The following is a 115,343-nucleotide window of genomic DNA, read 5'->3' as shown; positions in this document are numbered from 1 at the left end:
GGGCTACGACATCCACGCAGCCGACCCGGAAAGCGCGGGCCGCATCGTCTCGTTCGACGCCGCCGGCGGCTGGAACATCGAAGAAGAGGGCTATCAGTCGGTGGGGTCCGGCTCGATCTTCGCCAAGTCGTCGATGAAGAAGCTGTACGCGCATGTCAACGATGCGGATTCGGCGCTGCGGGTCGCCGTGGAGGCGCTCTACGACGCCGCCGACGACGATTCGGCTACCGGCGGACCCGATCTGGTCCGTGGCATCTACCCGACCGCGGTCACCATCGACGCCAACGGCGCCGTCGACGTCCCCGAGGACCGGATCGCCGAGCTGGCTCGCGAGGTCATCGAAAGCCGGTCGCGTGCCGATACTTTCGGTCCCGATGGCGGTGAGAAGTGAGCTTTCCGTATTTCATCTCGCCTGAGCAGGCGATGCGCGAGCGCAGCGAGCTCGCGCGCAAGGGCATCGCCCGGGGCCGCAGTGTGGTCGCGCTGGCCTATGCCGGTGGTGTGCTGTTCGTCGCCGAAAACCCGTCGCGCTCACTGCAGAAGATCAGCGAGCTGTACGACCGCGTTGGCTTTGCGGCCGCGGGCAAGTTCAACGAGTTCGACAACTTGCGTCGCGGCGGAATCCAGTTCGCCGACACTCGCGGCTACGCCTACGATCGCCGCGACGTCACCGGTCGGCAGCTGGCCAACGTCTACGCGCAGACGCTGGGCACCATCTTCACCGAACAGGCCAAGCCCTACGAGGTGGAGTTGTGCGTCGCCGAGGTCGCGCACTACGGCGAGACCAAACCGCCTGAGCTCTACCGCATCACCTACGACGGGTCGATTGCCGACGAGCCGCACTTCGTGGTCATGGGCGGCATTACCGAACCGATCACCACCGCCCTCAAGGACTCCTACACCGAGAACGCGGATCTCAACGACGCCCTGCGGATCGCGGTAGACGCGTTGCGGGCCGGTAGCTCCAACGGCGGCGATCAGCCTTCGCTCGGCGTGGCCAGCCTCGAAGTGGCCATCTTGGACGCCAACCGGCCGCGTCGGGCATTTCGACGGATCAGCGGCGCTGCGCTGGAGTCGCTGCTGCAGAAGGCGCGTCCCAAGGGATCGAAGGCTTCCAAGGACAGTCCAAAGGACGCCAAATCCGACGGCGAATCGTCGAAGTAACTGCTCTCGTTCTGACAGCATGCTGTCAGAAGCTTTGATGCTATGCTGTCAAGGTGCGCACCACGGTGACCTTGGACGACGATGTCGAGCAGTTGGTGCGGCGCCGCATGGCCGAGCGGCAGGTGTCCTTCAAGAAGGCGCTCAATGACGCGATTAGGGACGGCGTCTCGGGCCGGTCGGAACCGCGGCGGTTCGTCACACGTACCGCCGACTTGGGCGCTCCCGCCGTAAATCTCGATCGGGCATTGCAGCTTGCGGCCGAACTCGAGGACGAGGAACTTGTCCGTCGCCAGCGGCGTGGGTCATGAGCGCCGCTGCTCCCAGTCATAACCACCCATGAAGATCGTCGACGCGAACGTTCTGCTGTATGCGGTCAACACTTCCAGCGAACACCACAGTTCGTCCTTGCGCTGGCTCGACGATGCGCTATCGGGCGGCGACCGCGTCGGGTTCGCGTGGGTGCCGCTGCTCGCGTTCGTCCGGCTAGCGAGCAAGGAGGGCCTGTTTCCCCGCCCGCTTTCTCCGGAAGACGCCATGGGTCAGGTCGCGGACTGGCTGAGCGCCTCGAGCGCAGTCGTGGTGAATCCGACTGCGCGTCACGTTGATCTCTTGGCGCGAATGCTGGCCGAAGTGGGAGCCGGTGGCAACCTCGTCAACGACGCCCACCTCGCGGCGCTTGCCGTTGAGCATCGCGCGAGCGTCGTCTCCTACGACAGCGATTTCGGCCGATTCCCCGGCGTGCGCTGGGATCGTCCGTCGGCGCTGCTCTGACCGTGCGCCAGGGCCTATGTGCTGACCGACGGTCGCCACGAGCAGCGGCGACTTGGGTGCCTCCGGATTCGTGAAGACCAGTTCGTGGCTCTTGATGACGAGCCGGAGGTGCCCCCGCAATTCGATCCAGCAACTCCGGATTGAACATCGCCAAGTCGTATGACGCCTCACTCGGCTGGCCTGAGAACGGAAGTTCGGGCGGCGAAAACCGCGCCATTTATCAAAGTTCGCCCATCGTGCTGCGGCAGCGGGTCGCACATGACCCCGTCGACAACATCCATGGGCGCGGCTTGCTCACCTTCGCGGCAGGACAACCAGTACCCTCGATTACGTGCAGCGGCGAATCATGGGCATCGAGACCGAGTTCGGTGTCACCTGCACCTTCCACGGCCATCGGCGCCTGTCGCCGGACGAGGTGGCGCGCTACCTGTTTCGCCGTGTGGTGTCCTGGGGCCGCAGCTCCAACGTTTTCCTGCGTAACGGCGCTCGGCTGTACCTCGACGTCGGCAGCCATCCCGAATACGCCACCGCCGAATGCGACAGCCTGGTGCAACTGGTCACCCATGACCGGGCCGGCGAGTGGGTTCTCGAAGACCTGCTCGTCGACGCCGAGCAGCGCTTGGCCGACGAGGGCATCGGCGGCGACATCTACCTGTTCAAGAACAACACCGATTCAGCGGGCAACTCGTACGGCTGCCACGAGAACTATCTGATCGTCCGCGCCGGCGAGTTCTCCCGGATCTCCGATGTGCTGCTGCCATTCTTGGTCACCCGGCAGCTGATCTGCGGGGCGGGCAAGGTGCTGCAGACCCCCAAGGCGGCGACCTTCTGCCTGTCACAACGCGCTGAGCACATCTGGGAAGGCGTCTCGTCGGCCACCACCCGCAGCCGGCCCATCATCAACACCCGCGACGAGCCGCACGCCGACGCCGAGAAGTACCGGCGGCTGCACGTCATCGTCGGCGACTCCAACATGTGCGAGACCACCACCATGCTCAAGGTGGGCACCGCGGCGCTGGTGCTCGAGATGATCGAAGCCGGCGTACCGTTCCGCGACTTCTCACTGGACAACCCGATCCGCGCCATCCGCGAAGTCAGCCACGACATCACCGGGCGCCGGCCGGTCCGGCTGGCGGGTGGGCGCCAGGCAAGTGCGCTGGACATTCAGCGGGAGTACTACAGCCGGGCCGTCGAGCATTTGCAGATCCGGGAGCCCAACGCGCAGATCGAGCAGGTCGTCGACCTGTGGGGCCGCCAGCTCGACGCCGTCGAGAGCCAGGATTTCGCGAAGGTGGACACCGAGATCGACTGGGTGATCAAGCGCAAGCTGTTCCAGCGCTACCAGGACCGCTACAACATGGAGCTGTCCGACCCGAAGATCGCTCAGCTCGATTTGGCCTACCACGACATCAAGCGCGGCCGCGGCGTGTTCGACCTGCTGCAGCGCAAGGGCCTCGCGACGCGTGTCACCACCGACGAGGACATCGCGGAGGCCGTCGACCATCCGCCGCAGACCACCCGCGCCAGGCTGCGTGGCGAGTTCATCAGCGCTGCCCAGGCGGCGGGGCGTGACTTTACTGTCGACTGGGTTCACCTCAAACTCAACGACCAGGCGCAGCGCACCGTGCTGTGCAAAGACCCCTTCCGGGCGGTCGACGAGCGGGTGAAACGGCTCATCGCGAGCATGTAAACCGCACACTCCACTCGATCTAGGCTGGAGCAAATGGCGACTTCGAAAGTCGAACGGCTGGTGAACCTTGTCATCGCCCTGTTGTCCACCCGCGGCTACATCACCGCCGACAAGATCAGGTCCAGCGTGGCGGGCTATTCGGAGAGTCCCAGCGCCGAGGCGTTCTCGCGGATGTTCGAACGCGACAAGAACGAGTTGCGCGACCTCGGCATCCCGCTCGAGATCGGCAAAGTGTCGAGCCTGGACCCCACCGAGGGCTACCGGATCAATCGCGACGCGTATGAACTGCCGCCGGTCGAGCTGACGCCCGACGAGGCCGCCGCGGTGGCCGTCGCCGCCCAGCTGTGGGAGTCGCCCGAATTGATCACCGCGACCCAGGGTGCATTGCTCAAGCTGCGCGCTGCCGGGCTGGACGTCGAACCGGATGCCCCGGTGGCCATCGCGTCGGCCGCCGGCGTGCCGGGGCTGCGCGGGTCGGAGGAGGTGCTCGGAGTCCTGTTGTCGGCCATCGCTTCTGGGCAGGCGGTGCAGTTCCCCCATCGGTCGTCGCGCAGCGCGCCCTACACCACTCGTACCGTCGAACCGTGGGGGGTCATCACCGAGCGGGGCCGCTGGTATCTGGTCGGCCACGACCGCGACCGCGACGACACCCGCACCTTCCGGCTGTCGCGAATAGGCGCCGAGGTCACGCCGATCGGGCCGCCCGGGGCGGTCACCGTGCCCGCGGATGCGGACCTGCGCGGGATCGTCGTGCAAGCGGTCGGGGAGGCACCGAGCGGCGTTCAGGCAACTGTGTGGGTGGCCGAGGGCCGCGCTACCGAGCTGCGCCGCACCGGAAAGTCTCTGGGGCCGCGGCAACTGGCCGGCCGCGACGGTGAGGTGGTCGAGCTCGACGTCGGATCTTCCGACCAGCTGGCCCGAGACATCACCGGCTACGGTGCCGACGCGATCGTGCTGGAGCCGCAGTCGCTGCGCGAGGATGTGCTGGCCCGGTTGACAGCCCATGCAGGCGTCGGGGAGGCCTCATGACTCCCGTTTCCACCCGGCTGGTCCGGCTGCTCAACATGGTGCCCTATTTTCAGGCCAACCCGCGGATCACCCGTGCCGAGGCCGCCGCCGAGCTGGGAGTATCGCCCCGTCAGCTCGAGGCCGACCTCAACCAGCTGTGGATGTGCGGGCTGCCCGGCTACTCGCCGGGTGATCTCATCGACTTCCAATTCTCCGGCGACACCATCGAAGTCACGTTCTCGGCAGGCATCGACCGGCCGCTCAAGCTGACCTCACCCGAAGCAACCGGCCTGCTGGTGGCGCTGCGGGCGCTGGCCGACATCCCCGGGGTGGTCGACCCGCAGGCGGCGCGCAGCGCGATCGCCAAGCTTGCGGCCGCGGCCGGCGCCGCCGGCAACGACAGCACGGTGGCTGCCGTCGACGAGCCGGCTCCCATCGAGAGCCGTGCGGCGGCTGCCGTGCGGACCGCCGTGCAGGACAAGCACGCGCTGAGGATCGACTATTACGCCGCTTCGCATGACACGCTGACAACCCGCATCGTCGATCCCATCCGCGTGCTGCTCATCGGCGGTCACAGCTACTTGGAGGCCTGGTCTCGCGAGGCCGAAGGGGTTCGGCTGTTCCGATTCGACCGCATCGTCGACGCAACGGAGCTGGACGAGCCGGCCGCCCCACCCGAGCCGGCGCTACAGGCACCGCCGGACACGTCACTGTTCGATGGCGATCCGTCGCTGCCGTCGGCCAAGCTCTGGGTGGCGCCCTCAGCAGCGTGGATGTTCGAGTACTACCCGATGCGCGAGGTACGCGAGTTGCCGGACGGGTCCTGTGAGGCGGTGATGACCTACGCCTCCGACGACTGGATGACGCGCCTCGTCCTGGGGTTCGGGGCGGCGGTGCGGGTATTGTCGCCGGAGCCGCTGGCGCGGCGAGTCAAGGACGCCGCGGTCGCCGCCCTAGAGTCCTACCAGGTCGCGGCCCAGGCCTGAGGCCTGCGCGGGTCACCACGCCGTCGCGAGCACGCCGGCAGTTGACTTGGCTGCGGTAGCATCGGATGAACGTCTGGAGGTAATCAAAGTGACAGGTGCTTTTGGTCCGTGGCACTGGGCGATCCTCATCGTGGTGGTGATCGTGTTGTTCGGTGCTAAGCGACTCCCCGACGCGGCGCGCTCGTTGGGCAAGTCGCTGCGGATCTTCAAGTCCGAGGTCCGCGAAATGCAGAGCGAGGGGAAACCCAAGGAGTCTGCCGCCATCGAGACGCCGACGCCCGTGCAGTCGCAGCGCGTCGAGCAGCCAACGACTCAACAGCAGGATCACCCCGAGGCGCGGCCGGCCTAGCCCGGCATCGCCGTCGCGGTGCCTAGGCGCCCCTGACCGAGCGTGGTGAAAATTTTCAAGACCTCCGCGCGCACCGCGGGCTTATTGAAGCGGCTTAACCCGCGCAACCGGCGTAGCCGCACCAATCCCGACGCGACGATGTCGCTGGTGGACCACCTCACCGAGCTGCGCACCCGGCTGCTGATCTCCCTGGCCGCCATCTTGCTCACCACGATCTTCGGCTTCGTCTGGTACTCGCATTCCATCTTCGGGCTGGAAAGCCTCGGCGAGTGGCTGCGGCATCCCTACTGCTCCCTGCCGCAGTCGGCGCGGGCGGAGATCAGCGCCGACGGGCAGTGCCGCCTGCTGGCCACCGCGCCGTTCGATCAATTCATGCTGCGCCTCAAGGTCGGCATGGCGGCCGGCATCGTGTTGGCCTGCCCGGTGTGGTTCTACCAGCTGTGGGCCTTCATCACCCCAGGGCTCTACAAGAAGGAACGCCGCTTCGCGGTGGCGTTCGTGATCCCCGCGGCGGTGCTCTTCGTCGGCGGGGCCGTGCTGGCGTATCTGGTGCTGTCCAAGGCGCTGGGCTTCCTGCTGACCGTGGGCAGCGACGTACAGGTGACCGCCCTGTCCGGCGACCGGTATTTCGGCTTCCTGATCAACCTGCTGGTGGTGTTCGGCGTCAGCTTCGAATTCCCGCTGCTGATCGTCATGCTCAACATGGTGGGTCTGCTGCCCTACGAACGGCTCAAGTCGTGGCGGCGTGGTCTGATCTTCGCGATGTTCGTCTTCGCCGCGGTGTTCACGCCGGGGTCCGATCCTTTCTCCATGACGGCGCTCGGCCTGGCGTTGACCGTGCTGCTCGAGTTCGCCATTCAGATCGCCCGGCTGCACGACAAGCGAAAAGCCAAGCGCGAAGCGCAGATCGCCGACGACGAAGCCTCGGTCATCGAACCGCCGGAGCCAATGACTGCACCCTCGGCGGTTGGCGGAACTCATGACGACGTCACCTGAACCTTCTTGCCGCGAGGGCGCGCAAATGTACGCCGAAACACCGATTTCGACGTACATTTGCGCACCCTCACGCGAGATGGCGTCGACGTGACCGAGCTGACCGAGCTCGCAAGGTTCAGCGCCGAGCTGCAATTCTCGCTGGACGACTTTCAGCGGCGGGCGTGTGCGGCGCTGGAAGGCGGCCACGGTGTGCTGGTCTGCGCGCCCACCGGCGCCGGCAAGACGGTCGTCGGTGAATTCGCGGTGCACCTGGCGCTGGCGTCGGGCGGCAAGTGCTTCTACACCACACCGCTCAAGGCACTGAGCAACCAGAAGCACACCGACCTGACGGCGCGCTACGGGCGCGACCTGATCGGACTGCTGACCGGCGACATGTCGGTCAACGGCGACGCCCCCGTGGTGGTGATGACCACCGAGGTGCTGCGCAACATGCTCTACGCCGATTCGCTTGCGCTGCAAGGACTTTCCTACGTAGTGATGGACGAGGTGCATTTCCTCGCGGACCGGATGCGGGGGCCGGTCTGGGAGGAGGTCATTCTGCATCTGCCCGACGAGGTGCGGGTGGTCAGCCTGTCGGCGACGGTGAGCAACGCCGAAGAGTTCGGTGGCTGGATCCAGACTGTGCGCGGCGACACGACAGTGGTGGTCGACGAGCACCGGCCGGTGCCGTTGTGGCAACACGTCATGGTCGGCAAGCGACTCTTCGACCTGTTCGACTACGACAGCAAAACCGACAAGTCCAGCGTTGATCCCGCGCTGCTGCGCCATATCGCGCATCGTCGTGAGGCCGATCGGCTGGCGGACTGGCAGCCGCGCCGCAATTCCGGCCGGGGCGGCTCGAATCGGCCGCGCTTCTACCGGCCGCCGGCGCGCCCGGAGGTGATCGCGGTCCTGGACTCCGAGGCGTTGCTGCCGGTGATCACTTTCGTGTTCTCCCGGGCCGGCTGCGACGCGGCCGTCGCCCAGTGCCTGCGATCGCCGCTGCGGCTGACCACCGAAGAGGAGCGCGCACGGATCGCGGAGGTGATTGACCACCGTTGCGGCGACCTCGCGGATTCCGACCTCGCGGTGCTCGGCTACTACGAATGGCGAGAAGGGCTGATGCGCGGTTTGGCGGCCCATCATGCTGGGATGTTGCCGATCTTCCGGCACACCGTCGAGGAGCTGTTCACCGCCGGGCTGGTCAAGGCGGTGTTCGCCACCGAGACCCTGGCGCTCGGTATCAACATGCCCGCCCGCACGGTGGTGCTCGAGCGGCTGGTGAAGTTCAACGGCGAGCAGCACATGCCGTTGACCCCGGGGGAGTACACGCAGTTGACCGGCCGCGCCGGCAGGCGGGGTATCGATGTCGAAGGTCACGCGGTGGTGCTGTGGAATCCCAACGACGAAAACAGCGAACCCGCGCAGGTGGCCGGCTTGGCCTCGACCCGCACCTTTCCGCTGCGCAGCTCGTTCGCGCCGTCGTACAACATGACGATCAACCTGGTGAACCAGATGGGTCCGCAGCAGGCGCATCGCTTGCTGGAACAGTCTTTCGCGCAATATCAGGCCGACCGCAGCGTCGTCGGACTTGTCCGGGGCATCGAACGCGGCAAACGGATGCTGGCCGAGATCGCGGCGGAACTAGGTGGACCAGACGCACCGATCCTCGAATACGCGCGGCTGCGCGCCAGGGTGTCCGAGATGGAGCGGGCGCAGGCCCGCGCATCTCGGCTGCAACGACGGCAGGCGGCCAACGACGCCCTGTCTGCCCTGCGCCGCGGCGACATCATCACCATCACGCACGGCCGCCGCGGGGGGTTGGCGGTGGTGCTGGAATCGGCGCGCGACAACTCTGACCCGAGGCCGTTGGTGCTGACGGAAAACCGGTGGGCGGGCCGGATTTCGTCGGCGGACTACTCGGGAGCATCAACCCCGGTCGGCTCGATGACTCTGCCCAAGCGAGTCGAGCATCGACAGCCACGGGTCCGGCGGGATCTGGCGTCGGCGCTGCGGTCGGCCGCCGCCGGGTTGCCGGTATCGGCGCGGCGACGCGGCGGGAAGGAACAGGCCGGCGAGTTCCACGATCCCGAGCTGGCGTCCTTGCGGACCGAACTGCGCCGGCATCCCGCCCACACCGCCGGCGAAGAGCAGATCCGGGAGGCCGAGCGGTATCTGCGCATCGAAGCTGACAATGCGCAACTGCAGCGGAAAGTAGCGGCGGCCACCAACTCGCTGGCCAAGACATTTGACCGCATCGTCGGACTGCTGGCCGAACGCGGCTTCATCCACGGCCCGTCCACCGATCCACAGGTCACCGACGACGGACGGCTATTGGCCCGGATTTACAGCGAGAGCGACCTACTGGTGGCCGAGTGCCTGCGCACCGGCGCGTGGGCGGGCCTGAAATCCGCCGAGCTCGCGGCGGTGGTCTCGTCGGTGCTCTATGAGGCCCGCGGTGATGCGCCCGGTGCCGCATATGCCGCCGAGTCGCCCACCCAACGAGTGCGCCAGGCGCTGCTGCAGACGTCGCGGCTGTCCAATACGCTGCGCGCCGACGAGCAACGCCACCGGATTGCGCAAAGTCGTGAGCCCGACGACGGCTTCGTCCGGGTCATCTACCGCTGGGCGCGCGCTGGGGATCTCGCCGCCGCGCTGGCCGCGGCCGATCCGCCAATGTCAGCGGGAGACTTCGTGCGCTGGTGCCGACAGGTTCTCGACCTGCTGGACCAGGTTCGCAATGCCGCGCCGGACGCCGCGCTGCGGGCTACCGCAAAGCAAGCTATCAATGATGTGCGGCGCGGCGTCGTCGCAGTTGACGCCGGGTAGGCTTGGCCGGAGCTACGGTTACATCTCGTGACACGGACTGAGGAGAGACGATGAGCGGACCGCACGGGTCAGACCCGTACCAGCCGTGGCAGCAGCCTGGCCAGGTATCTCCCGACCAGGCGACCCAAATGGGACCCGTCTCGGGATCGCCCTGGCAACAGCCGGCGCAGTCCCAGGACGCGACGTGGCATGCCCCGGCCTACACGCCCTCGGAGTATCCGCAATATCAGCAGCCGGGCACGCCCGGCTACGGCGACACCAGCTCGCAGGCCACGCAATACGGCGCGCCCACCCAATACGGCCAGCCCGCGCAATACGGCCAGCCCGGCCAGTACGGTCAGACGGCCCAGTATGGTCAACCGGGCCAGTATGGCCAGCCAGGCCAGTACGGTCAGCCAGGCCAATACGGTCAGCCGGGCCAGTATCCGCAGCCCTTCGAACAGCCCAAGAAGCGGTCGGCGGGAATGGTCTGGGGCATTGTTGGTGGGGTGGGTGTGCTCCTCGCCGCGGTGATTCTGGTGCTCGGTTTCGTGGTGCCAGGTTTCTTTGTCACCAAGGAGCTCGACGTCAGCAAGGCACAGGCCGGCGTGCAGCAGATCCTCACCGACGAGACGAATGGCTACGGCGCCAAGAACGTGAAAGACGTGAAGTGCAACGGCGGCAAGAACCCTGAGGTCAAGAAGGGCGGCAGCTTCGACTGCAACGTCAGTATTGACGGCGCCCCGCGCAAGGTGACGGTGACGTTCCAGGACGACAAAGGCACCTACGAGGTCGGACGGCCGACGCAGTAGCAGTCGTCAGTCGGGCAGCGCGTCGAGCGCCGCTTGCAGGCGCTTGATCGACGACCCGACGCCCAGCTCGGTGGCCAGTTGGGCGGTGCGTGCCGGGTCGGCGGCAGCCAGGGGCAGTGTGTCGGTGGGCGTCGAAAACGTGACAGGAGCATCGGTGGCCACCCGCACCACCGCGCCCGCGGCCTTGATGTAGTCGGTCGCGGCCAGCAGTTTGGCCCGCAAACCCTTGGCCAACTTGGACTTTGGGTTGTGCGCGGCGGCCATGATGTGCTCCAGCGAGCCGTGCTGGGCGAGCAGGGTTGCTGCCGTCTTCTCGCCGACGCCCGGCACGCCCGGCAGCCCGTCGGAGGGGTCGCCTCGCAGCAGTGCGAGCTCGGCGTATGCCGGTCCGGCGCGATCCACTGGCACGCCGTATTGCTCGGCCACGTCCGCGGGCCCGAACAACGTGGCCTTGTTCAGTCCGCGGCCCAAATAGAGTACGCGGACTGGGACGGGATCGTCGGTCACCACCTGCAACAGGTCGCGGTCTCCGCTGACCACGACGACAGGATTCTTCTTTTCCCGCGCTGCCAATGTGCCCAGCACGTCGTCGGCTTCGAAACCCGGTGCGCCCGCCGTCGGGATTCCGAACGCGTCGAGCAACTCCATGATCATGTCGACCTGGGGCGTCAGGTCGTCAGGCACCTCTTCGATGTCGGGCTGCCCGGCGGGCTCTTCTTCGGCAACGCGGTGCGCCTTGTAGGAAGGGATCAGGTCGACGCGAAACTGGGGGCGCCAGTCCACGTCCAGACACACCGCCAGCCGGCGGGGCTTTTGCTGGCGGATCACTACGGCCATCGAGTCGATGAATCCGCGGACGGCATTGACCGGCCGCCCGTCGGGCGCGGTGATCGACGACGGTACCCCGAAGTACGAGCGAAACCACATGCTGGCGCCGTCGAGGAGCAATAGCGGTGCAGCCATGGCGCTATCTTGTCAGCCATGGAGTCTCGCCGTGTCGACGCCTTCGAAGCCCAAGTGTATGCGCGCCGGCTGACGGCTGCGGCCGCCGCGACCGCCGACGCGGGACTGAGTGGTCTGGTGGTCACTCCCGGCTACGACATGCGTTACCTCGTCGGCTCGCGGGCCCAGACGTTCGAGCGGCTCACCGCACTGGTGTTGCCGGCCTCCGGCGAGCCGACCATCGTGGTGCCGCGGCTGGAGCTGGCCTCGTTCAAGGCGTCGCCGATCGCGGAACTGGGCCTGACGGTTCAGGATTGGGTCGATGGCGAAGACCCGTACCAGCTGGTGAGAGCGGCCCTGGGGGGTTCTCGGGCCGCTGTCAGCGATTCCATGCCTGCACTTCACCTGGTGCCGCTGACCGCTCTGCTGGACGTGCCGCCGGTACTGGCCACCGACGTGCTGCGCGGGCTGCGGATGGTCAAGGAGCGAGGTGAGATCGACGCGTTGCGCAACGCCGGTGCGGCCATCGACCGGGTGCATGCGCGGGTCCCGGAGTTTCTCCGGCCGGGCCGAACGGAGGCCGAGGTTGCCGCCGATATCGCCGAAGCGATTGTCGCCGAAGGACATTCGGAGGTGGCGTTCATCATCGTCGGCTCCGGCCCGCATGGCGCGGATCCGCATCACGGGTATTCGGATCGTGAATTGCAAGTCGGTGACGTCGTGGTCGTCGACATCGGCGGCGTCTATGACCCCGGTTATCACTCCGACTCGACTCGAACCTACAGCCTCGGCGAGCCCAATAATGATGTGGTTCAGCAGTATTCGCTATTGCAACGGGCTCAGCGGGCGGCTGTGGCCGCAGTGCGTCCCGGCGTGACTGCCGAAGAGGTGGATGCCGCGGCCCGCGACTTCCTGGCTGAGGCGGGACTGGCCGAGTATTTCGTCCACCGCACCGGGCACGGTATCGGGCTGTCGGTGCACGAGGAGCCCTATATCGTCGCCGGCAACGATCTGCCGCTCACCGAGGGCATGGCATTCTCCGTCGAGCCGGGCATCTATTTCCCTGGCCGGTGGGGTGCGCGCATAGAGGACATTGTCATCGTGACGGAGGATGGTGCTTTGTCTGTCAACAACCGGCCGCACGAGCTGATTGTCCTACCCGCCAAGTAGGTTGGCGGAGTGTCAATCCTGGACCTAGCGCTGCTCCCCATCCGCATCGCACGCCACGTCGCTGAAGCCGTCGTGCATCCCGCAGAGCGCTCGCCCGCGCCCCCGGCCGAGCTCGTCGTGGTCGACGGGATGCCCGAGGGCGTGCCGCCGGCCGCGCGACGGCCAGAGCCGGCACTACCTGCGCCGGCCGGATGGCCGTTCGGTGAGGACTTTCCGCGGACCTGCGGCGCCGGCCGCATAGCCGGCGGCGCCCTGTTCTGGACCGACTTTCTCTACGACGACCACGGCGCAACGGGACTTCCGGTCGGGGACTTGAAGATTCAGGCACCGCCACGCGGCACATACATTTATCCCGACGGTCCTGCGGCCCGCAACGGCGCCGACATCTTCCGCGTCGCCATCGGGCTCAGCGAGACGCACACATGGTGGCGAATCGACTGGAACACACTGCTGAACGCCTCGGTGCCGATCGCATTGTTCACCTTAGACACCGGGCGAGCGGCGGCCACATCCGGCGAGTGGCCGTTCGACGCTGGCGTGCGTTCGGCGGGTATCGACTTGGCGCTGCTGGTTTCGGCGAGTGGCGCTCGGCTGATGGATTTGGCGACGCAGGTCGTGACGCCCGTGGAACACAGTGTGGACATGCAATCGCGGACGTTTTTGGCGCAGGTGCCGAGGTCGTTGGTGGAACCGACGGGCACCTGGACGGTGCGGCTGGCCGCAGGGTTGGCCAACGGCGCCGGGGATGGGTTCGCCGATGTGCCCATCTTGCACGGCGCGTTGCACGGGCAGCCCAACGTCTACAACGTCGCATTTCGCACCAGTGCTCAGGAACCGCCGCACTTGAACTTCTGGTCTGATGCCGCCCAGGCTGCCGCTCTGACCAGCGGCGACATATCGAAGTTCTCGGTTGCCGTGGAGTGGGATCGGTTGGCGGGGCGCGAAACAACGCCAGAGCCGGTGATTGCTGGCCCGTCGACTCGGTGGTACGTGTCCTCGATCGAGCTCGGGCAAGGCGTCACCGCTGATGACATCTTGAGCACCAAACCGCAGTTCCTCGGCCGGGTGCAGCCCTATTCGGTATGCGTGCCGTCGACCTACACGCCTGGCCGTCCGCTGCCCTTGACCCTGCTGCTGCACTCACTTGCACTCGGGCAAAACCAGTTCGCCGCGATCGACCCGCATTTGCTTAACGAGGTGTGCGAAGGCCGCGACTCGGTGGTGATCACGCCACTCGCGCGGGGCCCGTCGACCTGGTATTTCGATACCGGAGAGCTGGACGTCTGGGAGGTGTGGGCGCGGGTGGCCGAGCAGCTGGGCACCGACCCCAACCGCACCGTGGTCTCGGGTTATTCGATGGGCGGCTATGCCGCCTACAAGTTCGGGCTGACCTATCCAGAGGTGTTCGCGCAGGCGGTCGTGCTGGCCGGTCCGCCCGTGTGCGGGGTCCGATTGATTCCGCACGTCGACATTCCTGCCGACCTCGACTTGGACTCACACTGCGCCCGGGAAGGCGATACGTGGAAGCTGCTGGTGAATGCCCGCTGGCTGCCCTATGTGATTGCCCACGGGCTGGTAGACGAGCTGGTGCCGTTTGCGTCGGCGGCCGAGCAGGTGCTTGAACTCGACCGGCTGGGCTACCGCCACCGATTCACCGTTTACCCGTTGGAGGATCACATCGCCTGGGTGTTTCAGGACAAGTTCGAAGATCCGATCAAGCACATGGGAACCGGTCTGCGCCAAGCAGATCCGGGACACATCACCTTCGCCTGGTATCCGCAACTGGTGCGGGCCGATCTGGGCATCGGCCCGGATCAGGTGTGGTGGCTGTCGGAACTGACTGCTGATTCGGCGGTGACAGCGCGGCGCGGAGCCATCGCGGAGGTCGACGCCCGGTCGTATGCCCGGCCGGACCCGACACACACCATCCGGCATCGCCGTGGGTCCGTCCCGTACTTCGAGCCGACTCCTGGGCTGTACAGCGAGCTGTTCTGGCAGGTGGGCCCGCCGGTCGGGGCGTTGCCGTATCTGACGCTGCGGCTTAGCGGGGTTGCCAGCCTGGCAGTCGACATCAAGCGCGCGGGGCTGGCGGCGTTGCCGTCGTCGACGATTACGTTGGCCACCGACACCGCCACCCAGGTGACGCTGAGGGCGCTCCCCGACGGTGTCGAGGTGCAGCTCGACGGCCAGCCCAGCGGACCGACCGTAGCGATGCCGGCCGGACGCCACCAAATCACGTTGGCGGTGAGGAATTGACTCAGCCTGCGTGGCCGTTTGCAGCCGAGCAGGCTTTGAACCAGGCGAGGTGGTAGTTGGCCGTGGCTTTGTTACCGGCAATCAGCGCGTCGATAGCCGCCAGGAGTTGCCAATTGCCCACGTCGTGGGCATTTACGTGGTCGGGATAGGACTCAAGGACGCGAGTACTGATCGCGGCCAGATGCTGGTGCAGCAGTTCGATCTCGGAGTCCAGCACTCCGCTGCCAGTAGACGCCGCTTTGGCCAGCGTGTGGGCCAAGCGGGGGAGTCCGTCGCGCCACTGGGTCGCGTGGCCGAGCTCGGGGCCGAGTTCGTCGACCTCGGGTGCGCGCCGAGGCCGAAGCGCGGTGGGCACGGGCTCCTCTTCTTCGGGCACGTGATGGATCGGGGTGTAGCCAGCAGCGACGGTGACTTCGCCGAGCATGGTTTCCAAGGTGCCACGCCGCTTTGCGGGGGGCAGTAGCGTCACCGCCGCCGGCAGGTCGATTCCTGGCGGAATCCAGCCGCTGGCCAGGTCGGTTGCCAGCACGGTTGTGTTGTCGGCGCGGTCTCCGGCCGCCCACGCCAGACGCGGTTGTTGGCGAGCAACGACGGCCACCAACCGCTCCAGTCGAGTGCGCGCTGTGGCATGGGCCGACACTTCGCCGGCGACCGCGCCGCTGGCGGTCGCGACGGCAGCCTCGGTCGCCAAGCTCGGTGCTGCGACAGGCGATTTCGGCGTGGTCGACTGACGCATCACGGTGGGCTGACCACTGCCGCCCTGCCCTGCCGATGGATGCACGGGCGCCGAGCCGGGTGTCGCCGAGGTAACTGGCGGGCTGGGCGGGACAGGTGGTGTTGCGCCGGTTTGGATCGCGGGCCGTAGGTCGGATGCATAGGCGGGCAGCGGACCCGAAGGTGTCGACGATGAGGCTACCGCTGGCGCGGCTGGTCCCGTGACGATCGGGGGGGCCGGCGGTTCCAGAGTCGGGGCGTGCGCGACCTGCGGTGGCGCCTCAAATGCCTGGGCATGCGCGACGGCGGTCATTCCCGCGGATGGAGGTGGCGGTGGTGGTGGCTGGGGGACTGGCGCCATGGTGTGCGACATCGGCGCTGGCGGAATTGCTTCTGGTGCTCCTGAGAAAGGCGCACCCGCCTGAATTCCTTTGTCGAAGCTTTGGATTAGATGCGTTGGGGAAGGGGGTCCGAGCGAGGAGGGTGGTGGAAGCGCGGCGCCAGCAGAAGGTGGGGCCGGGGCGGCGGCCACTGGCATCGAAGTGCCCGGCAGAGATCCTGTACGAGCACCAGATGTCGCCGGAAAGGCAGTCGATGGAGCGGAGTGTTGCGGTGATACCGGTTGGGCGGCCGCAACACGCGGGGGAGTAAGCGCTGGTGGGAGCTGGCCACCCGGGAACGCCTGGGGCGGCGCATGCGCTGATCCTCGCGGCCCAGCTGTATCACCGCGAATTACCGCTGGGATCCCGCCGCCGTCGAGCGCCTGTGGTTTGAGTCTTGTTGGGTTGGGCGGTGACGCTCCGTCAGGCTCACCCTTGATTACCGTCGGCAGCTGGCCGCCCTGTAGAACCTGCTTCGAACTAGGGTTGCCCAACATCGCCCGTACACGATCCGATAGATCCTGCTGATGATCGGAGTGCCGAAACATCTGATCGAGGTTGAAACCGTTGGCCGAAGCGAACTGACGTGCGGACTGTCCGCTCCCTTCCTCGTCGAGGACTCGCTGGGTCGCTTCGAGCACGTTGCTCCCATATTTGGCTGCAGCGATATTGGACAAGGCGCGGACTTGCTGAATCACGGCTACGATCTTTGCCGCCTTGGTCTCGATCGGCTCTTTTGAGTGTTGAATTTCGTTGATTCGGTTGTTGCCCTCATCCGCCAAATTGGTGAGATCGTGTTGAAGGCTCAGCATGCTGTCGTACGCGGTTCCATAGCTTCTCAGCTTGAGTCCGTTTTTCTCGGAGATCCGTCGGGCATATGCCTCACCACGTCGGTAGGCATCACGGAGATCATTTGCAGTGACTCCGCGCTGCTCGACTAGTGGGCCGGATCGGGCCTCTCTCAGCAAATCTGCGAAGCGTTCGAATTGCATATTGAATGCGCCTCGACGTGTTTTGTTGCTTTGCAATATCAACAAATCCTGATCATCCGGCCATTGGTCACCCACGAGCAATTGGGACCACTGGCCGGGCGGAAAAATCATTTGCACATCTCACTGACTTTTGAACCAGCAGCCTCCACAACGTCGCGGGATGATTTGAGTTCGGGATCTGGCGCCTCGGCCATGTAATTAATTGCGAGCTGCTGATATGCGCTGGATAGTGCTCTTATCGCTTCCGCTAAAGCACCAGGGGTTGCTGATTCTTCTGCTAATACCTTCAATAAGTAGTTGCCACCGTCATACAGTGCGATTCGAGCATTCGCGGCAACACCGAGGACGGTGCCGGGGTCGTTGTCACCGTCTCTACCTGTGTTAGCGAGCACCGCATGATGCACCTTGTCGTATGCGGCACACACTTTCGTCCTAGCCATGGCGATCTGTTGATCGGTATATGTCTGCGCAGCAGAGGGTTTGTTGGATGGTGCAGGGCGAAACCAGCCGGCCACCGCAACACCGAGTGTGACCAATAGCGCGACTAGCACGAGCACGACCATCGGCCACTGCCGCCTTGGCGCGGGTGGCGCGGCCTGCCAGGTGGGCGGAGGAGGCAGATCTGACACGCGCTGATCGTAGCCCGCATGAGCGATTGCGGTAGTCACGCTGGGTCGGCGTGGTCGGAAACAACTTGAATTCAGTAATCAGACTCAACGGAAAATGAGCTGAAATGAAGTGAAGCGATCCACGACTGAGTTTCGGCCGGTACGGGTTGGAGTTAATTGCCTGTCGGTCGTTGATACTGGGTTATCCGACACGCACCGAAAATGGCTGACGTCGGCCTTTCGTGTTCGACGCATGATTAAAACCGGCAATTTTGTATACGCCACCCCAACATAACTCCGGAAATTTACGGGCTTCTATGCCGAAACCCCTAGCGGCCCGAGCCAGTCTCGTCGTCGCGCTTATGCTCCGGCAACAGGATGCGCCGGGTCGCGACGGGCTTGCCGTCCACCCGCTTGATCACCTCAGGCGTCGGCGGGGGTGTGGTGATCCGTCCCTGCACTGGCGCGCCGTTCTTCACCGACGGCACGAGGACGCGCTTGGTCTCAGCCTTCGGATCGCTGCCGGGCCCAGCGCCCGCCATGCCCGGCGGCATGATCGGCATGGCGCCCATACCACCCCGTGGCGCGGTTTGAGCCTCCGGCGGGCTCGGTGGCGCAGGTGACGTCGCGTGCGACGACGCAGGCAGAGTACCGGCGGACGAGCCCTGAAGCGGTGTGAGCATCGCGGTCGGCAGAGTGGTGCCGATACCGCCACCGCCACCGCCTGAGCCGGCCCCATGGCCACCGAATTCCTCCCCGCCACCGCCGGTCTCAAGCTCAGCGGGAACGGCCTCGCTCCCGGTCGCAGCTCCTCCGACGCCATGCTGCAGCGCGCCCATGCCCATTTGCATCGCCTGCTGTCCGGCCTGGGCGAGCTGCTGCGGAATCTGGCTGAGCGGTTGCAGCGCACCGCCGAGAGCGCCCGCGATACCACCGGCGATACCAGCCGCCATCTGCGGCATCTGCTGCACCATCTGGCTCATTTCAGTCTGACCGCCGACTCCGGCCAGCCGAGCGGATGACTGCTCTTCGTTGGCAGGAAATTTGCCGAGCGCGTCGGCAACCTTGGCCTCGCGTTCGTCATGTCCTGCTAGAGCCGCGAGGTTGTCTCCCGGATCACCGCCGTTAGCAGCGATACCGAGGACCTTCAGCAATTGGCTGATCGCCGACTGCCCGGTAGCCAGCTGATCGGGTGTGATCACCGGCGGCGGCGGCATCCCACTGAGTCGCGCGAGCTGGTCCAGAACGATCCTGAGCCGCTCTTCTTCGCCGCCACTCATTGAGGCCTCCCCAACCCTGGCGCCTGTGTCAGCGCCTCGAACATTCGGCTGATGCTAGCGCCGATTGACCGTTCGGGTAATTCAGCGTGGCTCCGACGATCAGGGAAGGGGAATGCGAATTGGTCTGGGCAGGGGGATCGGAAAGGAAGGAAACGGATTGGGCAGGCCAGGAAGCCCCGGGACGGGAAGGGAAGGAATGACAGGAACCTGCAGAGCAGGCCACTGGTCACCAAAGCGCGACAATACCTCTTGGTCGCCGATCTCCTTGTGCCATTCGAGACCCAATAATGGCCCAAGGCGCCCGTCCTCGACGCGAGGCCAAGCCTGAACAAGCGGCGTCGTCTCTCCTGCCCGGTCGCTGTAGATCTCGACTGCTGGGAAGTTCGTCACGATCCCACCGGCGACGGGACCCGACTCAGTCGGTGCGATGGCAATGGTGCCGTTCACATCGAACGTGGTGGCCTTCGCAACAGCTTCGCCGCCCGGGGAGAATGGGTCGGCGGCACTGTACTTGATCAGCACAGAGCCGTCGCTTTTCTGGATGGCCGACACAGACGGAGTGCCCGCGCGAATCTGGCCGGTCTTCGCATCGACCGACGGGTTCTGCCGGGTCACGATGATGCCGTTCTCGTAGTCGACAGTTATTGCGACCCTTGATGATTCGGGCCCCGCTGTGGCGGAAAAGTCTCGGTTGTCCCCGAGATTATCGTGGTACCCAGGCCAGTCGAACTGCGGATTCACTACCGATTCTCCGGGGATGAAGAGGTTCGTGCGGACCACGCCCTGACCCGGCACCGGCGTGATGCGCTCGATCGAGATATTCGGTGGCACACCCCCGTTCTTCGGGTCATAGCTGTGTGGATCGAGGGCCGCGGCGGTTTCCCAGTCAGCCGGCGACTGTGGCGGGTGGCCGAAAACCTTTGTGAATGTGTGGATTTGATTCTTCTGCCGATTGGTCTCGGGTTCGGCCCTCGATGGGGCGCCCGGAACGTCTACCGTCTGGATTATCTGGGGGTCATAGCCGTTGGTGTGAAGGGTCGTTAGGGATGACTGCAAAGTGTCGGAGTACTTCGTCCGGATCGATTCCAGCTGACTGACAGCATTTCTGGTGTCGCTTATGGCCTCGTGTTCATAGGTGGAATATTTTGCGTCCAGCTCGGACCTCTCAGCCGGGGTGAGAGGCATGTGCTGCTCGATATCTCGCACCTGATCGAGCAGGTCGTCGATGTGCCGTAGACGACTTCCAAGGGTTGCGATCTGCCCAGCTGCGAGTCCCTGCGCTTCAGCCAGGATGCCGGCAATGTTCTCCAAATCGATTGCGATCTTCGGCAGTTGGTCCGCCTGAAGATGCAGTGATTGTCTCGCGCGCTCTACCTCGGCGGCATCGTTGATCGGGTGATCGCCATTCTGGTGATTCCACGCCGCCTCAAAATGACGTAGCGCTTCTTCGAACTTGCTCTTGGCGTCGTCACCAGATTGCCCCGCGTTGAAAAGCGCCTTGGCCATGCCGGAAATCTGCGCTGGGCGGCCACTCTGGAGGCTGGCGTTAATCGCCCATGGATCGCCGTGGGCTTCGGCGATCAGACTCCGAATGCTTATGTGTCGGAAACGTTGCATTGCCCCGCAAGCAGTTTCGCGGCATTGAGCTCATCCATGTCGGTGAACGCCGTGGCGGCAGCACGAACCCTGTTACCGAGCGCGGCGAGCATCTCATGATGGGCCCGAAAGGTTTTGACGTGCCGGGAGTGTGTTGCGCTGAAGGCCTCGTGATACCTGTCGGCGGCAGCGAAATCACCGAAGATTCCCGACGACAGCGGCGCTCGCGACATCTGGTCGGCCCCGTCTTGTGCATATCCACCTGCGCGGTGGGTCTGGTTGGCCCCGGAGTGCAACCAGTCGGTGTCGACAAACATCACTACCCTTCCTCAGCTCTTGGCGTTTCGATTCGCCACGGCGACAAGCGATCTAGTCGAGATGTCGCCGGTGACGCTAAAGACAGGGAATGCGCGCGTCAATTCAGTAGCCGGTCCAGCCGCAGCTGTGGAGAAGTGAATTGTGCTCGAAGCTGGCTGCCGCTAGGTTGCGGCGCAATCCAAGGGACGCTGCGCGGTTAGGCAGCCTTATTCGACGCGGCCACGGTCAAGCAGATCCGACGAGCCGAGCACCCGCTCGACGTGAACCTCGATGACCACCCGTCGCGGATTGGGCCTGGGCGTGCGATAGCGCTGGGCGTAGCGCAGCTCGGCGTCCCGGACGGCATCGGCTTCACCGTTTACCTTGGCCCGACCCTCCAGCGACAGCCACCGGGCGCCGTCGACTTGGCTGAGCACCGCCACCCCGCCGCGCTCCGCGTTGACCGCCTTTTGAGACCCGCCGGTGGTGATGACCCGCGCGATATGAGTCTTGGGATCGAAGGTGAAACCTACAGCCACCACATGCGGCGAATTGTCGGCGCGCAGCGTGGTCAACATCGCGAGATGGCGCTCGGAGAGGAAGGCCAGCGCGTCGTCGGTGAGCCGGGTAGTGGTATTCGCCATCGCTCCCCACGCTAGCGCAGGTGATAATCGCAGCCGTGGACGACACGGGCGCTGGTCCGGTAGTAATTTTCGGCGGTCGCAGCGAGATCGGCATGGAGCTCGCTCGGCGGCTGGCTCCAGGAGCCACTGTGGTCCTGGCGGCACGCAAAGCCGACCAGCTCGGTGAGCAAATCGGCGCACTCCGCGACGCCGGGGCAGCCGATGTGCACACGGTGGAGTTCGACGCCGACGACCTGGATTCACACGGCCCGCTCGTCGCATCGATCATCACCGAACACGGCCCCATCGGCGTCGCGGTACTGGCCTTTGGGATCCTCGGCGACCAGGCCCGCGCCGAGACCGATGCCGCCCACGCCGTAGCCATCGTCCACACCGACTACGTCGCTCAAGTCAGCCTGCTCACCCACCTGGCCACCGGAATGCGCGCCGCCGGCCGCGGATCAATGGTGGTGTTCTCCTCGATCGCCGGTGCACGCGTGCGCCGCGCCAACTATGTCTACGGATCGGCCAAGGCCGGCCTGGACGGCTTTGCCAACGGGTTGGCCGACGCGCTGCACGGCACCGGAGTGCGGTTGGTGCTCGCTCGGCCCGGATTCGTCATCGGGCGTATGACGGAGGGCATGAAGCCCGCGCCGCTATCCGTCACGCCCGAGCGGGTGGCGGAAGCGACGGCGCGTGCGCTTGCCAAAGGACGGCGCACGGTGTGGATCCCATGGGCGTTGGGGCCCGCGTCTGCCGCTATGCGTCTGCTGCCGCAGTTTGTCTGGCGCAAGATGCCCCGATGATCCGCGCCGGCGACGATGCCGTGGGGGCACCCCCAGCCGCGCAGCGGCGAGGGGGAGTCAGCGATGAGGAGGAGCGGCGCATATGATCGTCGTGGTCGGTATCGGGGCCGACGGCATGGCCGGACTATCAGAAGCTTCGAGGTCCGAATTGCAAAGAGCGACCATTATTTACGGCTCGAAAAGACAACTTGACCTGCTCGACGACACCGTAAGTTGCCCCCGCCACGAGTGGCCGTCGCCCATGCTGCCGGCGCTGCAAACACTGAAAGTCGACGGCGACGACATTCACGTTGTGGCAAGCGGAGATCCGTTGCTGCACGGCATCGGCGGCACCCTGGTCCGCTTGTTCGGTGCAGGGAAAGTCACTGTGCTGCCGCACGTTTCGTCGGTAACGCTGGCGTGCGCCCGAATGGGCTGGAACGTCCACGACACCGAGGTGATCAGCCTGGTCAGCGCGCAGCCGCACACCGCGGTTCGCTGCGGCGGACAGGCGATCGTGCTGTCGCGCGACCGGACCACGCCGCAGGCACTGGCCGTGCTGCTCAACGCCCACGGGCGCGGTGATTCCGAATTCACCGTGCTGGAAGGACTCGGCGGCCCCACAGAACGCCGACGCGACGGCCGGGCCCGAGACTGGGCCGTCGGCGGCCGTGATGATCTCGACGATCTCAACGTGGTCGCCATCCGCTACCTACCCGACGAACGCATCTCCTCATTGCCCGACGGCGCCTTCCTCCGCGACGGGCAGATCACCAAACACGGCATCCGGGCGGTGACTTTGGCGGCGCTTGCCCCGCGGCCGGGCCAGCGGCTATGGGATGTCGGCGCCGGCTCAGGCAGCATCGCGGTCGAGTGGTGCCGAAGCTGGCGCGGCTGCACCGCGGTGGCGTTCGAACATGACGAGCGACGCGCGCTGAACATCGGGCTCAATGCCGCGCGTTACGGCGTCAGCGTCGACGTCCGCGGCAAGGCGCCGCACGCATTCGACGGCGCCGAAACACCGTCGACGATTTTCCTCGGCGGGGGTCTCACCCAGCCGGGTCTGCTGGATGCCTGCCTCGACCACTTGGGTAACGACGGGCGCCTGGTCGCCAACGCCGTCACCGCCGAATCGGAAGCTGTTCTGGTGCAGGCATACTCGAAGCACGGTGGCGAGTTACGACGCTTCCAGCACTATCGGAGCGAGCCGCTCGGCGGATTCACCGGCTGGCGCGCACAGCTTCCGATTACCCAGTGGGTGGTGACGACGCGGTGACCGTATATTTCATCGGCGCGGGTCCGGGCGCCGCCGATCTGATCACTGTGCGCGGCCAACGGCTGCTGCAGAGGTGCCCGGTCTGCCTGTATGCGGGATCGATCATGCCCACAGACTTACTGACGCACTGTCCATCCGACGCAAAGATCATCGACACCGGTCCGCTCACGCTGGACCAGATCGTCACCGAGCTCGCCGACGCCGATACCGCCGGTCACGATGTGGCGCGGCTGCATTCCGGGGATCCGTCGCTGTACAGCGCGCTGGCCGAGCAGTGCCGCCGACTCGACGCGCTAGGCATCGGCTACGAGATCGTCCCGGGCGTACCGGCTTTCGCCGCGGCCGCCGCCGCGTTGAAACGCGAGCTGACCGTTCCGGCGATCGCACAGACGGTGACACTGACCAGAATCTCGACGCTGTCCACGCCCATGCCACCCGGTGAAGACTTGGCCACACTCGCGCAATCCGGCGCCACCCTGGTCCTGCACCTGGCTGCCGCGCAGATCGACGTCATCGTCCCGCAACTGCTGACCGGGGGCTACCGGCCCGAAACGCCCACGGCCGTAGTAGCTTTCGCCAGTTGGCCGCAACAGATCGTGCTGCGCGGCACGCTGGTCGACATCGCCGGGCAGATGCACGACGCGAACATCACCAAGACTGCGGTGATCATCGTCGGTGATGTGCTTGCCGCAGAGGGGTTTACCGACAGCTACCTGTATTCGGCGGCGCGACGCAGCATGGGACAGCACTGATGCGGGTGCTGCTGCTCGGTGGTACCGCCGAGGCGCGAGCTCTGGCAAATCGCGTGTACCCGCAAGTCGACATCATCAGCTCGCTGGCCGGCCGCGTACCGGACCCGACCCTGCCGTCCGGGCCGGTGCGCATCGGCGGCTTCGGCGGTGTCGACGGGCTACGGAACTGGCTGCGCGACAAAGGAATCGACGCTGTCGTTGATGCAACCCACCCGTTCGCGGCAACCATGACCGCCCACGCCGCCGAGGTCTGCAAAGAACTAGGGATGCCTCATCTGGTCCTGGCCCGCCCGCCATGGGAACCGGGCACCGCCAACGTCGTCGCATCCGACAACCAGGCGGCAGAAACCGTTGCAAAACAACGATATTCGCGCGTGTTCCTCACCACCGGACGTTCGGGGGTCAAAGCGTTCGCCGACAGCGACGCGTGGTTCTTGATCCGCGCGGTCACTGCGCCGGACGGCGACTCGTTGCCGCGCCAGCATCAGCTGCTGTTGTCCCGCGGGCCGTATCGCTACGACGACGAGCTCCAAATCCTCAGTGAGCACCGCATCGACGTGCTGGTCACCAAGAACAGTGGTGGCGACATGACCCGCGCGAAGCTGGATGCCGCTGCGGCGTTGGAGATTCCGGTCGTGATGGTGGCGCGCCCGCCGTTGCCGGCCGGCGTAACCGCGGTGGGAACCGTTGAAGAGGCCGCCGAGTGGCTAGCATCCTGAGTCATAGGTAGCGCGTCGAACGTGGGGGATACGCACGCATTCTGGTTATTTTTCGTCCGTATCACCCACGTTCGGCGAGTGAGGCGAGCACTGGCGGGTAAGGCCTAACCGGTCAGGTCGTCGCGGTCGCTGTCGGCCAACAGCGCGTCACGGGCGCGGGCCACGCGCGACCGGATGGTGCCCACCGGGCAGCCGCATACCGCCGCAGCGTCGGCGTAGGACAGGCCCAGCAGCTGGGTGAGCAACAGTGCTTCCCGTTGCTCGGTGATGAGGCCGCCGATCATGGTGGTCACTTCGACCAGGTCTTCGAATCCGCGGGTGTGCCGAGCGGCTTCGAGCACCCGTTCGGGATCGGTGCCGTGGGCGGTGCGGGGCCGCGACTTCGCACGACGGATGTGATCGGCCACCACCCGCCGGGCGATGGCCAGTAGCCACGTTCGGCCGCTCGAACGTCCGGAGAACCGCGGGATTGCGCCGATTGCGCGAAGGAACGTCTCTTGGGTCAGGTCGTCCGCGTTGCCGACGTCCGACAGATAAGTGACAAATCGCCAGACGTCTTGCTGCGTGGCTTTGATGAACGACTCGAGCGCCCGCTCGTTGCCGCGGGCTGCCGCCAGAGCAAGTGCGGTGACGGCCTCGTCGTCGCTCCGCGCGCTCATGACCATCCACCTTAAACGGGCAGACGTGGTGAGTCTACGACTGGCTGTCGTAGCGGTTGCTCAGGCCGAATTCATAGAAAGTCGCCAGGAACCAAATGAGAACGCCCGCCGACCAGTAACGAGAGCACTACTTGGGTTTCGAGAGGGTAATCATGTCGCTGCGCGCTGTCGCCGAGGGATCGCGTCGATGACTGCACCGATTTGGATGGCATTGCCGCCGGAGGTGCACTCAGCGCTGCTGAGCAGCGGGCCGGGGCCAGGCTCGCTGCTGGCGGCGGCCGCCGCATGGACGTCGCTGGGCACCGAATACACGCAGGCGGCGGACGAACTGACCGGATTGCTGGGTGCGGTGCAGGGCGGAGCGTGGGAGGGCCCCAGCGCGCAGCAATACGTGGCGGCGCACGGCCCCTACCTGGCCTGGCTGCTGGAGAGTGCCGCCAAGAGCACCACCGCGGCGGCCCTGCACCAAACTGCGGCCGTCGCGTACACGACGGCGCTGGCCGCCATGCCGACGCTGGCGGAATTGGCGGCAAACCACGCCACGCATGCAGTCCTGGTGGCAACGAACTTCTTCGGCATCAACACCATTCCCATCGCCCTGAATGAAGCCGACTACGTGCGAATGTGGGTACAAGCCGCCGAGACGATGACCACGTACCAGGTGGTGAGCGGATCCGCGCTGGCCGCGGTTCCCGCGACAGCGCCCGCAGCGCCGATCCTCGCGCCCGGCGGAGAGGCTCAAGCAGCGGTAACTCAAGCGGCTGAGAATCCTCCGGCCACCTCGTGGCAGGACCAGCTCGCGTCCTGGCTGTCGGACATCACCCAGAACATCCTCTGGCCCCTTGGGAAAGAGCTGTACCCAGACGGCTGGCCCATCCCCGCGGTGCCCTTTGCCAACGCGGTGTCCTCGTTCTTCATGCAAATTCCGGGCATGAGCCCCGCCTTGGCCACAGCGTTGGGCTGGTTCATCTTTCACTCGTTGATGCTTGTCTGGCCCCTCGTGCAGCTGATGCAAACAGCGCTGCTGCTGTCCCCGGTCCTGCTACTCGCAGCAGTCCCGGCGGTCGCTGCCGTCGGCGTGGGCGCCATCGTCGCCGGTGCCGCGAGCGCCGCCGGCATTGCACTGCCGACAACCCTGCCGGCGGCAGCCCCAGCGCCCGCGCCGACGGCCGCCGCGCCGGCTCCGACACCGACCACGACCGCCGGAACCCCGGCACATCCGAGCACCGCCAATGCGTCCAGTGTCGCGCCGACAGCGGCCACCGCCTCCGCCAGCGGACCGGTGGGCGGCGGTCCGGACGCCGGCTTCGGGGGTGCGACGGATGGCGCCGGCGCCGGCATGGCCGACGCCCAATATGCGGTTGGCCTGGCTGGATTGTCGTCACGCAGTAGTGCCAGCAGTCGCACGCGCAGTAAGTCGCAAGAGCCCGCGCCCGACGAAGCCGAGGAACCGGCCGCCACCGCGGCGTCGGCCCGTGAGCGATTGCGCAGTCGTCGGCGGCGTGGGGCAGAGGCCAAAGACCACGCCTACCGCCACGAGTACATGGACCCCGAGCCAGATGAAGCGGCCCTGGCATCCGATGCGGGCGCGGGACCGGTTGGGTTTGCCGGCGCCGCGCCCAAGTCCGGATTTCAGCCCGCCGGACTGCTCACATTGGACGACGACGGGGTCAACAGCGGTCCGAACGCGCCGATGCTACCGACCAGCTGGGGCGACGACACGCTCTAATGTGGACGTGTGACACGCCTTTTGGGGGTGGAATGCGTACCGCACGTCCATACTCGGCGACAACTGTTCGCGGCAGCTCTCTTGATCCCGCTGGCCGGCTGCGCGCGCCCCACCAGCGGTGTTCGCGCCGCGCCGACGACTGCGGCACCGGCACCCGACTTGACGGGCCGTTTCGACGAGCTCGAGCGAAAGTACGGCGCGCGGCTTGGCGTTTACGTGCCCGCCGCCGGCGCAGTCCCCGAGATCGCACACAGGGCCGACGAACGATTCGCTTTCTGCTCCACCTTCAAGGCGCCACTGGTCGCCGCGGTGCTGCAGCACAACCCACTGCCGCATCTGGACAAGGTCGTCACCTACACCGCTGAGGACATCCGGTCGGTTTCGCCGGTGACCCAGCAACACGTCCAGACCGGAATGACGATCAGGCAGCTGTGCGATGCCGCGATCCGCTATAGCGACGGCACGGCCGCCAATCTGCTGCTCGCCGAGCTCGGCGGGCCCGCCGCCTTCACCGCGTACCTGCGCAGCCTGGGCGACACCGTGAGCCGGCTGGACCAGGAGGAACCGGAACTCAACCGCGATGTACCCGGCGACGAACGGGACACCACCACTCCGCGCGCGATCGCCCTGGTCTTCCAAAAGCTCGTTCTCGGTGACGCGTTGCCGTCCGACAAACGGGCACTGCTCACCGACTGGATGGCGCGCAGCACCACCGGCGCCAAACGAATCCGGGCCGGATTCCCCGCCGATTGGAAAGTCATCGACAAGACCGGATCCGGCGACTACGGCCGCACCAACGATGTTGCGGTCGTGTGGTCATCCAACGGCGTGCCCCACGTCGTGGCGGTCATGTCCGATCGCGTCAGCGGCGGCTATGAGGCTCCGTCCAATGACGCGATCGTCGCCAACGCGGCCACGATCGTCGCGTCCGCGCTCGGCGATTAGTCGGGATAGCGCCGCGGGGTGAACACCCGGTCGCCGGAATCGGTTGAGTACCACTGAGTTTGCGACGATCCGATGATTAGCAGGCAGCGCATGTCCACATCGCAAGGATCCAGATCGGCGAGGCGCACCACGCGGACGTCTTCGTCGGGGCCAGAAACTGCGCCCGTTACCGAGCGGCCGATGACCACCGGGGTGCCGGGGTCGCGGTGGGCCAGCAGTGCGTCGCGCATGGCGCCGACCTGCCAGGTGCGCGACTTGGAGGCCGGGTTGTAGATCGCCAACACCAAATCCGTGGCGGCGGCGGCCTGTAGGCGCGCGGCGATTACCTCCCACGGCTTGAGCCGATCGGACAACGAGATCACCGCATAGTCGTGGCCCAGGGGAGCGCCGACCCGGCTCGCGACGGCCTGTGCCGCGGTCATCGCCGGAATCACCCTGATCCGTATCCCCGGCCACTGCTTGGCTTCCTCCAGGACGGCGGTGGCCATTGCGAACACCCCGGGGTCGCCCGACGACACCACAGCGACGGCGTGGCCCTGTTCGGCGAGGGTGAAGGCCAGTCGCGCACGCGCGGGCTCGTCGGTGTTGTCGCTGGGGTGACGCCGCTGACCGTCCCGGGCCGGGACGCGGTCCAGGTAGCGGCCATAGCCGATCAGGTCGGTGGCATCGGCCAGCTCGCGCCGGCTTTGCGGCGTCATCCAATCGTGGTCGCCCGGTCCCAAACCCACCACCGCAACTGTGCCTGCCGTACCGCCGCGCGGGCGGCCGCCGGGCAGCATGGCCAGCGAGAAGTACGGCACGCTGGTCTCGTCGACGTCGCCGGCGGGCAGCACCCGCTGCCCGGGAGTGCTGGCCCGTTCCACATAGAAGGCGTCACCAAGCTGGCCCGACGCTGAAAGTGCTTCGCGGACATTGTGATACGAGCGGCCCAGTTTCAGTACGACGGCCGCGTCGGCATCAGCGAGCCGGTGGGTCAGCTCGTCGACCGGCAGTGTGCCCGGCAGCACGGACAGCACCTGGTCGCCGGCCACCAGCGGTGTGGCGACGGCGGCCGAGGCCGCACTGACCGACGTCACACCCGGCACGATCACCGCGTTGAACCGCTCCGTGAGCCGGGTGTGCAGATGCATGTAGGAGCTGTAGAACAGCGGGTCACCCTCGGCGAGCAACGCCACATTGCGGCCCGCGTCCAGGTGCGCGGCGATTCGCTCGGTGGCCTCGGCGTAGAAGTCCTCGAGCGCGCCGGCGTAGCCACCCGGGTGGTCGGTTGTTTCGGTGGTCACCGGGTAGACGAGGTGTTCCTCGATCTGGCCAGGGCGCAGATACGGCTCGGCGATGCCGCGGGCGATGCTGCGACCGTGACGGGCGCTGTGGTAGGCCACCACGTCGGCCTCACCGATAACCCGGGCGGCCTTGACGGTCACCAGCTCCGGGTCGCCCGGCCCCAGCCCGACCCCCCAAAGCGTGCCGCGCGTCGTCATTCCTTGTCGGCCGCGATCGCGTTGACGGCGGCCGCCGCCATGGCGCTGCCCCCGCGGCGGCCGCGCACCACCAGATAGGACATCCCCCGCGGACGGTCCACGAGTTCCTGCTTGGACTGAGCGGATCCGACGAATCCGACCGGGCCGCCCAGCACCGCGGCCGGCGCCGCAACACCCTCGTCGACCAGTTCGAGTAGCCGGAACAGCGCGGTGGGCGCGTTGCCGATGGCCACCACTGCGCCAGACAGCCGGTCGGCCCACAATTCCACGCCGGCCGCCGAGCGGGTGGTCCGGCGGCGGGCGGCCAGCTTGGTCGCCCGCGGATCGGCGACCAGCGAGACCACCTGGTTACCGGCGGGGAGCCGTGTGATGGTGATGCCGGCGGCCACCATTGACGAATCACACAGCACCGGCGCACCGTCGCGCAGGGCGGCGCCGGCGCGTGCCACGACGTCGTCGGTGTAGGCGATGTGCTCGGTGAGGTCGACTTGTCCGCAGGTGTGGATTAGCCGGACCACCACCCGCGCGACATCGGCGGGAAATCGGGTCAGGTCGGCTTCGGCCCGGATGGTCGCGAACGACTGGCGGTAGATCTCGTCGGCGTCGCGAAGGTAGTCGAGCACTCGCCCACCTTAAGACCTGAGAACCCTGTATTCGGTTCCGGTGGCCAGCAACACCTCACCCGTCTGCGGGCTGCCGCAGGCGCGCTCGCAACCGACGAAGTGACGATGCACCGGGTAAGCGGCGTCGAGCGATTCCGCCGCGTCCGCCCGCACGTCGGCGGCCGATCGCGCGCAACCGGGACTGCCGGTGCAGGCGCTGACGTTCAGCCAGGGGGAGTTCTCGTCGAACACCAGCCCCAGCGGTGCCAGCACGCGAAGCGTCACGTCCGCCGCGTCTTCGCTGAGGTCACACACCAGCACCGATCGCCACGGCGTGATCACCATCGGGGCGTCGATTGCCGCCAGGTATTCCGCTGTCGAGGCGCGCAGAACGCCCAACGGGACCCCGGCACCCAACGCGACGCGGCCGTCGTTTTGTTCGATCCAGCCGACCGGTGGACGAGTGACAGGTGGAAACGGTGGACCCAGTGTGGCGCCGGGTAGCAGGGCGGTTGGATCCGCCAATTCTGTTACTCGCCAGGCATTCCCGCGCATGTCGACGAACCGCAGCGCCACTCGCAGCAGGGCGTCGACGATGTCGTCAACCCGCACACCGGTGTCCCGTCCGGCCAGCAGCAGCGCAACACCGTCGTGCCGAACATGGACGCCGACGTCGGCGCCGAGGCCGGACACGTCGGCGCTGCCGTCGTCGAGACTGAACCAGAACCGGCCGCCCAGCTGCGCCAGTCTGGGTTCGCCGCAAAGGGCCGCATCGAGGTCACCGACCCAGTCTCGAACGTCGGGACCCCTGCCCACGCGGCCGGAGAGCGGCGACGCGACGATGTTGCGGACCCGCTCATGGGTTTCCGACGGCAGCAGCCCGGCCGCTGCTATCGCTTCAGCCGCCGCGGTGATGTCGGTGATGCCGCGCAGTTGGAGGTTGCCCCGGGCAGTCAGCTCCAGCGTGCCCGTGCCCAACTCTCCCGAGATGCGGGCCAACGTAGCCAACTGCGTTGCTGTGACCATTCCGCCCGGCAGCCGGACCCGCACCAACGCGCCGTCGGCGGCCTGATGCACTTGCAGCGCACCGGGGCAGGCGTCGGTGTCGCGGGATCGGGGCATGGTTCACGGTACGTCGCTGATCAAGAACGGCGATTTCCGCGCCTCCAAGGTGTCAGCGAACACATATCGGCCGGAGTGTCGGAAGTCGGTCCTTGGCGCTGAGCAAGTGCCCAGCAGCAGCGCCCGGCAGGCTGCGCGGACGGGGATGGTCGCTTCCTCTTAGCGGCGGCGCGCCTGGGGGTATGTGTCTTTTAAAAATGCCGGTGCCGTCAGGGCTTTGCTCGTCACGCCAGGCGGTCTAAAAGTCTTGCGCAAGTGGCGATACCGACTTCGTGAAGAACACTTCAAACATGAAGTCAGACCGTTCGTACTCGCGAAGCCCCCTTACGAGAATCGCATAAGGATTAGCGAGGCGCCTGCGAGACTATCTGCACGAACGGCCGTCACAGTCGGCTGAGCTAGCCGACCGCATCCGGCACGGCACCCCCCAGGCCCCCGGCGATGTCCATCCAGAAAGAAGGGACGCCCACATGTTCACGACTTCGTACCGTCAGCCCGTCATGACAACCATCACCCTCGCCCTCAGCGCCACGGCGACTGTCACCGCAACGATCGGCCTGGCCGGCCCTGCCCATGCAGACGACAAAATCGATTTTCGGTCACCGTCAGGAGACGTCGTCTGCAGCATGGCACAGAGGCATGACATGAACGATCCTGCGAGCTACGGCAAGGGCGTGGTCGCGTGCCAGGTCTTGAACCACACATACCCCCAGCCACCTCTGGCGGACTGTCCTGTGGCGGGGCGTGAATACGATCTCGAGCAGGGAACCCCTGCATCCCTGGGTTGTCAAGGTGGATTGATCGTTGACCCGCTGCCCCCGAAGTTCGACAACGGCCAAAGTTGGTTAGTCGGCACGATCACTTGCGAAATTGCGCCACCGGGGGTGACGTGCACCGACAGCAGCACCGGTCACTTCCTCCGCCTCTCGCGCGATTCCTACCAGCTGGGATGATGCTCAGCAGTTAGGGGCGCGGCGGTTCGTCCGGGTCTGGGTAAAAGCCGTTGCTTTTCCAGCCCTAGAAGGTCCTGGTGGCGCGATGCTAGCGGCTGGCGAAAGTGGGTGACAGTTGGCTACTCGACGATCACAGGCAACGCCATCAGGACTTCTGTCGTCATCGCGCCAATCGAATAACACCGTCAATGCGCGTATCACCACGGTGATAGACACGCGACGGCAGTTGAACACTCGTGGCGAACACTTCATGTGGTGCAGGTCAAAGTGTCGTAGCGTTCTTGATGCGACCGAATACCCAAAGGGAAGCATCCGCCATGCTGAAAATTACTGCCTGCTCAATCGTGGCGCTCACCGTACCAGCGGCGGCCGCCCTCATTGCGGGTGCCTCGTCCGCCAACGCCGATCCGGCGGACATCCCGCCCATGGAGACGTCGCGTGGTGACTACGTCGGAGACTGGCAGAGGCACTTAAGCATGATGACGATCGCGCCTGACGGCACCGGGACGATCCTGCTCGGGTCCAGCGCCCGCGACGGCGAGAGGTGGACCCTGCGCTGGGCGCAGGGCGACGGCCTGGGTCTCGCGATCAGGTTGGAGCAGCGCATCGGTGCCTGGGGCGACGGACTGGACGGCGACATCAACGAGCAGACCGCGTGGAAAGCCGAGCTCGTCGTGGCCCCAGACGGCGTCACCGTCCTCCACCTAGCCCACAACGACGCCGAACTCACCGATGCGAACGCCGGTGACATCTGGTGCTCACAGAAGTACGGCCACAGCCGCTTTTGCGGTGCCTGACCCGAGGTTCGCCCGGCCATCGGGGAGCGGATCAACTCGCCGACGACGAATCGTGAGGTCGCCGGGCCGGTCCCAAGCCCAACTGTGGATAGACGACAGGAGCGGGCCCAAAGATTGAACGCCTGCCGGCCCGGGCACCCTGGTTGCCGTGGAAACGGTGGAGTACGCCTCCGGACGCCTGGCCGACGTGTACGGCGATTCGACACGGCCTACGATCCTGATCTGGCATGGCATGCAGACCAATGCCCGCGCCGCCGTCCGCCCCCTCGCCGGCCTGCTCGCCGACCGAGGTGCGGCCGTCGTCGCGCCGGACTGGAACTCCCATGCCGCCGACGGCGGCCGCGCGGATCTACTCGGGTCGCTCGAGTTCACCCAACGGCGTGCCAGCAACCGTCTCACGCTCGTCGGGTGGTCTTTGGGCGGTGTCGCCGCGGCGCGCGTGACAGTCGATGCAGCGGACTTCAATGTCATGCTGGCCCATACGTTTTGCCTGGCCGGCGCTTTCATGGTTCCCGACCCGATCTCCGGTCGACGGGTGACCGACGGACTGTCTGCCGAAAACTTCGGCGCCCCTTTCACGCTGCTGCACGGTCTGGCCGATGACGTCGTGCCCCTGACGGCCAGCAGAGACTTCGCCGCCGCTCTGGAACGGATCGGCTGGCCCGTGGAGGTGGTGGAGCTCGCGGCCGACCACGGGACGATCGCCGGTGCCGACTACGACCCTGTCGCCGATCGCTACCAGCCGGGCCAGAGCGGCGGGGCACGAGCGGTAGCCGGCGAGGTCGCCGCGCTGATCACAGCAAAGCTCGATCTCTGAGTCGCGCAGGCCCGAACGGCGTAACGTGCACGCCAGAGAGAGGTCGGGTGAAACGCATGACGCATCAACGCCAACTGCAGATCGCGATCATCGGCGCGGGAATGTCGGGCATTTGCATGGCGGCCAAGCTGCAGGACGCCGGTATCGACTCGTTCACCATCTTCGAAAAAGCCGACGATGTCGGAGGCACTTGGCGCGACAACACGTATCCCGGACTCACCTGCGACGTCCCGTCGCGCTACTACTCGTATTCGTTCCGGCCGAACCCGAAGTGGTCGCACGTGCTGCCCCCGGGACCGGAGATTCAGGCTTATTTCCAGCAGGTGGCTGCCGAACGCGACATCCGCAAGCACATCCGGTTCGGCACGGACGTCACCGCGGCCCGCTACGACGACGGCCGGTGGCAGCTCACCACCCCCGACGGCGAGGAGACCTTCGACGTCCTGGTCACCGCAACCGGCGTGCTGCGGGTACCGCGTTACCCGGACATTCCCGGACGTAACACGTTTGCCGGTCCGGCCTTCCACTCGTCGCGCTGGGACCATTCGGTTTCGTTGCCGGACAAGAGGATCGGTTTGATCGGGACCGGGTCGACAGGCGTGCAGATCACCGCGGAGCTAGGCGGCAAGGTGCGCCAGCTGAAAATCTTTCAGCGGACCGCGCAGTGGGTTTACCCATTCCCTAACCCGCGTTATTCAAAGTTGGCTCAGGCGGCGCTGTCCCGGTGGCCGGCGCTGAACGGTCTGCCCTATCGCTTCTGGGGATTTTTAATGCGGCACTGGTTCGGCCTCGCACCGATCCGCCCGGGCTGGCAGCGTCGTCAGATCCAGGCCTGGTGCCGATGGAACCTGCGGCTGTCGGTGCGCGATCCACAACTGCGGGCCAAGCTGACCCCCACTTACCAGCCGATGTGCAAGCGGCAGGTGATGGCCGCGAATTTCTACCGTTCCGTGCAAAAGCCCGGCGTCGAGATCGTCACCGACTCGATCGACCACATCGAGCCCCGCGGCATCGTCACCGCCGACGGCACGCTACACGAGTTGGACCTGCTCGTCTTCGCCACCGGGTTTGACGCCCGAGCCTATGTGCGTCCGCTGAACGTGATCGGCGAGGGTGGGATCAGCCTGGACGAGGTCTGGGAGGACGGTCCGATGGCCTACCGATCCGTCGCGGTGCCGCGATTCCCGAACCTGTTCATGATGATGGGGCCGCATTCGCCGATCGGCAATCAGTCGCTGGTTCCAATCGCTGAGGACCAGGCCAATTACGTGATGTGGTGGATCCAGCAGCTCCGTGATGGCCGCGTGGTCGCCGCAGCGCCGACCGAAGCGGCCACCAAGCAATACAACGAAGAGATGAAAGCCGCTATGCCGCAGACGATTTGGGTCAGCGGCTGTAACAGCTGGTATCTCGGAAAGGACGGCCTGCCCGAGCTGTTTCCGTGGACACCCGAGACCCATAGCGAGCTTTTGCGCCAACCCGAGCTCGACCATTTCGAAGTGCGTACCGCCTGAGAAACGTCCGGCAGCAAGGTGGCATTGTGTGCCCGCCGAACGTGGGAATATGCCCGCGTTGCCAATGGTTTTCATCCACACCGCCCACGTTCGGCGAGTGAGCCAACTCGGCGGAGCTGGTTACACTTAGGACGTCCACGTTCCGATGCGTCGCGCATAGGCGGCTCGCTCGTCAGGCCGAAGGTCGCTGGTGCAAACACGATCCGTGCCCAGCGCGCGTCCCATTGCCTCCGCTATTGGTTGCGGCATCAGGCGTTGAGTCGTGAGGGCAATGCCGATCGAACGGGGAACGAACACACGGGACTTCGGCTTGGCGATCACGCCGGCTATCGCCCGGGCGACGTCTTCCGGTTCGGCGTTCTTGAAGCCCCTCGCGTGTCCGAAACCAGCGACCATCTCGGTATTGGTCAACGTAGGCATGATCACCGAGAAGTGCACCCCGCGTCCATGGTTTTCCAGTCGGAAGGCGTCGGTGTATCCGAGTACAGCATGCTTTGTGGCGCTATAGGTGGCCAGGCCTGCGCCCGGCAACACACTACCGATCGACCCGATGTTGACGATGTGACCGCGACCGCGGGGCAACATGCGTTGTGCTCCCAGTTTGGTACCCAGGATGACGCCGTAGATGTTGACGTCAAGCACCCGCCGGGTGACTGCGTCAGCCTCATCGACGGCGCTGCCCGCCGGCGCGATGCCCGCGTTGTTGACCAAGACATCGAGGGGACCCAACTTGGTTTCAACTACGTCGAGGAAACCTGTATAGGACTCGCAATCCGTCACGTCCAACCGATGGCAAACCTTGAGCCCCAACCGCTCGCCTGACTCTTTCACGACCGCTTCGTCGATGTCTCCTATGGCGACCTTTGCGCCCAAACTTTCCAGAACCGTGGCCGTGGCCAGGCCGATCCCCCGAGCACCCCCGGTGATGGCGATTACTTTCCCCGAGATCTTCCCTGCGACGGACATGGCCCATAGCGTAAGCCGTCGATGCGGTACGAATGGTAGGTGGCTGAGCCTTCCATCCTGCTGTTGTCGACGTCCGACACCGACTTGATCAGCGCCCGGTCCAGCGGCAAGAACTACCGGTGGGCCAACCCGTCACGGCTGTCCGAAGACGAACTACCGGACCTGCTGACGGGCACCGCGATCGTGGTGGTGCGGATCCTCGGTGGCTACCGCGCCTGGCAGAGCGGTATCGACATGGTGCTCGCGAGCGGTGTACCGACCGTGCTGGTCAGCGGCGAACAAGCGGCCGACGCCGAGTTGACGGGACTGTCCACCCTCGCGGCCGGCATCGCCGTACAGGCGCACATCTACCTGGCCCACGGTGGCGTGGAAAACCTGCGCCAGCTGCATGCGTTCCTGTCGGACACGGTGCTGATGACCGGTATCGGTTTCACGCCACCGGTAGTGACTCCGACCTGGGGCGAGCTGGAGCGGCCGGGTACTGCGAAGGCCGGCCCGACCATCGCCGTGCTGTACTACCGCGCGCAACACCTGGCCGGCAACACCGCCTACGTCGAAGCCCTGTGCCAGGCAATCGAAGCCGCTGGCGCCCGGGCGCTGCCGGTCTACTGCGCCTCGTTGCGCACCGCCGAACCAGAACTGCTGCAACGCCTCGCCGACGCCGGCGCCATGGTGGTTACCGTGCTCGCCGCCGGAGGCCTGAAGCCGGCGACCGCTTCGGCCGGTGGTGATGACGACAGCTGGAACGTCGAACACCTTGCGGCCCTGGATATTCCGATATTGCAAGGTCTGTGCTTGACCAGTCCCCGCGATCAGTGGCTCGACAACGACGAGGGGCTCAGCCCGCTCGACGTGGCCAGTCAGGTCGCGGTGCCTGAGTTCGACGGCCGCATCATCACCGTTCCGTTCTCGTTCAAGGAGATCGACGACGATGGGCTGATCTCCTACGTCGCCGACCCCGAGCGCTGCGCGCGGGTGGCCGGCCTCGCCGTCCGGCACGCACTCCTGCGCTACGTCGCGCCGGCAGACAAACGGGTGGCTCTGGTGTTCTCGGCCTACCCGACCAAGCATGCTCGCATCGGCAATGCGGTCGGACTGGACACCCCGGCCAGCGCCGTCGCGCTGCTGCGCGCGATGCGCGAGCGTGGATATCGGGTGGGCGATCTGCCCGGCGTGGATGCCCGCGACGGCGATGCACTGATCCATGCTCTGATCGAACGCGGGGGACAGGACCCGGACTGGCTCACCGAAGGGCAACTGGCCGGCAACCCGATCCGGGTGTCCGCCAAGGACTATCGCGAGTGGTTCGCCACGCTGCCCGCCGAGCTCACCGATTCGGTGACAGCACACTGGGGTTCCCCGCCGGGGGAGTTGTTCGTCGACCGCAGCAACGATCCGGACGGCGAAATCGTCATCGCCGCAATGCAAGCCGGTAATCTGGTGTTGTTGGTGCAGCCACCGCGTGGCTTCGGCGAGAATCCCGTCGCCATCTATCACGACCCGGATTTGCCGCCCAGCCATCACTATCTGGCCGCCTATCACTGGCTGGACGCGGGCTTCGGGGCGCATGCCGTGCTTCATCTGGGCAAGCACGGCAACCTGGAATGGCTACCCGGAAAGACGCTCGGCATATCGGCGGCCTGCGGCCCTGACGCCGCACTGGGCAACCTGCCGCTGATCTACCCGTTCCTGGTCAACGACCCCGGTGAAGGCACCCAGGCCAAACGACGAGCCCACGCTGTCCTCGTCGATCACCTCATTCCGCCCATGGCGCGGGCCGAAACATACGGCGACATAGCCAGATTGGAGCAACTGCTCGATGAGCATGCCAATGTCGCCGCGCTGGACCCCGGTAAGCTGCCCGCGATCCGCCAGCAGATCTGGACGCTGATCCGGGCCGCCAAGATGGATCACGACCTCGGGCTGACCGAGCGGCCGGAAGAGGACTCGTTCGACGAGATGATTCTGCATGTCGACGGCTGGCTGTGTGAGATCAAGGACGTCCAGATCCGCGACGGCCTGCACATCCTCGGCCAAAGACCTACGGGTGAGGACGAACTCGACCTGGTGCTGGCCATGCTGCGGGCCCGTCAGCTGTTCGGCGGCGAGCTGGCACTCCCCGGGTTGCGGCAAGCTTTGGGTCTCGCCGAGGACGGCACCGACGAACGGTCTTCGGTCGACCACGTCGAGGCGGCGGCCCGGTCACTGGTCGCAGCGCTCCAGGCCAGCGGCTGGGATCCTGCCGTCGCCGACCGGCTCACCGACAACCCGGACGTTGCCGCGGTGCTGCGGTTCGCGGCCACCGAAGTGGTACCCAGGCTCGCTGGCACGGGCGCCGAAATCGAGCAGATACTAAGGGCTTTGGATGGCCGGTTCATTCCTGCGGGACCATCGGGGTCACCGCTGCGCGGCCTGATCAACGTGTTGCCCACCGGACGCAACTTCTACTCCGTCGACCCCAAAGCGGTGCCGTCCCGGCTGGCGTGGGAAGCCGGTGTGGCACTGGCCGCTTCGCTTTTGAACCGCTACCGCGGCGACCACGGACAGTGGCCGCAGTCAGTCGGACTTTCGGTGTGGGGCACCTCCGCGATGCGCACCGCAGGTGATGACATCGCTGAAGTTCTTGCGCTGCTGGGTGTTCGGCCGGTCTGGGACGATGCATCACGACGGGTCATCGGGCTGACACCGATTCCGCTGACCGAGCTGGGGCGTCCGCGCATCGATGTGACAGTGCGGATCTCGGGGTTCTTCCGCGATGCCTTCCCGCATGTCGTGACAATGCTCGACGACGCGGTGCGGCTGGTCGCCGACCTAGACGAATCCGCCGAAGACAACTACATCCGCACGCATGCTCAGGCCGACCTTGGCCAGCACGGCGATCAACGCCGGGCCACGACAAGGATTTTCGGGTCCAAACCGGGCACCTATGGCGCCGGTCTGCTGCAGCTGATCGACAGCCGGAACTGGCGTGACGACGCCGACCTGGCGCAGGTGTACACGGCGTGGGGCGGATTCGCCTATGGCCGGGGCCTGGACGGTCGCGAAGCCGTCGACGACATGAATCGCCAGTACCGCCGGATCGCGGTGGCCGCCAAGAACACCGACACCCGCGAGCACGACATCGCCGACTCCGACGACTACTTCCAATACCACGGCGGCATGGTCGCCACGGTCCGAGCGCTGACCGGCCAAGCGCCTGTCGCCTACATCGGTGACAACACCAGACCAGACGCGATCCGCACCCGCACGCTGTCCGAGGAGACCACCCGGGTGTTCAGAGCCCGTGTGGTCAATCCGCGCTGGATGGCTGCGATGCGCCGCCACGGCTACAAGGGCGCTTTCGAGATGGCGGCCACGGTCGACTACCTGTTCGGCTACGACGCGACGGCCGGAGTGATGGCCGACTGGATGTACGAACAGCTGACCCAGCGATACGTGCTGGATCCGGAGAACCGGAAGTTCATGACCGAGTCCAATCCGTGGGCGCTGCACGGCATGGCCGAACGGCTGCTGGAGGCCGTCGGGCGCGGTATGTGGGAAGAACCGGAAGCGGAGACCCTCGACGGGCTACGCCAGGCGCTGCTGGAAACCGAAGGGGACCTTGAGGGTTAGTACCGCGAGCGGACGCAGAGTCGCGCTCCGCGGGCGCTTCGCGTGCGATTCTGTGTCTGCCCGCGAGGTAACTGCGCGGTAGGTTGGCACCCGTGACACCAACTTTCGCCGACCTCGCCAAGTCGCAATACATCCTGTTGACCACCTTCACCAAGGACGGGCGACCCAAGCCGGTCCCGATCTGGGCGGCGGCCGACGGAGATCGCCTGCTCGTCATCACCGAGGCAAAGTCGTGGAAGGTCAAGCGGATCCGCAACACCCCGCGAGTCACGTTGGCCGCCTGCGATATACGTGGTCGCCCGAAAAGCGAAGCTGTCGAGGGGACTGCGACCATCCTCGACAAGTCCCACAACGCCGCCGTCTACGACGCCATCGGCAAGCGGTACGGCATCGTGGGCAAGGTCTTCAACTTCTTCAGCAAGCTGCGCGGCGGCATGGAAAACAACGTCGGCCTCGAACTCAGAGTCGCCCAGCCTTAACGCCGGTGAGTACCGTTCTCATCCCGATCCCGGATCGCGACTTCGACCCGACCGAGGTCGCGGTCAGCTGGCGCGTCCTCACCCGCAACGGCCATCGGGTGATGTTTGCCACCCAAAGCGGCCGCCCTGGCGTGGCCGACGACATCATGGTGAGTGGCCGCGGTTTGGACCTTTGGTCGGCGCTACCGGTGTTGGGCGCTATCCCGATCGTCGGGCTGGCGCTCCGGGCGAACAAGGACGGCCGCCGCGCGTATCGGGAGATGTTGGAATCAGCGGAGTTTCGCCATCCCGTCAGCTGGGCTCAGGCCACCCTCGACGACGTCGACGCCTTGCTGCTGCCCGGCGGACATCGGGCCCGCGGAATGCGCGCCTATATCGACAGCGACATACTGCACCGGCTCGTCGTGCACGCCTTTGCCCGCGGGATGGTCATCGGCGCGATTTGCCACGGAGTGCTGCTGCTGGCTCGCAGTGTGGATCCCGCCACCGGTCGCTCGGTGCTCTACGGACACAAGACCACGGCGTTGACCTGGGCGCTGGAACGCACCGCTTGGCGGCTCACCCGCATCACCAGGTTCTGGGACCGCGACTACTACCGCACCTATACCGAAGAGCCCGGCCAACCGGATGGCTACATGTCCGTGCAGTCCGAAATCACCCGCGCGCTGCGCAACCCCAGCGATTTCCGCGACGTCGAGCGCGGATCGCCTCGCTGGCGGCTCAAGTCCTCCGGAATGCTGCGCGACACGGCGACGGACTCGCGCCCGGCGTTCGTCGTCGACGACGGCAATTACGTCTCGGCGCGCTGGCCGGGAGATACCCATACATTCGCGACCGTCCTGTCGCAAAAAATGAAGTCAACGCATCTCGAATAGCGTCGTTCGGACTGACCCCATGTGGCATGGCTGCTGGCCTTAGGCGCGAACAAATTGCAGAGTTGAGAAAGTGCTCTCCACCCAAAGGCAGTTTTCGGCGTACGGCCCGTCGTACTGGACCGTGATCACGCTGTTCGTGATCGGCGCGGTGTTCCTGGTCTGGATCGGGCGTCGGCAGAACGCATCGCAAGCGCGCGTCTTCGGCCGCGTCCTGGGTGGGCTGACCGCCGCGATATACGCTGCGGTGCTGATCTACTCGTTGATCCCACCTGCCATCGACCGCTCGGTGCCGCTGCGTCTGACCGATCTGGCCACCGTCGCTGCCGCCTACGCACTGTGGTCGCAGCGGCACTTGGCTTTCGCGCTCACCTACTACTGGGGCCTGGTGCTGAGCAGCCAAGCGTTGATCTCTCCGGTTCTGAAAAGCCCGGATTTTCCCAATTACCAGTTTCTTGGTTTCTGGGCGATTCACCTGCTCGTCGTCTGGGCCGCGGTCTACCTCACCTGGGGGCGAGGGATGCGGCCCGGGTGGCGCAGTTACCGCATCGTGGTCGTAGTCACGGTGGTGTGGGCAGCGATCGCGTTCACGTTCAACAGCGTCGCCGGAACCAATTACGGGTTCATCAATGAAAAACCGGCCACCGCGAGCCTGCTGGACGTTCTGGGCCCGTGGCCGGTGTATGTGCTGACCGCAGCCACGCTTCTCCTCATCGTGTGGGCCCTGATGACCTGGCCGTGGGAGCGGACACGGCAACACGACAAGAAGTGGTCAGAGCCTGTCTGATTTCGCCACTCACCGGACGACGTCGTTGCTTCCGGCTCCCAGGTGCTCGTCGAAGAACGCGAAGACACGGCTCCAGGCGTCTTCGGCCGCCTCCCTGTTGTAGCCGAACCCGGTGATGCGCAGCAGTGGTTGGGCCGGAAGCTGGTTGGCGAAGCTATGCCCGGCCTTCGGATAGCTCTTGATATCGGCGGTGATGTTTTTGGCCTGCGTAACCTTGCGCAGTTTGTTGGCTGCCCCTAAACCGAGCGGGTCACGGCTGCCGAAGCTCGCCACAATCGGGCAGGCGCCGTCCAGCGTCTCGCTCAGTTGTCGTGGCAGCGGTGTGCCGTAGAACGGCGCGGAGGCGCCGAATCCTTGCGGCGACATCACCAGCGCGAAGCCGCCGCCCATGCAGAACCCCGCGATACCAACCCGCCCGGTGCATTCCGGCATGCCCAGCAGGTGATCGCGAGCAGCAAGGATGTCGTCGAGCGCGCGGCCCCGCTTCGTCATCAGTTCGCGCATGACCCGCGTGACGCAACGTCCGCGACCACCGCGCGCGAACAGATTCGGAGTGAGCGCCACATAACCGCCACGGGCGACATGGTCGTTGATCGACTCTTTGTCCGGCCCGTAGCCGATCGCGTCGTGGATCACCACCACGCCTGGCCAGGGGCCTTTACCCGGGGGAAGGCTCAGCAACCCGTCGATCAATCCATCGGGGGTATCGATCTCAATCGTCGTCATACCGTCATCTAACTGCAGCAGCGACGCGCGTCACCAGGGGAACTCGGGTTCCGGTCGCAGACGTTGGCGTCATATGGTCCGGGGTTTGTTGCTTATCTACGTCATCATCGAGCTGGCGGCGATACTCGCGCTGTCGGCAACTGTCGGTTGGGGCTGGACATTGCTCGCGCTCCTCGTCACCGCCGTTCTGGGCGTCGTGGTGTGGGTTCCGATGGCGGGGTGGCAGCTCGGCGCCCAAGTCGTGCAGCTGCGATCCGGCCTGAAGGAACCACGCAGCGCCCTGAGTGACGGGGCGATCGTCAGCCTCGCGACGGTCCTGATTCTGGTGCCCGGACTGGTCACCACGGCTCTGGGGATCCTGCTGCTGGCGCCGCCGATTCGGGCCCTCGCCCGGCCCGCGCTGACCGCGATTGCGTTGCGCGGAGTCCAGCGGCGGATCCCGTTGATCAACGACGTCCGGATGTTCGGTGGTGCCCCCGATACCCGTGATCACCGTGACTACATCGACGGTGAGGTTGTCGACGTCAGGGATGTCGAACCGGCGGTCCTACCGCCGGCGCATGTCCAGACCGCACCCCATCACCACGCCCCGTAGTTTTGCTGGTGTGACCGAGATTCCCACCAAACTGCTGGTCAACGGCCGGGTGCACAACCCAAGCCATCCCGACGCCACCGCCATGGCGGTACGCGGCGCGATCGTGGCGTGGCTGGGCAGTGATGACGTCGGCCGCCGCCAGTTCCCGGATGCCGACATCGAGGATCTCGACGGCGATTTTGTGGCGCCGGCCTTCGTCGACAGCCATATCCACCTGAGCGCCACCGGCCTCACCATCAGCGGGCTGGATCTGCGGTCGGCGAGCTCGCGCGCGCACTGCGTCCAGATGGTCGCCGACTACGCGGCCACCCATCCCGACCGGCCGATCTGGGGACATGGCTGGGATGAGTCGTCGTGGCCCGAAAACGCCCCACCGAGCACCGGCGATTTGGACGCCGTGCTGGGTGACCGGCCCGCCTATCTGACCCGCGTCGACGTGCACTCCGCGCTGGCGTCAGGCGGGTTGCGCAACCGGGTCCCCGGGCTGTCCACTACGGCCGGTTATCACACCGAACAGCCGCTGGTCGAAGATGCCCACCACCTGGCCCGAGCCGTCGCCCGTGACCTGCTGACGACCGACCAGCTGTCCGAGGCCAGGACCGCCGCGCTGCAAGCCGTCGCCGCGGCAGGCATCGTCGCGGTGCACGAATGCGCCGGACCCGAGATCGCCGGGCTCGACGACTGGTTGCAGTTGCTAGGCCTCGACCACGGCGTGGAGGTGATCGGCTACTGGGGACAGGCGGTGACCACACCCGCGCAGGCGCACGAATTGATAGCGCAGACCGGAGCCCGCGGGCTGGCGGGTGATCTGTTCGTCGACGGAGCGCTCGGCTCGCGAACCGCGTGGCTGCACGAGCCCTACGCCGACGCGCCGAACTGCACAGGCACCTGCCGCCTCGAGCCGGACGCCGTCGAAGCGCACCTGCGCGCCTGCACCGAGGCGGAGGTGACCGCGGGTTTCCACGTCATCGGCGATGCCGCGGTCTCGGCGGCCGTCGCCGCCTTCGAACGCGTCGTCGCGGATCTCGGTGTGGCGGCTGTCGCCCGTTGCGGTCACCGTCTGGAGCATCTGGAAATGGTTGATGCGGACCAGGCCGCAAAGCTTGGCGCATGGGGCGTCATTGCCAGCGTCCAGCCGAATTTCGACGCGCTGTGGGGCGGCGTCGACGGCATGTACGCCCGTCGCCTCGGGGCCGATCGAGGCAGCGAACTCAACCCGTTAGCGCTGTTAGCATCCCAAGGCGTGCCACTCGCACTCGGTTCCGACGCCCCGGTGACCGGGATCGACCCGTGGGAAAGCGTGCGCGCGGCGGTCAATCACCGCACACCGGGCAGCGCGATTTCGGCGCGGGCGGCGTTCGCGGCCGCCACCCGGGGTGGCTGGCGGGCCGCCGGGGTCCGGGACGGCAGGACCGGAACCCTGGTCCCTGGCGCGATGGCCTCGTATGCCGTGTGGGATGCCGGCGCCCTCGACGTCACCGCGCCGCACGATGCCGTCCAGCGTTGGTCCACCGATCCGCGTTCCCGGGTGCCTGCCTTGCCGCGGCTGGGCCCGACGGACGCATTGCCGCGTTGCCGCCGAACAGTGCATCGGGGCGTAGTCATCCATGGCTAAGCACGCCCGGCGGAAACGGCCAGTCGAGCGCGACCAGGCTGCCCCCTCGGAGGAAGCAGTCATAGCCACTCCCGACGTCGGAGTGGCGACCGACGCGGCTGACCCCGAACCCAGCGATCACAGCGGCCCGCAGCCTGGTGCTGCCGCGGCGGCACCGGCACCTGACGAGGACCACGTCGACGCGGACGCGCATCCCCGCGGGGTCCCGGCAGATCGAGTCCGCGCCGCGGCCGCAGCGCTGGTGCCGCGAGTGCCGCGGCTGGTGGTCACCATCACAGCCGGGGCGCTGCTCTTCACCAGCTTTCCGACGACGAACTGGTGGTGGGCCGCCGTCGTCGCCTTCGCACTGTTCTCCTGGGTGCTTACCCGGCCCGAGACGACGCTGGTAGGTGGGGCGGGTTACGGGTTCCTGTTCGGGCTGACCTTCTATGTGCCGCTGCTGCCATGGATAAGCCTGCTGGTGGGTGCCGTGCCCTGGCTGGCGTTGGCGACGGTTTCGGCCCTGTTTCCAGCTCTGTTCGGCTTGTTCGCTGTCGTGGTGCGCAGGTTGCCCGGCTGGCCGTTGTGGTTTGCCGTGTTATGGGCGGCGCAGGAGTGGCTGAAGTCGACAGTTCCGTTCGGCGGCTTTCCGTGGGGATCGGTCGCCTACGGCCAAGCCAGCGGCCCGTTTTTGCCGTTGGTCCAGGCCGGTGGCGTCCCGTTGCTCTCCACGGCGATCGTTCTGGTCGGCTGCAGCCTCGCCGCGATCGCGCTGGAAATCGTGGAGTGGTTCAAATCGGGTGGCCAGCTGCCCGGCCTGCCGAGCCTGCACGCCTCCCAAAACCCGGAAGCCCCGGCAGCCCAAGCGGTCCCGCGGCCGCCTGCGGTGCTGCTGCCGGGAATCTGTATCTGCCTGGTACTGCTCGGCGCCATGGTCGTCTGGCCGGGCGTGCGGCGTGCGGGTAACGGATCCGGCGATGAACCCACCGTGACCGTCGCCGTCGTGCAGGGCAACGTGCCGCGGCTCGGCCTCGACTTCAACGCACAGCGCCGCGCCGTATTGGACAACCACGTCCAGGAGACGCTGCGGCTGGCGGAGGACGTGCGCAGGGGCGCCGCGCCGCAGCCGCAATTCGTGATCTGGCCGGAGGACTCGTCCGACGTCGACCCGCTGCTCAACCCCGACGCCGGCCAGCAGATCTCGGAGGCGGCCAGAATGATCGGCGCGCCGATTCTGGTGGGCACCGTCCTCGACGTGCCAGATCGGCCGCAAGAAGCCCCCGAGTTCACCAACACGGTGATCGTTTGGAATCCGAAGACCGGACCGGCCGACCGTCATGACAAAGAAATCGTGCAGCCATTCGGCGAATACCTGCCCATGCCGTGGCTCTTCCGGCATCTCTCCGGTTATGCCAACCGGGCCGGCCATTTCGTGCCGCGCGCCAGCACCGACGTCGTGCAGGTCGGCGGTGTGCCGGTCGGGGTGGCTACCTGCTGGGAAGTCATCTTCGACCGCGAGCCGCGGAAGGCGGTCCGCAACGGTGCCCAGCTGCTGTCCGTGCCCAGCAACAACGCCACCTTCAACCAGACGATGAGCGAACAACAGCTGGCCTTCGCCAAGGTCAGGGCCGTGGAGCACGACCGCTACGTGATCGTCGCGGGCACCACCGGGATCAGTGCGCTGATCGCTCCCGACGGCCGCGAATTGGCCCGGACAGACTTCTTTCAGCCGGCCTACCTGGACAATCAGGTACGCCTGAAGACGACGCTGACTCCGGCGACCCGATGGGCTCCCATCTTGCAGTGGATCCTGGTCGGGGCGGCCGGGGCCGTCATTCTGGTCGCAATACGGCACAATGGATGGTTCCCGCGTCGGATTCGTCTCAGGTTGCGGTCCCCAGGCGAGCCGCACAACTCCGGCGTCCGCCCGAGCGAGGCCGAGGAATCAGCTTCCGCGCCGCAGGCTGACGCAGAGGGTTCAGATGCGCCCCACGAGGACATCCCGGACCTCACGGACGCTGCGCCCCGTGGGGCCGGTGACTACACTCCCCACGACACGGACGGCCACGACACGGACGGCCACGACACGGACGGCCACGACACGGACGGGCACGAAACGGACGGGCACGACACGAACGGCGGACCGCCGCGTCACATCCAGCGACACAAAGGAGCCTCATGACCACCGGCCAGCCGGGCAATCGTCCGAGCCAGCGCGTCCTGGTGATCATCCCCACCTTCAACGAACGGGAGAACCTGCCGCTGATCCATCGACGGCTCAGGGAAGCATGTCCCGACGTGCACCTGCTCATCGTCGACGACAACAGCCCCGACGGCACCGGACGTCTCGCCGACGAGCTGGCGCAGGCCGAGCCCGGCCGCACCCACGTCATGCACCGCACAGCCAAGAACGGCCTGGGTGCGGCTTACCTCGAGGGATTCGCCTGGGGGATGAGTCGTGAGTACTCGGTGCTGGTCGAGATGGACGCCGACGGCAGCCATGCGCCCGAACAGCTGCACCGGCTGCTGGACGCCGTCGACACCGGAGCCGACTTGGCCATCGGTTCGCGTTATGTCGACGGGGGGACGGTACGGAACTGGCCCTGGCGGCGGCTGGCATTGTCCAAGACCGCCAACACCTATTCGCGGGTGGCGCTGGGAATCGGCGTGCACGACATCACCGCGGGCTACCGGGCATACCGCCGCGAGGTGCTGGAGGCCATCGACCTGGACACCGTCGACTCCAAGGGCTACTGCTTCCAGATCGAGATGACCTGGCGCACGGTGAACAACGGGTTCCTCGTCGTCGAAGTGCCGATCACTTTCACCGAGCGCGAGCTTGGCGTGTCCAAGATGAGCGGATCCAATATCCGCGAGGCGCTCTTCAAAGTCACGCGGTGGGGCGTCGAGGGCAGACTCAACCGCGCACGGGCAGCGCGCGCCCAGACCCGGTAAACCGTCGGCGGGCGCGTCTACGCGGCGTCAGCCGCGCCGGCGTGACCTGATCAGCTCGAGGCGTTCCTTGAGCAGCTCTTCGAGTTCTTCGACCGTGCGGCGTTCCAGCAGCATGTCCCAGTGCGTGCGCGGTGGCTTGACCTTCTTCGGCTCGGGCAGGTCACCCTCGATCAAGGTGCCTTCCATGCCGTTGCGGCACAACCAGGTGCCCGGGATGTCGGCGTCGTCGGCGAACGGAACCTCGAACTCTTCGCCGTTGTCGGTGCGGTATCGGGCTATCTGACGCGGCGCCAGGTCATGGTTGCGGTCAGTCTCATAGCTCACGGCTCCGAGGCGACTGCCCCTCAGGACGCGATCTGCCATCGGCGTTACTCCTTTGGTCCTGAGCTCTTGGGCTCGGGTAGTGGCGATTCTCTTCGCTTGGCAAACGTTGCGACGGGCGGCGCAGTTCCCGGGTGGGCGCCGGGCGAGTGCGACGCGATCATTCGCGAACGTCAATGATACCGGGATCCGGGGCCGTGCCGGACTAAAGTCGGCTGGCGTGACCCTTGCCAAGCGTCGCGCCAGACCCCAACCGTGCCGCTGGTGTGGGAGGAACGTCACCGACACTGGGATGGGCCGTCGCCGTCAGTACTGCCGTCAGTCCTGCCGGCAGCGCGCTTATGAGCAGCGAGCCTTGATCAGCCGCGGTGGGGCCGGGGGCGCGCTGGCGCTGCCCGCCGACGCGGTGGTGCTGTCGGCCGACGACGCCGCCGACCTCTCAGACCGCGTCTACCAGGTGCGATGCGCGGCGGAGGATGTCGCGACCGCGCTCGACGAGGGAGCCGGGGCTACCGAATTACGCGAATTGTGCGATGCCCTGGTCAAGGCTGCGAGGGCCGCCGACGGCTGGCGCCGGGTCGGTGTCTGATTCGGGACGACCCGGCCCGCGAAGACCACGCCGACATGCGACTGACCATGGCCGACGGGTTCCCCGGTACAGTCGCGGCATGGGCGGCGGGTCCGGCGTAGTCGCCGGACGGGAACCGCACACCTCGCCGTGTGAGCCGGTCGAGTTCTTCGCGTAGCAACTGGGAGTATCGGACGTTTTGAAATCGCGCCGGAGTTGGCCATACTCACCAGCGAGATTCTTGGGTCGGCGAGCAGCACGACAACATCCTTCGGGGTCCCTGTGGTCGGTCGTGCAGCAAAACTTTGACTCGCGTGCGGCGGTTGAAGGCGGCCAACTTTTGGTTGAGGTTAGGCGAGGTTAGCGATGGGTGATCAACTCCAGCATGCGACCGAAGCGCTGCGGAAAGCGCTGGTCCAGGTTGAACGCCTGAAGCGCACCAATCGTGCGCTGCTGGAGCGGTCGAGCGAGCCGATCGCGATCGTCGGTATGTCCTGCCGCTTTCCGGGCGGCGTGGACAGCCCGGAGCGCCTGTGGGAGATGGTGGCCGACGGCCGCGACGTGATCAGCGAATTCCCGGCCGACCGCGGATGGGACTTGGCAGGATTGTTCGACCCGGACCCCGACGCCCGGCACAAAACCTACGCACGCACCGGCGGTTTCATCGATGGGGTCGCCGACTTCGACGCGGCGTTCTTCGGGATTGCGCCCAGCGAGGCGCTGGCGATGGACCCTCAGCACCGAATGCTGCTCGAGCTGTCATGGGAGGCGTTGGAGCGGTCCGGGATTGATCCCAGCAGGCTGCGCGGCAGCGCCACCGGGGTCTTCGCGGGACTCATCGTCCAGGGCTACGGCATGTTGGCCGAGGAGATCGAGGGCTACCGGCTCACCGGCATGACGTCCAGTGTGGCTTCGGGGCGGGTGTCGTATGTGTTGGGGCTGGAGGGCCCGGCCGTCTCGGTGGATACGGCGTGTTCGTCGTCGTTGGTGGCGTTGCATATGGCGGTGCAGTCGCTGCGATCGGGGGAGTGCGATCTGGCGCTGGCCGGCGGCGCCACCGTCAATGCCACCCCCGACATTTTCGTCGAATTCAGCCGCATGCGTGGGTTATCCGCAGACGGCCGGTGCAAGGCATTCGCCGGAGCGGCCGACGGCACGGGATTCGCCGAGGGCGGCGGGATGCTCGTTGTCGAGCGGTTGTCGGATGCGCAGCGGTTGGGGCATCCGGTGTTGGCGGTGGTGCGGGGTTCGGCGGTGAATCAGGATGGTGCGTCGAATGGGTTGACGGCGCCGAATGGGCCTTCGCAGCAGCGGGTGGTGCGCGCGGCGTTGGCCAATGCGGGGCTGAGCGCGGCCGAGGTTGATGTGGTGGAGGGCCACGGGACCGGTACGACGTTGGGTGATCCGATTGAGGCCCAAGCGTTGTTGGCGACCTACGGGCAAGAGCGCAGTGAGCCGCTGTGGTTGGGGTCGATCAAGTCGAACATGGGTCATACCCAGGCCGCGGCTGGGGTGGCCGGGGTGATCAAGATGGTGCAGGCGATGCGCCACGAGACGTTGCCGGCGACGCTGCATGTGGATGTGCCGTCGCCGCATGTGGATTGGTCGGCGGGGTCGGTGGCGTTGTTGACCGAGGCGCGGGAATGGAAGGCTGAGCGTCCGCGCCGGGCGGGGGTGTCCTCGTTTGGGATTAGTGGCACCAATGCGCATGTGATTGTCGAAGCCGCCCCGGCTGAGCAGCGCATTGCCCGCGAATCCGTCCTGCCGGTGGTGCCGTGGGTGGTCTCGGCGAAATCGTCGGGTGCGTTGCGAGCTCAGGCCGCGCGCTTGGCTGAGCATGTGCGTGCCGACGACGACTTGGACGTCGCCGATGTGGGGTGGACGCTGGCCGGCCGTGCGGTGTTCGAGCATCGGGCCGTCGTCGTCGGTGGCGACCGAGACCGGTTGCTGGCCGGACTGGACGAGCTGGCCGCAGATGACTTGGGGGCCTTGACTTCCGGCGTTATTCACGGCGATGCCCAGCCCGTCGGCAAGACGGTATTCGTCTTCCCCGGCCAGGGCTCGCAGTGGCTGGGCATGGGCATCGAATTACTCGACACCGCACCGGTATTCGCGCAACAGATCCAGGCCTGCGAAGACGCCTTCGCCGAATTCGTGGACTGGTCGCTGACCGACGTCCTACGCGGTGCCCCGGGCGCGCCAGGCCTGGACCGAGTGGACGTCGTGCAACCGGCGCTGTTCGCGGTGATGGTGTCGCTGGCCGAACTGTGGAAGTCGGTTGGGGTGCGTCCGGATGCAGTGATCGGGCATTCCCAAGGCGAAATCGCCGCCGCGTACATCGCCGGTGCGTTGTCACTGCGCAATGCGGCGCGGGTGGTGACGTTGCGCAGCAGACTGCTGCGCGACGTGGCCGGCCCCGGTGGCATGGTGTCCATCGCGTGCGGTGCCGAGCGGGTGCGGGAGTTGTTGGCGCCCTTCGCCGATCGGGTCGGTATCGCGGCCGTCAACGGCCGGGCTGCGGTTGTGGTGTCCGGTGAGTCGACTGCGCTGGACGAGCTGATCGAGGTTTGCGCCGGCCAGGAGTTGCGCACCCGCCGCATCGATGTGGACTACGCCTCGCATTCGGCAGAGGTTGAGTCGATCCGAGGTGAACTCGCCGAAGTCCTGGCCGGCATCGAGCCACGTTCCACACGTACCGCCTTCTTCTCGACGGTGACCGGAACTCGCTTGGACACAGCTGAATTGGGCGCCGAATACTGGTACCGCAACATCCGCCAGACCGTTCAATTCGACCTGGCGGTGCGCAGCGCGTGCGAGCACGGTTATCGCACCTTCATCGAATCAAGCCCGCACCCGGCGCTGATCGCGGGAATCGAGGACACCGCCAACGATTGCACCGACAGCGCCGACGGTGACGCTCGAACCGGGGCCGCCGTCGTCATCCCCACTCTGGGCCGCGACGACGGCGGGCTCGAGCGGTTCCTGACCTCGGCGGCCGCCGCCTTCGTGGCCGGCGTCAGCGTGGATTGGCGCGGCATGCTCGATGGCGCGGGCTTTGTCGAGTTGCCGACTTATGCCTTTGACAGGCGGCGGTTTTGGCTCTCCGGCGAGGCGACGGCCGTCGACGCATCGGGTTTGGGCCAGGGCGCCGGCGAGCACCCTCTGCTGGGCGCCGTCGTGGAGCTGCCCGCATCGGCCGGCGTCGTATTGACGGGCCGGCTGTCGCCGAGCGCGCAGGGCTGGCTGGCCGATCACGCCGTATCGGGGGCGGTGGTGTTTCCCGGGACGGGCTTCGTCGAGTTGGCGATCCGCGCAGGCGACGAAGTCAGCTGCTCAGCGGTCGACGAGCTGACGTTGCGCACGCCGTTGATGCTGCCGGTATCGGGATCTGTTGCGCTGCAGGTAGTGGTGGGCGCCGCCGACGAGGCGGGACAGCGCAGTGTTTCGATCTACTCCCGCGCCGAAGCGGATGCCGCGTGGGTGTGCCACGCCGAAGGCACCCTGAAGGCCGGGTCGGTAGAGCCGGCGGTCGAGTTGTCGGCGTGGCCGCCGGCCGGCGCCGTCGCGGTAGACGTGACCGACGGCTACGAACGGTTGGCGGCGCGCGGCTACGAGTACGGTCCTGCGTTCCGTGGCCTGACCGCGATGTGGGCCCGCGGCGACGAGATGTTCGCTGAGGTAAGCCTTCCGGAGGCGGCCGGCGGCGCCGGTGGGTTCGGGATACACCCCGCACTGCTGGATGCGGCCTTGCATACAGCGGTAATAGCCAACCCGGACGCCGAATTGGTCCTGCCGTTCTCCTGGCAGGGCGTGTCGTTGCACGCGGCCGGTGCCTCGTCGGTGCGGGCACGAATCGCCCCGTCGGGTCCGTCCGGGGTCTGCATCGAGCTGGCCGACGGGTTGGGGTTGCCGGTGCTGTCGGTGACTTCGATGGCGGCGCGTCCGGTGAGCGAGCAGCAGCTGCGGGCCGGAGTATCGGGAATGTCGGGCCCGCGGACCGACCGGCTGTTCGAGCTGGATTGGTCGCCGGCGGCCGGGGCCTCCGGGACGACTGCTGCGCCGTCTTTCGAGGTGTTCGAATCTGTTGCGAGCGAAGATGATCCGTTAGCAGACGTCTATGAGCGCACGCATCGGGCCCTGGCCGCCGTGCAATCGTGGCTGACCGAGCGGGACTCCGGGGTGCTGCTGGTGGCGACTCGGGGCGCGGTCGCGGCGACGGGGGACCCGAAAGAAGATGTCACCGATCTGGCGGGCGCTGCGGTGTGGGGCTTGGTGCGTTCCGCGCAGACCGAGCACCCGGGCCGCATCGTGTTGGTGGATTCCGATGTGCCCCTGGACGATGAGGCCACCGCTGCGGTTCTGGCGGCCGGCGAGGCGCAGGTGGTACTGCGCGGCGGGCGGGTCTACATCGCGCGGGTGCGTGGCAGCCGCGCGGTCGACGGCATCCTGGCTCCGCCGGACGACGTGCCGTGGCGGTTGGGCATAAGCAGCGCAGGCACTTTCGAGAACCTGCGGCTGGAACCGGTTCCCAACGCCGATGCGCCGTTGCAACCCGGGCAGGTCCGGGTGGCGCTGCGCGCCATCGCCGCGAACTTCCGCGACATCATGATCACCCTCGGCATGTTCACCCACGACGGGCTACTCGGCGGCGAAGGCGCCGGCGTCGTCGTCGAGGTGGGGCCCGGGGTCACCGAATTCGCAGTCGGCGATTCGGTATACGGATTCTTCCCTGACGGCCACGGCACGCTGGTCGCCGGCGACGTCCGCATCCTGCAGCCGATGCCTGCCGGCTGGTCCTACGCCGAAGCTGCCGCGATCTCAGCGGTTTTCACCACTGCGTACATGGCGTTCGTGCACCTCGCCGACGTCAAGCCGGGGCAGCGGGTACTGGTGCACGCTGCCGCGGGCGGGGTGGGCATGGCTGCCGTCCAACTGGGGCGGCATTTGGGCTTGGAGATATTCGCCACGGCCAGCCGGGGCAAGTGGGACACCCTGCGGGCCATGGGTTTTGACGATGATCACATCTCCGATTCACGCAGCCTGGAGTTCGAGGACAAGTTCCGCGCGGTCACCGGCGGACGGGGCATGGACGTGATATTGGACTCGCTGGCCGGCGAATTCGTCGACGCGTCGCTGCGATTGTTAGCACCCGGCGGGTTGTTCCTGGAGATGGGCAAGACCGACATCCGCGACCCCGACGCCGTCGCGCAGGAATACCCCGGTGTGCGTTACCGCGCCTTTGACTTGTTCGAGCCCGGCCGTCCGCGGATGCACCAATGGATGCAGGATCTCGCCGAAATGTTCGATTCCGGTGTGTTGCGCCCGTTGCCGGTGACGACGTTCGACATCAGACGCGCGGAGGCGGCGTTGCGGTACCTGAGCCAGGCGCGCCACATCGGCAAGGTCGTCATGACTTTTCCAGCTGCCCACGGCGGCGCGCTGGGTACGGGCACGGTCTTGATCACCGGCGGCACCGGCATGGCGGGTTCGGTGCTGGCTCGTCATGTGGTGGCGCATCACGGGGTGCGGCATCTGCTGCTGCTGAGCCGGCGCGGCCCGGATGCGCCGGGGGCGCAGGAACTGTCGGCCGAGCTGAGCGCGGCCGGGGCCCAGGTGCAGGTGGTGGCCTGCGATGCAGGCGACCGGGAGGCGCTGGCCAAGGTGATCGCCGATATCCCCGTGCAGCACCCACTCTCGGCGGTTATTCATGCCGCCGGGGTGCTCGACGACGCGGTAGTGACCTCGCTGACTCCCGACCGCGTCGATGCGGTGTTGCGTGCCAAGGTGGATGCGGCATGGAACCTGCACGAACTGACCCGCGGCCTGGATCTCTCAGCCTTCGTCATGTTTTCGTCGATGGCCGGCCTGGTGGGCTCGTCGGGGCAGGGCAACTATGCGGCGGCCAACTCGTTCTTGGACGGCCTCGCCGCACACCGGCGCGCACACCGGCTGCCCGCGGTGTCGCTGGCGTGGGGACTGTGGGACCAGGCCAGCGCCATGACCGGCCGTCTGGATGCCGCCGACTTGGCCCGGCTGGGCCGCGACGGGATCCTGGCGCTGTCCTCCGGGGAGGCGATGGAACTCTTCGACACCGCGCTGATCGTCGACGAGCCGTACCTGGCGCCGGCCCGAATCGATCTGGCCGCGTTGCGGTCTCACGCGGTGGCCGTACCTCCGATGTTCAGCGATCTGGTCAATGCACCGGCCCGGCGCAGGGTCGACGACTCGCTTGCCGCCGCGAAATCCAAATCCGCTTTGGCGCATCGGCTGCACGGCCTGCCAGAACCCGAACAGCATGCTGTGCTGCTGGATCTGGTGCGCTCCCATATCGCCACGGTGCTTGGTACCATCACCCCCGACGCGATCGACCCGGACAAGGCGTTCCAGGACTTAGGGTTTGACTCGCTGACCGCGGTCGAAATGCGTAACCGGCTCAAAGCTGCTACCGGACTCGCACTTTCACCGACCCTCATCTTCGACTACCCGACTCCCAACAGCCTGGCCTCCTACATGCGCGCCGAACTCGCCGGTGCGCCACAAGAAATCAAACACACACCCGCGGTCCGCGTCACAGGCGACGACCCGATCGCGATCGTCGGTATGTCCTGCCGCTATCCGGGCGGCGTGGACAGCCCGGAGCGGCTGTGGGAGATGGTGGCCGAGGGCCGTGACGTACTCGCCGAATTCCCCAGCGATCGCGGTTGGAACCTGACCGACCTGTACAACCCGGATCCCGACGTCGCCGGCTCGTGCTACACCCGCAGCGGCGGCTTCGTCGACGGGGTCGCCGACTTCGACCCGGCGTTCTTCGGTATCGCACCCAGTGAGGCGCTTGCGATGGACCCTCAGCAACGCATGTTCCTCGAACTTTCCTGGGAAGCGCTGGAACGGGCGGGAATTGACCCCAACACGCTGCGGGGCAGCGCCACCGGAGTGTTCGCCGGGGTGTACACCCAGGGCTACGGCATCGGCAATGAAGATGCGCTGAAGGCCTTGGAAGGCTTCCGTCTGACCGGCCAGTCGGCCAGTGTGGCTTCGGGGCGGGTGTCGTATGTGTTGGGGCTGGAGGGCCCGGCGGTGTCGGTGGATACGGCGTGTTCGTCGTCGTTGGTGGCGTTGCATATGGCGGTGCAGTCGCTGCGATCGGGGGAGTGCGATCTGGCGCTGGCCGGCGGCGCCACCGTCAATGCCACCCCCGACATTTTCGTCGAATTCAGCCGCATGCGTGGGTTATCCGCAGACGGCCGGTGCAAGGCATTCGCCGGAGCGGCCGACGGCACGGGATTCGCCGAGGGCGGCGGGATGCTCGTTGTCGAGCGGTTGTCGGATGCGCAGCGGTTGGGGCATCCGGTGTTGGCGGTGGTGCGGGGTTCGGCGGTGAATCAGGATGGTGCGTCGAATGGGTTGACGGCGCCGAATGGGCCTTCGCAGCAGCGGGTGGTGCGCGCGGCGTTGGCCAATGCGGGGCTGAGCGCGGCCGAGGTTGATGTGGTGGAGGGCCACGGGACCGGTACGACGTTGGGTGATCCGATTGAGGCCCAAGCGTTGTTGGCGACCTACGGGCAAGAGCGCAGTGAGCCGCTGTGGTTGGGGTCGATCAAGTCGAACATGGGTCATACCCAGGCCGCGGCTGGGGTGGCCGGGGTGATCAAGATGGTGCAGGCGATGCGCCACGAGACGTTGCCGGCGACGCTGCATGTGGATGTGCCGTCGCCGCATGTGGATTGGTCGGCGGGGTCGGTGGCGTTGTTGACCGAGGCGCGGGAATGGAAGGCTGAGCGTCCGCGCCGGGCGGGGGTGTCCTCGTTTGGGATTAGTGGCACCAATGCGCATGTGATTGTGGAGTCTGCTCCGGTGGTGCCGCCGGCTGAGGTTGCTCCGCTGGTAGGGCCGGTGGTGCCGTGGGTGGTGTCGGCGAAGTCGGCTACGGCGTTGGCGGGGCAGGCGGCGCGGTTGGCCGACTATTTGCGCGCCCGCGACGAGTTGGACGCCGCGGATGTGGGGTGGACGCTGGCGGGTCGGTCGGTGTTCGAGCATCGGGCGGTGGTGGTCGCCGAGGATCGGCAGGGGTTGCTGGCCGGGCTGGACGAGCTGGCCAACGACGACCCGGCTGGTTCCGTTATCCGTGGGTCGGCGACGCCAACGGGTAAAACTGTCTTCGTCTTCCCGGGCCAGGGCGCCCAAATACTGGGCATGGGAACGGGATTGCACGCCGCATACCCGGTATTCGCCGAGGCGTTCGACACCGTGGTCGGCGAACTCGACCGGCATCTGTTGCGCCCGTTGCGCGAGGTGATGTGGGGCAACGACGAAAACCTTTTGAACACTACCGAATTCGCTCAGCCGGCACTGTTCGCGATGGAAGTCGCATTATTCCGGCTGCTGGAATCCTGGGGCGTGCGACCCGATTTCGTGATGGGCCACTCGATCGGCGAGTTGTCGGCGGCTCACGTCGCCGGGATGCTGTCGCTGGAGAATGCGGCGGTGCTGGTGGTCGCGCGCGGCCGCTTCATGCAGGCCCTGCCGTCGGGTGGGGCGATGATCGCCGTCCAGGCCACCGAAGAAGAGGTGCGGCCGCTGCTGAACGACGAAGTCGCCATTGCAGCCGTCAACGGCCCGGCATCGGTGGTGATCTCGGGCGCCGACGACGCCGTCGTCGCCGTCGCGACCAAGCTGCGGGCCGATGGCCGCAGGGTCCACCGCTTGGCGGTTTCGCACGCCTTCCATTCGCCGTTGATGGATCCGATGATCGACGAATTCGGAACCGTCGCCGCCAGCTTCGCCGTTGGCCAGCCCATGATTCCGATCGTGTCGAACATGACGGGGCAGCTGGCGGGCGACGACTTCGCGTCTGCCGCCTATTGGAAGCGGCACGCCCGTGAAGCGGTCCGGTTCGCCGACAGTGTCCGCTTCGTGCACCAGGCCGGCGGTAGCCGCTTCCTCGAAGTCGGACCGGGCAGTGGCCTGATGGCCTCCATCGAAGAAACCCTGCCCGACGCTGCGGTCACAGCGGTCTCCGCCCTGCGCAAGGACCGTCCGGAACCGGCAACCCTCACCAATGCCGTCGCGCAGGGGTTCGTCGCCGGCATGGACGTGGATTGGCGCGCCGCGCTCGGGGCGGGCAACTTCGTGGAATTGCCGACGTATGCCTTTGAGCGGCGGCGGTTTTGGTTGTCGCCGTCCGCGGCAGGCGCCAGGGTCAGCGCCGCCGGGGCCGCGGGCCTGGGCCTTCAGGCCAGCGAGCACGCGCTGCTGGGTGCGGTGGTGGAATTGCCGGCGTCGGGCGGGGTGGTGCTGACAGGAAGGCTGTCGCCCAGTGCCCAGGGCTGGCTGGACGACCACGCCATCGGTGGGGTGGTGCTGTTCCCCGGCGCGGGATTCGTCGAATTGGTCATCCGCGCCGGTGACGAAGTCGGTTGCGGCATCATCGACGAGTTGAATCTGGCGGCGCCGCTGGTATTGCCCGCCGCGGGATCGGTGGCGATCCAGGTGGTGGTCGGCGGACCGGACGAGACGGGTGCCCGCGCGGTGTCGGTGTTCTCGCGCGCCGAGACCGGTTCCGGCTGGCTTCTGCATGCCGAAGGTGCGCTGAGCGCGGGTTCGGTCGCGCCGGCTTCGGACCTGTCGGTGTGGCCGCCCGTGGGTGCGGTCGCGATGGACCTCGGCGACGGATATGAGCGGTTGGCCGAGCGCGGGTACGGATACGGCCCGGCGTTCCGCGGTTTGACGACGATGTGGCGGCGCGGTGATGAAGTGTTCGCCGAGGTGGCCCTGCCGGAAGAAGCCGGGGTGTCGGCGACCGGGTTCGGCGTCCACCCGGTGATGCTGGATGCTGCATTGCACGCGGTGATCCTGGCCGCCAAAGGCGCCGACGGCATTGAAGGCTCTGATGATTCGGTGTTGGTGCCGTTCTCGTGGCAAGGCGTGTCGTTGCATGCCGCAGGCGCGTCGGCGGTGCGGGCCCGGATCGTGCGGACCACCCCGTCGGCGGTGTCGATCGACCTGGCTGACGGGTTGGGGTTGCCGGTGCTGTCGGTGGCGTCCATGGTGGCCCGCCCCGTGAGCGATCAGCAGCTGAAAGCGGCGCTGTCTGGTTCTGGTGGGGATCGGCTGTTCGAAGTGGTCTGGGCGCCGGCCTCCGCCAGTTCAGCCGCGGCCGCCGCCACCACCCCCTCGTACCAGGTCTTCGAGTCCGAACCGGCGAACGGCGATCCGGTGACCGGTGTGCGCACGGCGACGGGTGCAGCGCTGAGTGCGGTGCAATCCTGGCTGGCGGAACCACATTCGGGAACGCTGGTCGTACTCACCCGGGGCGCGGTTGCCCTACCGGGGGAGGACATCGCCGATTTGGCGGGCGCGGCGGTGTGGGGTTTGGTGCGGTCTGCCCAGACCGAGCACCCGGGCCATATCCTCTTGGTGGATTCCGATGCGCCACTTGACGATACGGCAGTAGCCGCGGCCTTGGCGGTGGGCGAGCCGCAGGTCGTGATGCGGGGCGGCCAACCGCACATTGCGCGGGTGCACGCCAGTCGAGCGGTGGACGGCGTGTTGGTGCCTCCGGACGGCTCCGATAACACAGCCTGGCGACTGGGAATGACCAGCGCCGGCACGTTCGAGAATCTGCGCCTCGAACCTGCACCTGACGCCGGGGCGCCCTTGGCGCCGCGGCACGTGCGCGTCGCAAGCCGGGCCATGGCAGCCAACTTCCGCGACGTCATGATTGCCCTGGGTCTTTACCCCGACCCAGATGCCGCGATGGGCGTCGAGGCATCCGGTGTCGTGCTGGAAGCTACAGCAGCAAGCCGTTTCGCGGTCGGTGACCGGGTTGCCGGCCTGTTCCCGGAAGGCACCGGCAGCATCGCCACCACCGACGAACGGCTCTTGCTGAAGGTTCCGGCGGACTGGTCCGACGCCGATGCCGCCACCGCGCCCGTCGGTTTCGCGACGGCCCACTATGCACTCTCCACCCTGGCGAAGGTGCGACGCGGACAGCGGATCCTGGTGCATGCGGCCACCGGAGGGGTCGGAATGGCCGCCGTGCAGCTGGCACGGCACCGGGGGCTCGAGGTGTTCGCCACCGCCAGCCGCGGCAAATGGGACACGTTGCGAGCCATGGGTTTCGACGATGACCACATCGCCGATTCGCGCAGTCTGGAATTCGAGGGCAAGTTCCGTGAGGTCATCGGCAAGACCGGCATGGCCGGAATAGACGTGGTATTGGACTCGCTGGCAGGCGAATTCGTCGACGCGTCGCTGCGGCTGGTCGCACCCGGCGGCATGTTCCTGGAGATGGGCAAGACCGACATCCGCGACCCCGACGCGATCGCACAGGAATACCCGGGTGTGCGTTACCGCGCCTTCGACCTCTTTGAGGCCGGACCGGACCACATCCAGCGGATGCTCACCGACCTGGCCGACATGTTCGATGCCGGAATCCTGCGGCCCTTGCCAGTGACCACGTTCGACATCCGCCTGGCCCCTGCGGCACTGCGGTATCTGAGCCAGGCGCGGCACGTGGGCAAGGTCGTGATGACCGTTCCCGACGCATGGGCGTCCGGCACCGTGTTGATCACCGGCGGCACCGGCATGGCGGGGTCGGCGTTGGCCCGCCACGTGGTTGCGCGTCACGGCGTACGGCGTTTGGTGCTGGTGAGCCGTCGCGGCCCGGACGCGCCCGGGGCACAGGAACTGGCGGCCGAACTCGGCGCTTCCGGTGCACACGTGCAGCTGGTGGCCTGCGACGCCGCCGATCGCGAAGCGCTGGCCAAGGTGATCGCCGATATCCCCGTGCAGCACCCGCTGTCAACTGTCATCCACGCTGCCGGAGCGCTCGACGACGCCGTGGTGACGTCGTTGACGCCGGAACGGATGGATGTGGCGTTGCGGGCCAAGGTGGATGCGGCGTGGAACCTGCACGAGCTGACCCGGGACCTGGATGTCTCTGCGTTCGTGATGTTCTCGTCGATCGCGGGGCTGGCCGGCGCGGCCGGCCAGGGCAACTACGCCGCCGGCAACTCGTTCCTGGACGGGCTGGCCGCGCACCGGCAAGCTCACGGGCTGCCGGCGGTATCGCTTGGTTGGGGTCTGTGGGATCAGGCCAGCGCGATGACCGGCGGTTTGGAAACCGTCGACTTCGCCCGGCTGGCCCGCGACGGCATCGTGGCGATGTCCTCGGACGAAGCCCTCCAATTGCTGGACACCGCAATGATTGTGGCGGAGCCGTTCATGCTGCCGGCACGCATCGACCTGGTCGCGCTGCGCGCCAAATTCGACAGCGGCACATTGCCGCCGATGTTTGTCGACTTGATCAATGCGCCCGCTCGGCGACAGGTGGACGATTCACTGGTCGCCGCCAAGTCGAAATCAGCGCTGCTGCAACGCCTTGAGGGATTGCCGGAGGACGAGCAGCATGCGGTGCTGCTGGACTTGGTGCGTTCGCACATCGCCACCGTGCTGGGCAACACCACTCCCGAGGCCATCCATCCCGACCGGGCGTTCCAGGAACTGGGCTTCGACTCGCTGACCGCGGTGGAAATGCGCAACCGGCTCAAAGCTGCTACCGGCCTTGCGCTTTCGCCCACCCTCATCTTCGACTACCCCAACTCCGCCGCGCTGGCCGGCTACATGCATCGAGAATTGGTCGGCGACACGGCCCAACACGCCCCGGCGGCAGCGACCGGGGAAGCCGAAATCCAGCGGGTGGTCGGGTCAATTCCGGTCAAGCGTTTGCGGCAGGCCGGCGTGTTGGAGCTGTTGCTCGCGTTGGCAGATGAGGCCGACGGTCACGCCCAGTCCGCCGGATCGCAGCTTGGCGCCAAGGACGTCAAGGACATCGCGGACATGGATCTCGACGATCTGGTCAATGCGGCCTTCATGGACGACGAGTAGGCATGAACGACCAGCAGCTACCCGAGGTTACTCGGTGAGAATCGCGGTCACCGGGGCCGGCGGGGTGCTCGGCCGCGGCCTGGTCGCCCGGCTGCTCAGCCAGGGCCATCAGGTAGCCGGAATTGCCCGCCATCGGCCCCGAAGTTGGCCGAGCACAGCTGAGTTCGTCGCCGCGGATATCCGCGACCAGGCCGCCGTCGTGCGCGTCGTCGCAGGCGCGGATGTCGTCGTGCACGGCGCCTGGGCGAGGAGCTCCGGACCAGACGAACGGATCAGCGAGCAAGTCAACATCGAAGGCATGCAAAACATCCTCGACGCGATGGCCGGCGCCGGGCGCATCGTGTTCGTCTCGTCAGCGCATGCTCTGGATCCCGCTGCGGCCGAAGGCCGGTATAAGGCCCGGGCGGAGGAGATGCTCGCCGCCTCCGGCGCACACTGGGTCGCGATCCGGCCCGCGCTCATCGTCGGCCGAAACGTCGACAATTGGGTCCGCCAGGTGCTGGCCTTGCCGGTGCTCCCCGACGTCGACGGGTCCGCGGACCGCCCTGTGCAGGTCGTCCATCTCGACGACGCGCTTCGGCTGCTGACCCGCGCCGTCCTGGACCCCAAAACAAGCAGCGGCCCGGTCAATCTCGCTGCTCACGGCGAGCTGACATTTCGCGAAATCGCCCGGGCACTCGGCCGTCCCGTCGTGCCACTGGCCGCCGTGCCGTCAGGACTGCGACGGCGGGTCGCCTCCTTCGCCGAACTGGAACTGATACAACGGGCCCCGCGGCTGGACACCACGCTGCTGCGCGACGAGTGGGGATTCCGAACCGCCTGGAACGCCAACGAATCCGTCCAGGACTTCGCGCTGACGGTGCGGGGCCGCGTGGCCGTCGGCCGACGGGTGGTGGCACTGCCCTGGCGGATGGCCAACATCTCAGATCTACCCGCGCCCGACGCACCGGCCGACGATGGCGTGATACCCAGATTGGCGGGCCCAGAAGGGGTTAACGGAGAATTCGACACGCCCATCGATCCGCGCTTCCCCACCTATCTGGCGACCAACTTGTCGGAGGCGCTGCCCGGTCCCTTCTCACCGTCGTCGGCATCGGCGACGGTACGTGGCCTGCGGGCGGGCGGCGTGGCCATCGCCGAGCGACTGCGTCCAGGCGGTGTGGTGCAGCAGGAAATCGCGGCGCGAACCGTTGCGGTGTTCGCACATCGGCTTTACGGCGCAATCACCTCCGCGCATTTCATGGCCGAAACGGTGCCATTCGCCAAGCCCACCACGATCGTCAGCAACAGCGGATTTTTCGGCCCCAGCATGGCATCGCTGCCGGTGTTCGGCGAGCATCGTCCGCTGTCCGAATCGGGACGGGCGCGCAGACAACTGCGCACCCTCCGCAACATCGGGGTCTTCGGCGTCAACCTGGTGGGCCTTAGCGCCGGATCACCCCGTGACACTGAGGATTTCGTCGCCGACGTCGATCGCCTGGAGGAGCTGGCCGGTGGCGACCCGACCGCACTCGACGATCGCCGCCTGCTCAGCCTGATCTTGTTGGCACGCGACCACGTCGTGCACGGATGGATGCTGGCGTCTGCGTCATTCATGCTGTGTGCAGCGTTCAACGTGTTGTTGCGCGGCCTGTGCGGCCGAGACACTACGACGCCGGCAGGACCTGATTTGGTCAGTGCGCGGTCGGTGGAGGCGGTGCAGCGGTTGGTGGCCGCCGCGCAACGCGATCCGAATGTGATGGCCCTGCTAGCTGAACCGGGAGAGCGCCTGGACAAGCTGGCGGTCGACGTGCCCGAGTTTCATGCCGCCGTACTTGCCGAGCTGGCGCTGATCGGCCACCGCGGCCCGGCGGAAGTCGAGATGCTGTCGACCAGCTACGCCGACGATCCCGAGCTGCTGGTCCGGATGGTGGCTAAGGCGTTGAGCGCGCCGCCGGCGCCGGAACCGCGGCACCCCGTGATTCCGTTGCGCGCCAAGCCTATTGCGACGCTGGCCGCACGTCAGCTGCGTGACCGGGAAGTCCGCCGCGACAAGATGGTGCGCGCGATCTGGGTGCTACGCGGCCTGCTGCGGGAATACGGACGCCGGTCGGCCGACGCCGGTGTCTTCGCCAATCCGGACGACGTGTTCTACCTGCTGGTCGACGAGTTGGACGCGCTGCCAGAAGACGTTTCGGAGCTGGTGGCCCGTCGGCGTGCCGAACAACGCAGGCTGACCGCCGTCGTCCCGCCCACGGTATTCAGCGGAAGCTGGCAGCCGTCGAGCCCGTCGTCGCCGGTGCTGACCGCCGGCGACACCCTGCGTGGTGTCGGGGTATGCGGGGGCCGGGTCCGCGGTCGGGTGCGGATCGTGCGGCCCGAGACCATCGACGACCTGCTGCCCGGCGAGATCCTCGTCGCCGAGGTCACCGATGTCGGATACACGGCCGCCTTCTGTTACGCCGCGGCCGTGGTGACCGAGCTTGGCGGACCCATGTCGCATGCCGCCGTGGTAGCGCGCGAGTTCGGGTTTCCGTGCGTGGTGGACGTGCAGGGAGCCACTCGACACCTGCCGCCGGGCGCGCTCATCGAGGTCGACGGTAGTACCGGCGAGATCCACGTGCTCGAGCCGGTCGCCGACGACAACTCTCAGCTCAGCAGCTGAACGCGATACCGACGCCGTCGGGTGGCGGCACTGACCGCAGGCATCCGAACGGCTCGATGCCGGCGCTGCTGAACCGCACGGCTGATTGGTGGGCGTAGTTGACGCAGAAAACCCCGGCTCGGTCGGCGCGGCAACGGTAGTCACCGAACGCCAGCGAGTCGCCGTCGGACAACTGCGATCCGTCGCCGTACAGGAACGGACCTGGATCGGCGCGGGCCGACCCCACCTGCAGGATGGTGCCGTCAAAGTCCACCCAGCCGCTCTTCCACTCGCCATAGGCCGTCTCGGGACGGGGTGGGGGATTGTTCAGGCTGATCAGGCAGGACAGCGTGCCGTCGGCGTGTTTGGAGTCCGTCATGCAGGTCACCGGCCGGCCCGTGTCGGATTGTCCGGATGGCATAACGAACGCGATGTCGGTACCGAGTTGGGTGCTGATGCCGGCCCGGCTCGCGCTGTGGTAACCGCCGGGGTCGACGGGATGACCAGCCTCGATCCAAGCGATGACGGCGGCGATCGGCGCTCCCGCGACCGGTGCGGCCGATGGCCCCGCCGGCGTACTCGCGGTCGCGCTGGTAGTGGAAGTCGGAACGCCGGTGTGTGGCTGTGCGGACCGGTCGCCAACCGGGTGCGAACATCCGGTAGCCAGCAACGACACTGCGACCAGCGCGGCGATCCGCATCCCGCCAGGCTAACCGCCGTAGGCGGATTTGCGGCGCTCCGCCCGCTTTGGATACGCGGTGTCGGCTACGGTCGGGGTTATGCACGAGCGCACCGTCCGCGCACACACAGCGTCCGGCATCGTCGAAGGGTTCACCCGCGACGGCGTGAACCGGTGGCGATCCATCCCGTATGCCCGGCCACCCGTCGGGCCGCTGCGACTGGCGGCGCCCCAACCTGCCCAGCCCTGGTCCGGTGTTCGCCACTGTCACGGCTTCGGCAACTGTGCGCCCCAGCAGCGCCGCTACACGATGCTCGGCATATCGGGTTTCGGAGGCAGGTACCAGCCGATGAGCGAGGACTGCCTGACTCTCAACGTGGTCACACCCGAGGCCTCCGCCCGCGAACCGTTGCCGGTCATGGTCTTCATCCACGGCGGTGGGTATTTCCTGGGTAGCTCGGCAACGCCGCTCTACGACGGTGCCGCGTTGGCCCGCCGCGGTTGTGTGTACGTGTCGGTGAACTACCGGCTCGGCGCGCTGGGATGTTTGGATCTGTCGTCGCTATCGACACCCAAGATCATCTTCGACAGCAACCTGTACCTGCGGGATTTGGTCCTGGCGTTGCAGTGGGTGCGGGACAACATCGCGGGATTCGGCGGCGATCCCGACAATGTCACCATCTTCGGCGAGAGCGCGGGGGCGTGTATCACCGCCACGTTGCTGGCGGTGCCCGCCGCCAAAGGACTGTTCGCCCGGGCGATCTCGGAGAGCCCGGCGTCGGGACTGGTGCGGTCCAAAGAGGTTGCGGCCGAGTTCGCGAACCGGTTCGCCGAGCTGCTCGGCGCGCGCAGGGAGGACGCCGCCGACGCGCTGATGCGGGCATCCGCCGCGCACCTGGTGGAAGCGCAACACCGCCTGATCGACCAGGGCATGCAAAAGAGATTGGGCGCCTTCCCGATTGGTCCGGTCTACGGCGATGACATGCTGCCGATGGACCCGGTCGAGGCGATGCGCTCCGGCCGGGCACACCCGCTCCCGCTGATCGTGGGGACCAACGCCGAGGAGGGCCGGTTGTTCACCCGCTTCCTGCCCATGCTGCCGACCAACGAATCGATGGTCGAAGAACTGCTCGCCGACGCCGAACCCGATGCCCGCCAACGCATTACCGCCGCCTACCCGGATTACCCCGCTTCGTCGGCATGCATCCAGCTCGGCGGTGACTTCGCCTTCAGCTCGGCGGCGTGGCAGATTGCCGAGGCCCATGGCGACCACGCGCCCACCTATCTGTATCGATATGACTATGCACCGCGGACGTTGCGCTGGTCAGGGTTCGGAGCGACCCATGCCACCGAGCTGTTCGCCGTCTTCGACATCTACCGCACCCGGTTCGGCGCGTTGCTCACCGCGGCGGCCGATCGGCGCAACGCGCTGCGGGTCAGCAATCAGGTACAACGGCGTTGGCAGGCGTTCAGCCGCACCGGAATTCCGGGCGACGACTGGCCGGCCTACACCCGAACCGACCGTGCCGTGATGGTTTTCGATCGCAAGTGCCGCGTCGAGTTCGACCCGCACCAGCACCGCCGGATGGCCTGGGACGGCTTCTCACTGGCACGCTGATCCTCATGGCTCCCGGCCCCGAGCACGACACCCACATCATCGAACGGCCCAGCGATCTCACCGCCCCATGGCTGACCACCACGATCGGCGCCGGAACCGTCGCCGATTTCGCCCTAGAGCGCATCGGCACCGGGCAGATGAGCGAGTGCTACCGCGTCCTCCTGACGTACGCGGACCCGCAGGGCGAACCCGGCCGTCCCGGGTCGGTGGTGCTGAAGGTCGCGGCCACCGACACGGTGAGCCGGCAGACCGGTTTGGCACTGGGCCTTTACGAACGCGAAGTCCGCTTCTACCGGGACGTCGCGCCACGGCTCGGCGGACCGATAGCGCCGTGCTACCACGCGGTCGTCGACGCGTCGACGGGCGCATTCGACTTGTTGCTCGGCGACGCCGGCCCGGCGGTCGTCGGCGACGAAATTGCCGGTGCCACAACCGAACAGGCGGCGATTGCGGTCGCCGAATTGGGCCGCTTGCACGGCCCGCTGCTGGGAGACGAGACGCTGGCCGAAGCGCCGTGGCTCAACCGCGAGGCTCCCCTGAACCAGGCGACGATCACTGCGCTCTATGCCGGATTCATCGACCGCTACGCCGACCGGATCGCCCCGGGCCACCGCGTGGTGTGCGAAGCCCTGGTGGGCGCATTCGACGCCTACCAGGGCGCATCGAACGGCGGCGTGCAGGGCCTGGTGCACGGGGATTACCGGCTGGACAACATGTTGTTCGGCCGGGCGGGAGCCGACCGGGCGCTGACCGTGGTCGATTGGCAGACCGTCTCGTGGGGGCCGGCGCTGACCGACCTGGCATACTTCCTCGGCTGCGCCCTGCCGACGCCGAATCGCCGCGAACAGCACGACACATTGCTGCGGGCATATCACGACGCGCTCGGTCCCGGCGCCCCGATCACGCTGGCCGACGTCCGCGAAGGAGTGCGGCGGCAGAGCTTTTTCGGAGTGATGATGGCAATCGTCTCGTCGATGCTGGTGGAACGCACCGATCGGGGCGACCAGATGTTCATGACGATGCTGCAGCGGCACTGCGACCAGGTGCTGGACACCGACGCGCTGGCAACGTTGCCCGCTGCGCCGGCTGGCGCAGTGCCGGAGCCGCTGCGGCCGTCGGATGAAGACGAACTCGCTCATACCGCTACCGCCGAACCGCTGTGGAGCGAGAGCTGGTACGCCGACTTCGTCGATGCGGCACAGGGATTGGGTGGTTGGTTCCGGGTGGGGCTGGTTGCGAACCAGCGGACGGCGTGGGTGCACGCGCTGCTGTGCGGGCCCGACCTGCCGACCATCGCGCTCGTCGACGTCGAAGCCCCGCTGCCCGAAGACCCGTGGGTGCTGCGCGGTAGCGCCCTCGAAGTCGGCCACTCGGCCGGTTTGCCGCTGCAGACCTATCGCGTCGAGCTGCGCGGACGGGGACAGGCTTATCCCGACCCGTCGGCCCTGTTGCGCGGCGAACCCGGCGCTCCCGTCGCGGTGGCGATGAATTTGGAGTGGGCCACCGACGGCATCCCGTACAAGTACCGGGTGACCACACGCTACGAGATCCCGTGCACCGTCTCGGGAACGGTCACTGTCGACGACAAGACCTACCGCATCGACGCGGCTCCCGGACAGCGTGATCACTCCTGGGGGCTACGCGACTGGTGGAGCATGGACTGGATGTGGAGCGCGCTGCACCTGGACGACGGCAGCCATCTGCACGGGCTGCAGGTCAAGATTCCGAACATTCCCGCGATGGGCATCGGCTACGTCCAGGGCCCCGGCGGCCAGATCGCGGAGCTTCAGACGGTGAACACTCGAGAAGCCTTCGCCGCCAATGGGTTACCGCAACCAACGACGTTGAATCTCGAACCAGGTGCCGTCGCGGCGAGTATCGACATCGTCGCACACGCCCCGGTGCTCCTGACGTCCAACGATGGACGGGTAAGCCATTTCCCGCGGGCCTGGGTCAGCGTCAGCACCGCGGACGGGCGCACCGGCGTCGGCTGGATGGAATGGAACCGCAACCAGGCGTGAGCACATGTCCAAGACAGCCGTGGTGATGGGTGTCTCCGGCTCGGGCAAGTCCACGGTGGGTGCCGCACTCGCACAACGGCTTCGGGTGCCCTTCGTGGACGCCGACAGCCTGCACCCGCAGGCCAACATCGCGAAAATGACCGCAGGCCAACCGCTCGACGACGACGACCGCTACCCCTGGCTGGAACGGGTCGGTGACTGGCTGGCCGACCATACCGACGGCGGGGTGGCGAGTTGTTCGGCGCTCAAACGCAAATACCGCGACCAGCTGCGTCAGCACCGGCCGGGCACCGAGTTTCTACACCTCAGCGGTTCACCGGAGCTGATCCAGCACCGATTGGCAAGCAGGCCAGACCATTTCATGCCTGCGGCACTGCTGCGGTCGCAATTCGACGATCTCGAACCGCTCGACGACGACGAGGCAGGGATCACTATCGATGCCGACCAGGACGTCCAGTCCATCGTGGACGCATGGGTGCGCCGAACGTGGGGTTAACGCACGCGTTGTGATGATTTTCGTGCATAAACCCCACGTTCGACGAGTGAGGTGGGCGCTAGCTAGCGCAAGCGGCGCTTGACCTTGCGCCGGAGTTTGCGCCGTGTACGGCCGTCGATGGCCACGTCGTCAATCCGGTCCCGCGCCACGTCGGCCCACGCACTGCCACGGGCCGCCGCGGTGTCAGCCCACTCGCCCCCGCGCTCCCGAGCAGTTTCGGCGAAGTCCAGCCCACGCTCGCGGGCAATCTCGGCGAGGTCCAGTCCGCGTTCCCGGGCGGCCTCGGCCAGGTCCAGCCCGCGTTCCCGAGTGGTCTCGGCGAGGTCCAGTCCGCGTTCGCGGGCGGCCTCGGCCAGCTTCTTGGAGCGCTTGCGTGCTTTTTTGGCCAGCGGCGCGCTTCGTTCGGCGGTAGTGCTGGCAAGCTCGCGGCCACGCTCGAGCGCGGCTTCGGCGTAAGGCGCGCTTCGTTCGGCCGCCGTGCTGGCCAATTCGCGGCCACGTTCGAGGGCGGCTTCGGCATATGGCGCGCTCCGTTCGGCAGCGGTACTGGCGAGTTCGCGACCGCGCTCGGCGCCGGCTTGCAGGCCGTGCACGATCTTCTCGCCGAGGTCCGAGTCGAGCAGGCCGTCGTCAGATCCGGGCAGTGCAGAAGACACCCGTTCGGACAGCCGCTCTGCGGCTCGGCGACCGCGCCAGCCGAGTGACGGTCTGCCCTCGGTGTCGGCCGACGCGATGATCAGCCCACCGAGCAGGCTGACGTCGGCCAGGAACGCACGCCGCTGCTCGGCTTTGCGTTCGGGGTCTGATTCGGTCCAGAACATGTGCGCGCCCAGGTTGGCCGGTAGCACGGTGAGCGCCAAGGCGGCCGACGCGACGCGGGGCATCCGGCCGGCGGCGAGCAGCAACCCACCGCCGATCTGGACGCCGGCAGTGATCTTTGCGAACGTCTCGGGATCGCTCGGAACGTTGCTGCTCACCGCATCCGGCATGGAGCGCAGGCCGTCTATCGCGGGCGCGGCGGCTTGCGCCGCCCTCTTGGGGTTGAGTAGGGAGTCGACTCCTTGGCCGATGAACACTGCCGACAGCATGGGTCGCGCGATTCTACGGATCAACATGGCGGTGGATTACCCCACTGGCTGACTGGCAAACAAATCCTGGCTGCAGGTGGGCAGGGCTCTCCCGAGGCTAGGGTTGACCTGTGCGAGCCCTGATCATCGTCGACGTGCAGAACGATTTCTGCGAAGGGGGTTCGCTGGCGGTCAGCGGCGGTGCTGCCGTGGCACGCGCCATCAACGAGTACCTCGCCGGTGACCCGGGTTACCAGCATGTGCTGGCTACCAAGGACTTCCACATCGACCCGGGCGACCATTTCTCTGACCGGCCGGACTATTCGTCGTCGTGGCCACCGCATTGCATCGCCGAAACCGCGGGTGCGGAGTTTCATCCCGACCTCGACACCGGCCGCATCGAGGCGGTCTTCCGGAAAGGCGCCTACGACGCCGGTTACAGCGGCTTCGAAGGCGTCGACGACAACGGGACTCCGCTGCTCGAATGGCTGCGGCAGCGCGGAATCGACCAGGTCGACATAGTGGGGCTGGCCACCGATCACTGTGTCCGGCGGACCGCCGAGGACGCCGCAAGAATCGGCTTGGCCACCCGCGTTTTGGTGGACCTGACAGCGGGAGTGTCGGACGATACCACCGAAAAGGCGCTGGTGGAGATGCGCGGAGCCGGCATCGCACTGGTCGGGAGCGGCTGATGGCAGCACCGAAGAATCGCGACGATCTGCTGGCCACAGTGGAGCGATCCCCACAGGCAGCCGGCGCGCACGACCGCGACGGCTGGGTGCAGCTGTTCACCAGCGACGCCCGGGTTGAAGACCCGGTGGGATCGCAGCCGCACGCGGGGCATGACCGGATCGAGCGCTTCTACGACACCTTCATCGGTCCGCGGGACATCAAATTTCATCGCGACCTCGATATCGTCTGCGGCTCCGTTGTGCTGCGCGATCTCGAACTGGAGGTGGCGATGGGCCCCGGCATGACGATGTACATTCCCGCGTTTCTGCGCTACGACCTCCGAGAGGTCAACGGCGAGTGGAAGATTGCTCACCTGCGGGCCTATTGGGAACTGCCCGCGATGATGCTGCAGTTCTTGCGATCCGGACGGTCCGCGCTGGGCCCCGCCGTGAAACTGTCCCGAGGTTTGTTGAGCAATCAGGGTCTGGGCGGCGCCGCCGGTTTCCTGGCGGGCTTTCGGCGTCCGGGTGCGCGTCACAAGCGTCTGGTGGAGAATTTCGTGCGGGCCGTCGCGCGGGGCGACAAGTCCGCGGCGACCCGTGCGCTATCCTCTACTGCAGCAATCACTTTGGGCGACCGCGACCCGTTTGACATCGTCGAGCTCATCGAGCAACTCAACGGTGCCAGCTGGACCAAGATCAACGGCGCGGGGTCCACGGTCACGGTCGGGCTTAACACGACTCACGGGCGCGGCATCCTGTTCGCCGACACGGCATGGGGGGGTAACAGCATCAACCGGCTCCGCTTCTTTCCGGCCTGATCGCGCTGCTCACCACGGCGCCACACCGATCAACGGGTCACCATCAGCGCCAGCGACGCGGTGGACAGCAGCAGGTAGGCGCCGGGGAAGGCGATGTTGTAGAGCACCTTGGCCCTCAAGTGGGTCGCAACCGCGCCGACGAAGAACAAAACCAGGCCGGCCGCGGCGGCAATTCCCAACGCCCGCAAGCCAAGAAGCCCGACGACCAGCCCGACGGCGCCGGCCAGTTTGGCCGCCCCGAGTGCCGGTAACCACGATCGGGGCACGCTCACCTCGGCCGAGTTGGCCAGCACGAAGTTGGCGGGAACGAAGTCGGCGATGGCGACTCCCGCGGTGACGACGGCGGTGGTGGCCGTGACCGCGATGAAGACGGTGTCTATGGTCATGGTGTTGGTCTCCTCTGCAGGACATCAGTTGGTGGTTGTGTCGTCTCCTTGACGATTCCTGCGCTGGAAAGGTGACCCATGAAAGCACCGCAAGATGTGGCCGAGTTGGCGCGCCGGTTCGATGCGGACCGACGGCACCTCCGATCGGTTGCCTACCAGCTGCTCGGCTCCGTCGCCGACGCCGACGACGCGGTGCAGTCGGCGTGGCTGAAGGCCAGCGGTGCGGATTTCAGCGTCGTCGACAACCTCACCGGCTGGTTGACCACGATCACGGCACGCGAGGCCCTCGACCAGCTCAGGGCGCGCAAGCGGCGAGCCGAGTGGCCGCTCGCCGGACCGGAGGAACTGGACGGGGTGACAGCGAGCGTGGCCGCGCCGGCGGACGATGACGCGCTGCTGGCGGACTCGGTCAGCCGGGCGCTGCTCGTCGTTCTCGACCGGCTATCGCCCGCGCAGCGGGTGGCTTTCGTGCTGCACGACGTGTTCGCGGTGCCGTTCGAGACGATCGCTGATCTGTTGGACCGGTCGCCTGCGGCCGCGAAGAAGCTCGCCAGCCGGGCCCGCGGCCGCGTGCACGCGGGCCCGGGGGTTCAGACGCCGCGGACGGCCAAACACGTCAAGCTCGTTGAGGCATTTATGGTGGCCTCTCGCGGCGGCGATATCGCTACATTGCTCGATCTGTTGGCACCAAATGTGGTCCGCCGCGTCGATCGTGTCCTGGTTCCCGAGAGTGTGCCGACTGAGCTGCGCGGGGCCAGGGAGGTCGCCGAGGAGACCCGGCTGTTCGCCCAGCGCGCGCAGCTGGGTGCCGTGCTGCTGATCGACGGAGTCCCCGGTATTGCCGTCGCACCTGCAGGACGCGCGCACACGCTGCTCCGGATCGGGTTCGACGACGACGACCGAATCCGCTCAATCGACATCACGGCCGACGCGCATCGAGCCGTTCTCACGCTGCCGGGCTAACGATCCACAGGCGGACCACAGCCCAATCCGGTACCAAGGACCTCAAACGCTGGCGGGTTGACCAGCGACGGACCAGGATCGGGACATTATGTTCGATAGGCCGTTCGGACGCAGGAGTCTGCTGCGGGGCGCCGGCGCGCTCACCGCGGCGTCGCTGTCGTCGTGGGTCACCGGCTGCGCTCCCGACGACGATGCATTGACCTTTTTCTTCGCCGCCAATCCGGATGAGGCCGCCGCGCGGATGCGGATCGTCGACGAATTCCAGCGCCGCCATCCGGGGATCAAGGTTCGGCCGGTGCTGTCCGGGCCCGGGGTGATGCAACAACTGTCGACGTTCTGTGCCGGCGGTAGGTGCCCGGATGTGCTGATGGCGTGGGAGTTGACCTACGCCGAACTCGCTGACCGCGGGGTGTTGCTGGACCTCAACACTTTCCTCGCAAAGGACAAAGCGTTCGCAACCGAACTGAAGACCGACAGCATAGGAGAACTCTACGAAACTTTCACGTTCAACAGCGGCCACTACGCGTTCCCCGAGCAATGGTCGGGAAACTATCTATTTTACAACAAACGATTGTTCGCCGAGGCCGGGATCCCGTCCCCGCCGGCCACGTGGGAAAAGCCATGGAGCTTCGGCGAATTCCTCGAAGCCGCCAAAGCCCTAACCAAACGGGACCGATCGGGCAGGGTCACCCAGTGGGGATTCGTCAACACCTGGGTCTCGTTCTACTCCGCGGGCTTGTTCGCCATGAACAACGGCGTGGCATGGTCCAGTCCGCGGACCAACCCGACCCACCTCAACTTCGGTGACGACGCGTTCGTCGACGCCGTGCAGTTCTACGCCGACCTGTCCAACAAACACCGGGTGGCGCCCAACGCGTCAGAGACACAGTCGATGTCGACGCCGGACCTGTTTGCCGTCGGCAAGGCGGCGATGGCGCTGGGTGGGCATTGGCGCTACCAGACATTCATCCGCGCCGAGGGGCTCGATTTCGACGTCGCCTCGTTGCCGACGGGTCCGGGGCGCAAGGACCGGCCGGCCTGCTCGGATATCGGGACGACCGGGCTGGCCATCTCAGCGAGCAGCAGACGCAAGGAAGAGGCCTGGGAATTCCTCAAATTCGCTGGCGGCCCCGTCGGGCAGGCCTTGATCGGTGAGTCCTGCCTCTTCGTCCCGGTACTGCGGTCGGCGTTGAACTCAAAGGGATTCGCCGACGCTCATCACCGGGTCGGCAACCTCGCCGTGCTCACCGAAGGGCCCGCCTACTCCGACGGCCTGCCGATCACCCCGGCGTGGGAAAAGATCGTCGCCCTGATGGACCGCAACGTCGGGCCGGTGCTGCGCGGAACCCGCCCGGCGACGTCGCTGAGCGCGCTGTCGCGCGCCACCGAAGAAGTCCTGCGCAACCCATGACATCGACCGCCACCGCCGCCACGCCGGTCACCGCGAAGAGGCGCTCGTCACGCCGACGCGCGTGGGCGGGCCGCATGTTCGTCGCACCCAACCTGGCGGCGGTGACGGTGTTCATGCTGTTCCCGCTCGGCTTCTCGTTGTACATGAGCTTTCAGCGATGGGACGTGTTCACGTCGACGAAGTTCGTGGGACTGAAGAACTTCCACGAGCTGTTCACCTCGGATCCGCTGTTCCTCATCGCGTTGCGCAATTCCGTGATCTACACCGTCGGGACCGTCGTGCCGACGCTCCTCATCAGCCTTGTGGTGGCCGGGATGCTGAACCGAAAAATCAAGGGTATCGGCATATTTCGGACCATCGTCTTTTTGCCGTTGGCCATCTCGTCGGTGGTGATGGCAGTCATCTGGCAATTCGTCTTCAACACCGACAACGGACTGCTCAACATCATGCTCGGCTGGTTAGGAATCCACCCCATCCCGTGGCTGGTCGAACCCAGGTGGGCCATGGTTTCGCTGTGCCTGGTCAGTGTGTGGCGCGCCGTGCCGTTCGCCACCGTCATCTTGCTGGCGGCAATGCAGGGAGTTCCGGAAACCGTCTACGAAGCGGCCAAAATTGATGGCGCGGGCGAAGTTCGGCAGTTCGTGTCCATCACGGTGCCGTTGATCCGCGGGGCGATCTCGTTCGTCGTGGTCATCTCGATCATTCACGCATTCCAGGCGTTCGACTTGGTCTATGTGCTCAACGGTGCCAACGGTGGACCCGAAACCGCCACCTACGTCTTGGGCATCATGCTGTTCCAGCACGCGTTCTCGTTCCTGGAATTCGGCTATGCGTCCGCACTGGCATGGGTGATGTTCGCGATCTTGTTGGTGTTGACCGTGCTGCAATTGCGGCTCACCCGGCGGCGCTCCTGGGAGTCCGGGTGACGCGCAACGTCTGCCGCGCCGTGCTGGCCTACACCGCGCTGCTCGGCATCGCATGGTGTGCCCTGTTTCCGATCGTCTGGGCGGTGTCGGGCTCGCTGAAGAAGGAGGGCGAGATCAGCGAGCCAAAATTGTTGCCCGCTCATCCCCGGTGGTCCAACTACTTAGAGGTGTTCCAGCTGATGCCGTTCGGCCGGATGTTCTTCAACACCGTGCTCTATGCCGGCTGCGTCACGGCCGGACAGGTCTTCTTCTGCTCGCTGGCCGGATATGCCTTCGCACGACTTGACTTTCGCGGTCGCGACACGCTTTTCGTCTTGTATCTGGGCACGCTGATGGTGCCGCTGACGGTGACCGTCATCCCGCAATTCATCCTGATGCGAACCGTAGGGTGGGTGGACACTCCCTGGGCGATGATTGTGCCGGGCTTGTTCGGCAGCGCGTTCGGCACCTACCTGATGCGGCAGTTCTTCGCGACTCTTCCTGCCGACCTCGAGGAAGCGGCGATACTCGACGGTTGCTCCCCGTGGCAGATCTACTGGCGCATCCTGCTGCCCCATGCCCGGCCCGCGGTGATGGTGCTGGCCGTACTCACCTGGGTCAACGTGTGGAACGATTTCCTGTGGCCGCTGCTGATGCTGCAACGCAACAGCCTGGCCACGCTGACGCTTGGTCTGGTCCGGATGCGGGGTGAATATGTGGCGCGGTGGCCAGTGTTGATGGCCACCTCGATGCTGATCCTGCTGCCGCTGGTCATCATCTACGCGATCGCCCAGCGCTCATTCATCCGCGGTATCGCCGTCACCGGGCTGGGCGGCTGACATGGCTTCGGTGAGTTTCGAGCAAGCGACCCGGCGGTTCCCCGGTACCGATCGACCGGCTCTGGATCGTCTCGATCTAGCCGTCGGCGACGGCGAGTTCGTCGTTCTGGTCGGGCCATCCGGCTGCGGCAAGACGACGTCGCTGCGGATGGTGGCCGGTTTGGAGACGCTGGATTCCGGCGCCATTCGGATCGGCGATCGCGACGTCACCCACACCGATCCCAAGGACCGTGACGTCGCGATGGTCTTTCAGAACTACGCGCTTTATCCACACATGACGGTGGCGCAGAACATGGGTTTCGCGCTGAAGATCGCCAAGGTTTCCAAGACCGAGATCCGCGACCGGGTGCTGGTCGCCGCGAAACTTCTTGATCTGCAGCCGTATCTGGACCGAAAGCCCAAGGACCTTTCGGGTGGGCAGCGTCAGCGGGTGGCGATGGGACGCGCGATCGTACGCCGCCCGCAGGTGTTCTTGATGGACGAGCCGCTGTCCAATCTCGACGCCAAGCTGCGAGTGCAGACCCGCAACCAGATCGCCGCATTGCAACGCCAACTCGGCACCACCACGGTGTACGTGACCCACGACCAGGTGGAGGCCATGACCATGGGCGATCGAGTCGCCGTCCTCAGCGACGGCGTGCTGCAGCAGTTCGCGGCACCGCGCGAGCTGTACCGCAACCCCGCCAACGTGTTTGTCGCGGGATTCATCGGGTCACCGGCGATGAATCTGTTTACCCTGCCGGTCGTCGATTCGTCTGTGTCGCTGGGGGATTGGCAGATCCAGCTACCACGGGAAATCGCCGGCTCGGCAGCCGAAGTCGTCGTCGGGGTCCGTCCCGAGCATTTCGGGCTGGGCAACCTCGGCGTGGAAATGGAGGTCGACGTGGTCGAGGAACTCGGAGCGGACGCTTACCTCTACGGCCGAATTACGGGGTCCGGCAAAGTGATCGGCCAACCCGTCGTCGCCCGCGCCGATGGGCATGATCCGCCCGAGAAAGGCAGTCGGGTGCGCCTGCATCCGCACCCCGGACACCTGCATTTCTTCGGCGCAGACGGTCGCCGGATGTAGCGCGAGCCGACCTAAAAGCTGCGTGCATCCTGGCCTTCCGCCGAACGTGTTCTGAGGGTGAGAATTTGGCTTGATGCTCGCCCTGATTGCACGCTCGACGCAGGGGCTTCCGCCAGATACGCGTCAGACTTGCGGCGCGCCATTACGTGTTTTGCTGCAACGCATCTAGTATTTCCGCGGGCTGGATCGCTATGGAACCGACGTCCTGGCGCCGGGTAGGCGCAAACCTCGTTCGACGGAACAGCCCGCCGAGATCGGCTTGGTGGTCGAGGATGTCGAGAGTGGCTACGTCGGAGCGGTGGTTCGCGTCGAATATGGCCGGATCTACCTGGAAGACCGGCGCGGACACACTCGGGGGTTTCCCCTCGGGCCTGGTTATCTGCTGGAAGGCTGTCCGGTCATCCTGACGGAACCACGCCGCGCGGCACCAACCGCCCAGAACCGAACGGCATCGGGCTCGGTCGCGGTGCCGGGCGCCCGCGCGCGGGTGGCCCGCGCCGGCCGGATTTACGTCGAGGGCCGCCATGACGCCGAACTCGTCGCGCAGGTGTGGGGTGACGACCTGCGCATCGAGGGTGTCGTCGTCGAGCAGCTAGGCGGGGTGGACGACCTGGTGGACATCGTGGCCGAGTTCCGTCCCGGCCCGGGCCGCCGACTCGCCGTTCTCGTCGACCACCTCGTCGCGGGGTCCAAGGAGTCGCGGATCGCCGACGCAGTGCGCCGCGGACCGGGCGGTTCGGACACCCTGGTCGTCGGCCACCTCTATGTCGACATCTGGCAGGCCGTGAAGCCGCAGCGGCTCGGCTTGGCAGCCTGGCCCACGGTACCGCGGCACACGGAATGGAAGCACGGCGCGTGCCAGGCCCTCGGCATGCCGCACACCAACCAGGCCGACATCGCCAAAGTATGGCGGCACATCCGTTCCCGCGTGCGCGACTGGAACGATCTGGAACCGGCGTTGATCGGCCGAGTCGAAGAACTCATCGACTTCGTGACGGCTGAATGACGAGCACACAAAAAGCCGGGGCGGAGAATGCGTCTTTTTGTCCGACTGTTGCTCAGCCAGCCTCGACGATGTCATCACGATAACGTTCGAACAGCGCCAGGAATTCGGCTCGCTCGGCGTCCCCGACGCCCATTTTGACAAGCGCGGCATCCGAGGCTTTCATGTTGGCTTCCCATTCGGCTTCGGTGATGCCGAGTCCGGTGTGCGATGTTCTCATGTCGCGGCCGATGTAGTGGCATGGTCCACCGCTCAGCGCACACATCTGGTCGACCAGAAGCTGGCGACTGCGAGTGACCGAATCCTGGCTGCGGCCACCGAAGAAGCGAGCGAAAGCGGGCTCGTCATGCAGACTGGCGAACAGGTTGTCGATGACGGCAGCGATCACGTCGTACCCACCCATTCGCTGATAGAGCGACTCGCCCTCCTGGGCCACGATTGCCTCCACATCGGTGAAATTCAATGGCCCCATGGTACGGGCACACGACGCGAAACGTGGCGAAGAAATTTCAATCGCGGGTGAGGCTGACACGAGACGCTACAGCTGCGCACACGGCCGCGGTGTCGCGTCCGGCGCACATAACCGTCCGGTCGGGGCGCACAACCGCAGCGGTCGCTCGCCCACGGCGCAGCCACCGTTGCAGTTCGCTGCCCGGCTGGGCTACCAGCACGGTGACGTTGCGGTCCAACAGGTTGGCTCCGTCGCGCCGGCTCAGGGGAATGGCGGTGACTACAGCGAAACGCGTGCCGAGCATGGCGTCGAGCCGTTGGCCTTGGGGCAGTGCAGGATTGGGACACAAGGTGCCGGCGAGCTGACCGGGCCGGCGGGACTTCAGCACCAGCTTGGAACGATGTAGTGCCGGCGTGGCGGAATCGACGACCTTTTCGCGCAGACCCGGGATCAGCCGTAGCCGCGGCAGTACTACTCGGCGCAGCAGGTCGCCGGCGCGTCCCCCGCCGGTCATCGATCGACCGACGGTGAGCGCGAGGCGAATCAATTGGCGGGTGTGCGGCCTGCGCTCTTGCTCGTAGGTGTCGAGAACGTCTGCCGCGAGGGTGCCGTGGTATACCCCGGCCACCTTCCAGCCCAGGTTCACGGCATCCCGTACGCCCGCTCCCATGCCCTGGCCGATGAACGGGGGAGTGAGGTGGGCGGCATCACCCAGGATGAAGATGTTGCCGCGGCGCCAGCGATCGGCGAGCTGCGCGCGAAACGTGTACTCCGCAACGCGCAGTAGCGTCAATTCGCTGTCATCGACATCGCCGATCCAGGGGGCGATGAGCGGTCGCAGGCCGGTCAGGGTGGCGAAGTCATCGGCACTTTCGCCGGCCAGCAACCGAAACTCCCACCGGTAGCGGGCATGTCCGATCCGCATGTAGGTGCCCGCGCGCACCGGATCGCACACTTGATATACGCCATCCCATTGGTGTAGGTCGGCGTCGGTCTCCACGTCGACGACCAGCCAGCGCTGTTCGAACTTCAAGTCCTGCATTGTTGCACCGATCTGGTTGCGCACCATGCTGTTAGCACCGTCGCAACCCAGTAGGTAGTCGGCCTCTACTACCTGAACTTGTCCGTCGGTTCGGTCGATGAACGTGATGCGCACCGAGTCACCCTGATCGTCAACCTCGATCACCTCGGCGTCGCCGCGCAATTCGGCTTTGCGGTAGCGCTTGAGGTTTGCCCGCAGCAGCCCCTCCAACTCCGGTTGGTCGAACATGTTGGCCTGCGGGAAACCGTGGACGCTGCGCGACGGATCGCGGCGGAATTCGGCGAGAATGTTGAATCGGTTGTCCAGCAGCCGCAAACCGAGCGTGGGACGCGAAATAGTGGAGAATTCGTCGGCCATGCCGAGATGGGCTATGACGCGGTAGATCTCGTCGTCCAGGTGTACGGCGCGGGGCTGCGGATACACGCCCGGCCAACGGTCTAGAACCAGACACTCGACGCCGTACTGCGCCAGTAGTGTGGCGGCGGTGATTCCGGTCGGTCCGGCGCCCACCACGACGACGGGCACATGCCGAATCGCGTCGGGGCTCATGCGAATCGGACTGTGGCGCGCTGGGTTCCGAGGTCGATGCTTCCGTCGTCGGTGGCCCCCGACGCCTCCACAACGTCTCCGTGCTTGAGATACTTCGGGTTGTTGGCCTGACTCTTGAAGAATGCCTTCCATTTGATGCCCGGCGGCAAGAGGTTACCGATGACCTGGACCGGCTTCGGCGGCGCGCTCAGGGCGGTGCCGACAGGAGTGCCGGTGAGCACCAGGTCACCCGGCGCGAGTTCCTGGAACTGAGTGAGTGACTGCAGCGCCTGCAGCGGCCGGTACAGCATGTCTCCTTCGACCAGTGCGTTTTGCCGCTCTTCGCCGTTGACGCTCAGGCGCAACCGCAACTCGCCGAATCGCCTGAGCTCGTCGGGACTCAACAGCACCAGCTCCGGGCCGACCGGGGTGAACGTCGGATACGATTTTGCCTCGTAGAACTGAGTCTGGGGGAGCTGGATGTCGCGCGCCGACACGTCGTTGGTTACCACCAGGCCGGCGATGAACTCGGCGAGGTTCGCATCGGAAATCGCTGTCCCGACAGGAATTTGGCGACCGATGACCAATCCGATCTCCACCTCGTAGTCCAGCAGCGAGACATGGCGGGGCTTGACGATGTCGTCGAACGGCCCGTTGATCGAGGCAGAAGCCTTGCGGAAAAAGGTCAACGGGATTGTGGCCGGGTCCATGCCCGCGTCCCTGACGTGCGACTCGAAGTTGGTCATCTGAGCCACCACCCGGCACGGCCTGGTCACTGGCGACACCAGCTGCAGGCTGTCTAGATCGACCAAGTCGGCGCCGGCGGCGTCCACCGCAGCACGGTCGTCCAACAGCTGACCGGTGGTTGCCGCCGTGGTGTCGATCCGCGCCGCTCCCTCCGGGGTCTTGACCCACCAGGCGTCGGCGGTGCGAAGGACGGAAACGGTCATGACGTGGGCACCTTCAGTAAGCCGATGAGGCGGTTGATATCGAACTCGTTGCTTTGGCGAAGCGCCCTGATCATCGAAACGACTTCGTGACGAGCCGATCTCGGGCTGGTTCCAAGAAAGTCCTTGGTGGCAGGCGGGCCCCACTGGGCTAGCCCGGATGCGGTAAAGGGTGCCCAGCCCGGCTCGAGCGTGTTGTCGAACATGTCGCCGTCGGTGAAGTGTTCGACGAGGAAGCCATCGGGATCGCGCCAGTAGTCGAAGATCTGACTGCCCTGGATATGCCTGCCGATTCCCCAAGAGCGGAAATAGCCACGGTCGCTGAGGTATTCGCCGCCTGCGGCCAGGGCGTCGAGGTCGCTCACCTGATACGCCGAGTGGATGTAGCGATTGGCCGGACCCAAAGCCACCGCCAACGTGTGGTGATCCGCCGGCTCCGACCCGCGATCGCAGCGGATAAAGCTCATCGTCGGACCCCGTCCGCGCTGGCCCGGGAAGAACAGGAAGTCGCTGACGATCATCCCCAAGTTGTCCAGATACCAGTCCAGCGACTGCAGGTACTTCGTCGACTGCAGCACCACATGGCCCAGACGCTGCACCCGCGCCGGCGCGCGTGGAGGACGCTGAGTGGCGTTGGTGCGCAGTGGTTCATGCCCGAGGTTGAAGACGTGCGGCCGCTGCGCCGGAAGTTCCGGCAGCTGATGCATGCCCGCGACCACCCGCACCAGAACCCCGCTCGGGTCGACCAGGTCGACCGACAGGCCACCCACACTTTCCGGCAGCGGTCGGGCGGTGGCGCCAGATGCCTCGGCCAGCCGCAGCACGTCGACCTCGTCGCACGCCCGAAACGCAACGCCGGTGAACCGCGTCCGTTGGCCGCGGCGCACCATCATGCACGGCGAACCCGCGTCGGTACCACGCAGCTGAAGTTCGGCCGGATCGCGTCGCGCGGTCTGGAAGCCGAAAGCCCGGGCGAATGCCTCGGCGCGAAGCAGGTCTGGTTTCTCGAACTCCAGCCAGGCGATGTCGGCGACCTTGATCACCGGATTCCGCGAGCGGCCGGGGTGTTCACCTCGGAGGGCTCCCTGCTCGCTATGCAGATCCTTATGTTGGGCCCCGCGGGTGCCGACCATTGGTTTCATCGCCTCTCCGATCAACTAACTGACGAAATCGTCACATACGAGGCGACGCTCAGTCAATAGGTGCTGACGAATTCCTCAGGATTGATGCATACTACCAAGGTCCGGTTGTGGAATGGAGGCCACGATGAGCGCCAGGTCATACGAGTCAGCGCCACCCAACCGTCTGGAGCGCCGGAAACAGCGCACCCGGTCGGCGCTGGTCAAGGCCGCCCAACAGTTGATCGCCGAAGGCAAGACGAACGTCCCTGTCCTCGAGATCACCCGGGCCGCAGATGTCGGGATGGGCTCGTTCTACAACCACTTCGACAGCAAAGAGCAGTTGTTCGAGGCCGCTGTGGCAGATGTGTTGGACGCGCACGGTGCGCTGCTCGACGAGCTCACCGCGGCGATCGAGGACCCTGCTGAAACATTTGCCAGCAGTTTCCGGTTGACGGGGCGGCTGTTACGCGAACGCCCGCGGGAGAGCGACATCTTGTTGGCCAACGGGCCGGCGCTGCTGTCGTCCGACCGTGGCCTGGCACCCCGTGCCCTGCGGGACATCGAGGCTGCGGCCGCGGCCGGGCGTTTTCAGATCGAAGACCCACAATTGGCATTGGCCACCGCTGGTGGCGCGCTGTTAGGGCTCGGTGTCCTGCTGCGGGGAGATCCCGGTCGTGACGCCGCATCGGCGGCTGACGCGATGACCGAAAACGTGTTGCGCTTGTTCGGGCTCAGTGCCGCCGAGGCGCATGCCGTATGCCAACGGCCACTGCCGGACCTCGGTTCCTGGGGTAGGCCCGATTCGGCCGCGTGAGTTGGCCCTATACACACGGAGCGTTCAGCGTGCGCTTATGGCTTTGATTGTGCACTGGCGGCGTTCGCCCAGGTTGCACCGCCAAAGCCCAAGATTCACACGGAAACTCGGCGCGACGGCCGCACGGCCGACAGGTCAACGCCGACCTGCATGCCGCGGCGCCTGAACCGTCGGTCGCAATGCCGCCAGCATTACACTGCAAGCAAAGATCAGCGCTGTCACCCACGAAAAGTGGCCGTCGGGCGCAAAACCTTCGGCCGCGAAGAACGCCAGGCCGTACGCCGCAGTCGCGGCACCGGCCAGGGTGAGCGGTTCGACCCAGCGGGGGGTTATCGGGGCACCGATCATGGGCAGCGGAGCCGCGAAAAACCTTCGCGCCCACCACAACAGCACCAGCTCGATCGCCGTCACGAAGCTGAGAATCGTCACCCACTCCAGCCGCGCCAGCCACCACTCGGCGGTTCCCTCGGCCGGTTGTGGCAACAGTCCGGCCGGGTAGGCGAGAACCGCCACAATGACAACGGGAATCATGTGCCACAGATACAGGGCCATGACGTTGTTGTTGGCCATTGACAGCACCCGCCGCACCCGGGCGGGACGTAGCACGCGGTTGAGCGCGGGCGCGAGCATTATCGCTATTCCGGCTTGTGCACCTGCGAACGCCAGCATCGCCACCGAGGGCGGCTCGTTGTTCTGCACGGGTTGACCGGGAACGCCGATCATGCTGACCGGGAACGGGCCCAGCCCGATCAGCAGCGCCAGCGCTGTCGCTGACCCGACAACCAGTAACACGGCTCTGCGACCCGCCAATCGCCCTTCGTGCCAGGCGATTCCGAGTTGGTATACAGCGCCCCAGCACAGCAGGTAGTTCAGCCAGCCGAGGTAGGGCACGTGGGCGCCCACCGACGCCGCATCCACCCCCGCGACCCCCACCGCCAGTGCTGCCGGCACCCACAATCCCCAACGGCGATGTGCCGCAACGGCAACGGGCGTCAGCGACACCACAAGCAGGTAGACCGCAAGGAACCATAGGTGCATCGCAACCGCCCACCCGGCATAGGACAGCGTGGAACCGTCCACGCCAACGACGTCGGCGAACTCCACGATCACCGACACCGTCCCGACGTACACCGCGGTCGGTCCCAGCACTCGGGCCAGCCGGTGCCGGAGCCATACCGGGCGCTCCATGCCGCCGCCGCCGCGATGCGTCCACGACACCGCGCCGGCGTATCCGGCCACCAGGAAGAACACCGGGACCGCCTGGAAGGGCCACGTCAGCCATTGCGTCCACGGCTGATCCACTAGAGGGTTCTGGCGGCCGAATCGTCCGTCTTCGTACGTCACCGATCCGGCCAGCCAGTGCCCCAGCACGATGAGGACCACACCTGATACGCGGTAGTAGTCGACGGCCAGGTTGCGGACCGGCCGAGCAGTGTCTATCCGATCCACTAGATCCTTGGGACGTCAATGCGGTGCACGAGCGCCACGGTACCGTTACAGCTGAAGTTGGCCGCTATTGGCCGGTGCCGGGGTAACGGTTGCCCGGCGTGGATCACCGCGTTCGTTCCGGTTGGGCGGGCGAGATTGGGTTCCTCGTATCCCTGACCGGTGGCGGTTCCCAGACACCCGAGACTGCTCGTGCACGGCCTGGTTGGTAGCTCTCACCGCACGATCCTCCGGTCGTGTCGGTGTCACACCTTTCCGTCGCCGGGCCGAATAGCCTTGGGCGCGACGCCCGATCACCGTGGCGGCTGCCTGGTGTCGGGTGACATTTGGGTAGGGGCGCTGCCAGTGTTGGGCGCCCCAGATGCTGCTGTAGGCGGGATTGACCGCGAACAGATCAATACCGGCCCGAGGACACATGGTGGTCAGTCGGTTGCGGAACACCGCGGTGGGGATGCCAGACACGGCGCGACGGAACCGTTTGCCGCGCTGCCCGCGGCCCATCGTTTCCCGACCGGTCGTGCGGGCGTCGGTGAAGTCGAGGTCTTCCACCGCGATCGTGGCCAGGCCATAGCGCTGCGCGTAGTGAATCAGTCCGGTGATGGCGTGGCGAACCTGGGCGTCGCGGCGTGAGGTGCTGCCGGTGAGGTCGATATCGATGCGGTGCGCCGCACCAATCGGGTTGCCGTGACTGTCTAGCCGCCGCAGCGCAAGATGCCCGTCGTTAAGGTCCACCGCCACCAGTGGTCCGCTGGCGCACCCGTCGCCGTCGTCGCTCTGGTCGTCATGGCCCACCGAGGACGGCGACGACGGGACCGACCACGTCGCGGTCAGATAACGGCCACTGCGGCCAGGCTTGCGGGTGATGGTGTAGGACACCGAGTTCCCGCTGGTGATCCGCTCTTCCCACTGCTGCGAGCGGTGAGCGAACACCGCGGGGCACGACAGTACATAACGGCCACGGGCGGCATTGGCCAGGTGTTCCAACGGTTTCGGCAACCGCACACTCACCTCACCGGCGGGGGTGACGGTGATGGTCAGATTCCCGAACGGCTCATCCGGGGAGCCGTTGGCGCTGATCCGATACCGCGCCGCCGCCCACTGGTCGCGCCACGCATCAACGCTGAGCCCGGCATCCTCGAGGTGATGGCGCGTTGTGGCCAGCCGTTTACCCCCCTCCACCACATGAACCCGGTGGGCGGCACGATCATTTTCGACCCAGGCGAGCTGAGCGCGCAGACGCTGCAGCCGCTGCTGCTTGGTGAACCGTTCCTGCTGGCTGGCATAGCCTTTCGTCGCGTGGGCTTTGCGACGGGCGGTGCGCTCCGCAGGGGTCAAGGTGTCGGCGGCCGGAGCGGCCAGGCGCTTTTCGATCGTGGCGATCGCCGCCCGCAACCCCACGATGTGGCGATAGCCGGCGTCGCGTGCCAGCCGGTACTGGTCGTCGTTTGCGGCGATGATCGCATTGGCCCACCGAGCCGAGGAGTGCGCGGTCAACGCCCGCTTACGCGCGTTGAGCCGGGTGCGGCGAACCTGTTGACGCGCCTGGCTGCCCAACGTGGGATCCACCGGTTCGCGGCGTGAGGTCGCCGCCAGATCAGCACGACGCAACCGACCCAGGTGCGCAGCCACCGCGTCGAGCACCGGCTCATCCTGCGCGCTCGTGCGCAACCGGGTACCGATCGCCACCCCCGTGGCAGTCGCGACCGGTTTCACCCCACGCCACTCACGCAGCTTGAGCTCGGTCATACCCCGCAGTCTCCAAGACAGGTCCGACAAATCCGCTCACCCAACGCCGGCCAACAAAACCGCCAGCTGTTCGCCACCCGTCTGGCCGTGTCCGAGCATCCGGGCTGAAGCCTTCGCTGACGGCCGTCATTGACAGGTGACAATGAACTTCGTAGAGTGCAAACTATGCCATCCGCACAATCTGCATCACCGGTTGTGCGGGCGCGGGATGCCCAGCGGCTGCAGACCCGGGCGCGGGTGTTCGAGGCGGCGCTGGCAGAGATCGGGAGGTCCGGTTTGGCCAGTGCGGACGTCGCGGCGATTGCCGCGGCGGCGGGAGTGTCACGCGGTACCTTCTACTTCCACTTCCCGACCAAAGAGCATGTGCTTGTCGAACTGGAGCGGGCCGAAGAGGTCAAGATTGTGGCGAAACTCAACTCGCCAACGGAAAATCCCGACCTGATGTCGGTGCTGAAGATGCTGGTGCGCCAGGTCGTTGCCGCGGAGCGACGGTTGGGGCCGCTAGTTTTCCGAGACATGTTGGGCCTGCACTTCTCACCGGCGCGGCCCGTCGAAGACCAACTGGGGGAGCACCCGTTGGCCGAGTTCGTCATCGGTGTAATCGGTCAGGCGCAGGCCGCGGGACGGGTGCCGCAGGACGCCAATGCGGACGAGCTGGGCGTGATTTTCCTGACCGGTCTATTCGCGTTGCTGGCCACCGGAATATCTGCGTCCCGGGCGCGGACGACGCTGCTGGATCGCTATGTGGCGACCGTAGTCAAAGGAATGGAGAAGCGATGAACGCTATGGGAATTGACGGCTACCGCGTCTATTTGGCGCGCCGCGACGGGGAGGCGGATCTCCTGAATCGCCGCCTGGCCAACCGCGAGGAATTCTTCGCGGCGCTCGAGGCCGACCCGGTCCGCTCGGCCCGTCACATTGATCGAGAAGTGTTCGCGCGCAATCTCCGTCGTCGGAAACCCGAGCAAAATGTCGGCCGTGACATGCTGTTCCTCTTGGCCACCGCCAAACTCAACCAGGCGGAAAGGTTCGGTGTGGGATTGGGGGAGACCTACGGGCGCAACAGTGGTGACGACACGCTTCCGGAGCGGGTGTACATGGAACTCGAGGAGCACTATCACACCCGCCTGCTCGCCTACGTGCTGGACATCTTCGATCTGCCGTTCCACGTGAGCCCGCCGCCGCTGGTCATGCGGCAGTTCGTCAAGCTCAATGTCTTTCTGCCCGAACGGCTCAGCTTCGCCGTCGTGGGTGCCGCGGAAATGGCCGGTTGCGTGATGTTCGACGAGCTGCGACGGGTCGGCGCCGAGTTGTTCGCCGACGAACCAGATGTCGCCGCCCGGATCGAGCGGCTCTACAACGACATCCTGACCGATGAGATCGGCCACGTCGGCTACTGCGCGGCGCGTTGCACCGCCGCGGAACGGACACTGATGCGCCGTCTCTACCCATTCATCGGACGGTTGTTTGCTCGCCAAACCGCCGAGATCAGCCTGCTGATTGATCCGGCCAAACTGCGGGCGCGCCTGAGCCGGCCGTTCGATGTCGAGGAATTCGCGTCGGGTCTGCCCAATGAGGCCTGCGTTGCGGCTTATCCGTGAGATTTGCGCACCAGCGCGGCGGCGCGTACGTCGTCGCCGACGGTGAAGTGCATGCGTAGGGTGTCGTGGTGACGCTCGGAATGGATGGTCACCGATTCGCCCAGTTTGATCGGCCTGCGGTATTCGAGGACGGCGCGATACGGCGCGCCCTCCAGTTCTGGTGCTTGGCCGAGGATCTCGTGCACGCCATGCCAGTAGATGGTGTTGTTGACGTGTTCGAAATGGTCAATATCGGTGCGGCGCAGCGGAAACGGAGTAACGACGCCATTGACCGGTTCGGTGAGCCACGGGCGCCACCGGAGCCGGTGATTGTCGGTGGTGCTGCCGAAGCGCGCGATGCAATCGTCGGACAGACGCGAGGGGGTCAGGGTGTCTTTGTTCATGCAGATCCAGAAACCCTCGGTCTCGATTCGTCCGCCGTCGGAACCCTGCAGCTGAACGCGCATGCTGCACCAACGTGTGGAAAGCGCTGCACACCAACGACGGAAGGTGATATCGCTGGGGATTTCGATCGGTTGCACGACGTCGATGACAGTTCGCAGGACGATCCAGTGTGGATGGACATCGGCAAGTTTTGCATCGCCGAGATGTTCGGCGCCCACTTCCTGGATGTAGCGCGCCACGCCGTCGAGGCGCAAGCGTTTGTGCTCGTCAATATCCGTTGTGGCCAGCCGCCAACCGGTTTCGTAGACATACCCCGAGTCGGGTAGGTCGACCAGTGGCATGTCCGGCTCGGGGATTTCGGACACGGCCGCTCCTCTAGCGTTGCTCATCTGTGATTTCGAAACTGTGCTCGCTGAGCAGCTTTTCCAGCTGCTCCATGGCGGTATCGAGTTTCGCCTGAAACATCGACACCACCCGCGCCCGCACCCGCGGCTTGTCCGACAGCGGCGGGAGCAGCTCGGCGAGCAGGTTCAGCCGTGCGGTGCTGAGCCAGTCGGTCAGCTCGTCGTCGTCCAGCCAGCGACGCTGGTTGCGCAGATCCGAATGGGTCAGCCGCATCCAGTCCAGGTCGCGATCGGGGTGCGGAATCGGTTTGCAGAGTTCGTTTTTCAGCTCGTCGTCGTGGTAGGCCGTTTCGACGTGGGCAATGAACGCGGCGCTGAACACCTGCTGGCAACCCCGCACCGCCTGCAGGGTGAGGTGATCGCCATCGAAAACCGGCTTGGCCGGACGCTGCGGCGCTCCGTCGGCTGTGCAGTCGATATACAGGGCCGACGGAGACGACGTGATCGATCCGCCGTCCAGGACGATCGCGGTGGGCTCGATGTGCTGGACGTGGCCCATCCTGACGATGTCCTTGATGCGGCGCAATTGTTCGAACTCCAGGCGCGACACGATCGCGCACCGATACATGGTCGGCCGTATCGAGGGATCGAGCCGCAGCAGAGTTCCGGCACTTTCCAGCCGGTCGAAAAGGTCGTCGGTCGACGTCGCTGCCGCGATTCCCTCGAGGGTCGCGCCGTAGCTGTCGCGGAACTGCTTGATGAACGTCGGCCCGGGCTGCAGCGTCGCGCGGTCCATCATCCAGGAATCGCGAGGCATGATCCAGGTCAGCCGGTCTGGACTGACGCCGTTTCGCAGTAGCCACAGACAAATGTCCATGCCGGTTTTGCCGGCGCCGACGATCACGTACCGGTCCCGGGGTGCGTATTTCGGGAGATCGCTTGGCGGAACGCAGTCAATGCCCGGTGCGACCGAATAGGGAGCGGGTCGCATCGATGGAACGATCGCGCGCAAGTAGGTGGCGTCGACGATTCGCTTATTTACTGTGACGACATATTCGGTACCCGCCATGGTCCGGAGCCGCCCGTCGCCGAGGTACTGGCTCATCGGGAAGTATTCGACCCGGCCGGTGGGAAGAAATTGCTGCTGCATGACCGCGTCGAAGTAGGCGCATATCTCGCCGACCGGCGCGAGTTCGCCCAACCCCTTGTTCCAGCCGACGGCGTCGATCCTGTTGTTGCCCAATGCCCTTGAGTTGACACCGTAGTAAGCCGACGGTTGATGCAGCCGCACGAACGGGTAGGCGGCGTTCCAGTGTCCGCCCGGTTGATGGGCGCGGTCGACAATCACCACGCGTGCGTCGGATTCGGTGATCAGCGTGTCGGTGAAGGCCATGCCCATGGCTCCGGCACCGATCACTAGGTAGTCGGCCTCGATGCTTCTCGCCGACACCGTCATAGACATCCCCTTCGAGCGGTGCGATCTGGTAAAGCTCACAGGGTAGCCGGTAGCCGCCGCAGATTACGAATACGTGCTGGGGGGCGGTTTGTACACAGATTTTACGCCAGTCTTCACCTCAAGGGTGCTACCGCAGATGTGTTTGCCGGCAATGCTTTACGCGTCAGTCCGGGCCGGCCAGCGCCGCGGCGCCATACTTCTTCGCGATCAGCGTCCACGGGTCGGCATACGGACCGCGTCGCTCGGCGCGGCGCTGCACGCTCAGGACCGCACGCATCGCGGGGCGCAAGACCGGGCCCAGGACCCGCAAGACTACCCGCAAGCGGCCCTGCGATTCGGCCAGCCACGCCACGGACTGTTCCCAGTCGTGCTGCTGGAAGTCGAGCAGCGCATGCGATTCGGTGGTGTCGAACCACCCGGTGAAAGCCCAGCCGCGGTCATCCGTCGGATCGCCGGGCAGGCTGGCCGAGGGGCCGAGGCGGCCTAGGCCGACGGCGGCCATGATGTCGTCCTCGAGGTCGCGATACAGCTTCACGTACGATTCGTTGCCGCCGATGAGCAGTACTTTGCCGGCGATGCTGGCGCCGCGGTCGACGGCATTGGCGAATGCCAGCGCGGCATCGCGCGAATCCACCATGTGCATGCGGTTGTCACCGGGCGTAGCCCGCACCAGCAGCAGATAGTCGCCGTTGAAGTGGGCGTCGGGCGACATGACCCCGCCAAGCCGCAGCAGCGCGTACGGTAGACCGCTGGCGCGGACGGCGGCCTCCGCCAGCACTTTGTCCTCTCCGTACTGATCGATGGGGTCCACGGGCGTGTCGGGCGTGATCCGGTCCGGATAGCGGTAGGGATTGCGCGACCCATACACCGCGGCGCTGGACGCCATCACGAATAGTGGTGAGTCGGGCAGCGACGAGGCCGCTGCCAACAGGTTCTCGGTGCCACCCACATTCACGCTTCGGGCCAGCCCGGGATTGCGGTATGACGGGGGCGACACGATCGCGGCGAGGTGGACGATGGCGTCGGGCCGATGGGTCAGGATCAGCTCATGCACTGCTGCTGGATCCCGCAGGTCGATGTAGGCCGGAATCAGGCTTCCAGGGTGCCCGGACAGCTTCTTCTCGACCGCGGCTGTGTCGTCGGTACGCAGGTCCGTCGCGATGACGGTTCGTCCCCTGTCCAGCAATATCCGGGTGCACCGTCGGCCGATCTGTCCGAACGCCCCGGTGACCAGGACCGTGGCGGCGTTCATGCCGATACCGGGCGGGCGTGACATTTCACTCAAAAACTGTAAACCATCCACGCGCGGTCTGCCGCCCCGTCCGGTACAGTCTTAGACGATTGCTGGGCGATCGCCCAGCAATCCGCGGGAGGCCATCGGCGATGACGTGCACAGGAATCGGGCGACGTGGCGCTTGAGTCGGTCGAGGAATTCCGCGGCCGCGCCAGGTCCTGGTTGGCGGCAAACCTGCCGCGGCTGGATCCCGATAATCCGGCGATTCGCACGCGCGACGGAGAAGACACCTGGGCGCGCGCCCGAGAACTGCAGCGAATCCTCTGGGACGGGGGATTCGCCGGAATCTGCTTTCCGCGCGAGTACGGCGGGCTTGGCTTGGGTTACGAGTACAAGAAGGCCTTTGACGCCGAATCTCTCGATTACGAGACGCCGCTCATTCTCAACGTTCCGTCGTTCGCCATCTGCTGCGCGACGATCCTCGACATGGGCAGCGAAGAGCAGAAGCGCCGTCACATCAGGGCCGCGCTGCGTGGCGACGAAGTGCTGGTGCAGCTGTTGTCGGAACCCAGCGGTGGCTCGGACCTCGCCGGTGTGATCACCCGTGCCGTGCCGACCGCCGAGACGGACGCTGGATAATCAACGGCGCCAAGACATGGAGCACTTGGGCGTTCGCCGCGGACTACGGCCTGTGCCTGGCCCGCACCGACTGGGCCGTCCCGAAACACGACGGGTTGACGATGTTCCTTGTGCCGCTTCGACATCCGGGACTAACGATCAATCGCATTCGGCAGGTCAACGGCTCGATTGAGTTCTGCGAAGAATTTTTTGACGACGTCGACGTCGGTGACGATGCCGTGATAGGGGAACCTGGCAAAGGGTGGGAGGTCGCGTCGCGGCAGCTGTATCACGAGCGCCGCACCATGGGCGACGGCTCGGAGTACACCAGCGGTCCCGGAATTGCTGAGGCGCAGGATGTTTCGATCGACCTGATGTCGGTCGCCCGCAGTGCCGACCGGGACGAAAGCGAACACGTCCGGGATCTGGTCGGCCGGGCCCTGGTCCACCGCGCCGTACACGGGCAGCTCAGCGAGCACGTTTACCACGCCGTAGCGAGCGGGGCACTGCCACCTGCCGCCGGATCAATAATCCGGTTGTACATGGCTGCGGTTCACGACGTCGAAACCGATGCCGCGCTGGAGGTGGCCGGCTCAGCGGCCGTCGTCGACGATGAGGCGCAGCTGCTCGATGTCGGCACTCGCTATATGGGACGCCAGATTGCCAGCATCGGCGGCGGCACCACCGAGATGGCGCGCAACGTGATCGCCGAGCGGGTCTTGAACCTTCCGCGCGAATACGCCGCCGACCGCGGTGTGCCGTTCAACCAGGTGCGGCGAAACAGGCTCAGTCACCAACGAAGCAGCGGCTCGCCGCACCCTTAGTAGTGTGCATACATGACTGCCGACGAGCAGTACTTCGATCTCGGTGCCTACCACCGGCCGATCGACACCTCTTCCGCGCAAGCGCAAACCTGGTTCGACCGCGGAATGGTGTGGGCCTATGCGTTCAACCACGAAGAGGCGATCCGTTGCTTCGAGCGGGTCCTGGAACTCGACCAGGATTTGGCCATTGCACGGTGGGGAATCGCGTATTCGGTTGGCCCCAACTACAACAAGGCGTGGGAGGCTTTCGACCCGATTGACCTGAGCGCGTCACTCGCCCGCGCGCGCAGGGAACTCCGCCTCGCCGCGCGGGGCCGGGCCAGCCCCGCCGAACGAGAGCTCATCACCGCGCTCCAGGCCCGGTTTCCTACCGACGACCCGAACGATACGGATGCCCTGCAGTCCGGTCTGGTTGCCTACGCCGACGCAATGACCGCGCTTGCCGCGGCGTATCCGAAAGACATCGACGTGCAAACGCTGGCCGCCGACGCGCTGGTCAATGTGACGGCATGGGCGCTGTGGGACACCCGGACCGGTGAGCCGGCCCCCGGCTCCCGGGTGGTCGAGGCCAAGCGGATCCTCGAGGATGCGCTCGACGGACCGGAGGGTCGCGAGCACCCGGGAATATTGCACCTGTATTTGCACACCATGGAGATGTCCTCGACCCCGGAGAAGGCAAAGCCGGCCGCCGACCTATTGCGCGACTTGGTTCCCGACGCCGGCCATCTGCAGCACATGCCCAGCCATATTGACGTGCTGTGCGGCGACTACCACCGCTCGGTGGTAGCGAATATTGCTGCGGTGCAGGCGGACCGGCGCTTTGTGAGCCGGGAGGGCCCATTGAACTTCTACTCCCTCTACCGGGCGCACGATCTGCACTTCGTCGTGTATTCGGCAATGTTTCAAGGACAGTCGCAGATCGCGTTGGAGGCGGCCGATGAGCTCGCCGGCCAGCTCACAACCGAACTGCTGTCAGTTGAATCCCCGCCAATGGCCGATTGGCTCGAGGCGTTCGTTCCGTTGCGGACCCATGTGCTGGTGCGGTTCGGGCGCTGGGATGAGCTGATCGCGCAACCTTTGCCCGATGACCGCCGCCTGTACTGCACCACCGCCGCGACGATGCATTACGGACGCGGGGTCGCGCTGGCGGCCACCGGGCAACTCGCGCAGGCACGCGCCGAGCGCGCGGCGTTCAGCCAGGCATATGACCGAGTTCCGGACTCCCGGTACATGTTCAACAACACCAGCCGAGACATCCTGGCCGTGGCCGCTGCCATGTTGGACGGCGAGATCGCCTACCGTGCAGGTGATTTCGACGAGGCGTTCAGGCATCTGAGGCACGCGGTCGACCTCGACGATGCGCTGCCCTACGACGAGCCATGGGGCTGGATGCAGCCAACGCGCCACGCGTATGGCGCATTGCTGCTAGAACAAGGCCACATCGAAGAGGCGGCTGCCGTGTATGCCGCCGATCTGGGTTTGGACCCGCTGTTAGCCAGGCCGTGCCAGCACCCCAGGAACGTGTGGAGCCTGCACGGCTATCACGAATGTCTGCAGCGGCTTGGCCGTACCGCGGAGGCCGCTGTCGTCGGCATAGAACTCGAGCTTGCCGCCGCACAAGCCGATGTGCCGATTCGTGCCTCGTGCGCATGCCGACTCGACGTCATGGGGTGCTGTGATGAATAAGGCACCAGGTCAACAAAATTGGCAGCTAGTAGGTGAGAAGGCAGGTTTCGCATGAATATCCCGGACCGTCAGCAGGCCATGGTCATGACCGAAGCTGGCGCGCCTCCGGTGGCCATGGAAAGGCCGGTGGCGGAGCTTGGTCGCGGGCAGGTGCTGGTGAAGGTCAACGCCTCGAGCCTGAACTTCCACGACAACATCAATCTGATGGGCCTTCTGCCGGGGCCGTGGCCGCGGGTCCCGATGAGCGACGGGGCGGGTGTGGTGGTGGCCGCCGGTCCGGAGGTCGATGACCTGCAAATCGGGCAGCGTGTCATGGGAGCGTTTCACCCCTCCTGGCGCGACGGGCCGCCCACGCCAGAGGCAAAGCGGGAGCTGCCCGGCGATACCTGCGACGGTTGGCTGCAGCAATATCGAGTCGTAGACGCCGACGGCCTGGTCCGCACTCCCGACCACCTCAGCGACGTCGAAGCCGCGACGATTCCATGCGCGGGCGTGACGGCGTGGAGCGCCCTGAAGGAAGCCGGCATTCGCGAAGGCGATGTGGTGGTAACGCAGGGCACCGGCGGAGTGTCGCTGTTTGCGGTTCAGTTGGCCCGAACACTGGGCGCCACCACGATCTTGACGTCGTCCTCGGACCACAAGCTCAGCATCGGATCGGGTTTGGGCGCAACGCATCTCGTCAACTACCGCACCAATCCGGAGTGGGATGTGGAGGTCAGGCGGATCACCAGCGGCCGTGGAGCGGATCTCGTCGTCGACCTCGGCGGCCCCGATACCTTGGCGCGGTCGCTGCACTCGGCGCGGATGGGAGGCACTATCGCGGTGATCGGCGTGCTCAGTGGATTCGACATGACGCCAATCGCAGGTACCGAAGTAATGTTGAACAATCTCCGCATCATCGGCATCACTGTCGGCAGTGTGCGGACCCATCGCGAACTGTGCGAGGTGATGGCCACGGCGGGTATTAAGCCCCACATCAGCAACGTCTTCGACTGGGAAGATCTCGACGAGGCGCTGCGCGTGATGCGCGGGGGGGAACACGTCGGCAAGATCGCGATCACCATTCCGTGAACCCGCGGGCTCGGAAACCGGTCATCGGGTTTACCGGGCCTGCCTTCAGGGCAGCCGTCACCGCATGACGAACGACGCAGACAAGCTGAGCAAGGACCCCACCCCCGACGACGCCGAAGACAACGCGTTCTTCCCGTCCCCGTATTCATTGAGTCAGTACACATCGCCGAAGACCGATTTTGATGGAGTGCAGCACAAGGGCGCCTACACCGCAGGTAAGTGGAAGGTGCTGATGATCGCGACCGAGGAGCGCTATGTCTTGTTGCAAAACGGCAAGATGTTCTCGACCGGCAACCATCCGGTCGAGATGCTGCTTCCGTTGCACCACATCATGGAGATGGGTTTCGACGTGGACGTCGCGACGATCGCCGGCTATCCAGCCAAGCTGGAACTCTGGGCCATGCCACGCGAGGACGAGGCAGTTCTGGCAACTTACGACGCACTGAAACCAAAACTGAAGCAGCCCAAGAAGCTTTCCGATGTCGTCGCCAACGAGCTCGGCGCGAATTCCGACTACATCGCCGTCTTCATCCCGGGTGGGCACGGGGCCGTGGTGGGGCTGCCGGCCAGTCAATCGGTGGGGCAGACGCTGCGTTGGGCGTTGTCGAACGACAAGCTCATCATCACGCTGTGTCACGGACCGGCAGCGTTGCTCGCCGCTTCGCTGGGTGAGCAAGAGTCGCCCTTCAAGGGATACGAGGTCTGTGTGTTCCCCGACGCGCTGGACCAGGGACCGAATATCGAGATCGGTTACCTTCCAGGTCATTTGCAGTGGCTGGTCGCCGATCTCTTAGGCAAACAAGGATTGACGGTCCTCAACGACGACATGACCGGCAAGACCCACCAGGACCGCAAATTGCTCACCGGCGACAGTCCGCTGGCATCCAATGCACTCGGCCGACTTGCGGCCGACGCGCTATTGGAGAATGTCGGGACAGCCTAACCACCGAAAGCGACGATCAAGTGACCAAAGGCGACAAGCAAAAAGCTTCTCCGTCCGAGTTGATAGACGCCAGGATCAAAGAACTTGGCGACTGGCGGGGCCAAATGCTGTCTCGCATAAGGGAATTGATCAAGCGGGCGGACCCCGACGTGGTGGAGGACTGGAAGTGGCGAGGAGTCCCGGTGTGGTATCACGACGGGATGATCTGCACCGGTGAGAGTTACAAGAAGGTCGTGAAAATCACCTTCGCGAAGGGCGCTTCGCTGGACGACCCCGCGGGTCTCTTCAATGCCAGCCTCGATGGGAACACCAGACGCGCCATCGATTTCCAGGAGGGCGACCAGATCGATGAAGAGGCATTCATGACGCTCATCCGTTCCGCACTGGCGCTGAACGCCGAAAAGACCTGAGACCTATTAGCGTCGCCTCCCGAAGTGCTGACCGACGTCGTCGATGATCACTGTGGCATCGTGGTTGGCGAAGGTCAGCTCGGCAACTCGGCCGACGCGCCAGTTTTGAAAAGGATCAGACGGGGAAGCGCATGACTGTCCCGACGTGGGTATGGGGCGTGACGATCTTGGGCATCGCCGGACTTTTGGCCTTCGACTTCGTGTTCCACGTCCGCAAGCCGCACGTCCCGACGCTGCGTGAGGCTGCAGTCTGGTCGACCGCCTACGTCGGCGTCGCGATCATGTTCGGCGCCGGTTTGTTTTTGCATAGCGGGTCGGAGGCCGGATCGCAGTACTTTGCGGGCTACGTCACCGAAAAGGCTCTGTCAGTCGACAATCTGTTCGTCTTTTTGGTGATCGTGGCAAGTTTCCGGGTGCCCCGCGAGGATCAGCAAAAGGTATTGCTGTTCGGCATCGTCTTCGCCCTGATCGCCCGCACCGGTTTCATCTTTCTCGGCGCCGCGTTGATAAACACATTCGCCTGGATCTTTTATTTCTTCGGTTTGGTCCTGCTGTTCACTGGCGGCCGCATGCTCAAGACGTGGGATGGTGATGATCCCCAGGGGGCCGACAACTTCATCATCCGAATAGCGAAGAAGGTTATTCGCACTACCGAGCACTACGACGGCGACAAACTGTTCACGACGGTCGACGGCCGTCGGGCGATGACGCCGATGTTGTTGGTGATGGTCGCCATCGGCGGCACTGACATCCTCTTCGCGCTCGACTCGGTCCCGGCGATTTTCGGACTCACCGAAGAGGTCTACATCGTCTTCACCGCGACCGCGTTCTCGCTACTGGGTCTGAGGCAGCTCTACTTTCTCGTCGATGGCCTGCTCGACCGGCTCATCTACCTCTCCTACGGGTTGTCGGCGATCCTCGGTTTCATCGGAGTGAAATTGGTCCTACATGCGCTGCACAAGAACAACGTCCCATTTGTCAATAGCGGCAAACCGATTGACGTCGGCGAGATCAATACGAGCCTGTCGCTGCTAGTGATCATCGGCGTGCTCGCTGTCACGGTGGCCGCGTCGCTGCTCAGCCGTAAGGGCAAAGCCCAGACGGCGATCGCCAACGCCCGACGTCACGCCATGGCCTACCTCGACTCGGAATACACCCATAGCGACGCCGAACGCGAGCGCATCTTCGGGCTACTGCTCAACGAGCGGGATCAGATACTTGCGCTCGGCCCGAAGTATCGCCAGATGGTCCGTGACGAGCCGGCCCTAATGGCATTGCTCGACCGCGCCGCCACCAACCACGATGAAGCCGTCGACCGCGGTCAGGCCGAACCTTTCATTCGAAAGGGGCTGACCGCCTGAACGCGAATATTCTTCCGGCGCGGCTCGGGGCATAGAGTGTTCGACTGGTTGTTGGACGCGCTCGGTCACTCATGGTGGGCGTATCCGCTGATTCTGGGCTTCTGTACGTTCGACGGCATATTTCCCGTGCTGCCCGGCGAGACCACGCTCATAACGGCAGGAATCCTCGCTGCAAACGGCGCGATGTTGCTCGGGTGGGTGATCACCATGGGGGCGGTGGGTGGGTTCCTCGGTGACAACATCGCTTACTGGATCGGTCGATCTGCCGAGGGCTGGGCCCACCGCTGGATCACTCGCGGCGAGAAAGGCAAACGCGGCCTGGAATGGGCGCATCGGGAATTGGACCGTCATGGAGGATCCCTCGTGGTCGCGGCGCGCTTCGTTCCAGGCGGTCGCACGGCGATGACTATCGCGTGCGGGGTACTGGACTTTCCCTATCGTCAGTTCCTGGCGTTCGACGCGGTCGGGGCCATCCTGTGGGCGATTGTCAACACGATGATCGGTTTCGTCGGCGGCCGAGCATTCGCCGACAACACCGTCGCCGCGTTCGCGACGTCTTTTGCCGTGGCGTTGACCTTGGCAGGGATTATCGAGCTGTCCCGCTGGTTTCTCCGACGACGAGCGTCGCATTAGGAACTCAACCGCCGGTCACCCACCGGCTTCTGCTGTCGAGATCGCTACGCGCGCTGGCTATCTGAGGCATCGGGCGCATGCCGGCGTTGCGCTATTTCTCCAAGGGTGATGACGCCCTGGGTAATCTGCGCGGCAAGGTCTTCAGTGTCGGCATTGAGTTGTTCGGCAAGGTTGGCGGTCAGCGCGAGCGTGGCGAACCCATGGCTGAGAGACCAGCCCGCCAGTACCAGCCCGCGGACGTCGTCGTCGGACACCGCTGCCGACCGGTGTGCGGTCAGACTGGCGCGCGCACTCCCGTAGAGGATGCCGAAGGCTTCGTCTCTCGCTGCCATCAAGCTCGCGTCGTCGCCGCGATATAGGTAGGGGCGAAACATCACCTCGAAGTAGCCGCGGTGAGTCAGCGCGAACGCGATGTAGGTTTGGCCGCCGCGCAAAAACCCATCCGGCCCAGTCGCGGTGGGGCCGATCATCTCGGAGGCAAGCCGAAATCCTTCGGCGGCTACGGCCGTGAAGATTCCGGTCTTGTCGCCGAATTGGTAGGCGAGTGCGGCGTGGGACACGCCGGCCCGGCGCGCGATGCGCCGCATGCTCACTGCGGCGACGCCGACCGTTTCGACTTCCTGCACGGCGCCGTCAACCGCGGCGCGCTCGAGCTGCCCGTGGTGGTATGGCCGTCTCTCACTGGTTGTCATCGAGTGACACCATACCCAAGCGATCTGACCATTGATAAGTTCGTCACAAACCGGCAGACTTACCACTGGTAAGAACCCCGGTTCGGAGAGCGGAGGGGAGTCGTGTACGACGTCGTGATCGTGGGGGCCCGGTGCGCAGGCGCGCCATTGGCAGTGATGCTCGCGCGCCGCGGTCTGCGGGTGTGTGTGTTGGATCGGGCGCGGTTTCCCAGCGAGACGCCGTCTACGCACGTGATCCAGCCATGTGGCGTCGAGATTCTCGACGAGCTCGACGTCCTCGACGCCGTTCTGGCTCACGGCGCCGTTCCACTGGATCGCTTCACGCTGGTCTACGAGGACGTGCGCATCGATGCGAGCCTGGACGCCGTGCAGTTCGGTAGACCAGGCTTATGCGTGCGCCGGGTGACCCTGGACGCGCTGCTGGTCGAAGCCGCAGCTGCGGCCGGGGCGGACGTGCGTACCGGGTGCCGGGTGACCGGGGTGCTCGCTGACGACACCGGCCGCGTGGCGGGTGTGCAGACAGACAATGGCCCGGTGCGCGCTCGACTGACTGTGGGCGCCGACGGGCGCCGTTCAGTCGTTGCCGCATCCACCGGGGCCGCCGAGTACCTGGCCACTCCGCCCGGGCGGATACCGGCGTGGGGGTACTTCGCCGGCGTCACCGACGGCGAAGGGCGGATGCGAATCGGCAGGAGAGGCGATCTGGCTTTTCTCGCCTGCCCGACCGACAGCGGCCTCTACATGGCCGGAATCGGTATCGACGTCGCCAAAGCTGGCGACTTCCATGCCGACCGAGCACGCAACTTCGCCGCCGGTTTGGCGCATTGGCCGGAACTGGCCGATCTGTTGGCGGGGGCGCAGCGGCAAGGCCCGATTCGCGTGATGACCGACTGGCACGGTTACTTTCGCCGCAGCGCGGGCCCCGGATGGGTTTTGGTCGGTGACGCCGGACACTTCAAGGACTTCACTCCCGCCCAGGGCATCGCCGACGCGCTACGCCAAGCCAAAACGCTCGCCGAATCGATCTGTAACGGCCTGGATCACGGCGAGGCAGATGCTCACCTGCGACGGTGGTGGCAATGGCGCGACCACGACGCCTATGCGATGTACTGGCTGGCACGGGATATGGGGGTGGCGGGCCCGTCGACACCACTGATCACCGCCATGATGCGGCAGATCGCCGGCAGCGAGGCTGCCGCCGGGCAACTGCTGCGGGTGCTCAACCACGAACTGCCCCCGGCGAGGCTGTTCACGGTTGCGCGACTCGCGAGGGCAGCGGTCGGCGCACTGCGTGATCAGCCACGCCAGCTCCCGGCCACACTCCGCGAGATTGTCAGCACGGCCACACGCGAGTTCTTGCGCGCGGCAGCGCGTTACGGGCTGGACAGCCGCCAAGGGCGATCCACGATGCGACGTGAGCGTTTCCGGCGCCGCCGCCACTTGGCCGTTGAGTCCGCGGCATGAGAGCCTGTGTTCACTTCTTTCCGAGCGCAGGGGGGCAGCGATGAAACGTGCCAACGCGAGACGCTTTTGGCGAATAGCCAACCCGCTCAACATGTCTCTGATTCGCGTGGCACCGTGGTGGGTGGTCCTGGAAACCGTCGGCCGGCACTCGGGCAAGCCGCGGCAGGTGCCGCTGGCGCGCGGACCGCAGGATGGCGACTGCATGTGGTTGATCTCGGTGCACGGGACGCACTCGGATTTCGTCCGCAACATTGCCGCCGAACGCCGGGTGCGGCTGCGGATCCGCGGCCAATGGATGCCGGGCACGGCGTCGATCGAACCCATGGACTCCGAAATTCTGTCTCGCTTCAATTGGTATGCACGCCAAGGGCCGAAGCGTTTCGGGATCGACCCCAAATTGCTACGCGTCCAGCTAGCGAGGCACTGAATCGTCTGCCTTCGCCGGCGACGGCGTGACCGTCGCGCCACGGGTTGCGGAGTCAAGCAGATACTGCTCCACCATGCGGTGGATGGGGCCTACCAGGCTCCAGATGATTCGGGCGCTCGGGTGCTCGTACTTCACCAGCGTCGACAACACCAACTGTCCCGGCGAAGTGAGCGCGACGATCCTCGGGGTCAGGATGCGGCCGCAGGTCCCCAGCACTCCTTCGCACGCTTCGCTGTGCAAGATCTCGAAACCGATCACATGGCCGACAGTGCCGATCTCATCCTTGTCATCGACGCGTTCCTGGGCACCGCACTTGCCGGGCCATCGTGGTCGACCGACCGATCGACCGTAGCTTCGGCGACGACCTCGTAGACCTACTCATCAACGGATTGACACCTCCGTCGTTGACCGGCCCACGACCGCGCGAGCGGCGAAGCGCCCGATCGAGCTGAATGACGAGTCCAGCACGCGCGGTAGGGTTAGACAGCCTCAAGGCAGGTTAAACAGATGTTCGTGGCCACCGACGAGGTCCGACTGAGAAGATGGTGCGACGCGGCAATGAACTCCGGCGATCGCGCTGCTCAAAACCTGCTCGCAGCCCTGTGACGGAAGTGCGATATGACCGCTAGCGATCCTGCAGAGGACCATCCCGAGGCCATCACACTTGGTCTGCACGACGCCGCGCCGACCCATCTGATGGACGCGATGGCCAAAGATGTTGAGCTCGAATTAGGTTGGGGCCGACTCATTTTCGGCCAGACCTTCGCCGATCCCGACACCGTCGCCGAGGCATTCAGACGGGAGGCTCCGGGCCGGCGCGACATCTGTATCTACGCGCGCGAGGCCCATGTGATCGTCGCAAAAGCCCCGAATGAGCTTTTCATCGATCCCAGCCATACCTATCGACTCCGCTTCACTGATTCGTCGGCGCAGGAAGGTCAAGCATCGTCGCTTCCCGGCGTGACTATGCGCACCCTGAACGATCGACAAGACGCCGATGCCATGAATCGCGTCTTGGTCCGCTGCGGAATGGTCCCCGCACCGGTCGACACAATCTGGCACAACCATCTGCATGCGGACGCGGTGACATATCTGCTTGCGGCGCGTGATGACGACGGGGCCGTGGTGGGTACCGTCACCGGGGTCGACCACGAGTTGCTCTTCTCTGATCCGGAGCACGGTTCCAGCATGTGGACCTTGGCCGTGGATTCTGCGGCCGGATTGCCCGGGATTGGCGAAGCCCTGACCCGAAAGTTGGCTGAGCACTTCCGGGAACTGGGCCGCGCGTACCTGGATCTGTCCGTCGGGCACGACAATGCCGCCGGGATTGCCCTCTACGAGAAGCTGGGTTTCCGGCGGGTCCCGGTGTTGGCGATCAAGCGGAAGAACGCGATCAACGAGCCGTTGTTCACCCCAACGCCCGCAACGGTCGACGACCTCAACCCTTACGCGCGCATCATCGCCGAAGAGGCGCTCCGACGGGGAATTCGGGTCGAGATACTTGACGCCGAGACCGGCGAGATGCGACTCACTCTCGGTGGCCGCAGCGTGATTACCCGAGAGTCGCTGTCCGAGTTCACTTCCGCGATCGCCATGTGCCGGTGCGACGACAAGCGCTTGACCCGGCGACTTGTTGCCGCGGCCGGCATCACCGTGCCGCGTGCCCGGCTCGCAACCTTCGACGACGAGGACCACGCCTTTGCGACGGAAGTCGGGGAAGTCGTCGTCAAACCGACCCGCGGAGAACAGGGCAAAGGCATCACCGTCGGTGTTACAGCCGAAAACGGTCCTGACGAGCTCACCGCCGCGCTGGCACATGCGCGTGAACAACATCCTGAGGTGCTGCTCGAACAGATGGTGGCCGGCGACGATCTTCGTTTGGTCGTGATCGACGGCCGAGTCGTTGCCGCGGCATTGCGGATGCCTGCCGAGGTCATCGGCACCGGCAAGCACAGTGTGCGCGACCTGATTGCGGCCGAGACCCGGCGGCGGTCTGCGGCCACCGGTGGTGAGTCCCAGATCCCCCTCGACGACGCCACCGAGGCGACGGTCGCGGAAGCCGGTTGGACACTCGACGATGTGCTGCCTGAAGGAACCCGGTTGCAGGTCCGCCGAACCGCCAACCTGCATCAGGGCGGAACCATTCACGATGTCACCGCCGAAGTGAACCCAGAGTTGTGTCGCGTTGCGGTGGCTGCGGCTGAGGCGATCGGTATTCCGGTTACCGGCATCGACCTTCTTGTCCCGGATGTCAGCGGCGAAGAATACGTCTTCATCGAGGCGAACGAGCGGCCGGGGTTGGCCAATCATGAACCACAGCCCACCGCAGCGGCTTTCGTCGATTTCCTATTCCCCGGTAAGCACGGGCAATCGCCGGCCTGGACACCAAAGCACGCGGACTGAACCGTCTCAGTCCGCTTGCCCGGTCAAATATTCCCTCGACACCACCAGCGCCGTAACGGCGGCGGCAACCAAAACGTAGACGGGCAACAGGTGCTCGAAGTGGGTGTAGCCCACCGCGAAATGAACGACCAGCACTGGAATCGTGCCGAAGGCGCAGCCGAGTAGCAAACACCACCACACCCAGCGCTGGCCGCGCCGCCACCCCCACATGCTGATCAGCAAGACCGCCAGACCGGCACCGATCAGCGCGCCGCCGAAGCCGGCCCGGTCATGAGCGATGAACGGCAACAGATGAGCATTCGCAGACCGCAGATGTTCGGCGTCGGTAGCCATGAAGTCCAGGTCGGTAGGCACGAAGACCGACGTCATACCGACGATGGAGATCACGAACCCGGCCACGGTCAGGCCGCCGCCGACGCCGATCATGAGCAGTTGGCCCCACAGCGCCCGACGCCGCTGCGGCTCGGGGCCTTCAACGACCGGAGGCCAGTGGGGGCTGGGAAGTCGTCGGGAAAGCGCAATCAGGAGCACGGGAAAGAGTGTGACGACGACAAGTGTGTGCAACGGCTCCACGAACCCGCCGGTACCGAAAAGATAGAAGTAGCTGCCGAAGGCGACGAGCCCGGAGATCGCCAGCGCCCGCCGAGCCCACCGATAGCCCTGCCGCATCGCCTGGGCCAGCGCAAGGTAGAGGATTCCGATGCCGATCATGTTGCCCGCCATCGTGATTCGGTCGTGTTGGAGGAATCCGATCAGGTGCTGGTTGACGTGATGCAGATCGGTTACCGTCGTGCCGAGATAGTCGCGGTCGTATTGCAGCAGCACCGGCCCTAACGCGATTACCCCCGCACCGATACCCGCCGCGATAAGGCCGATAGCAACCAGCGCGGTCCACAGCCAGCCGGGCCAACGCCGCAGATCTGCTGGGATGCTGCGCGGCGATACCGGCGGCGACGTGGGCGTGGCCGCCTCGATTACCCGGTTGAACCAACCCGGTCCCGCGGCGATCAATACCGAGGGGGCTGCCAGAACCGTCGTCGACGGATCAGCCAGTGCGTCCACAGCCGGCTTGAGTTTCGGCGCCGAGAGCCGCAGCAGGGGATAGTCGGGATCGCCGGCAGTGGCGGCGTCGACATCCGGCGCGATCGCGTCACGCGCCTCGGCGCTGTCGGCGACGACGGTGACGCGGCAGTGCCGTCCCGCGGCTGCATGGCGCACGGCTCCGACGTCGGCCAGTCCAACTGGATTGATTTCGACGACACTGGCGCCCTGTACCGCCAGCACCGTGATGGCATCTGCCGCGATCCAGGGCGGCACCGAGGCGCCGAACCGGCCCGCCCATTGGGGCGGCGGGTCAGGGTAGTCGAAAACCACCGGGATCCATCGCCTACCGCCCGCGTGCCGGATCAGCGTAGCGAGGAACCGCAACGCCAGGACTCGGGTGCGGCGTTCACCCAGTACCGTCTCGGCGAACGGTCGCAGCGGCTGATAAGTCCAATCCGGCACGCCACCAATCTTCACATTGGAGATTTCACGCGGCTGCCTCCCACTAGAGCCCGCCGCACCGCGACGGCGCCAGGATGGGGGCCCACGGTGGGCAATCCGGCGGCAATGGCTGCGGCGGCGGAGGCGTATACGGAGGTGGAGGCGGAGGTGGCGGGGGAGCCTGATGCGGACTGCCGTGCCACGGGTAAATGGTGTTGGAGTCAATGTCGATGACACCCTCAGAAGTCCAATACCAGTCGTGGCAAACGTTCCAGTCCCAGGTAATGACTTGACTGCCTGGGAGAGGCGGGTCGCCGGGGCACCAATGAGTACATGTCATCCCGCCCGGGCAGTTACCACCCTGATAGCTGGGGCCAGTCGCTTGTGCCGTCCCGTCGGTAACACTCACACCGGCCAGACCCACGCCGCCTGATATCACCAATATCGTTGCGAACCGCGAGATTCGGTTCATCGTCGGTTCCCTTCGACGGCGTCAATCCATCAGCGTTGCCAGTACAACGTGTTGGGACGGCTACCAATCCCAATAACTATGCCGCGTTAGCCGGGACGTGGATTAGTTCAGCTGCGGGAGTTACGGCTTTCCAACCATCACACACCCGACTGCGCTAACAGCACAACGGAAACCGTCAGCGCCACCGCGTAACAGCACGCACCGAAGCACTGCGATAGCAGTTGCTTTACCAGGGTCTCGGTGAGCCACGTCTCGTACCGTTGCGGTGGCCAGTCTCGGTCGACGACGAGCAGCCCGTACACCTCCGGAGACGCGAGGGCGTGAACGATGTCGGCGGCATCACGCTCTCGCAGGGGGTCCCGCAACATTCGCCGTCGTGCCAGAGCACGAGTGATCTGCCCTTGGCCTCGTCGACGCTGTTGGGTCAACTCGTCGAGGAGCGTCGCGGCGCCGTCGTCTGATGCAGCGGCGCTGGTGAGGATGCGATAGACCGCGGCCATCCTCGCGTTCACCTCGGCGACGATGTGCACGAAGCTTGCCAACATGGACCTCGGATCTGGATCAGCCAGGAGCGATCGAACCGACGGGCGTTCGGCCATCGGAACCGGCGCGTCGTCTCCGGCGACCGACGAATCAAGCAACGCTTTGAGGATCCCCCTCTTCGACGAGAACAAGCGGTACACGGTGGCGGGCGGGACCTCCGAGCGAGCGCTGATCGCATCGATCGTCGTCGCCCCGTAGCCACGCTCAAGAAACAGGGAGCCGGCGGCGTCGATGACTGCGCGACGAGCGAGACGAGTCCGTGCTTGTGTCGCCACGATGTGATAGTACTACTCTTATCTTGAGAGTAGTACTATCATTCTTGAATTGATTTGACTACGAACCTGAAGGAGGCTGGGCAATTGTTCACGAAGAAGGGCGACACGGCCGTCCTCGCCAAACTCGGTGAAGCACCCGCGCAGTACCGGGAGATTGGACAACGCCTGCACAGCATTATCCGAGAGAGCGCACCGTCGTTGCAGCCGATCGTTCGTTGGGGATTACCGTTCTATGTCAAGGACGGCAAGGACGTCTGCTACATCAAACCGGATCGGGACTTCATCGCTTTCGGCTTTGGCGAAGCACTGAACCCAGCACGCGAGCAGGGCGCCCACATGCACCCGGTCGCGTGGACCCTCACTTCGCTGGATGCCGCTACGGAGGCCAAGATTCGAGCGCTCATCGAGAAGGCTGTGGCCTGACGTCGACGAATGCACAGCGACTTGAGCCCACGTGAGCCAGCACGTGCGTGTCGCGTCGCGTCGCGATGAGTTTTGCCCTCCGGTGCAGTCTGATCCGCATGGGCAAACTCATCTATGGCTTCAACGTGTCGGTGGACGGGTACATCGCCGACGCACAAGGCAACATTGATTGGTCCGATCCAAGCGAAGAACTGCACCAGTACTGGAACGACTTCGAGCGGGAGACCGCCCTATCGTTCTACGGGCGGCGGCTATACGAATTGATGTCCGCGTACTGGCCGACTGCCGATAAGGCCCCGGACGCCACCCCTGTGATCGTCGACTTCGCCCGCATCTGGCGCGACATGCCCAAGGTCGTGTTCTCGCGCACCCTGGAGTCCGTCGACTGGAACTCCCGCCTGGAACGCGGCGACCCGGTCGAGGTGGTGACGAAGCTGAAAGCCGAAATCGACGGCAGGCTGGAGGTGGCCGGCGCGACGCTGGCGGCACCGATCGTGCAGGCCGGGCTGGTGGATGAGTACCGGATCATGGTCACGCCCACCGCCGTAGGCGGCGGTACACCGTTCTTTCCTACACTGCCGTCGTGGATTTCGCTGCGACTGTTGGAGAACCGCACCTTCCCGGGCGGCACGGTCCTGCTGCGCTACGAGGCGAAACACGACTGATCGGCCATACAACCTATGGAATGAACCCGGGCAGTTCCTCAGCCATGCCAGGGGCCGCCCGGAGCATTGTCGGCCCGAACTTGAGGGATAGTTCAATAGCCCTGCGCCACAGGATAATTCGTCACCGTGACGTATCGCCGGCGGTGTGGGGGAGGTGGCGGGTGGGTGGTCGATAGCGGGTTCTGCGGTCGGCCGCCCGGGGTACGTTCAAGCTTTCACCTAACACCCGAACCCGCTGCAGGCAACCGATCAGGAAATGAGAACACAGATCCGCGCCGTGGGCGTGTTCAGATCGGCCAATCGTCAAGAGGTTCGCGCACTTTCGTGTACTGCCACGCGAGACCCTAGCTGATAACGGTGCGTGCTCACGAAGTGCGAGTTCTTGCGTAGGGGAGTGACTGCGAGCCGGTCAGTACGTCAGTATTTCACTCGGAAATTGCCGACCAGCTGGATCTTATTGCTGTCAGGGTCGGTGATTGGGCACAGTCGTACGCCCTTGTTGGCGTTGATGATCTCGCCAGCGCCTATACCCATCGCGCGAAGTTCCCGAGCAGCTGCCTCGATGTCGGACACTGCCAGGTTGAGCATCCCGTTGCCGGCGCGCTGAGGGTCCTCCGTCACCTGCACCCACCCGCTGTCGGTGACCTGCCATTCGACAAGGTTCGACATTGGATTGTTATCAGGTCCGCGGCCGAAAAGTTGTGTATACCAAGACTTACCCGCCTCGATGTCGCTAACGGCGAGCACTGCAAGCACGTAATCAACTTGAGCCATCATCAGTTCTCCTTTGTCCTAGTGGTCGTTTGCGAATTCCGCAGCCAGAGTGTCCAATTGCTTGGCGGTTCCATGCTCACGCCAATCTGGTTGCTCCTGGCCGGGCAGATACATGCCATGCTCGGTCAATATCAGCAGGGTGCCAGTGTCCTCTGCTTGGAATTCGACACTGGTGACCGAGACGGTCGATAGCCGGTCTCCGGTGTGCAGCGTTGACGTGGTGAGAATTCGTTCATTGGTTACGATCTCGGCGTACTGCGCTTGGTAGGTCAGCGGGCGGCCGTGTGGATCGAACCCCTTGACGGTCTCGAGACCGCCAACAACGAAGTTCTGTGAGTGGTCTGCTCCCTGAGCCATCCAGCGCTTGCGCGCCCCCGGATTTGCCCATGCCTCGAACACCCGCTCAATCGAGGCCGGGTAGCGGCGTTCCAGCGTGAACGTCGAGTGCGTTACTTCCATGATCACTTTCCCTTCAGGTAGTCATCGAGTTGATCAAGTTGCCTTTCCCATTCCGTGCGCTGACCGCTCAGCCACCGCTCGGCGTCGCGCAGCGCCTTCGGTTCGATCCGGCAGCTGCGCACTCGGCCCACTTTTTCGGTGACGATGACGCCAGCGTCTTCAAGTACCTTCAGGTGTTGCATCACCGCAGGTAGGGACATCGCGAGCGGCTCGGCCAACGCCTTCACCGGCGCTGGCCTTCGGACGAGCCGTTCCACGATCGTCCGGCGGCTTGGGTCCGCGAGTGCGTGAAAAACGCGACCAACCGGATCAAGCTCGGGTTGGTTAAGCATATACTTAACTATCGTCTACCCGGACGCAAAAAGTCAAGTGTCTGCTTAACTATTCACTCGCCCGCCGCGGGGTGCCGAAGTCGGTTCAGGTAGTAGCCGACTGAACAAGCGCCGTTCTTGAGCAGCCCTGCGACACAGGGCAATTCGTCACAGTGACGCAATGACGCGGATGCGGGCTCCATTCGGAGAGGGGGCCCGAAACGACTCGCACCGACCACATGCCGCCAAACGCTCGTCGAAGCTCGCAACGTTTCACCTAACGTCCGAATTATTCATTAAGTGATTGAAACGTACGCCGACCTCCGCTTCTGCAACCCGATCACGAATATCGGTTGGCGGCGCGCGAGTTTGCGTCTGCCACCAGGTCTAACGGCCGAATCGTCAAGGGGTGCCAGTCCTTCCATCTAGCAACTCGGCGTAGTTAACTGCCGATAAGCGACACTATGTCAAGTAAACTGCGCCGTTTTCATCAGATGAATCACGACCGTGCTGTGTGACCCTCTCCTACCGCATAGGCGAAGGTTGACTAAATCGTCTGTTTGCGCCCCGACGCGCAGAACTGCCGCTACGCCGCCAAAGGCCCGCGCGCAGTCCCCGTCGAATGGAAGGACGTCAAAGTCTGCCTCAGCTTGCTGCAGGTGCTGCTGAGGGGTACCTGATCGACCCGTCGCGGTGGCCGCGCCAGATATCTGGCCAAGAATCGCTGTTGAACTATCGAGCATCCCCCGGTTCGAGGGTTCTGTCACTCGATTCTTGCTTGCTCAGGCGATCTGGTAGTCGCTCAACGGGAATTGAGAAGCTTCGGCAATCGCATTATGGGTCGAGGTGGGCCGCAACAGCGTCGCCTCGCCGCTGTGGTTGAAGTAATACGACCGCGACGTGGCGCAGTCGCCGCCGTAGAACACCGAGTTGGCCAGCAATTCGGTCATGCGATCGAGGAAGCGTGTGTTGGCATCCTCAGTCACTTCGAAGGTGCTGGCGCGACGGCGCTGGACTTCGCGGAACAGTCGCTCCATCAGCCGCATCTCGCGTTCGATGGTGTCGAAGTAGGACAATCCGCTGTACGAATACGGACCGGCTAGGTTCAGGAAGTTTGGGAAGTAGGGTGTCGACACACCTTGGTAGGCCTGAAACTTGGTGTTGCGCCACCACTTTCCGAGGTTACGGCCCTCCCGACCAACGACCTCGATTGCCGGGAAGTTGGCGTCCCATAGGTCGAAACCGGTGGCCAGCACCAACGTGTCGATCTGCGTCTTCCGACCGTCGACGGTCACGATGCCGTCTGACTCGATGTGCTCAATGCTGGTGGTTTCCAGGTGGACCGAAGGCTTGGTGAACGTGCGGTAGTACGTGTTGGAGAACGTCGGACGCTTGCAGCCGAAGTCGTAGTCCGGGGTGAGCTTTTGGCGCAGCTCCTTGTCGCGGATCGATGCGAGCCGGAGCATGTTCGACACATAGGCGGCGGTCATGTTAAGGCTACGGAACTGCCGATAGTGCAGCACCGCCGAGATCAGCATCAGCTCAAGGACATTGTCGGTGACATAACGAAATGCCCTCTGAAGCCGCGGAATCCGTGCGAAGGCCCGCCGGAGCAGCGTCGGGATCCGAAAGTCGATTTTGGGCACGACATAGATCGCAGTGCGCTGGTACACCGTCAAGTCGGCGACGCGCTTGGCCAATTCCGGGACGAGTTGCACGGCGGTGGCCCCGGTGCCGATGAGCCCGACGCGACGACCGTCCAAGTCGTAACTGTGGTCCCAGTCGGTGGTGTGAATTGTGCGGCCGTTGAAGTTGGCGATACCCGGGATGTCCGGGGTATGCGGCTGCGAGAGGAACCCGGTCGCGGTGATGAGGAACCGCGCCGATAGCGTCTCGCCGCCCGCCACCGTCACTTGCCAGAGCTGGAGTTGCTCGTCCCACCGGGCGCTCTCGACGGTGGTGTTGAACCGCATGTGGCGGCGCACATCGTACTTGTCGGCGACGCCGTCCGCGTATTTCTTGAGCTCCCGGCCGGGCGCGAACAGTCGCGACCAATTCGGGTTGGGCTCGAACCAGTAGGAGTACGTCGTCGACGGGATGTCCACGGCCAGACCCGGGTACCTGTTGACGTGCCACGTTCCACCGAGGTCGTCTTCCCGTTCCAGGATCACGATGTCCTCGTAACCCACCCATTTGAGCTGGATGGCTGCGCCCATTCCCCCAAAACCAGCCCCCACGACGACCGCGTCGAACTGCTCCGATGCCATAAAGAATACGGTACCTCAGGTACCGGGTACTTTGTCCGGCTTTCGGCCGTGGTCCGAGTGGTTGAGCGCGACTTGCTCCCCCGAACGCGGCATTCGTGAGGGGGCCTGTCTGGGGGTTTAGTCGTTGTGCGGCTTTTGCGGCTGGTCGGTCTCGCCGCGGTCGAGGCCTTAGTGCGCAGTCGCCTCTAGGTGCACGGATATTGCCCGTTGAGCAGACAATTCGACGGTGGCACGTAGGCACCGGTCAGCACGCCTCTAAGGCCACCTGTGGCTGATCCCCCGGGTGCAATGACGCGATTCCAGTTCGCAGGGGTGAGCACATAGTGCGTGCCAGAGCGTGTGAGGGTGCTATTCCAGGTATGCGAGACGGATTGACTTGCCGGCATGTCGAATTCAAGCTTCCAATCGCTTAGCTGTGCCATGCTCGAGTTGGTGATGGTGAAGCGCGCGATGAAGCCGGTCTGCCACGTATGTTCCACCGACAATGTCGCCGCGGCCGCGGCGGCATGAGCTACGGGGACGATGGCGAGTCCGAGGAAGGCAGCTATCAATGCCGATACAGTTACGTGAAGCGCTGTACGCCAGCGCTTGACGTAATTACGTAGTCCGCCCATAGCCGCCAACACTAAAGCCCCACAGGCGATATCGGCCCTCGCATCGCGGTAAGCTGCAGTACGTTTGCTCAACCGAAACCGTCATGAAACTCTAGCCTTCGATCCCGGCCGGTATCGCCGTAGAGCGTATTGCGTTGCACTCCTTTAATCGGCTGGCTCAGTCGTCCAATCGCAGGATCAGTGCCGTGAACGGGTCGACCGGTCGTTCGGTTTTTGTCCGCGTTTCGCCAATTTTTGCCGTGAACAGGTCGGCATCGATACGCATCAGCGCCCGTGTGGTTCGGTCAGTTCCTGTGACAACTGCCCCGACAGGATGCCTTCGCCTGCAGGGCCTTTGGTCATCGTGATGCAAGCGATAGCCCGCCGCAACAGTTCGCGAGGTTCTCCCCCGACCCGATCAGTATCGCGTCGTCGGTCCTCGATCTGCTTGTGGCAGCAGGCTCTGCGTGGAGCGCAAGCGGCAGGCAGAAATTTTCGGCCTAGCATCTCGCCGGTACCCGCGGTACTGTCTTTCCAAGTATCCGGTACCAGCGGTATCGCATCGTGGTCTCGATTGGTAAAGCGAGGTCCTTTGATGAGCAATAGTGCAGAACTTCATCCGCCGCGCTGGGCGCCCACGTTCGTGCGATGGCACCACACCCGCGTGGGCTGGTTGCGATCGTGGCAGTTGTCGCTCAAGGCGTTATGGGCCGGCTATCGGCATACCATCTATGACTTCGCCGCCCAATTGCCCGGGCAGGACGACATCTTGGTGGCCCGCGCGCCGCTGGCCAAATTCGTGATCGTCCGCAATCCCGACATCGCCCGGCACGTACTGGTGTCCAACCAGGACAACTACGCCAAGAACGCCGAGTACGACCTTCTTGCCGTGGCGTTCGGTCGCGGGTTGGTCACCGATCTCAATGACGAACTGTGGCAACGTAACCGACGGTTGGTCCAGCCACTCTTCGCCAAGCGTCAAGTCGATAACCTGGCCCCGCAAATGACCGCCGCGGCGGTCGACGCCGCCGAACGCTGGCAGGCCCACGCCCAGGCAGGGCATCCGATCGATGTCGCGGCCGAGATGAATTACCTGACAATGGACATCATTGCCCGCACCATGTTCGGCATCGATCTCAGTGGTGAACTCGCCGAGCGGATGCGGCTCGACTTCGCCAGGCTACTAACACTTTTCGGATACGGATTCATCGGTGGAGTAGCCAGGCCGCTGCGTTGGCTTGCTGATCGGCTTGGCCGGCATGGTCCCGACCCACTCGCGGCGCGATCACCGCGACTGGCCATCAACGCGCTTCGGGTTGGCGCCAGCGTCACGGCGCCGCGCACCATGCGCGGCCTACGCCGAATCGAGAGGTTCATCGACGAGCTGATCACCGACTACCGGAGCCGGGCAATCGACCGCACGGATAATTTACTGGCACTGCTGATCGCGGCTGAGGACCCCGAAACCGGTTACCGCTACACGGATGTCGAGATCCGCGACGAACTGATGACTTTTCTGGGCGCGGGGTTCGAAACCACCGCCGCGGCACTTGCCTGGACGTGGTATCTGCTGTCGCAAAACCCTGAGGCCCGTGCCCGTCTGGGACGCGAGCTCGACGAGGTGCTGGGCGGACGCTTACCTACCGCCGCGGACGTCGACAACCTGCCGTGGACTCAGGCGGTAGTGGCGGAGGCGATGCGTGTGTACCCGCCCATCATGGGGCTAGCCCGGGTGGCCAAGCACGACGACGTGCTCGGCGACTACCCCATAAAAGCGGGCACGCATGTCGCGATCCTCATCCACGGTGTCCACCACAATTCGCGGGTATGGAATGACCCCGGCACCTTCGACCCGGCCCGATTCCCGAAAAAAAATTCCGACCCGGCGCTACGCCGGGCACATATTCCGTTCGGTGCCGGCAAACGCATGTGCGTCGCATCCGGATTCGCCACCCTCGAAGCCATTCTCGCGATCGCGACGCTGGCCCAGCGGTTCGAGCTTGACCTGTTGCCCGGCCAACGGCTGCGGCGCGAACTGACCTTCACCGGCGGACCCGATGGCCCGCTGATGATGTCGGTGACCCCGCGGATGACCGCCCGCGCGACGTTGACGGGCTAACCGTCACGGTCTGGTTGCGTCGTTCCGGGTAGCGATCTGGTAGACGTTGCCGAATAGGTCTCGGACCATCGCCCTGCGATCGCCATACGGTGTGTCCAAGGGCTCTTCAACAGTGAACGCGCCGGCCGCGAGCGCCCGCCGATAGACGTCCTCGGCGTTCTCGACGTAGATGTAGAGAAACGCCGGGAAGACCGCTCGATCGTCGGCCTGCGACACCATTACCACCGAGTTGCCAATGCGAACCTCGGCCGGCCGATCCGCAACGGCATGTCCAGTGGCACCAAAGGCGCTGCGCAAGAATTCGACCGCGGCAGGCACGTCATTCACGACCATTCGCGGTGTGACGGAATGGAATCCAGGCGGTGCAGACGACTCCGCAGACATCGGCAAGTCTTGCACAACGGCAGATGGGGAACGCCGATCCCAACCTGACTCCCTGGAATCTGGGTCCGGGCGTACTCTGTTTATCCAGCGGCCTACGTCCCGTGGGCGACTGCCGCACTTTGTGTCATGGTCAAGGCAATGCCCTGGCACATCTGATTTTTTCGCTGGAGCTTGGACATGACGACGGCAGCACACCTCGATCTCGGTGACTTTCTGCATCCGGCGTTGTTCTATCAGTCGAACCAGGAGTACTTGGACGGCTTGCTGCCGTTCATCACCGACGGTCTGGAGGCCGGGCAGCCGGTCCTGGTGGCAGTACCCGGGCCAAATCTGGCGTTGGTGCGCGACGCGTTGGGCCCCGCCGCGGCCGGTATCACCATGGCGGACATGACCGACGCGGGCCGCAACCCCGGCCGGATT

95 protein-coding genes and 2 pseudogenes (2 of these 97 only partly in view) are annotated in these 115,343 nt (G+C 65.5%); 61 read left to right on the top strand and 36 right to left on the bottom strand.

Translation table 11 applies throughout. The features are described from left to right. The 11 genes from prcB to A9W99_RS23695 all read left to right on the top strand — a co-directional run. A protein-coding gene (gene prcB / locus A9W99_RS23745; RefSeq protein WP_067384163.1) for a proteasome subunit beta crosses the window boundary here: on the top strand, positions 1–391 show its 3' portion. It extends 470 nt beyond the left edge of the window; only the last 391 of its 861 coding nucleotides appear in the window; its start codon lies off the left edge, out of view; the stop codon is at positions 389–391. Continuing rightward, positions 388–1,164: a proteasome subunit alpha gene (prcA, locus tag A9W99_RS23740; RefSeq protein ID WP_067384160.1), complete on the top strand. Its 777-nt coding sequence runs from the start codon at positions 388–390 to the stop codon at positions 1,162–1,164. Before prcB ends, prcA begins: the two co-directional genes overlap by 4 nt. A gap of 53 nt (positions 1,165–1,217) precedes the next feature. Continuing rightward, positions 1,218–1,472 (top strand): antitoxin, encoded by a 255-nt coding sequence (locus A9W99_RS23735; protein WP_067384157.1) that lies wholly within the window; start codon positions 1,218–1,220, stop codon positions 1,470–1,472. Positions 1,473–1,500: 28 nt separating this feature from the next. After that, on the top strand, positions 1,501–1,935 hold the full coding sequence (locus A9W99_RS23730) for a type II toxin-antitoxin system VapC family toxin (protein ID WP_067384154.1): 435 nt from the start codon (positions 1,501–1,503) through the stop codon (positions 1,933–1,935). Positions 1,936–2,266: 331 nt separating this feature from the next. Continuing rightward, on the top strand, positions 2,267–3,625 hold the full coding sequence (pafA, locus tag A9W99_RS23725; RefSeq protein ID WP_156623257.1) for a Pup--protein ligase: 1,359 nt from the start codon (positions 2,267–2,269) through the stop codon (positions 3,623–3,625). A gap of 33 nt (positions 3,626–3,658) precedes the next feature. Next, on the top strand, positions 3,659–4,654 hold the full coding sequence (locus A9W99_RS23720; protein ID WP_067384148.1) for a YafY family protein: 996 nt from the start codon (positions 3,659–3,661) through the stop codon (positions 4,652–4,654). Next, positions 4,651–5,619: a YafY family protein gene (locus A9W99_RS23715; protein ID WP_067384145.1), complete on the top strand. Its 969-nt coding sequence runs from the start codon at positions 4,651–4,653 to the stop codon at positions 5,617–5,619. Before A9W99_RS23720 ends, A9W99_RS23715 begins: the two co-directional genes overlap by 4 nt. 88 nt (positions 5,620–5,707) lie before the next feature. After that, the gene (gene tatA / locus A9W99_RS23710; RefSeq protein WP_067384289.1) at positions 5,708–5,968 is read left to right on the top strand and encodes a Sec-independent protein translocase subunit TatA; all 261 of its coding nucleotides are present in this window, start codon (positions 5,708–5,710) and stop codon (positions 5,966–5,968) included. 45 nt (positions 5,969–6,013) lie between these two features. After that, positions 6,014–6,964 (top strand): twin-arginine translocase subunit TatC, encoded by a 951-nt coding sequence (tatC, locus tag A9W99_RS23705; RefSeq protein ID WP_067384286.1) that lies wholly within the window; start codon positions 6,014–6,016, stop codon positions 6,962–6,964. 87 nt (positions 6,965–7,051) lie between these two features. After that, positions 7,052–9,772, top strand: coding sequence for an RNA helicase (locus A9W99_RS23700; RefSeq protein WP_067384142.1), 2,721 nt, complete (start codon positions 7,052–7,054; stop codon positions 9,770–9,772). Between the two features lie 50 nt (positions 9,773–9,822). Continuing rightward, positions 9,823–10,563 carry a DUF4333 domain-containing protein gene (locus A9W99_RS23695; RefSeq protein WP_067384139.1) on the top strand — a complete coding sequence of 247 codons (741 nt, stop codon included), beginning with the start codon at positions 9,823–9,825 and terminating at the stop codon, positions 10,561–10,563. Between the two features lie 6 nt (positions 10,564–10,569). Here the strand turns inward: A9W99_RS23695 and A9W99_RS23690 are convergent, their stop codons facing one another. Continuing rightward, on the bottom strand, positions 10,570–11,526 hold the full coding sequence (locus tag A9W99_RS23690; protein WP_067384136.1) for a 5'-3' exonuclease: 957 nt from the start codon (positions 11,524–11,526) through the stop codon (positions 10,570–10,572). An 18-nt stretch (positions 11,527–11,544) separates the two neighbouring features. Between A9W99_RS23690 and A9W99_RS23685 the strand changes: the two genes are divergently transcribed. Together A9W99_RS23685 and A9W99_RS23680 are read left to right on the top strand one after the other, a co-directional pair. Continuing rightward, complete coding sequence (locus tag A9W99_RS23685) at positions 11,545–12,675, top strand: Xaa-Pro peptidase family protein (protein ID WP_067384133.1); 1,131 nt, start codon at positions 11,545–11,547, stop codon at positions 12,673–12,675. A gap of 9 nt (positions 12,676–12,684) precedes the next feature. After that, on the top strand, positions 12,685–14,931 hold the full coding sequence (locus A9W99_RS23680; protein WP_067384130.1) for a prolyl oligopeptidase family serine peptidase: 2,247 nt from the start codon (positions 12,685–12,687) through the stop codon (positions 14,929–14,931). Position 14,932: 1 nt separating this feature from the next. Here the strand turns inward: A9W99_RS23680 and A9W99_RS23675 are convergent, their stop codons facing one another. The 6 genes from A9W99_RS23675 to A9W99_RS23640 all read right to left on the bottom strand — a co-directional run bounded on the left by A9W99_RS23675 (position 14,933) and on the right by A9W99_RS23640 (position 21,442). Beyond that, positions 14,933–15,958, bottom strand: a complete 1,026-nt coding sequence (locus A9W99_RS23675; protein ID WP_156623256.1) for a DUF5631 domain-containing protein — start codon at positions 15,956–15,958, stop codon at positions 14,933–14,935. A 1,166-nt stretch (positions 15,959–17,124) separates the two neighbouring features. Next, the gene (locus tag A9W99_RS26725) at positions 17,125–17,580 is read right to left on the bottom strand and encodes a hypothetical protein (RefSeq protein WP_156623255.1); all 456 of its coding nucleotides are present in this window, start codon (positions 17,578–17,580) and stop codon (positions 17,125–17,127) included. A gap of 374 nt (positions 17,581–17,954) precedes the next feature. Continuing rightward, entirely contained in the window at positions 17,955–18,905 is a 951-nt protein-coding gene (locus A9W99_RS23655) for a hypothetical protein (protein ID WP_067384118.1), read from the bottom strand. A 99-nt stretch (positions 18,906–19,004) separates the two neighbouring features. Further along, positions 19,005–20,522 carry a hypothetical protein gene (locus tag A9W99_RS23650; protein ID WP_371514982.1) on the bottom strand — a complete coding sequence of 506 codons (1,518 nt, stop codon included), beginning with the start codon at positions 20,520–20,522 and terminating at the stop codon, positions 19,005–19,007. Further along, entirely contained in the window at positions 20,501–20,818 is a 318-nt protein-coding gene (locus A9W99_RS23645) for a DUF2563 family protein (protein ID WP_067384111.1), read from the bottom strand. Before A9W99_RS23645 ends, A9W99_RS23650 begins: the two co-directional genes overlap by 22 nt. Positions 20,819–21,025: 207 nt before the next feature. After that, on the bottom strand, positions 21,026–21,442 hold the full coding sequence (locus A9W99_RS23640; RefSeq protein WP_067384108.1) for a F420-dependent biliverdin reductase: 417 nt from the start codon (positions 21,440–21,442) through the stop codon (positions 21,026–21,028). A gap of 35 nt (positions 21,443–21,477) precedes the next feature. Between A9W99_RS23640 and A9W99_RS23635 the strand changes: the two genes are divergently transcribed. The 4 genes from A9W99_RS23635 (at position 21,478) to A9W99_RS23620 (ending at position 24,953) form a co-directional block, all read left to right on the top strand. Continuing rightward, positions 21,478–22,227: an SDR family NAD(P)-dependent oxidoreductase gene (locus tag A9W99_RS23635; protein ID WP_067384282.1), complete on the top strand. Its 750-nt coding sequence runs from the start codon at positions 21,478–21,480 to the stop codon at positions 22,225–22,227. An 82-nt stretch (positions 22,228–22,309) separates the two neighbouring features. Further along, entirely contained in the window at positions 22,310–23,482 is a 1,173-nt protein-coding gene (locus tag A9W99_RS23630; RefSeq protein ID WP_067384105.1) for a bifunctional cobalt-precorrin-7 (C(5))-methyltransferase/cobalt-precorrin-6B (C(15))-methyltransferase, read from the top strand. Then, positions 23,479–24,234 carry a precorrin-4 C(11)-methyltransferase gene (gene cobM / locus A9W99_RS23625; RefSeq protein WP_067384280.1) on the top strand — a complete coding sequence of 252 codons (756 nt, stop codon included), beginning with the start codon at positions 23,479–23,481 and terminating at the stop codon, positions 24,232–24,234. The genes A9W99_RS23630 and cobM overlap by 4 nt, the downstream gene beginning before the upstream one ends. Beyond that, complete coding sequence (locus tag A9W99_RS23620) at positions 24,234–24,953, top strand: cobalt-precorrin-6A reductase (protein ID WP_067384102.1); 720 nt, start codon at positions 24,234–24,236, stop codon at positions 24,951–24,953. Before cobM ends, A9W99_RS23620 begins: the two co-directional genes overlap by 1 nt. A 104-nt stretch (positions 24,954–25,057) precedes the next feature. Here A9W99_RS23620 and sigC read toward each other — a convergent pair whose 3' ends face one another. Next, entirely contained in the window at positions 25,058–25,612 is a 555-nt protein-coding gene (sigC, locus tag A9W99_RS23615) for an RNA polymerase sigma factor SigC (RefSeq protein ID WP_067384278.1), read from the bottom strand. A gap of 187 nt (positions 25,613–25,799) precedes the next feature. On the opposite strand from sigC, the gene A9W99_RS23610 reads away from it, so the two are divergent. Both A9W99_RS23610 and bla read left to right on the top strand, forming a co-directional pair. Further along, positions 25,800–27,341 carry a PPE family protein gene (locus A9W99_RS23610; RefSeq protein WP_067384099.1) on the top strand — a complete coding sequence of 514 codons (1,542 nt, stop codon included), beginning with the start codon at positions 25,800–25,802 and terminating at the stop codon, positions 27,339–27,341. 27 nt (positions 27,342–27,368) lie between these two features. After that, the gene (gene bla, locus A9W99_RS23605; RefSeq protein ID WP_082930168.1) at positions 27,369–28,286 is read left to right on the top strand and encodes a class A beta-lactamase; all 918 of its coding nucleotides are present in this window, start codon (positions 27,369–27,371) and stop codon (positions 28,284–28,286) included. Here the strand turns inward: bla and A9W99_RS23600 are convergent. The 3 genes from A9W99_RS23600 to cobG are packed head-to-tail and all read right to left on the bottom strand — an operon-like array spanning position 28,283 to position 31,491. Next, positions 28,283–29,767 (bottom strand): precorrin-2 C(20)-methyltransferase, encoded by a 1,485-nt coding sequence (locus tag A9W99_RS23600; protein ID WP_067384096.1) that lies wholly within the window; start codon positions 29,765–29,767, stop codon positions 28,283–28,285. The genes bla and A9W99_RS23600 overlap by 4 nt on opposite strands. After that, a complete protein-coding gene (locus tag A9W99_RS23595) occupies positions 29,764–30,390 on the bottom strand; it encodes a precorrin-8X methylmutase (protein ID WP_067384093.1) in 627 nt (208 codons plus the stop codon). The genes A9W99_RS23600 and A9W99_RS23595 overlap by 4 nt, the downstream gene beginning before the upstream one ends. Before the next feature lie 9 nt (positions 30,391–30,399). Next, positions 30,400–31,491 (bottom strand): precorrin-3B synthase, encoded by a 1,092-nt coding sequence (cobG, locus tag A9W99_RS23590; protein WP_067384090.1) that lies wholly within the window; start codon positions 31,489–31,491, stop codon positions 30,400–30,402. 500 nt (positions 31,492–31,991) lie between these two features. Between cobG and A9W99_RS23585 the strand changes: the two genes are divergently transcribed. From A9W99_RS23585 to A9W99_RS23570, 4 genes are all read left to right on the top strand, one after another. Further along, complete coding sequence (locus A9W99_RS23585) at positions 31,992–32,444, top strand: hypothetical protein (RefSeq protein ID WP_067384087.1); 453 nt, start codon at positions 31,992–31,994, stop codon at positions 32,442–32,444. 317 nt (positions 32,445–32,761) lie between these two features. Next, positions 32,762–33,241 carry a hypothetical protein gene (locus tag A9W99_RS23580; protein WP_067384084.1) on the top strand — a complete coding sequence of 160 codons (480 nt, stop codon included), beginning with the start codon at positions 32,762–32,764 and terminating at the stop codon, positions 33,239–33,241. 148 nt (positions 33,242–33,389) lie between these two features. Continuing rightward, positions 33,390–34,058 (top strand): S9 family peptidase, encoded by a 669-nt coding sequence (locus tag A9W99_RS23575; protein WP_067384081.1) that lies wholly within the window; start codon positions 33,390–33,392, stop codon positions 34,056–34,058. A 56-nt stretch (positions 34,059–34,114) separates the two neighbouring features. Further along, positions 34,115–35,572: an NAD(P)/FAD-dependent oxidoreductase gene (locus A9W99_RS23570; protein ID WP_067384078.1), complete on the top strand. Its 1,458-nt coding sequence runs from the start codon at positions 34,115–34,117 to the stop codon at positions 35,570–35,572. 126 nt (positions 35,573–35,698) lie between these two features. Here A9W99_RS23570 and A9W99_RS23565 read toward each other — a convergent pair whose 3' ends face one another. After that, positions 35,699–36,538 carry an SDR family oxidoreductase gene (locus tag A9W99_RS23565; protein ID WP_067384075.1) on the bottom strand — a complete coding sequence of 280 codons (840 nt, stop codon included), beginning with the start codon at positions 36,536–36,538 and terminating at the stop codon, positions 35,699–35,701. Positions 36,539–36,577: 39 nt separating this feature from the next. Between A9W99_RS23565 and cobN the strand changes: the two genes are divergently transcribed. The 4 genes from cobN to A9W99_RS23545 all read left to right on the top strand — a co-directional run bounded on the left by cobN (position 36,578) and on the right by A9W99_RS23545 (position 42,288). After that, positions 36,578–40,150, top strand: a complete 3,573-nt coding sequence (cobN, locus tag A9W99_RS23560; RefSeq protein WP_067384072.1) for a cobaltochelatase subunit CobN — start codon at positions 36,578–36,580, stop codon at positions 40,148–40,150. A gap of 92 nt (positions 40,151–40,242) precedes the next feature. Beyond that, positions 40,243–40,629 carry a PPOX class F420-dependent oxidoreductase gene (locus tag A9W99_RS23555; protein WP_067384069.1) on the top strand — a complete coding sequence of 129 codons (387 nt, stop codon included), beginning with the start codon at positions 40,243–40,245 and terminating at the stop codon, positions 40,627–40,629. A gap of 5 nt (positions 40,630–40,634) precedes the next feature. Continuing rightward, positions 40,635–41,504 carry a type 1 glutamine amidotransferase domain-containing protein gene (locus A9W99_RS23550; protein WP_067384066.1) on the top strand — a complete coding sequence of 290 codons (870 nt, stop codon included), beginning with the start codon at positions 40,635–40,637 and terminating at the stop codon, positions 41,502–41,504. A gap of 70 nt (positions 41,505–41,574) precedes the next feature. Then, the gene (locus A9W99_RS23545) at positions 41,575–42,288 is read left to right on the top strand and encodes a TIGR02206 family membrane protein (protein ID WP_067384063.1); all 714 of its coding nucleotides are present in this window, start codon (positions 41,575–41,577) and stop codon (positions 42,286–42,288) included. A gap of 9 nt (positions 42,289–42,297) precedes the next feature. Here A9W99_RS23545 and A9W99_RS23540 read toward each other — a convergent pair whose 3' ends face one another. After that, positions 42,298–43,014 (bottom strand): dienelactone hydrolase family protein, encoded by a 717-nt coding sequence (locus tag A9W99_RS23540; RefSeq protein ID WP_067384060.1) that lies wholly within the window; start codon positions 43,012–43,014, stop codon positions 42,298–42,300. 73 nt (positions 43,015–43,087) lie between these two features. On the opposite strand from A9W99_RS23540, the gene A9W99_RS23535 reads away from it, so the two are divergent. From A9W99_RS23535 to lnt, 3 genes and pseudogenes are all read left to right on the top strand, one after another. Beyond that, positions 43,088–43,609, top strand: a complete 522-nt coding sequence (locus A9W99_RS23535; protein ID WP_067384057.1) for an FxsA family protein — start codon at positions 43,088–43,090, stop codon at positions 43,607–43,609. 10 nt (positions 43,610–43,619) lie between these two features. After that, positions 43,620–45,224 carry an amidohydrolase gene (locus tag A9W99_RS23530; protein ID WP_067384054.1) on the top strand — a complete coding sequence of 535 codons (1,605 nt, stop codon included), beginning with the start codon at positions 43,620–43,622 and terminating at the stop codon, positions 45,222–45,224. Next, a pseudogene (gene lnt, locus A9W99_RS27865) lies at positions 45,217–48,158 on the top strand (apolipoprotein N-acyltransferase). The gene A9W99_RS23530 and the pseudogene lnt overlap by 8 nt, the downstream one beginning before the upstream one ends. A gap of 27 nt (positions 48,159–48,185) precedes the next feature. Here the strand turns inward: lnt and rbpA are convergent. Next, entirely contained in the window at positions 48,186–48,521 is a 336-nt protein-coding gene (gene rbpA, locus A9W99_RS23515) for an RNA polymerase-binding protein RbpA (RefSeq protein ID WP_067238490.1), read from the bottom strand. Positions 48,522–48,699: 178 nt separating this feature from the next. On the opposite strand from rbpA, the gene A9W99_RS26990 reads away from it, so the two are divergent. From A9W99_RS26990 to A9W99_RS23500, 3 genes are all read left to right on the top strand, one after another. Continuing rightward, positions 48,700–49,068 (top strand): hypothetical protein, encoded by a 369-nt coding sequence (locus A9W99_RS26990; protein ID WP_082930181.1) that lies wholly within the window; start codon positions 48,700–48,702, stop codon positions 49,066–49,068. Between the two features lie 345 nt (positions 49,069–49,413). After that, complete coding sequence (locus tag A9W99_RS23505) at positions 49,414–61,935, top strand: type I polyketide synthase (protein WP_067384045.1); 12,522 nt, start codon at positions 49,414–49,416, stop codon at positions 61,933–61,935. A gap of 34 nt (positions 61,936–61,969) precedes the next feature. Beyond that, positions 61,970–64,579 (top strand): sugar epimerase family protein, encoded by a 2,610-nt coding sequence (locus tag A9W99_RS23500; RefSeq protein ID WP_067384042.1) that lies wholly within the window; start codon positions 61,970–61,972, stop codon positions 64,577–64,579. Here the strand turns inward: A9W99_RS23500 and A9W99_RS23495 are convergent. Further along, positions 64,569–65,258 (bottom strand): hypothetical protein, encoded by a 690-nt coding sequence (locus A9W99_RS23495; RefSeq protein WP_067384039.1) that lies wholly within the window; start codon positions 65,256–65,258, stop codon positions 64,569–64,571. The genes A9W99_RS23500 and A9W99_RS23495 overlap by 11 nt on opposite strands. 79 nt (positions 65,259–65,337) lie before the next feature. On the opposite strand from A9W99_RS23495, the gene A9W99_RS23490 reads away from it, so the two are divergent. From A9W99_RS23490 to A9W99_RS23480, 3 genes are read left to right on the top strand one after another with little or no spacing between them, the layout of a single operon-like run. Beyond that, positions 65,338–66,855, top strand: coding sequence for a carboxylesterase/lipase family protein (locus A9W99_RS23490; RefSeq protein WP_067384036.1), 1,518 nt, complete (start codon positions 65,338–65,340; stop codon positions 66,853–66,855). Between the two features lie 5 nt (positions 66,856–66,860). Beyond that, positions 66,861–68,876 (top strand): phosphotransferase, encoded by a 2,016-nt coding sequence (locus A9W99_RS23485; protein WP_067384033.1) that lies wholly within the window; start codon positions 66,861–66,863, stop codon positions 68,874–68,876. Between the two features lie 4 nt (positions 68,877–68,880). Beyond that, positions 68,881–69,372 carry a gluconokinase gene (locus tag A9W99_RS23480; protein ID WP_067384030.1) on the top strand — a complete coding sequence of 164 codons (492 nt, stop codon included), beginning with the start codon at positions 68,881–68,883 and terminating at the stop codon, positions 69,370–69,372. A gap of 62 nt (positions 69,373–69,434) precedes the next feature. Here the strand turns inward: A9W99_RS23480 and A9W99_RS23475 are convergent, their stop codons facing one another. Beyond that, positions 69,435–70,487, bottom strand: a complete 1,053-nt coding sequence (locus A9W99_RS23475; RefSeq protein WP_067384028.1) for a DoxX family protein — start codon at positions 70,485–70,487, stop codon at positions 69,435–69,437. A gap of 83 nt (positions 70,488–70,570) precedes the next feature. Here A9W99_RS23475 and pncA point away from each other — a divergent pair, with 83 nt between their 5' ends. Together pncA and A9W99_RS23465 are read left to right on the top strand one after the other, a co-directional pair. Beyond that, positions 70,571–71,131: a pyrazinamidase PncA gene (gene pncA / locus A9W99_RS23470; protein WP_067384025.1), complete on the top strand. Its 561-nt coding sequence runs from the start codon at positions 70,571–70,573 to the stop codon at positions 71,129–71,131. After that, positions 71,131–71,931 carry a nuclear transport factor 2 family protein gene (locus A9W99_RS23465; RefSeq protein ID WP_067384022.1) on the top strand — a complete coding sequence of 267 codons (801 nt, stop codon included), beginning with the start codon at positions 71,131–71,133 and terminating at the stop codon, positions 71,929–71,931. Before pncA ends, A9W99_RS23465 begins: the two co-directional genes overlap by 1 nt. 29 nt (positions 71,932–71,960) lie before the next feature. Here the strand turns inward: A9W99_RS23465 and A9W99_RS23460 are convergent, their stop codons facing one another. Then, positions 71,961–72,317, bottom strand: a complete 357-nt coding sequence (locus tag A9W99_RS23460) for a DoxX family protein (protein WP_172828937.1) — start codon at positions 72,315–72,317, stop codon at positions 71,961–71,963. A gap of 78 nt (positions 72,318–72,395) precedes the next feature. Here A9W99_RS23460 and A9W99_RS23455 point away from each other — a divergent pair, with 78 nt between their 5' ends. The 6 genes from A9W99_RS23455 to A9W99_RS23430 all read left to right on the top strand — a co-directional run bounded on the left by A9W99_RS23455 (position 72,396) and on the right by A9W99_RS23430 (position 78,510). Continuing rightward, on the top strand, positions 72,396–73,280 hold the full coding sequence (locus A9W99_RS23455) for a sigma-70 family RNA polymerase sigma factor (protein WP_067384019.1): 885 nt from the start codon (positions 72,396–72,398) through the stop codon (positions 73,278–73,280). Between the two features lie 88 nt (positions 73,281–73,368). After that, entirely contained in the window at positions 73,369–74,691 is a 1,323-nt protein-coding gene (locus A9W99_RS23450) for a sugar ABC transporter substrate-binding protein (RefSeq protein WP_067384016.1), read from the top strand. Then, the gene (locus A9W99_RS23445) at positions 74,688–75,617 is read left to right on the top strand and encodes a carbohydrate ABC transporter permease (RefSeq protein WP_067384013.1); all 930 of its coding nucleotides are present in this window, start codon (positions 74,688–74,690) and stop codon (positions 75,615–75,617) included. Before A9W99_RS23450 ends, A9W99_RS23445 begins: the two co-directional genes overlap by 4 nt. After that, the gene (locus A9W99_RS23440) at positions 75,614–76,435 is read left to right on the top strand and encodes a carbohydrate ABC transporter permease (RefSeq protein ID WP_253870305.1); all 822 of its coding nucleotides are present in this window, start codon (positions 75,614–75,616) and stop codon (positions 76,433–76,435) included. The genes A9W99_RS23445 and A9W99_RS23440 overlap by 4 nt, the downstream gene beginning before the upstream one ends. A gap of 1 nt (position 76,436) precedes the next feature. Beyond that, positions 76,437–77,504: an ABC transporter ATP-binding protein gene (locus tag A9W99_RS23435; protein WP_067384010.1), complete on the top strand. Its 1,068-nt coding sequence runs from the start codon at positions 76,437–76,439 to the stop codon at positions 77,502–77,504. Positions 77,505–77,685: 181 nt separating this feature from the next. Further along, complete coding sequence (locus tag A9W99_RS23430; protein WP_067384008.1) at positions 77,686–78,510, top strand: DUF3097 domain-containing protein; 825 nt, start codon at positions 77,686–77,688, stop codon at positions 78,508–78,510. A gap of 52 nt (positions 78,511–78,562) precedes the next feature. On the opposite strand, the gene A9W99_RS23425 is transcribed toward A9W99_RS23430, so the two are convergent. Genes A9W99_RS23425 through A9W99_RS23410 form a run of 4 tightly spaced genes read right to left on the bottom strand, consistent with a single transcriptional unit; the run spans position 78,563 to position 82,617 of the window. Continuing rightward, a complete protein-coding gene (locus A9W99_RS23425; protein WP_253870302.1) occupies positions 78,563–78,970 on the bottom strand; it encodes a group 1 truncated hemoglobin in 408 nt (135 codons plus the stop codon). A gap of 46 nt (positions 78,971–79,016) precedes the next feature. Continuing rightward, complete coding sequence (locus A9W99_RS23420; protein ID WP_067384001.1) at positions 79,017–80,549, bottom strand: bifunctional 3-(3-hydroxy-phenyl)propionate/3-hydroxycinnamic acid hydroxylase; 1,533 nt, start codon at positions 80,547–80,549, stop codon at positions 79,017–79,019. Then, entirely contained in the window at positions 80,546–81,478 is a 933-nt protein-coding gene (locus A9W99_RS23415) for a fumarylacetoacetate hydrolase family protein (protein WP_067383998.1), read from the bottom strand. Before A9W99_RS23415 ends, A9W99_RS23420 begins: the two co-directional genes overlap by 4 nt. Beyond that, entirely contained in the window at positions 81,475–82,617 is a 1,143-nt protein-coding gene (locus A9W99_RS23410) for a VOC family protein (RefSeq protein WP_067383996.1), read from the bottom strand. The genes A9W99_RS23415 and A9W99_RS23410 overlap by 4 nt, the downstream gene beginning before the upstream one ends. A 124-nt stretch (positions 82,618–82,741) precedes the next feature. Here A9W99_RS23410 and A9W99_RS23405 point away from each other — a divergent pair, with 124 nt between their 5' ends. After that, entirely contained in the window at positions 82,742–83,410 is a 669-nt protein-coding gene (locus tag A9W99_RS23405) for a TetR/AcrR family transcriptional regulator (RefSeq protein WP_067384269.1), read from the top strand. Between the two features lie 135 nt (positions 83,411–83,545). Here A9W99_RS23405 and A9W99_RS23400 read toward each other — a convergent pair whose 3' ends face one another. Beyond that, complete coding sequence (locus A9W99_RS23400) at positions 83,546–84,859, bottom strand: acyltransferase (RefSeq protein ID WP_067383993.1); 1,314 nt, start codon at positions 84,857–84,859, stop codon at positions 83,546–83,548. 45 nt (positions 84,860–84,904) lie between these two features. Beyond that, a complete protein-coding gene (locus A9W99_RS23395) occupies positions 84,905–86,602 on the bottom strand; it encodes a hypothetical protein (RefSeq protein WP_067383990.1) in 1,698 nt (565 codons plus the stop codon). A 165-nt stretch (positions 86,603–86,767) separates the two neighbouring features. Here A9W99_RS23395 and A9W99_RS23390 point away from each other — a divergent pair, with 165 nt between their 5' ends. Together A9W99_RS23390 and A9W99_RS23385 are read left to right on the top strand one after the other, a co-directional pair. Then, on the top strand, positions 86,768–87,382 hold the full coding sequence (locus A9W99_RS23390) for a TetR/AcrR family transcriptional regulator (protein WP_067383987.1): 615 nt from the start codon (positions 86,768–86,770) through the stop codon (positions 87,380–87,382). Then, positions 87,379–88,203 carry a hypothetical protein gene (locus A9W99_RS23385; RefSeq protein WP_067383984.1) on the top strand — a complete coding sequence of 275 codons (825 nt, stop codon included), beginning with the start codon at positions 87,379–87,381 and terminating at the stop codon, positions 88,201–88,203. Before A9W99_RS23390 ends, A9W99_RS23385 begins: the two co-directional genes overlap by 4 nt. Here A9W99_RS23385 and A9W99_RS23380 read toward each other — a convergent pair. The 3 genes from A9W99_RS23380 to A9W99_RS23370 form a co-directional block, all read right to left on the bottom strand. Further along, the gene (locus A9W99_RS23380; RefSeq protein ID WP_067384266.1) at positions 88,194–88,928 is read right to left on the bottom strand and encodes an acyl-[acyl-carrier-protein] thioesterase; all 735 of its coding nucleotides are present in this window, start codon (positions 88,926–88,928) and stop codon (positions 88,194–88,196) included. The genes A9W99_RS23385 and A9W99_RS23380 overlap by 10 nt on opposite strands. A gap of 34 nt (positions 88,929–88,962) precedes the next feature. Continuing rightward, positions 88,963–90,387: an NAD(P)-binding protein gene (locus A9W99_RS23375; protein WP_067383980.1), complete on the bottom strand. Its 1,425-nt coding sequence runs from the start codon at positions 90,385–90,387 to the stop codon at positions 88,963–88,965. A gap of 163 nt (positions 90,388–90,550) precedes the next feature. Beyond that, entirely contained in the window at positions 90,551–91,639 is a 1,089-nt protein-coding gene (locus A9W99_RS23370) for an NAD(P)-dependent oxidoreductase (protein ID WP_067383978.1), read from the bottom strand. A 156-nt stretch (positions 91,640–91,795) separates the two neighbouring features. Between A9W99_RS23370 and A9W99_RS23365 the strand changes: the two are divergent. The 7 genes and pseudogenes from A9W99_RS23365 (at position 91,796) to A9W99_RS23335 (ending at position 99,167) form a co-directional block, all read left to right on the top strand. Beyond that, positions 91,796–93,063: pseudogene (locus A9W99_RS23365) on the top strand (acyl-CoA dehydrogenase family protein). 12 nt (positions 93,064–93,075) lie between these two features. Beyond that, positions 93,076–94,749 carry a tetratricopeptide repeat protein gene (locus A9W99_RS23360; protein ID WP_067383975.1) on the top strand — a complete coding sequence of 558 codons (1,674 nt, stop codon included), beginning with the start codon at positions 93,076–93,078 and terminating at the stop codon, positions 94,747–94,749. A gap of 51 nt (positions 94,750–94,800) precedes the next feature. Further along, the gene (locus A9W99_RS23355; RefSeq protein WP_082930164.1) at positions 94,801–95,820 is read left to right on the top strand and encodes an NAD(P)-dependent alcohol dehydrogenase; all 1,020 of its coding nucleotides are present in this window, start codon (positions 94,801–94,803) and stop codon (positions 95,818–95,820) included. Between the two features lie 64 nt (positions 95,821–95,884). Continuing rightward, positions 95,885–96,763 (top strand): glyoxalase III HchA, encoded by an 879-nt coding sequence (gene hchA / locus A9W99_RS23350; RefSeq protein ID WP_067383972.1) that lies wholly within the window; start codon positions 95,885–95,887, stop codon positions 96,761–96,763. A gap of 20 nt (positions 96,764–96,783) precedes the next feature. After that, entirely contained in the window at positions 96,784–97,173 is a 390-nt protein-coding gene (locus A9W99_RS23345; RefSeq protein WP_067383970.1) for a DUF1801 domain-containing protein, read from the top strand. Positions 97,174–97,304: 131 nt separating this feature from the next. Then, the gene (locus tag A9W99_RS23340; RefSeq protein WP_067383967.1) at positions 97,305–98,534 is read left to right on the top strand and encodes a TerC family protein; all 1,230 of its coding nucleotides are present in this window, start codon (positions 97,305–97,307) and stop codon (positions 98,532–98,534) included. Positions 98,535–98,570: 36 nt separating this feature from the next. Further along, a complete protein-coding gene (locus A9W99_RS23335) occupies positions 98,571–99,167 on the top strand; it encodes a DedA family protein (RefSeq protein WP_067383964.1) in 597 nt (198 codons plus the stop codon). A gap of 44 nt (positions 99,168–99,211) precedes the next feature. Here the strand turns inward: A9W99_RS23335 and A9W99_RS23330 are convergent, their stop codons facing one another. Then, positions 99,212–99,859 carry a TetR/AcrR family transcriptional regulator gene (locus tag A9W99_RS23330; protein WP_067383962.1) on the bottom strand — a complete coding sequence of 216 codons (648 nt, stop codon included), beginning with the start codon at positions 99,857–99,859 and terminating at the stop codon, positions 99,212–99,214. Between the two features lie 102 nt (positions 99,860–99,961). Here A9W99_RS23330 and A9W99_RS23325 point away from each other — a divergent pair, with 102 nt between their 5' ends. Beyond that, entirely contained in the window at positions 99,962–101,323 is a 1,362-nt protein-coding gene (locus tag A9W99_RS23325; RefSeq protein ID WP_067383959.1) for an NAD(P)/FAD-dependent oxidoreductase, read from the top strand. A 91-nt stretch (positions 101,324–101,414) separates the two neighbouring features. Beyond that, a complete protein-coding gene (locus A9W99_RS23320) occupies positions 101,415–101,750 on the top strand; it encodes a nitroreductase family deazaflavin-dependent oxidoreductase (protein ID WP_172828936.1) in 336 nt (111 codons plus the stop codon). Here the strand turns inward: A9W99_RS23320 and A9W99_RS23315 are convergent. Next, the gene (locus A9W99_RS23315) at positions 101,736–102,008 is read right to left on the bottom strand and encodes a hypothetical protein (protein ID WP_067383954.1); all 273 of its coding nucleotides are present in this window, start codon (positions 102,006–102,008) and stop codon (positions 101,736–101,738) included. The two genes, A9W99_RS23320 and A9W99_RS23315, sit on opposite strands and share 15 nt — an antisense overlap. 360 nt (positions 102,009–102,368) lie before the next feature. Here A9W99_RS23315 and ngg point away from each other — a divergent pair, with 360 nt between their 5' ends. Next, complete coding sequence (gene ngg, locus A9W99_RS23310) at positions 102,369–104,153, top strand: N-acetylglutaminylglutamine synthetase (protein ID WP_067383951.1); 1,785 nt, start codon at positions 102,369–102,371, stop codon at positions 104,151–104,153. Between the two features lie 6 nt (positions 104,154–104,159). Here ngg and A9W99_RS23305 read toward each other — a convergent pair whose 3' ends face one another. Both A9W99_RS23305 and A9W99_RS26290 read right to left on the bottom strand, forming a co-directional pair. After that, a complete protein-coding gene (locus tag A9W99_RS23305) occupies positions 104,160–105,659 on the bottom strand; it encodes a hypothetical protein (RefSeq protein WP_067383948.1) in 1,500 nt (499 codons plus the stop codon). A gap of 588 nt (positions 105,660–106,247) precedes the next feature. Then, positions 106,248–106,928, bottom strand: a complete 681-nt coding sequence (locus A9W99_RS26290) for a TetR/AcrR family transcriptional regulator (RefSeq protein WP_082930162.1) — start codon at positions 106,926–106,928, stop codon at positions 106,248–106,250. 84 nt (positions 106,929–107,012) lie between these two features. On the opposite strand from A9W99_RS26290, the gene A9W99_RS23290 reads away from it, so the two are divergent. Continuing rightward, positions 107,013–107,351 (top strand): DUF1801 domain-containing protein, encoded by a 339-nt coding sequence (locus A9W99_RS23290; RefSeq protein ID WP_067383939.1) that lies wholly within the window; start codon positions 107,013–107,015, stop codon positions 107,349–107,351. Between the two features lie 98 nt (positions 107,352–107,449). Further along, on the top strand, positions 107,450–108,016 hold the full coding sequence (locus A9W99_RS23285; RefSeq protein ID WP_067383936.1) for a dihydrofolate reductase family protein: 567 nt from the start codon (positions 107,450–107,452) through the stop codon (positions 108,014–108,016). A gap of 417 nt (positions 108,017–108,433) precedes the next feature. On the opposite strand, the gene A9W99_RS23280 is transcribed toward A9W99_RS23285, so the two are convergent. The 5 genes from A9W99_RS23280 to A9W99_RS26285 form a co-directional block, all read right to left on the bottom strand. Further along, entirely contained in the window at positions 108,434–108,793 is a 360-nt protein-coding gene (locus A9W99_RS23280) for a VOC family protein (RefSeq protein WP_371514981.1), read from the bottom strand. A 15-nt stretch (positions 108,794–108,808) separates the two neighbouring features. Then, positions 108,809–109,249 (bottom strand): SRPBCC family protein, encoded by a 441-nt coding sequence (locus A9W99_RS23275; protein ID WP_067383933.1) that lies wholly within the window; start codon positions 109,247–109,249, stop codon positions 108,809–108,811. Positions 109,250–109,251: 2 nt separating this feature from the next. Further along, entirely contained in the window at positions 109,252–109,581 is a 330-nt protein-coding gene (locus A9W99_RS23270) for a helix-turn-helix transcriptional regulator (protein WP_067383929.1), read from the bottom strand. Positions 109,582–110,342: 761 nt separating this feature from the next. Next, on the bottom strand, positions 110,343–111,827 hold the full coding sequence (locus A9W99_RS23265; RefSeq protein ID WP_067383926.1) for an NAD(P)/FAD-dependent oxidoreductase: 1,485 nt from the start codon (positions 111,825–111,827) through the stop codon (positions 110,343–110,345). Between the two features lie 185 nt (positions 111,828–112,012). Then, positions 112,013–112,441, bottom strand: coding sequence for a cellulose-binding domain-containing protein (locus A9W99_RS26285; RefSeq protein WP_082930161.1), 429 nt, complete (start codon positions 112,439–112,441; stop codon positions 112,013–112,015). Between the two features lie 574 nt (positions 112,442–113,015). Between A9W99_RS26285 and A9W99_RS23255 the strand changes: the two genes are divergently transcribed. Then, positions 113,016–114,539, top strand: a complete 1,524-nt coding sequence (locus tag A9W99_RS23255; RefSeq protein ID WP_082930160.1) for a cytochrome P450 — start codon at positions 113,016–113,018, stop codon at positions 114,537–114,539. A gap of 3 nt (positions 114,540–114,542) precedes the next feature. Here A9W99_RS23255 and A9W99_RS23250 read toward each other — a convergent pair whose 3' ends face one another. Then, positions 114,543–114,872: a glyoxalase/bleomycin resistance/extradiol dioxygenase family protein gene (locus tag A9W99_RS23250; RefSeq protein WP_067383924.1), complete on the bottom strand. Its 330-nt coding sequence runs from the start codon at positions 114,870–114,872 to the stop codon at positions 114,543–114,545. Positions 114,873–115,100: 228 nt separating this feature from the next. On the opposite strand from A9W99_RS23250, the gene A9W99_RS23245 reads away from it, so the two are divergent. Further along, on the top strand, positions 115,101–115,343 hold the start of the coding sequence (locus A9W99_RS23245; protein WP_067383922.1) for an anti-sigma factor RsbA family regulatory protein. Its footprint extends 708 nt past the window's final position; 243 of the gene's 951 nt are visible here — the first part of the coding sequence; its start codon is at positions 115,101–115,103; its stop codon lies beyond the right edge, outside the window.

The sequence above is a fragment of the Mycobacterium sp. 1164966.3 genome (genome assembly GCF_001665395.1).
In the GTDB taxonomy this organism is placed as follows: Bacteria; Actinomycetota; Actinomycetes; order Mycobacteriales; family Mycobacteriaceae; genus Mycobacterium.
Note: the sequence above shows the minus strand (reverse complement) of the source record. Positions and strands in the feature narration are given on the sequence as shown.

Coding starts and splice junctions, on each gene's coding strand:
- A9W99_RS23730 (WP_067384154.1), top strand. CDS start 1,501: ATGAAGATCGTCGACGCGAACGTTCTGCTGTATGCGGTCAACACTTCC.
- A9W99_RS23720 (WP_067384148.1), top strand. CDS start 3,659: ATGGCGACTTCGAAAGTCGAACGGCTGGTGAACCTTGTCATCGCCCTG.
- A9W99_RS23715 (WP_067384145.1), top strand. CDS start 4,651: ATGACTCCCGTTTCCACCCGGCTGGTCCGGCTGCTCAACATGGTGCCC.
- A9W99_RS23695 (WP_067384139.1), top strand. CDS start 9,823: ATGAGCGGACCGCACGGGTCAGACCCGTACCAGCCGTGGCAGCAGCCT.
- A9W99_RS23690 (WP_067384136.1), bottom strand. CDS start 11,526: ATGGCTGCACCGCTATTGCTCCTCGACGGCGCCAGCATGTGGTTTCGC.
- A9W99_RS23685 (WP_067384133.1), top strand. CDS start 11,545: ATGGAGTCTCGCCGTGTCGACGCCTTCGAAGCCCAAGTGTATGCGCGC.
- A9W99_RS23675 (WP_156623256.1), bottom strand. CDS start 15,958: ATGACCGCCGTCGCGCATGCCCAGGCATTTGAGGCGCCACCGCAGGTC.
- A9W99_RS26725 (WP_156623255.1), bottom strand. CDS start 17,580: ATGGTCGTGCTCGTGCTAGTCGCGCTATTGGTCACACTCGGTGTTGCG.
- A9W99_RS23655 (WP_067384118.1), bottom strand. CDS start 18,905: ATGAGTGGCGGCGAAGAAGAGCGGCTCAGGATCGTTCTGGACCAGCTC.
- A9W99_RS23650 (WP_371514982.1), bottom strand. CDS start 20,522: ATGCAACGTTTCCGACACATAAGCATTCGGAGTCTGATCGCCGAAGCC.
- A9W99_RS23645 (WP_067384111.1), bottom strand. CDS start 20,818: ATGTTTGTCGACACCGACTGGTTGCACTCCGGGGCCAACCAGACCCAC.
- A9W99_RS23640 (WP_067384108.1), bottom strand. CDS start 21,442: ATGGCGAATACCACTACCCGGCTCACCGACGACGCGCTGGCCTTCCTC.
- A9W99_RS23630 (WP_067384105.1), top strand. CDS start 22,310: ATGATCGTCGTGGTCGGTATCGGGGCCGACGGCATGGCCGGACTATCA.
- A9W99_RS23620 (WP_067384102.1), top strand. CDS start 24,234: ATGCGGGTGCTGCTGCTCGGTGGTACCGCCGAGGCGCGAGCTCTGGCA.
- sigC (WP_067384278.1), bottom strand. CDS start 25,612: ATGAGCGCGCGGAGCGACGACGAGGCCGTCACCGCACTTGCTCTGGCG.
- A9W99_RS23610 (WP_067384099.1), top strand. CDS start 25,800: ATGACTGCACCGATTTGGATGGCATTGCCGCCGGAGGTGCACTCAGCG.
- A9W99_RS23600 (WP_067384096.1), bottom strand. CDS start 29,767: ATGACGACGCGCGGCACGCTTTGGGGGGTCGGGCTGGGGCCGGGCGAC.
- cobG (WP_067384090.1), bottom strand. CDS start 31,491: ATGCCCCGATCCCGCGACACCGACGCCTGCCCCGGTGCGCTGCAAGTG.
- A9W99_RS23585 (WP_067384087.1), top strand. CDS start 31,992: ATGACAACCATCACCCTCGCCCTCAGCGCCACGGCGACTGTCACCGCA.
- A9W99_RS23580 (WP_067384084.1), top strand. CDS start 32,762: ATGCTGAAAATTACTGCCTGCTCAATCGTGGCGCTCACCGTACCAGCG.
- A9W99_RS23570 (WP_067384078.1), top strand. CDS start 34,115: ATGACGCATCAACGCCAACTGCAGATCGCGATCATCGGCGCGGGAATG.
- A9W99_RS23565 (WP_067384075.1), bottom strand. CDS start 36,538: ATGTCCGTCGCAGGGAAGATCTCGGGGAAAGTAATCGCCATCACCGGG.
- A9W99_RS23540 (WP_067384060.1), bottom strand. CDS start 43,014: ATGACGACGATTGAGATCGATACCCCCGATGGATTGATCGACGGGTTG.
- A9W99_RS23535 (WP_067384057.1), top strand. CDS start 43,088: ATGGTCCGGGGTTTGTTGCTTATCTACGTCATCATCGAGCTGGCGGCG.
- rbpA (WP_067238490.1), bottom strand. CDS start 48,521: ATGGCAGATCGCGTCCTGAGGGGCAGTCGCCTCGGAGCCGTGAGCTAT.
- A9W99_RS23505 (WP_067384045.1), top strand. CDS start 49,414: ATGGGTGATCAACTCCAGCATGCGACCGAAGCGCTGCGGAAAGCGCTG.
- A9W99_RS23495 (WP_067384039.1), bottom strand. CDS start 65,258: ATGCGGATCGCCGCGCTGGTCGCAGTGTCGTTGCTGGCTACCGGATGT.
- A9W99_RS23490 (WP_067384036.1), top strand. CDS start 65,338: ATGCACGAGCGCACCGTCCGCGCACACACAGCGTCCGGCATCGTCGAA.
- A9W99_RS23485 (WP_067384033.1), top strand. CDS start 66,861: ATGGCTCCCGGCCCCGAGCACGACACCCACATCATCGAACGGCCCAGC.
- A9W99_RS23480 (WP_067384030.1), top strand. CDS start 68,881: ATGTCCAAGACAGCCGTGGTGATGGGTGTCTCCGGCTCGGGCAAGTCC.
- A9W99_RS23475 (WP_067384028.1), bottom strand. CDS start 70,487: ATGTTGATCCGTAGAATCGCGCGACCCATGCTGTCGGCAGTGTTCATC.
- A9W99_RS23465 (WP_067384022.1), top strand. CDS start 71,131: ATGGCAGCACCGAAGAATCGCGACGATCTGCTGGCCACAGTGGAGCGA.
- A9W99_RS23460 (WP_172828937.1), bottom strand. CDS start 72,317: ATGACCATAGACACCGTCTTCATCGCGGTCACGGCCACCACCGCCGTC.
- A9W99_RS23455 (WP_067384019.1), top strand. CDS start 72,396: ATGAAAGCACCGCAAGATGTGGCCGAGTTGGCGCGCCGGTTCGATGCG.
- A9W99_RS23450 (WP_067384016.1), top strand. CDS start 73,369: ATGTTCGATAGGCCGTTCGGACGCAGGAGTCTGCTGCGGGGCGCCGGC.
- A9W99_RS23445 (WP_067384013.1), top strand. CDS start 74,688: ATGACATCGACCGCCACCGCCGCCACGCCGGTCACCGCGAAGAGGCGC.
- A9W99_RS23435 (WP_067384010.1), top strand. CDS start 76,437: ATGGCTTCGGTGAGTTTCGAGCAAGCGACCCGGCGGTTCCCCGGTACC.
- A9W99_RS23420 (WP_067384001.1), bottom strand. CDS start 80,549: ATGAGCCCCGACGCGATTCGGCATGTGCCCGTCGTCGTGGTGGGCGCC.
- A9W99_RS23415 (WP_067383998.1), bottom strand. CDS start 81,478: ATGACCGTTTCCGTCCTTCGCACCGCCGACGCCTGGTGGGTCAAGACC.
- A9W99_RS23410 (WP_067383996.1), bottom strand. CDS start 82,617: ATGAAACCAATGGTCGGCACCCGCGGGGCCCAACATAAGGATCTGCAT.
- A9W99_RS23405 (WP_067384269.1), top strand. CDS start 82,742: ATGAGCGCCAGGTCATACGAGTCAGCGCCACCCAACCGTCTGGAGCGC.
- A9W99_RS23395 (WP_067383990.1), bottom strand. CDS start 86,602: ATGACCGAGCTCAAGCTGCGTGAGTGGCGTGGGGTGAAACCGGTCGCG.
- A9W99_RS23390 (WP_067383987.1), top strand. CDS start 86,768: ATGCCATCCGCACAATCTGCATCACCGGTTGTGCGGGCGCGGGATGCC.
- A9W99_RS23385 (WP_067383984.1), top strand. CDS start 87,379: ATGAACGCTATGGGAATTGACGGCTACCGCGTCTATTTGGCGCGCCGC.
- A9W99_RS23380 (WP_067384266.1), bottom strand. CDS start 88,928: ATGCCACTGGTCGACCTACCCGACTCGGGGTATGTCTACGAAACCGGT.
- A9W99_RS23375 (WP_067383980.1), bottom strand. CDS start 90,387: ATGACGGTGTCGGCGAGAAGCATCGAGGCCGACTACCTAGTGATCGGT.
- A9W99_RS23370 (WP_067383978.1), bottom strand. CDS start 91,639: ATGAACGCCGCCACGGTCCTGGTCACCGGGGCGTTCGGACAGATCGGC.
- A9W99_RS23360 (WP_067383975.1), top strand. CDS start 93,076: ATGACTGCCGACGAGCAGTACTTCGATCTCGGTGCCTACCACCGGCCG.
- A9W99_RS23355 (WP_082930164.1), top strand. CDS start 94,801: ATGAATATCCCGGACCGTCAGCAGGCCATGGTCATGACCGAAGCTGGC.
- hchA (WP_067383972.1), top strand. CDS start 95,885: ATGACGAACGACGCAGACAAGCTGAGCAAGGACCCCACCCCCGACGAC.
- A9W99_RS23340 (WP_067383967.1), top strand. CDS start 97,305: ATGACTGTCCCGACGTGGGTATGGGGCGTGACGATCTTGGGCATCGCC.
- A9W99_RS23330 (WP_067383962.1), bottom strand. CDS start 99,859: ATGACAACCAGTGAGAGACGGCCATACCACCACGGGCAGCTCGAGCGC.
- A9W99_RS23320 (WP_172828936.1), top strand. CDS start 101,415: ATGTCTCTGATTCGCGTGGCACCGTGGTGGGTGGTCCTGGAAACCGTC.
- ngg (WP_067383951.1), top strand. CDS start 102,369: ATGACCGCTAGCGATCCTGCAGAGGACCATCCCGAGGCCATCACACTT.
- A9W99_RS23285 (WP_067383936.1), top strand. CDS start 107,450: ATGGGCAAACTCATCTATGGCTTCAACGTGTCGGTGGACGGGTACATC.
- A9W99_RS23280 (WP_371514981.1), bottom strand. CDS start 108,793: ATGATGGCTCAAGTTGATTACGTGCTTGCAGTGCTCGCCGTTAGCGAC.
- A9W99_RS23275 (WP_067383933.1), bottom strand. CDS start 109,249: ATGGAAGTAACGCACTCGACGTTCACGCTGGAACGCCGCTACCCGGCC.
- A9W99_RS23270 (WP_067383929.1), bottom strand. CDS start 109,581: ATGCTTAACCAACCCGAGCTTGATCCGGTTGGTCGCGTTTTTCACGCA.
- A9W99_RS23265 (WP_067383926.1), bottom strand. CDS start 111,827: ATGGCATCGGAGCAGTTCGACGCGGTCGTCGTGGGGGCTGGTTTTGGG.
- A9W99_RS26285 (WP_082930161.1), bottom strand. CDS start 112,441: ATGGGCGGACTACGTAATTACGTCAAGCGCTGGCGTACAGCGCTTCAC.
- A9W99_RS23255 (WP_082930160.1), top strand. CDS start 113,016: ATGAGCAATAGTGCAGAACTTCATCCGCCGCGCTGGGCGCCCACGTTC.
- A9W99_RS23250 (WP_067383924.1), bottom strand. CDS start 114,872: ATGGTCGTGAATGACGTGCCTGCCGCGGTCGAATTCTTGCGCAGCGCC.